Raw genomic sequence first — 115,343 nt, forward strand, 5'->3', positions numbered from 1 at the left:
GTGTAGGCGAGCCGGCCGGAGGCGACGCTGCTGGTGACGCCGGTGAGCAGATGCGGCTGGAGATCGGTGGGCGCGTCCACCCCCGGGCCGTACTGCTGGGTGATGACGCCGGTGAAGACACCGGTTCGCGAGCCCCGCAGCGACTCCACGGAGATGCTGGCGCGCTCGAACACCTCCCAGGCGGTTTCCAGCAGTACCCGCTGCTGCGGATCCATCGCGGTGGCCTCGCGAGGGCTGATGCCGAACAGTTCGGCGTCGAACTCGTCGGCGTCGTAGACGAAGCCGCCAAGACGCGTGTACTCCGCCGTACCGGTCGGCCAACCCCGGTCCGTAGGGAACGGGCCGATCGCGTCTGTCCCGCTGGCCACCAGCTCCCAGAGCTGCTCCGGGGTGGTCACGCCCCCGGGAAGCCGGCAACCCATCGCGACCACGGCGATCGGCTCGTCGATCACCGACCGCACGGGTGCTGCCGCGTCGTCCACCGACGCGGCCGCCGGCTGCTGAGAACCGGGCATCTGGTCCAGCAGGTGCTGGGCCAGCGCGGTGACGGTCGGATGCGCGAACACCACCGTGGCCGGCAGCCGCAGCCCGGTAACCGTGGACAGGCGGTTGCGCAGCTCGACGGCCGTCAGCGAGTCGATCCCGAGTTCCTTCAGCGCTCGCCGCGGGTCGATACCATCCGGATCGGGGTGGGCGAGCACGGCGGCGGTGTGATGGCTGACGAGCTCGATGAGGCGCGGCAGCCGCCGCTGCTGCTGCGGCAGCGCCGCGAACTCGGTCGCGAGCCGGCTGCCTGCGTCGGCCGGCCGGACGTCGGGGGTGGCCTGGCGCGCCGGTGCGCCCGCCGGCAGGCGGAGCAGCCCGTGCAGCAGATCCGGTACCGCCGCGCCCGCCGCCGCCTGCTGCCGGGGGCCGGCCAGCTCCAGTCGGGCGGCGAGGACGTGGCCGAGCCCGCTGGCGACAGCCGAGTCGAACAGCGCCAGCCCGTCGCCGGCGGGCATCGGAGCCAGCCCGATCCGGATCATCCGGGCCCGGTCGGCGGCGCCCAACTGCTCGGTCATCCCGCTCGCCGTGGCCCACAGGCCCCAGGCCGTCGACACCGCAGGCAGCCCGAGCGCCCGGCGGTGCTGGGCGAGGGCGTCCATGAACGCGTTACCGGCCGCGTAGTTGGCCTGGCCGGCGCCGCCGAACAGCGCCATCGCCGAGGAGAAGAGGACGAACAGTGAGAGGTCGTGGTCCTGGGTCAGCTCGTGCAGGTGCCACGCCGCGTCCACTTTGATCCTGAGTACCTGTTCGAGCTGTTCCGCTGTCAGTGAGGTGACCGGCGCGTCGGCGAGCATTCCGGCCGCGTGGACCACGCCGGTGAGCGGGTGCTCGGCGGTGGTGCGCGAGATCACCTCGGCCAGGGCCGCCCGGTCCGCCACGTCGCACGCCTCGACCACCGCGGTGGCGCCGAGGCCGCCCAGCCGGGAGACCAGATCGGCGACATCGGCTCCGGCGGCACCGGACCGGGACAGCAGCACGAGCCGCCGCACACCGTACGCCTGGACCAGGTGCTCGGCGATGAGCCGGCCGATCATCCCGGTGCCACCGGTGATCAGTACCGTGCCTTCCGAGTCTGGCGGGGTGGGCAGGGTCAGCACGAGCTTGCCCGTGTGCCGGCCCTGCTGCAGGAGACGGAAGGCGTCGCCGGCCTGCGCGACCGGATAGGTGGCGACCGGCGAGGCGCGCAGCGCCCCGTCCACCAGGAGCGCGGCAACCTCCGCGAGCATCTCGCCGAGGCGGGCGGCGTCGAGGTCGAACAGGTCGAACGGCTGGTAGGTCAGGCCGGGGTGGGCCGCGTTGATCTCGTCGACGTCCCGGATGTCGGCCTTGCCGATTTCGATGAACCGGCCACCCGGGCCCAGCAGGCGCAGCGACGCGTCGATGAGCTCGCCGGTGAGGCTGTTGACCACCACGTCCACGCCCTGTCCGGCGGTGGCGGTGTGGAACCGCTGCTCGAATTCCGCGGTCCGGGAGCTCGCCAGGTGCTCGTCGTCGAAACCGTCCTCGCGCAGCAGCGCCCACTTGCTCGGGTGGGCCGTGGCGAACACCTCGGCGCCGAGGTGGCGGGCCAGCTGGGTGGCGGCCATGCCGACGCCGCCCGCAGCGGCGTGGATCAGCACCCGCTCGCCGGGGCGGACCGCCGCGAGGTCGACGAGTGCATGGTAGGCGGTCAGGAAGACTGCGGGAATGGCAGCCGCGCGCGACCAGTCCCAGGCGTCCGGTACCGGCACGGCGAGCCGGTGGTCGGCGACGACGACGCCACCGATGCCACCGCGGAACAGGCCCATCACGCGGTCTCCGACGGCGATGCCGGTCACTTCGGGGCCGACCTCGGTGACGACGCCCGCCGCCTCGCAGCCGAGCTGCTCCGGCTCCGGGTACGTGCCGAGCGTGATGAGTACGTCGCGGAAGTTGATGCCGGCCGCGCGAACGTCGATCCGGATCTCGCCCTGCCCGAGGGGACGAGTCGCGTCGGCGTACGGGACGAGGGCGAGGCCGTCGATGGTGCCGGCGGCGAGGACCTCCAGCCGCCACGGCGAACGGTCCGCGGGCGCGGTGAGCGTGGGCGCCACCGCCAATCGAGGAACGTACGCCACCCCCTCACGGACGGCGCCACGCCGGTGGCCGGCGGCGAGGAGACGGCGGACGAATCGCTCGGCCTCGCCCGGCCGGTCCTGGTCGACGATTACCACGCGGTCCGGGTTTTCGGTCAGGGCACTGCTCGCCAGCGCCCAGACGGCGGCATGGGCCGGGTCCGGAGGCTCGGCGGTGGCGTTGGTGGTGACGACGGCCACGGTCGCGGTGCTGTCCGGATCGGCCAGCTGGGCCTGGATGGCCTCCAGCGCGTGTCGGACGGCCCGGTGGGTGGCGCCGACCGGGTTGCCCTGGTCAGCGGCGGGAGCGAACACGATGGACAGCTCCGCGGCGTCGCCGTCGGTGGTCTCCGGGCTGGTCGGGGCGGGCAGCGGTTGCCAGGTGAGGCGGTGAAGCGGTGGCGTGACACCCGTGGCGCTGGCGCGGAACATGAGGGACGCGGTCAGCACGATCTCGCCGGCGGCGGTGACGGTGAGGTCGAAGGTGTCCGGGCCGGTACGGCGGGCGTGCAGGTCGACAGCGGTCAGTGGTTCGGCGGCCGGCCGGCTGCGGACGTCGCTGAAGGCCACCGGCAGGTTCCGGCTGCCGGGTGCCTGCGTGAGCAGCGTGAGCAGCGGGTGCAGCGTGCCGTCGAGCAGCGCCGGATGGATGGCGTACCCGCTGGCGTCGAGGGAGCCGGCCAGCTGCGACCGGACCCAGGTGTCCGCGCCGTCGGTGTGCGTCTGGGTGGCGTTGCTGAACGCCGGCCCGTACCGGTAGCCGAGATCGGCCAGCTGCGGGTAGAGGTCGGTGGGCACCGGCGCCAGGGTGGCCGGAGCAGGGGGCGCGACCGGCCTTTCCGCTGGTGGGGTGGCGCTGAGGGTGCCCGTGGCGTGCAGGGTCCAGCCTCGGTGCCCGACCGGCTGGGCGTGGATGGTGAGCTGGCCGGTTCGGCCGCTGACCGTCACCTGCAGGTCGGTCGGTTGGTCGACCGGAAGCGGGCTGAGCAGCGTCAGCTCCGCGACGTACGGGGTCTCGGTGTGCCCGGCAGCGTGCACGGCCAGCTCGAGGAAGGCGGTGGCGGGCAGCAACGGGGTGGACTCCACCACGTGGTCGGCGAGCCACGGTTGGGCGGCCGGGTCCACCCGGCCGGTGAGAAGCAGAGTGTCGTCCTGTTCGGCCAGCCAGGTCACCGACTCCAGGAGCGGGTGAGGCTTCTTGCCGGCGTGGCCCGCGCTTGCCGCCGTCAACCAGAAGGTCTGGTGTTCGAACGGGTAGGTGGGCAGGACCGAGACGGCCTGGTTGCCGGTTCGGGGGAAAGGATCGGCCGGCAGGCTGTCCCAGCTGATCGGGACGCCGTGGGTGTGTGCTTGCACGATCGCCGTCGTCAGATCGCCCGCCGTACCCTGGCCACGACGCAGCGACGGCAAGGCAGCGGCGTCCGGAGCCGTGCCCAGGACCGGCGTGGTCAGCACCGGGTGCGGGCTGACCTCGATGTAGATGGTGTGGCCGTCACGGTACGCACGGTCGACGGTCTGCTGGAAGCGCACCGGGTTGCGCAGGTTTTGGTACCAGTACTCGGCGACGAGCTCGGTGGTGTCCACCGGCTGGCCGCTCAGCGTGGAGTAGAAGGTGGTGTGCGCCGGCTCGGGCGTGATCTGGGCGAGCACCCGCGCGAGTTGGTCGCGCAGCGGCTCCATGTGCGGCGTGTGCGACGCGTAGTCCACGTCGATGCCGCGGGCGTGTACACCGTCGGCCTGGCACTCGGCGAGGATGGCGGCCACCTCGTCGGCCGGGCCGGCGATCACGGTCGAGCTCGGACCATTCATGGCGGCCACGTGGACCGCGGGGTACTTGGTCAGTCGCTTCGCGGCCTGCTGGGCGGTGAGCCCGACCGAAGCCATGGTCCCGGTGCCGGCGAGCTGGCGCAGTGCCTGGCCGCGCAGCGCCACCACCCTCGCCGCGTCCTCGAGGCTCAGCGCGCCGGCGATGTAGGCGGCGCCGATCTCACCCTGCGAGTGCCCGAGCACCGCGTCCGGCTGGACACCGGCGGCCGCCCAAAGCTTGGCCAGGCCGGTGGTGATCGCGAACAGCGCTGGCTGCAGCACGTCCACCCGGGTCAGCAGCCCATTGGTGTCCGTAGTCAGCACCTCGACCAGATCCCAGTCGATCCACCTGGCCAGGGCCTGCTGGCAGGCGGCGATGTGCTCGGCGAACAGCGGGGACTCCCGCAGCAGGTCGGCCGCCATCCCGGTCCACTGGCTGCCCTGGCCGGGGAAGACGAAGACCACCTTGCCCTGCAGGGCGGTGCCGGTGTGCAGGTTGTCCGCCGGCTCCCCATCGGCCAGCGCGCGGAGGCCAGCCAGCAGCTGCTCGGTGTTTTCGCCGGTGACCGCCGCCCGGTACGGCAGAGCCACGCGGCCGGTGGCCAGGACAGCGCCGACCGAGCCGGCATCCCAGCAGTCATCTTCAGAAAGATGCGCGTGCAGCCGGCCCGCGTGGGTCGCCAACGCCTTGGGCGTCTTGGCCGATACCAGCCAGGCCGTGCTCCCTGCGGTGAAGGGCGGCACCGCGGGCTCAGCGTCGGCGGGCGTGGCCGGTGCCTGCTCCAGGATCAGGTGGGCGTTGGTACCGGAGATGCCGAAGGACGAAACCGCCGCGCGTCGCGGCCGTTCCCGTTCGGGCCACGTCTGGTGCTCGGTGAGCAACCGGACGGCCCCGCTGCTCCAGTCCACGTGAGGGGTTGGCGCGTCGACGTGCCGCGTCTTGGGCAGCAGACCGTGACGCATGGCCTGCACCATCTTGATGATGCTGGCGACACCGGCGGCCGCCTGGGTGTGGCCGATGTTGGACTTGATCGAGCCGAGCCACAGCGGCTCCTCGGCGGAACGGTGCGCGCCGTACGTGGCGAGGACGGCGTGGGCCTCGATGGGGTCGCCCAGCTTGGTTCCCGTACCGTGCGCCTCCACGACGTCCACCTCGCCGGCGCTCACCCTGGCGTCGGCCAGCGCGCTGCGGATGACGCGTTGCTGGGACGGCCCGTTCGGTGCGGTCAGCCCGTTGCTGGCGCCGTCGTTGTTGACCGCCGAGCCGGCGATCACCGCCAGCACCGGGTGGCCGTTCGCGCGCGCGTCAGAGAGCCGCTCGAGCAGGAGTACGCCGACTCCCTCGCCCCAGCCGGTGCCGTCGGCGCCCGCGGCGAACGCCTTGCACCGGCCGTCCGGAGCCAGGCCTCCCTGCGCGCCGAACTCCGTGAAGATGCCCGGTGATGACATCACCGTCACGCCGGCGGCGAGAGCCAGCTCGCATTCGCCGTTTCGCAGTGCCCGGCCGGCTAGGTGTACCGCCACCAGCGAGGACGAGCAGGCGGTGTCCACGGTGACGGCCGGTCCCTCGAAGCCGAAGGTGTACGCGATGCGCCCGGAGGCCACGCTGCCGGTGGTGCCGGTGAGCATGAAGCCGGCGTGCCCGCCGGTGGAGTCGGCCAGCCGCGGTCCGTACTCCTGCCCCATCGCGCCGACGAACACGCCGACCGGGCGCGCTTTCCACTGTGTGGGGTCGATTCCGGCCCGTTCGAACACCTCCCACGACGTTTCCAGCAGCAGTCGCTGCTGCGGATCCATCGCCACGGCCTCGCGGTGGGAGATGCCGAAGAATCCGGCGTCGAACACGCCGGCGTCGGACAGGAAGCTACCCACCGAGACGCCTGCGGCCGAGACCACGGCCGGCACGTCCCAGCCTCGGTCCCTGGGAAGCTCCGATGCCGTCTCGCCACCGGCCACGACCAGGTCCCACAGCCCTTCCGGCGAGACCACCCCACCGGGGTACCGGCACGCCATTCCGACCACGGCCACGAGGTCGTCGGTGTCCGCGGGTGGGGTGGCGACGGCCGGATCCACGGCACCGGCTGGCTTCGCCTCGGTCGACATGAGGCCAAGCAGGTAGGCGATCAGGCGTTCCACGGTCGGGTAGTCGAACACCAGGCCCGCCGCCAGCCCGACGCCCAGCTCCTCGCCCAGCCGGTCGGCGAACTCGACGGCCAACCATGAGTCGAAGCCCAGATCTTTGAACGACAGGCTGACATCCACATCGGACTCGTCGAGGTCGAGTACCGCCGCGACGTGAGAGATCACCATGCCGGTCAGGTGCCGGCGACGCTCGGCGGCCGGCAGGGCGGACGGGCTCGTCACCTGGCTGGGGGAGCGGGTCGGCTCGCTGGCGGCACGCGCGTCCGAGGCCGCCGGCTCCTGCTGAGGCGGCGTCCAGTAGCGGCGCCGCTCGAACGGGTAGGTGGGCAGATCGACGGTGTCCGCCCGGCCACCGAAGACAGCGCTCCAGTCGATCGCCGCGCCGCTGACGAAGGCCTCCGCCAAGCCGGTCAGGAGGTGCTCCAGTCCGCCTTCGCCGCAGGACATTTCCACCGACCGGCCCGCTCCGTCCTCGTGGCCCGTCGCCGCGTTCACCGCGTCCGCGAACCTGTCCTGAGCGTGCGGGTGGTCGAGCCAGTAGCCGGCCCCAAGCTCGGCGGCGTCCAGACGGCCGCCGGTCGCCGGGGAGAAGAACGAGACGGTTGTGGGCTGCGGCGTAATGCCATCGAGCCCCTGCCCGTCACCAGCCTTGAGCGGCCGGGACCGCAGTACGACCACGCGCGCCGCGTCGTCCAGCGACAGCAGGCCCGCGGCACACGCCGCCGCGATCTCTGCGCGCGCGTGGCCGACCACCGCGTCCGGCCGCACGCCGTAGTGCCGCCACAGGCCGACCAGCGCCACCTGCACCGCGAACGACACCTGCTCCGCGACGTCCGTCCGGCTGACATCAGGCGCGTTGGCTACGCCGGCCAGCACATCCACCGGCGACCAGCCCGACCAGCGGGCGACCGCCTCCGCGCTCTCATCCAGCAGGCTCGCGAACACCGGCGACTCGGCCCGCAGCTGGGCTACCGGCTCCATCGGGTCCGCGGTCGCGTCCGGGAAGACGAACACGGTGCCGCCGCGCTTGCGTTGCCCGGAAACGAGTCCGGTGGTGGGTGTACCGCCGGCCAGCCCGGCCAGCCCGCTCAGCAGCTCGCCCGCGTCACGCCCAAGGACCACCGCGCGGTGGGCGAAGGCGGTGCGCGTCGTCGCCAGGGACCATCCGACGCCGACCAGGTCCAGTTCCGCCTGACCGGTCAGATGGTCGGTCAGGTTGGCGGCCTGTGCCGCCAGCGCCTGTTCGGTGCGCCCGGAAACCACCCAGGGCAGCAGGGGCCCGGCCGACGGAGGCGATGCCGCCGCAGCGGTGCCGTGCCTGCGCCGGCGCGTGGCGGCGCGGGCGGACCCATCCGGCGGCTCCGCCACCACCAGGTGGCAGTTCGTGCCGCCCATGCCGAAGGACGAAACGCCTGCCAGGCGCCGCTCGGCGGGCAGCTCCACCAGGTCCGTGGCCACCCGTAGGCCGAGCTTGCCCAGGTCGATGGCCGCGGGCGGCCGATTGAAGTGAAGGGACGGCGGGATGACGCCCCGGGAGACCGACAGCACGGCCTTGAGCAGACCGGCAGCGCCAGCGCCGCCCTCCAGGTGTCCCACGTTCGTCTTCACCGAACCGACCACCAGCGGGTCGTCCGCGGCGCGGCCGAAGACCGCGCCCAGCGCGGCAGCCTCGATCGGGTCTCCGACCCGGGTACCCGTGCCATGCAGTTCAACGAACCCGACCCGGTGCCGGTCCACGCCGGCCGCCGTGTACGCGGCCCGCAGGACTTCCTCCTGACCCGCGGCTGACGGCACGGTCAGACCGACGCCTGTCCCGTCGTGGCCAACCGCTCCGCCGAGCAGGACCGCCCAGACCCGGTCCCCGTCCGCGATGGCCGAGGACAGCCGCTTCAGCGCGAAGACGACTCCCCCCTCGCCACGGACGTACCCGTCGGCGGCTTCGTCGAAGACGTGGCATCGACCCGAAGCGGACAGGCCGCCGAACTCGGCGGAAATTCGACCGACCACATCGGACAGCATGAGGTTGACGCCACCGGCCAGGGCGAGGTCGCAGGCGCTGGAGCGCAAACTTTCGCAGGCCAGTTGTACGGACACCAGGGACGAGGACTGGCCCGAGTCCACCACGAGGGACGGCCCTCGCAGCCCGAGCACATAGGATGTCCGATTGGCGATTAGGCCGCGATTGGTGCCCGTCATCGTGTGGGAGCCGATCGGCGCGCCGCTACCAGTGAGTGTGACCTGGGCGAACTCGTCCCATACCGAGCCCACCCAGACGCCCACCCGGCGGCCGGTAAGGACGGATGGCACCACCCCGGCGTCTTCGAGTGCCTCCCAGACCAGCTCCAGCACAAGCCCCTGGCGCGGGTCCATTTCAGCCGCTTCTCGCGGGGAGATGCCGAAGAACCCGGCGTCGAACTGATCGAGGTGGGGCACGAAGCCACCGACGGCGTTCGATCCCAGTAGACCTGCCCGATCATCGGGTACGGGGCGCACCGCGTCCACGCCGTCCACCAGGACGCGCCAGAAGCCGTCGACTCCGCTCCCGCCAGGAAGCCGGGCACCGATGCCGACTACGGCAACCGGCTCCCCAGCCGTGATTGGCGAGCGCTGCGTCCCTTGGTTCATCACCGTCGCGCCTCCAAAATCAAGCTTGCCCGCGCGACCTCGACACGCGGGCGCGCTGAGGATCGATCGTCGAACCCGGCACTTAAGGCCGTCTTGACGGCAGCTAAAGCGCCGTACAGCGCGGCACACACGGATGAACAGGTGGTGGTGTAGGGGAGGGCTAGGGGTTCAGCGCCAGGCCGTGCCCTTCATACGCTCCTAATGTGAAGGACACGTGGGTGTACCGGCGGCCGTCATCGGTGGCGCGAATGCGTTTGTTCTGCCTGCCACACGCTGGCGGCACCGCGGCCGCGTACGGCAGTTGGCACGGCGAGTTCCCGGAGGAAATTGAGGTCTGCGCTGTGGAACTGCCCGGCCGCCGTGCCCGGCTACGCGAGCCGCTGATCCGCCGGGTCAAGCCGTTGGTCGCCGCGATCGCCAGCGGCCTCAAGCCGCACCTGGATCTGCCGTACGCCTTCTTCGGCCACAGTTACGGTGCTCTGCTCGCCTTCGAGCTGCACCATCACCTGCTCGGCGAGGGGCACGGCTCGGGGCCGCGAGCACTTTTCCTCAGCGGAGCGTCGGCGCCGCACATGCCGCGCGCCAATCCACCGCTGTCCCACCTAGACGATGAAGCGTTTGTGCAGGAACTGCTCGGTTACGGCGGCATCCCTGACACGCTCGTGGGCGAGTCGGCCGTGATGCAGATGTTCGTGCCGGTGCTGCGCGCGGATATCGAGGCGTTCGAACACTACGTCCCGAGCCCGCGCGACCTGATCGACTGCCCGGTGTACCTCTATGGCGGAGATCGTGACCACCTGGCGGCGCCGGCCCAGGTGGCCGCGTGGCGCGAGCTTGTTGCCGGCCCGGCGCCGCTTGAACTCTTCCCAGGTGGTCACTTCTACCTGCAGGAGCACCGCGCCCTGCTCACCGCTTCCATCGCGCGGCGACTGGGCCGCTGCCTCCATCCGCGCCCTATGGTGGCGACCGGCTAGCGACAGAAATTCGCACTTGGTGGCCATGCCCGTCGTGCCGGTGGGCTGCCGAAGCACTACTAGGGAGCGGTCTTCACGAGCACGTCCTGGACCAGCTTGATGACGGCTGGCGCCTGGTCGACGAGGTAGAAGTGGCCGCCGGGCAGTACGCGCAAATTGAAGTCTGCGCCGGTGTGGTCGCCCCAGGCCTTCGCGTCGGCGATGCTGACCCGTGGATCAGCATCGCCGACGAGGGCCGTGATCGGGCAGGTCAGCTCCTGTCCGGGCTGGTGCCGGTACGACTCGATCGCCCGGTAGTCGCTCTTGATGGCAGGCATGATCATTTCGAGCATCTCGGCATCGCTCAGGATGCTCGAGTCGGTACCGTTCAGCAGCCGCAGCTCCGCGATCACGCCTCCTTCGTCGTGCTCGTGGACGCGCTCCAGGCGCTGTATCGACGGTGCGCGGCGGCCCGACGCGAACAGGTGGCGCAGCACAGTCCCGTCGCGTTCCAGCCGCCGTGCCACCTCGTACGCGAGGATCGCGCCCATGCTGTGGCCGAAGAACGCCAGCGGCCGGTCGGTCATCGTTCGCATCGCCCAGAAGATGTTGTCCGCCAGCTCGCGGATGTCCTCCATCCTGCGCTCCAGCCGGCGGTCCTGCCGGCCGGGATACTGGATGGCGAAGACCTCCAACGCCGGTGAGACCTTGGCGGAAAAAGGTGTATAGAAGCTCGCTGAGCCGCCAGCGTGCGGGAAGCAAACCAGCCGGGTGGCGTCCGGCACCGCGGAGTGGAAGCGGCGAACCCAGTCTTCGTGGGTGCCAGCGTCTGTTTTCATGGATTGTTCCTCACTTCCGGCTTACGCGGATCCACGGGGTGATGTTCCTCAACTGGCAAGGAATTTCGCTGGTGTCGCGTATAGGACATCGAAGGTGGAACCGCCGCGATGCGTTTACTTCCCCGAAAACGAGGAACCGAGTGAACCTTACGGCGGTGCCCCGGCGCTGGGAACCCCAGATTTGGACACCCCTATCCTCCTCGACCCCGGTGAGGAGTGGACCAATAGGGGTACATACCCAATTGATCGATCGGTAGCCTACGGGTCGCAGTCGCCATTCGCACGATACGGGGGACAGGCTGTGACGGTAGAGAAGGCAGTAGCGTACGATCTGCTGTCGAGCTGCCGCGCCGGAAAAGGCATGCTGACGCTGGTCAGTGGCCCGGTCGGTTGTGGCAAGAGTGAGTTTCTACGTCAACTCAGGGAGTTGGCCGTCGATGAAGGCATGTGCGTGCTGCATGCCACCGGCTCCCAGAGTGACTGGTCGCCTCCGCTGGGAGCGGTCCGCCAGCTCTTCGACGGGCCCGACCTGCCGGAGGGCTTGGCCGCGCGGGCGGCGGTATTGATCGACGGCGCGCTCGATCTCGCTCGCTGCGGCGTCGAGCTCGATCCGGCCGACTCGCCACCGGTGGAGCTCCGTCAGGGCCTGACCAGCGAGCTCATCGAGCTGTCGTCAGCCGGCCGCCGGCCGGTCGTGGTCACCGTCGATGACGCGAATCTCGCCGATCCGGCTTCGTTATGGTTTCTGCTCCACCTGGGACGCCGGGTACGGCAAGCGGCGATAACCATCGTGCTCACCGAGACGGCCGGCCAGCGGCCGCTCAACCCGCTGCTGCGGGCCGAGTTGCTCAGCCAGCCACACGCGCGCCAGCTGCGCATCGGGGCACTGGGCCCGGCCGCTGTCGCCGCCCTGCTGAGCCACCGCCTGGCCGCGCCGGTGAGCGCCGAGCTTGCCAATGAGTACCACCAGCTCAGCGGCGGCAACCCGGTGCTGGTGAACGCGTTGGTCGATGACCATCTGCGGGCGGTCCGACGCGGTCCGGAGCTGGTGGTCGGCGACGCCTATGCCCAGGCCGTGCTCACCTGTATGCACCGCGGCGGCGTCCCACTGGTCCGGCTGGCCCGGGCGGTCGCGGTGCTGAACGAACCGGCCGGATCCGCGGTGGTCGCCGAGATCATCGATCTCGACATCTGGTCCACTGTCTTCGCTACGTGGGCTGCCGAGACCGCCGGCCTGCTGCACGATGGTCATTTCCGGCATCAGCGGGCGCGGATGGCAGTGCTCAACGGGATGATGCCGGAGGAACAGCTGCGGCTCCGCGAACGGGCGGCGGAGGCGCTGCACACGAGCGGTGCCCCGGCGACAGCGGTGGCCCGGCAGGTGCTCAGCGCAGTCCAGCTCGGTGGCGCCCACCAGTACCAGCCGCGGTGGCTGGTGCCGGTTCTGGTGGAGGCGGCCGAACGCGGGCTGCAGCAGGATGACACGAGGTTCGCCCTGGACTGCCTACGCCTGGCCGAGAAGGTCTGCGTCGACGAGGACGAACGCCTGACGATCCTGTACCTGGCACTGCGCGGCCACATGCGGCTCGACCCGTCCAACGGGCAGCCCTGTGTCGCCGAGTTGAGCGAGGCGGTCCGGCGAGGGCGGCTGACCGGGCGCCGGTCGCTGCTGCCGATCTTCAGCCTTCTGTGGTACGGCCGCACGAGCGAGGCGCTGGATTTGCTCAGCTACGTGGCGAGGGTGACCGTGGGCAACTCGGACACCGCCCTTGCGGTTTTCAGCACGGCCGCTCAGGTGTGCTACGTGTACCCGGACGCTGTCGCCAAGCTGCGCGCCGAGCTGGAGCCGGTGAAGTCGACGAGCGCGACGTTCGCGGCCCGCGAGGCATGCTTGCGGGCGGCTGCCGTGGTGGACGCGATGTCCAGCGGCTATACCGACCGGGCCTTGGCCGACGCCGAGCGGATCCTGAGCCAGTCGAAGCTCGACGACGCGACGTTCGGGCCGATCTGGTCCGCGTTGGAGACGCTGATGCTGGCGGAGCAGCTGGAGCGGGCCGCGCACTGGTGCGACGCGCTGCTGCGCACGGCGGAAGCCTGCCGCGCACCGACCTGGCAGGCGCTGTTCTCCGCGCGTCACGCCATGATCAGATTCTGGCAGGGTGATCTGCGGAGGGCCGAGGAGGACGGGCACCGCTCGCTGTCGTTGCTGAGTGTCAAAGACTGGGGCGGCATAATCGGCCTCCCGCTCGCGGTCCTGGTGCTGGCCAACACGGCCAGCGGCCGGTATGACCTCGCCGCGAGGTACCTGCGCGTTTCGGCTCCGGACGCGATGGCGCATACCCAGGTCGGCATGGTCTACCTGCGCGCGCGGGGGCGGTACCACCTGGCGCGGGGTGACCTCTCGGCCGCGATGAACGACTTCGAAGTGTGCCGGGAGCGGGCCCTGAGCTGGAGGCGGGACCTACCTGGCCTGATCCCATGGCGCAGCGACATGGCGGAGGCACTGGTCGCCATGGGGCAGCCGGCTCGGGCCCGCGAACTGCTCCAGGAGCAGATGACGATGCTGGGCCGGTACAGCACGCGCACCCGGGGAGTCACGCTGCGGGTCCTCGCCTCCGCCAGCCGGGGAGAGGACCGGCCGACCATCCTGACAGAAGCGGTGGAAGCGTTGCAGGCCTGCGGCGACAGGCAGGAGTTGGCGCGCGCGTTGGCCGATCTGGGCAGCGTGCAGCACGCGCTCGGCGAGTACAGCCAGGCGCGCCTCACGATGCGCCGTTCGCACCACATCAGCTTCGCGTACGGCCATGGCGGCCACGGGCACGACGACGTGGCCGGTAAGCAGACGTTGACCCTCGTGCGAGGGCTCGGCGAGCAGGTGGGTGCGATCGCGCTCAGTGAGGCGGAATGCCGGGTGGCCGCGCTGGCGGCGCGTGGCGAAACCAATCGCCAGATCGCCCGCAAATGCAGCATCACGATCAGCACTGTCGAGCAGCACTTGACCCGCGTGTACCGCAAGCTCGGCGTGCACGGACGGTACGACCTGGCCGGTGCGTTCGAGCAGATGATGCGCGAGCCGGCCTGACCGTCCGGAGACTTCCACCGGCGGGTGTTACCGCGACGTGGGATCCGACGGATCCGTGTGCAGCCAAGACGGCAACTCGGTGCGTCGGGTGACCCGCAGCTTGCGGTACACCCGCGTCAGGTGCTGCTCGACCGTGCTGACGGTCAGATAGAGCCGCTGTGCTATCTCCCGGTTGGTATGCCCGCGTGCGGCCAGCCCCGCCACCCGCCGCTCCGCCTCGCTGAGCACTGCGGTGCCGTCCGGGCCGGTGAGGCTGGGGAGCATGGGCATCGGCAGGGCCGTGGGCGACTGGAACTTGAGCGCCGCGAGCAGTGCTTGCGCGCCACACTGCCGCGCCAGCTGTGCGGCGGATCGCTGGGCTGCCCGGGCCGGGTCCCGCTCGCCGAGCTTCTGCAACGCGAAGCTCAGCTCCGCCAGGGCGTACGCGATTTCCAGCCGGTCCGGAGTGGAGCGCAGCAGGCGGACCGCCTCCCGCAGGACCGCTACCCGCTCGTGCGCCTCCAGCGCGCCGGAGAGGACTCGCAGGCAGATGCCACGCAGCCGGACGGACTCCTCGCCAAGCCGCCGCAGCTGATCATGAATCAACTCCTGGCACCTTCGAGTCTGACCCAGACGCAGGTACGCGTGCGCGGCGTCGACCCGCCACAGCAGCAGGTCCGGTAGATCCAGGTTCCATGCGAGCATGGTTTCACCGCAGGCATGGAAGTCGTTCAGCGCCGTGTGCACGCGGTTCGTCGCGAAGTGGTACTTGCCGCGGGCGTGCAGATACTTCAGACCAAACGGTGTGTCGAACACACCTGGAGTGATCGGCAGGCTCAGGTGGTGGGCTGCCGTTTCGTAATCACCGGCTTCACTCGCCGCGCGGACGATCGTCGCGATCGGCCATCCGACAGCGACGCCCCAGCCCGCCGACGGCAGCTCGGTGAGGCCGTGGCGGGCGAGTTCGAGCGCCTCGGTCAGGTCGCCCCGCAGCAATGCCGCCTCCGCCCGGGCAGCACTGGTCAATACCCGCCAGATCCGTGGGTCGCACGCCTTCACCTCTCTCGCCAGTGATTCGGTCCACTGGGGCAGGCCCTCGCGCCGGTCGGTGAAGGCGAGGGTGTGTACGGCGCCGAACACCGGGCCCAGCGACTGGTCGTCCTGCCGGCAGCCGCGCAGCACCTCGACGGCTGCCGTCGGCGCGTCAGTGTCCGGCGACGGATTGCCGTCGCCATCGCGCATGCCGCCGGTGCGCCGGCCGACCCAGGTCCGGCTGATTTCGGCGGCCCGACCGGGATACAGATAGATCAACGAAGTCAGGATTGTTTGCAGCCGGTGGTCTGTCGCGGCATCGGGCTCCTCGAGCGTGGCGAAGACGTTCGCGACGTCACCGATGCGGCCGTGCCACAGCAGATAGTTGATCGTCGCGATCGTGTCGCGGCCGGCAAGTTGCCGATCGCGCACCCCGCTTACGAGCTCGGGCAGGTGCTGGATCACCTCGGCCGGATCCCGCCACCACTTGACCCGGGCCAGCATGGCGGTGGTCTCGGCTCGCTGTTGGTCGGCAAGGTCGCCGGCGAACGCCGCCCGCAGGCAGGCCAGGGCACCGTCGGTGTCACCACCCGCCAACGCCCGTTCGGCCGCCTCACGCAGCGTCGGCGCCACCCAGGCGGCGTCTATTCGATCCGCCTCGGTCAGGTGGCGGGCCACCACGGTCGCCGGCCTCCCCTCCTGCTGCCACAACTTGGCGACCCGGGCATGCATCGCCGCTCGCTCCTCGGGCAGCATGCTGGCGAGTACCGCGGCCCGGGCTCCGGCGTGGCGGAACCACCCGTCGCCCAGCAGCCCGGAGCAGTTGAGCAGGTGGATAGCACGCGTCGCCAGGTCACCGTCCATTCCGAGCAGTCGCGACAACGTCACGGGTTCGATCCGTTCCCCGATGACGGCCAGCCCTCGAGCCACCTGCCGCGTCTCCGGCTCCTGCCGGAACAGGCAGCTCGCCACAGCATCGGCGAAAGCTTCGCCGACGACCACCTCGCCGGCCTGCACCATGCCCGCCCGCCGCAGGTCGTCCACCAGCGCCCGCAGCAGGAGGGGATTGCCGCCGGTGACGTCGCGTAGCCGCGGCGCCAGGTCGGACGGGGCATCGGGCTCGCTTTGGCGAATCAGGTCGGCGACCATCTCGACCGGTAGCGGCTCGACCTGAATTCGATGCATCTGTAGGCCGTGCAGCAACTCGGTGCGGGAGAGTGCCGACGCCGCCCGCAACTGGTTGGCCTCGACGAACAGCATGAGCACCCGGGCCGAATGGGCGCGGCGAGCGAGGTAGGCGAGGCACCGCAAGGAGGCGTGATCGGCGAAATGAGCATCGTCGATGGCGACCACCACGGGTTTCCGCTCGACCAGCTCGCACAGCGCCGCGCGCAGGCTCTGCATGAGGGTGGGTACGTCGGGCGCTCCACTCCAGGGCGCCGATCCGCTCGCCAACAGGTCGCTCACTTGTTGGCTGACCTCGGCGGGGAGATCAGGGCTGGCCGCCAGCTGATCCACTACGCCGAGTGGGACGTCTTGTTCATAGCGTGAGCCGCTCGCGCTGAGCACGACCGCGTCGGACAACGCCCGGTGGTCAAGGAAGCGCTGCAACAGTGCTGTCTTACCGCTGGCGGCCGGGCCATTCATCACGGCCAGGCCGCCTTTGCCTTCGAGGCATCCTGAAAATAGTTCACTTAGACGTCGCAGTTCGTTACGTTCCCCGGTCGCCCCCGTAATCGACGCCATGGTTTTATGCCCTCCCCCCGATCGCGACCGGCAGGATTCGACAACGATGTCGTCCAGTCGGCCGCAGAGGTTGTCCCGCTCACGTCTCTGGGGTCAGCCAACCTGCCGCCTCGACAATAGATATCAACCGTTTAGAAGTGCAACCCGGTCGCAATCTACTTCACCTAGTTGAGGATTATATGTACGTATTCAGTTTGAGATGTTCGGCTGCGACCCCGGCCCGGCTCGGCGGCGGGATTCCGGTACGTGCACGTGGCCTGCACGCCCGGGATCCTGCTGACGGCCAAGCAGATCACCGAACAGGCCGTCGCCGCCGGCCATACCGGTCCTGCAATCCGGGGGCGGTGGCCTGCGGCCGCGAGCAGGACCCCGCCCGGCCGCGACGGCAAGCCGCCGCAGGCCCGCAAGGACCGGCCGACTACGCCATCCTGCGGTCCTGCCTGTCCACCGCCATCATGGACGGCCTCGACGTGCGCAAACGGCTATTCAGCACCGGGCCGTGATTGTCAAACGACTGCCTCAGGCTGAATACGATTTATCTGTCCGTAGCGCGCAAATTCGGCATGGGGCCATGGTTAAGGACTGGATAAGTCAGGTTCCATGTTGGGCTGGCGGTGTCAGCTATCCGACGGACGTGCCGCAAACTGGCGGAATAGGTACTTTACCCGGAATTTAACCTGATGTCGGCGTGGGATGTTCATCGGGCGAGGGGAAGGGCGCCGCGGTCCATGACCCGCCGTCACGGGGTGATGTCGGGCGGTGGAATCGCTCCGTCCGCTTTTCCGGAATGTGCCGTCGCTCTATTGAGCTCACCCTTCTACTCTGTGTCATCTAATATCACTTCTTTGTAATAGGTGCCGCTTGCCCGCTTGTCGGGCTTCCGGTGCTTCTCGCCCGGCAAGCCGCCTTTCCCGCATATTGTCCACTATATCTTTGGCCCTCGAATATCTAGGGTCGGTAAATGCTGGTTAGGGGTACCCCCTAGCTGGCATCAAAACATTAGCGTCTTGATCAGATGTTAAACCGTCGAAACTTTGTTCATCCTGTTAATCGTCGAGTAGCTCATGGAGGATCAATGAGACCCAAGGTCTTGCGTGCCGGCCTGCTCTCGGGGGCGATCATGTGTGCCTTGCTCCCAGCCGGACCGGCCAGTGCCGCGGCCGCGGTCCTGTCCGCGAGCAGCCGGAGTGTCGACCTGGACTGCGAATTCGTGGTCAGCGTTCAGATCGCTCCTGGAATCACGCCGACACCCCAGCTGAGCGTTTTCGATTCCGGTGGGCTGACGGGACAGGCCACCTGCACGGGAAAGGTGCTCGGCAAGAATGTCACCGGGCCCGGCGCGGTCAGCCTGCGAGCTGAGGAGACGGCGAGTTGCGCACAACTGGAGGGTGGGCATGGCGTATTCACCTTTCGAGTGCCTATCGCCGGAGGATTCGCGTACATCTTTGGGACCTACAACAGCGGTGGCGACGGTATCACCGGTGGCATGACTGGTACCGCCGCAGTCGTCTCCATCGATGCCGGCGACTGCTTCAATACGCCGGTGACCGGGGTGACGACCCGTGCTGAGGTGCATGTCGGTCCGGTCTACTCGTAGCCCCGGTTCGGTCGGATGCCCCGGCGCGGTGCGCACCGCGGCAACCGGTGCCCGGTGGTCGGGTGCCGTTACCGATCTGCCTCGCATGCGATGAGCAGCGGCGGCGGACCCGCGATGCGGTGGGTCCGCCGCGGTGTGGTCCTCGGCGGCGGCAGCCAGCGATGCCGGTGGCGTACCCCGATGATCCAGGTGCTCCGCCGTTGCGCCGGCGCAAGCAGGGCGTCCGGCTCCTCTGTGCTGTCCAGGATGGCGAAGTCCCAGGCCAGGCCGGATGGGGCGAGTACGGCGGCGACATGGGCGAACCGTATGCTTTCCAGCGCGCCGATGTGATTGGTGGGGATGGCATGGCCGGCGGTCGCGAGCATGGCGACCGCTGGAGGGGTACGACGGCGCATCATCACGACCATGAGCGGCACGATGCTTTCCGCGGCGAGCAGCATCGCGTGCCTGACCGTGACGACGCTGCAGTCGCGTTCGTCGACCAGCGCCATGATCCTGACCGCGCTTGGCGGTCCGTGCGGCGCCGGCTGGCGGCGGGCAGCCGGCTTTCTCGCGTCGTCAACCACTGTGGCTCGTCGGGTGCTACTCGGCGATGCGCGTGCGTGTGACCCAGCGATAGACGATGACTTCGCTGTCGGGATGCGGGTAACGCTCGTCGGTGCGCTCGAAGTGTTCGTAACCGCCGCGGTGTTCGACCTTGACCTTGTAGGCGTCAACGCTCGTTAGGCGGAACCGGTCGTCGTCGGGAAGGTCGCTCGGCCCGCCCACGAGCCGGACTCGTCCGACGACACCCGTCTGCAGACGCTCGGTCATGATTAACCTCCGTCCGTGCCAGATAGGCCAGGTGGCTGATGCCAAGCTACGGCGGGTAGCACCTCGGGTCAGCCCCTATCGGCCCCTATGTGGCTCGCCCGGGACGCACCCACCACAGTCCACATCAGACTCCTAGGAGCCGATCACGGAATCACGGTCCGGGGCCCGGACGGCGGCGTCGACCGGGAGGCGCGGCGCGGCTCGGCAATCATCAGGACCCGGCCGGGGCTGAGCGAGGCACGGGCCACCGGCCGCACGACGCTGTCCCGCTCCGGACGGAGGCGGAAGCGGGACATCACGGCGGCGACTGTCATGACGAGTTCGGTCAACGCCATCTCGTCACCGATGCACTTGCGGTTCCCGGCACCGAAGGGCAGCAGGGCCGCCCGCGCGGCAGGTGACGGGTCGCACCAGCGGTCGGGGTCGAACCGCAGCGGATCGGGAAAGATTTCCGGGTCATGATGGCGCTGGTACGGGCTGAACAGCACCGTCGTGCCCCGCGCCACCGGATAGCCAGCCAGTTCGGTGTCGCGCGTCACCGCCCGCGACAACAGCCAGGCGGGCGGGTAGAGCCGCATCGCCTCCGTGACGGCCCGCCGTACCCGTACCAGGTCCGGTAGGTGATCGGAGTCGACCGGGCGTCCGTCGAGGACCGCGTCAACCTCTTCCTGTACGGCGCGTTCGTCGGCGGAGTGGGTGGCGAGCAGGTGGAGTACCCAGGACATGGCGTCGCCGGGTGGCTCTGTCCCACCGATGAGCATCGTCATGACCTGATCGTGGATCTCGTCGTCACGCAGCGCGGCTGTGCCATCGCGGCCGGCGAGTATCGACAGCACGTCACTTAGGTCGCGGCCGGAACGCCGGTGCGCGCGGAGGGTATCGGAGATCACCCGCCGCATGGTCGCCTGGGCCTGCTCGAAACGGCGGTTGGCCCGCACCGGCAACCGGTGCACGAACTCGCCCGGGATGATCATGCGTTGGTACACCCCGCGCATGATCACGGGAAGGGCCGCGACAACGCTGGCCACGGCTGGTTCGGCGAGCTGGCCGCCGAACATCGTCCGGGCCGCCACCCGCAGCGCCAGCGCGTGCATGGCGCGCCCGACGTCGAACGGGTGACCGGCTCGCCACGAGGCGAGTTCCGCCTCCACCTGAGCGCTGATCAACGCCGCGTAGCCCGCCAACCGGTTCGCCGCGAAGGCCGGCTGCACCAGCCGCCGTTGTCGGCGATGCGTGGCGTAGTCGGAGCTGACGAGGCCGTCGCCGACGACCAGCCGGGCCCGCTCGAAGAGCGGACCGCCCTTGTCGAAGGCGCGCGGGTCGTGCAGTACCTGGGACACCGCCGCGCCGCTGCAAGCGAGGTAGGCCGACCTTGGCCCCAGCCGCAGCCGGACCACCTCGCCGATCCCGGTCAGCCCACGCAGGAACGGCAGGGGCCGGTGCCACAACTGCATCGCGTGACCGAGTACCGGCAGTGCTCCCGGTGCCTCGGGCAGGGATCGGGCGTTCATTCTCGACCAGTCCGCATAGGACAGCCAAACGCCAAGGACTGACCATCGGGGGTGGCGACGGCCGACCAGGCGGGAGACGTCCGGCGGGTGAGTGTCATCGGCATCGGGCCGGGGCCGAGCGTCGCCTCGGGTAGGCGCTTACGCCGTTCGCCCGGCACCATCCGCATCGACCAGCGCGCGGTGATGGTGGCGATGAGCAGCATGGCCTCGGTGAGGGCGAAACGGTCGCCGATGCACTTGCGGTTGCCCATGATGAACGGCTGCATCGCCGCCTTCATGACCGTGTCGACCCGCTCGGGCAGCCACCGGTCGGGGTCGAAGCACTCCGGATCGGCGAACAGCTCCGGGTTGTGGTGCAACAGGTATGGGCTGAGGAGGATGACAGTCCCCTTGGGTATCGGATGCCCACCCAGCTCACAGTCCTCGGCGGTCAGGCGGGTGAGCAGCCACACCGGCGGCCGGATGCGCAGTGTCTCGTAGAAGACGCGGTACAGGTAGGGCAGCTGCGCGATGTCGTCGAAGGCCGGTGGGCGGCCAGCCAGCACGGTGTCCACCTCGTCGTGCAGCCGGCGCTCGACCTCCGGGTGCTCGCTGATCATCAAAAGGGTGGAGCAGATCGCGTTGGCCGTCGTCTCCATCCCGCCAGCGAGCAGGGTCATTACCTGCTGGTGGATTTCATACTCGGAGAGTCCTTTGCCGGTGTGCTCATCAGTTGTGTTGATGAGAATCGACATCAAGTCCCCGTGGTCGACTCCCTCGCTGCGGTACTGCTCGATGGTCTCCGCGACGACCTTGCGCATCCGCTCGTGCGCTACCGCGAACTCGCGGTTCTCCCGGGTCGGCAGCTTCTCGAGCAGGGCCGTCGGGGCGACCATCCGCTTGTACACGCCGCGGTTGATGATCGGCATGCACTCCTGGACCTCGTCCGCGGCGTGGCTGCTCAGCGGGTTGGTGACCATGGTACGAGCGGCGATGCGCAGCGTGACGGCGTGCATCTCGTCCCGAACGTCCAGCCGGTCGCCGTCTGCCCACTGTGCCAGCAGCGTGTCGATTTCTTCCCGCATGATAGCCGCGTAACCCGGCAGCCGGGACTGATGGAAGCCCGGTTGCAGCATTCGCCGCTGCCTGCGGTGCGGCTTCCAGGTGGCGGCGAACAGCCCCTGGCCAACCAGTTCATCGGCCTTCTCGAAGAGTGGGCCGCCCTTGTCGAACGTCCGCGGCTCCAGCAGGACACGCTGGATCAGCTGCGGCGCGCAGACCATGATGGCCGGGCGGCGGCCAAGCCGGACCTCGACGAGGTCACCGTACTGGGAGAGATTGACGAGGAATTCCTGCGGTCGACGAGCCAGAGGCACGGCGTGCCCCAGCAGCGGCAACGCGCCGGGCGCGACGGCGTAGACGCGGGAGGACGTGGGCATGGCGGGTACCTCCGGCTGGTTCACTCAGGACGAAAGCGGGCTATCGGCGCGGTGAGGCTGAGCCAGCCGTACGTGCTGCCGTCCCAGACGGCACCATCGCCGAAGTAACGCGGGGTCAGGTATTCGAACTCCTGGCTTCCGCCGATGAGGTGGTCCAACCCGGACAGGTACGCGCGGACCTCCGGCGACTCGCCGTGCCGTCCGGCGAGCACCTTGTCGCGGGCGGCGATGTAGGCGTGCTCGTGGTGCCCGACGAGCTCACAGAGTCGGTCTACGGCAGCCTGCAGCTCAAGATTCTGGTGTTCGCACAGCACCCTGACTGTGGTCATGGTGTCTCGCTGCGCATACTCCTTGCGCCACGACAGCAGGTCGTTCACCACGATGAGCTGCCGCATGCCGTGGTGGTGCACATCGTCAAAAACGCCCTGTGCCGTCAGGTGGGTCATATCCACTTCGGATGCGTACTCGGTGAACAGCTGAAGGAAGTCGCAGCCGAAGCTGTTCACCCGCACCTTCATGCAGGTGTCGAAGTCGGGTACCGGGCCGGCGAGCTTGACCTGGATTTCCGTCGCACAGCCGCGCAGAAACGCCTCGAGGCTCCCCACCAGCCTGACGATCTGGCGCTGGCTCATCCCGGGTGCGATCCGCCGCCACAGGTCCTGGGCGGCGCGGCCGTAGGCCGTGGTTGCCTCGCCGCCTCCGGATCCGCGGCCGTCCGGACCGACGTCGGCCATGACGGCGGCGAACACTTCGCGGGCAGCGGCATGGTCGGCACCCAGGCGGGATGCATCAGAGACGAAGCTGTCAATGACGGTGACGAAGTGGTACCAGTCAGCGATGTTCTGCGCCCGCGCAAGGTCCGCGTACGGCACGGTGAGCGGGCCGTAGATGCCATTGCGCTGGCGCAGAAAGAGCAGGAGAGCGGCCTCGCTGCCGAAGCAGTCTCCGAGCATGGACCGAATCCAGCCGTTTGAGTTTATTTCTATCCGTGCAGCCTGTGGGTGGTAGGCCACCGGAAGCAGGCGGGGCAGTGGCGGCAGGTAGAACTCGTCCGGCGTCGGCGACGCCAGGGCCGAGGCTGCCGACGGGGTGAAGGTCGAGGTCATACCCGTAGTCTGGACAGGGAGCCTTGAGTGCTGCTAAAGAGGTCGATTCGCTCCTCAAGGCCAAAAAGCGATCGGCGCCGCGCCAGAAGCTGGTCTTACCGAACCCACTGGAGTGTCGCCGAGAATCAGTTCCTTCTCGCGCCCAGCGCCTGCCCTCCAGCTCGAACTCGCCACCGCTCGTCCACACCGAGCGATCCGACACCGTGATCTCTATAGCCGTCAGCCGCCGTCGCTGACCAACCCGGCGGTTCGCCGACGCGGCGCGACATCGACACGTGTCGGCGGACGAACCCCGTGACCAGGCAAGCGGTGCCACCCGGGCCCTTCCCGCGTCGGCAGCGCTTGCCACGCATCGCAGCTCAGCATCGTGGGGCCTGGTCCGGATCATTGCCCGTGGCTCTCCACGCCTCGGCAACTGTCCGGGTGCCACGCAGTGCGGAGCAGACGTCGGACACCACCCGATCGGGGTCCGGATCCACAATATTGATCTGTGAGTACATACCGGCCATGGCGATCAGTCCGGTACCGGGTTGCACGGCAAGAGCGTTCGAAGAGGTTGATGTACGCACCGCCGCCAGGAATCGCTGTGCTGATACGTCCCACAGTCGCAGCGACACGTCGTAGTCGCTGACCGAGGCGAGCGTGTTGCCGTCCGGCAGGAAATCCACTCCCCTGATGGCGCCACCGTGCCCGCTCAATGCACCGCCGATCTGTTTCCTGCTGGCGATATCCCACAAGCGCAGGTTTCGGTCGCTACCACCGCTCGCCAGCACGGTGCCGTCTTGGTTGAACGCCACCGCAGTGGCAAATCCATGCCGGCCATCCAGGGTGTCGACCAGATCACCGGTGCGCGGATCGCGAAGGTCGATCTTTCCGTCGCTCAACGGGACGGCGACCAAACTCCCGTTCGGGGAAAAAGCGATATTGCCTCCTGGGTAAGGCTCGCGCGACACGTCGTTGACTTCATAAGTTATCGAAACTGGCGGCGAGTCGGGGTTGGCGAAGTCCCATCGCACCAGCCGATAGCGTAGAACTTTGACGTCACCCGAGTCTATCGCGTCCGGGGACGGGCCGCCGTGCGCAACCAAGGACCTGCCGTCAGGACTGTACCGAACGGAGTAAGGCAGCAGATCTTTTCCGATGGCTCCGGGCCTGCCCGGCTGTCCGCTCGCGACATTCCACAAACGGACAGTGCCGTCGGCGCCTGCCGTCGCCAGTTGGGCACTGTCCGGCGCGAACGAAAGCGAATTGACTACGCCGGTGTTCAGTTCGCGGACCAGAGACTGGTCGGCCATGTCCCACAGCGTCACCACCTTGCCTCTGGTGAAAGCCAGCAGACGCCGGTCCGGACTGAACGCCACGGCCGTGGGTGCGTCGGACTGGTCGAGACTATTGGTCTGTGCCCGCCACAGAATTGCCGATCGGTCGAGGCTGCCGCTCAGCACGGCATGTCCGTCTCGACTGAATTCGACTGACGCAACGCCTTCGGTGTGTCCGACAAAGGAGCGGACGGCGGCGCCGTCGATGACCCTCCACCACTGAACGCTTCTGCTTCTGTTCAGACCCGCGATCACGTGTCGCCCGTCCGGACTGAATTCCGCCTCCTTGATGAACTCGTTCCCGCCGGGCGGGCGCAGTACCGGAACGCTCGCGGCCCGGCCCTCGCGTACGTCCCACAACCGCACCGTCCCGTCGGCGCTGCCACTGGCCAGCAGCCAGCCATTCGGACTGAAATCCACGCTTGTCACGTATTTCTCGTGGCCGGTCAGAACCGCCACCCGGCGCCCGGTGGCGGTCTGCCAGACCCGGACGCTGTTGTTTTCGCCGCCTGCGGCGAGCAGCGAGCCATCCGGGCTGAGGGCGACTCCGAACACGGTGCCGCCGCCCTTGTCGTAGGTACGCACCTGCCGTCCGCTCGCCACATCCCACAACACGATGGTGGGTTCGCTCCGGGAGGCGGTGGCGATGGAAGTTCCGTCCTGGCTGAATGCCATACTGACGGCGTCGCCGGGCAGGCTGCGAATGAGTTTGCGCGTGCGCACGTCCCACAACCGCAGCTGGTGCTCGGCTCGTTCACTGGAATGGGCGGTGCCGAGAATGCTTCCGTCCGGGCTGAACTCGACGATGGGCAGCTTGCCATCCGTGCCGGTCAACTCGGCAACCTGCTGATGGCTCTCGGTGTCCCACAGCGTCACTGTGCCATCGGCGGCCGCCAGCGCGGCGAGCGTGCCGTCGGGACTGAGAGCCGTGTCGAACAGCCGGGCCTCGACGGGGCCGAGCACGCCCCGGTAGGGAATGCCCTGTGCGCTCAGGATGGCGCCGCGCGACTCCTCGGTTGGCGCGGCCTGCCATGCTGCTGTTGCCAACAACAGCGATCGGTGCGGATCGGCGTCGCGTGCGGTCAGCGATTCCGACGAGTACAGCCGGGACAACGCGATGGCACGCTGCTGCTCGGCCCGCTGCCTCTGCTCGTCCGCTACCCGCTGTTGCCACACCGCGAGCCCGCCGGCAACCAGGGCGGCCGCGAGCAGGACCGCGAGCGCCCCCACCCCGCGGCGTAGTCGCCGGTTGTTGCGCCGCTCGGTCTCGCGCGCCGATTCTTCCGCGACCTCGCTTGCCTTGATGAACTCGCGTTCCGCATCGGTGAGGCTGGCCATGCGATCGTCCCGCTCGTCCAACCACTCCAGGAGGCCGGACAGCCGAGCGCCCCGAAGCAGGCTGCCGTCATCCCGATCGAGGTTGAGCCACTCGTTCGTCGCATCGGTGAGCCTGCGGTGTACGACGAGACCGGCCCGGTCCTCGCTCAGCCAGAACTTCAACCGTGGCCACTCACGCAACAGGGCCTCGTGGGCGATCTCGACGGCGTCCTTGTCGACGGCGACGAGCCGGGTAGCGATCAACCGGTTGAGCACTGTCACCGAATCGTCGTCACCACCGGTCAGTTCCGATTTCGGCACCCTACGACGAGTGTCATCGACACCCTCACCGACTGCCACCATCGCCAGCAACAACCGCCGTACGGTTTGTTGCTCCGGCTCGGACATCGAGGTGAACAGCTTCTCTGCCGCCTCGCGGATCGCGCCCCGAACGCCACCGGATTCCTGGTAGCTGGCCAGGGCCATGGTGTTGCCTCGGCGCTTCTTCCAGGTTGCCTCCAACGCATACGCGAGCAACGGCAGGGTGCCCGGTTGAGGACCGGCGGCGGCGTCGACGACGTCCTCGAGCATCCGATCGACCAGGCCCCGCTCCACGTCAAGACCGACGGCGGCTGCGGGTCCCTCGACGACGCTCCGCAGTTCGGAGATTGTCATCGGACCGACGAGAAACTGGTTGTCCTGCAGGATCTCGGCCAAGCCCGGTTCCTCCGCGCAGGAGGAGAAGAAATCCGTCCGCAGGCTGGCGAGCACCAGCGCGCTCGGAGTGGTCTGATCGTCGGCGACGCTGTCGGCCGCCGCACGGAGGGCCGCGATGAACGCCGTCCGCTCGGCGGCGTCCCCGCAGAGCGTGAAGATCTCCTCGAACTGGTCGACGATCAACACCACCGGCCCGGCAGCGTCGAGCCCTTTCCTGCCTGCGTCCGCGAGCGCCGCCTGGCGGGCCAGCGCGGCGAACCTGATCGGGTCGTCCCGTACCTCGTCCACCGAAGTCCCGACGGGGCTGCCCGCCAGGACCGCCATGTGGCTGACCAACTCGGTCAGCGGCCTCGAGCCGGGCGTCAGCCGGACCCGCGGCCAGTTGGCGGAACCGGGAACCGGGAGGTCGCCACGCGACAACGCGGGCACGAGACCAGCCCGCAACAAGGACGACTTACCGGAGCCGGATACGCCCACCACGAGCAACGGCAATCCGCGATCCTTGGCCACGACCAGTCGGTCGACCAGTTTCGCGGTCAGCTCCTCGCGGCCGAAGAACCACTCGGCCTGGCCTGCGTTGAACGCGGACAGGCCGGGGTAAGGGCAGATGCCGGGTGCGGGCGGTGGGACGTGCTCGGCCTTCTCCCGCGCCCGCAGCTCGACACCGACGTCGCGCAGCAGGGGAGCCAGGTCCTCGGTTCGCGCGACCCACACCGTGTCCCGGCCCCAGTTGTCGTTGGTGTTGTACCTGGCGGATACGACACCCAGGACCATGCCGTCGACACCCCGCACCGGGGCACCCGACATCCCCCGCATCACCGCGTTCGCCGTCAACCGGCCCAGCCGCACGCCATTCCGGGTCGTACCACCCGCCCAATGCCCCGGCGCGTCCAGGAAGCGGAACTCGTGAGAGTCGGGCAGATCCACCGAACCTGTGACCACCACCTCGGCCCGAAGCTCGACGCCATCCGTGGCCGTCACGCCCGGGGCGACCGCAGGAAGCCCGCTTTCCGCGCGCAACACACCGAGGTCGTGCACCCGGTCGACGTTGACGATCTGCGCGGCGAAACCGTCCCCACCGCCCAACGGATCCACCTGCACCACGCCGCCGATGTCTCCGGTGTCTGCGGTGCCCGCGCTGATGTTCCGCAGCACATGCCACGCCGTCACGAAAACGCCCGGCGCTACTTGAAAACATGTGCCTTCGGGGCGACCCGACGCATTCAGAACCCGGCCGAGAAAGCCCGGAACCCTTTCGTCAGGCGCCATCGGGCTGGTGCTCTGCCGCGGCGCGGTAGGTCAGCGCCACCTCCATGGTCGCCTCGCTCGACGCACCCGCGATGATCACGCTGCCGCTTGCCGAGAACTTCAACCCGAACTTGACCTGGACCTCGTCGGGCCGCAGCGACTGCTTACCCAGTTGCGCGATGGTGCCCACGGTCGACGCCGCCACCGCGACAATCGCGTCCTGGGCGCGATCGAACGCGTCCGTCACGGCGTCGCGCACCATCTCCCCGCGCCCGATCTCCTCGGAGCCGACCGGGCGGGCCACCTCGACCTGAAGCTCCACACCCGCCACGGTGACGGGAAGTACCACCGAACGATCAGTCAAGACGCCTCCCCAGGTCAACGCCACGATCCCCGAACCCGATCGCCCTTGTGACGTACCGACTACGGCCGCACCGTATCGATAGCACACCACCTGCGCCACAACCACAGAACCGGCTCGACCACCGGCTGCTCGGCGTGCAGCTCTGCAGGGAATCGGCGTCGATCATCCGGGCGCAACTCGTTGACGCGTTCTGACGTATTGACTACCGTCATACGTCACACGAAAGATTTGGCGTTGATCGAGGTCTCGGGTCCAGGTCTCGCAGCGTATGAGCGATGTCGACAGGATCGTCGCTCACGGCTGATCCGCACGTGAGGTGACCACATCGCCTCCGCCTGCGATCCGGCCGGCATCTGGTCCACACCAATGCACCGCGATCGCCAGTGCCACCACAGCTCACGACCATCGTATGGAGGGCCGCTTGAAGCGCGTCATCACCACCGCCGCCGTCTTCTTCACAGCCGCGCTCCTGGTGGCGGGCTGTACGCCCGGATCGGGCGGCGATTCCGGATCGTCCGACTCGAAGACGTTCGAGTTCTGGTCGTTCACCGGGATCAACCAGAAGATTGATGTCGATGCCTATACCAAGGGTCACCCGGACATCACCGTCAAGCTCACCGAGGTGGGCAGCAGCACCGAGACGGCCCAAGCACTCACCGCGGCACTGGCCGGTGGCAAGGTGCCCGACCTCGTGCTGATCCAGGGTGACGATCTGCCGAAGTTCATGCAGTCCCCGGACAACTTCGTGGACCTGGCCACGCTCGGCGCCGACAAGGTGACCGACGACTACCTCGACTGGGTGATCGCGCAGTCGACGACCGAGGACGGCAAGATCATCGGGATACCGACGGATGTCGGTGGCCTGGCGATCGCCTACCGTACCGACCTGTTCAAGGCCGCCGGTCTGCCCACCGACCGGGACGAGGTCTCCGAGCTCTGGCCGACCTGGGACGCCTTCATGGACGTCGGCAAGAGGTACGTCCAGGCGACCGGCAAGCCGTTCCTGGACAACACCCCGACGAGCATCTTCTTCCAGGCGGTCAACCAGGGATCGGAGCGCTACTACGACTCCGACCGCAAGCTGTCGTACGACAGGAACCCCCAGGTCAAGGAGGCGTTCGACCTGACGCTGAAGGTCTACCAGTCGGGTATCTCCGGCAAGATAGCGTCGTGGACGCCGGGGTGGACCGCAGGCATGAGCAAGGGTGACTTCGCGGTCATGTCGGCGCCGGCGTGGATGCTCAACGCGATCAAGACCAACGCCCCTGATTCCGCCGGCAAGTGGGATATCGCCACCATCCCCGGTGGCTCGGGGAACTGGGGCGGCAGCTACCTCGCCATCCCCAAGCGGGCGAAGAACCCGAAGGCGGCCTGGGACTACATCGCCGATAGGCAGTCGCCGGAGGGCCAGCTCGAGAACTTCCTGTCCAAGGGGAACCTGCCCACCACGCCGTCGGTCTACACGGACCCGCGGCTCGTCGAGAAGACCGACCCGTTCTTCTCCGACGCCCCGGTCGGCAAGATCTACACCGAGTCCGTGGTGAACATCAAGCCGTTCTACATCGGTCCCGACGACGCCACCATCGGCAGCGAACTGCTCAACACGCTCACCAGCGTGGAGCAGGGCAAGGTCGCCCCCGACAAAGCGTGGGAAACCGCGCTGGCCAACGTCAAGAACGCCCTCCGCGGCTGAATGGACGACTGATGTGTGGCGGCCGGTGCCCAGCCGGCCGCCCACACGTCGGAAAAGGTGACCGCTGTGACCACCACGCTCATCCCGGCCGGAGCACCGAAGGCCCCCGGCCGGCCGACCCGGTCCCGCCGCATCCAGCAGGGCGTACGCGAGCGACTGGCGCCCTACGCGTACATAGCGCCGTTCTTCCTGCTCTTCTTCATCTTCGGGCTGTTCCCGCTGCTGTTCACGTTCTACGTCGCCCTGTTCGACTGGGACCCCATCGGCGAGCGCAGCTACGTCGGGCTGGAGAACTTCACCGAACTCGTCAACGACCCGCGGTTCTGGGGCGCGCTGCGCAACACGTTCAGCATCTGGGTGCTCTCGACGGTGCCGCAGCTGCTGCTCGCGCTCGGCATGGCGCACGTGCTCAACCACGTACGGCTGCGGGCGGCCACGCTGTTCCGGATGTCGATGCTGGTTCCCTACGTCACCTCCGTGGCGGCGACGACCATCGTCTTCGCCCAGCTCTTCGACCGCGACTACGGCATGCTCAACTGGTTCCTCGGGATGCTGGGATTCGAGCACGTCGACTTCACGGCGTCGGTGTGGGGCAGCCACATCATGGTCGCCGTGATGGTCGCCTGGCGGTGGACCGGATACAACACCCTGCTGTACCTCGCCTCGCTCCAGGCCGTCCCGCGTGACCTGTACGAGGCCGCCGCGGTCGACGGCGCCAACGGCTGGAAGCAGTTCCGGCACATCACCATCCCCGCGCTGCGGCCGATCATCGTGTTCACCGTCATCACCTCGACGATCGGCGGGCTGCAGATCTTCACCGAGCCGCTGCTGGCCAACCCGGTGGGTGGACTGACCTGCGGCGCGGCGCGGCAGTGCCAGACCCTCACTCTCTTCCTCTACGAGCAGGCCTTCGGCCGGTTCCACTTCGGCTACGGCGCGGCCGTCGGCGTCGCGCTCTTCGTGATAGTCGTGATCATCTCCGCGCTCAATTACCTACTGGTCACCCGGATCCGCTCGGAGCGTGCATGAACTCCGCATCCTCGACCGCCACGCGCGCGCCACACCGCCCGCGCAGCGTCAACCGAATCCACCCGGCCGTGTACGCGGCGCTCGGCGGCATGGTGTTCCTCAGCGTGTTCCCGCTCTACTGGATGTTCGTGGTGGCCACCACGGATTCGGCGACCGCGTACAGCCTGCCGCCGCACGTCCTGCCCGGCGGCAACTTCTTCCATCTGGCCGGCCTGGTCTTCGAGATCGTGCCGTTCGTGCAGGCGCTCCTGAACAGCCTCTTCGTGGCCACCTCGATCGGCGTGGGCCAGGCGTTGCTGTGCGCGCTGGCCGGGTTCGCCTTCGCCAAGCTGTCGTTTCGGGGCCGTAACACGCTGTTCCTCATCGTCGTGCTGACCATGACGGTGCCGGCCCAGCTCTCCGTCGTACCGCAATACCTGATCATGTCACGGCTCAACTGGGTGGACACCCTCCAGGCGCTGATCGTTCCCGGGCTGGTGAGCGCATTCGGCATCTTCTGGATGCGTCAACACATCGGCAACGTGATCAACGACGAGCTGATGAACGCCGCCCGGGTGGACGGCGCGACGACCTGGCAGATCTTCTGGCGCATCGCCTTCCCGCTGGTCCGCCCGGCGGCGATGATCCTGGGGCTGTTCGGATTCGTCAATGCCTGGAACGACTTCCTCTGGCCGTTCATCGTGCTGAAGTCCCCGGAACGGTACACCGTCCAGATCGCCATCAAGGCACTGCAGAACAACCGCGACATCGACCTGGGCCTGGCCATGTCCGGCTCGTTCCTGGCCACGCTGCCGCTGCTGGTGTTGTTCGTCTTCGTCGGCCGGCGCCTGGTGCAGGGAATCATGGAAGGGGCGTTCAAGGGTTGACCAGCTCCAGTGCCACCCCCGGGGCCCGCCTGATGCCAGGAAGGTGATGAGGCCGCTGTGCATCCCTCCGCACGAACTCACCCCACGGAGCACGTCATCGTGGTCGCGCCACCCGACACCGGGAACGCCAGCGACCGCGGTCCAGGAAACCTTTCACGGCCGCTGGCGACTCTGCGGGAGGCCCAACGGCGGGCCCGCCTGGCGGCCGCCGACGGGGACCGTGACGTCGTCGTCCTGCTGCTGCGCGGCACGTACCGGTTGAGCGAGCCGCTGCGGTTCGACGCCACCGACTCCGGCCGCGACGATCACACGGTCACCTGGCGGGCGTCGGACGGAGCCACCGTCCTCAGCGGAGCGCAGCCGGTCACCGGCTGGCAGCTCGACGACGCCGAGAAGGACATCTACCGGGCCCACGTCGGTGCCGGCTTCGACACCCGTCAGCTGTACGTCGACGGCATCCCGGCCCAGCGTGCCCGGATCAGGCTCGCCCGTACCGACATCACGCTCGACCCGACCGGCTTCACCCTCGACAACCCGGAACTGGCCTACCTGGCCACGTTGCCGGACCAGCACCGCATCGGATTCCAGGCGATCCAGTCGTTCACCAACCGCTTCGCGTCGGTGCGCAGCATCTCCGGCACGGCCGTCGTCATGCAACAACCTGGCTGGGACAACAACACCTACGGGTACGACGCCCTCGGGGCCCCGTTCCGCGAGCCGACCTACTTCCTGCTGAACTCACGGCGCTTCCTGGACGAGCCCGGCGAGTGGTACCTCGACCCGACGACCGGGACGCTGTACTACAAGCCGATGCCCGGGCAGGACATGCGGCGTGTCCGGGTCGAGCTGCCGCGGCTGGAGTCCCTGCTCCAGCTGGGCGGCACCTACGACACCCCGGCCCGCAACCTGCGCTTCGAAGGGCTGACGTTCACTGGCACCACATGGCTGCACCCCGGTTCACCCAACGGGTACGCGAGTCAGCAGACCGGAGTGTTCATCACCGGTGTCCAGCCCGACCGTCCCGCGGATGCGTTCACCTCCTGCGCGGCCGGCTGCCGGGGATTCGAAGGATCCCGCAACGGCTGGGCGCAAGCGGCTGCCGCGGTGCAGGTCTCGGCGGCCGACAACATCAGTTTCCGCGACAACACCTTCGTCAACCTCGGCTCCATCGGGCTCGGGATCGGCAACGACGCCAACGCCCACGCCACCGGCGTCGGGCTGGGCGCCCACAACATCTCAGTGGTCGGCAACACGTTCACCGCGAGCGCCGGCGGCGGCATCATGATCGGCGGCGTACGTCCTGACGCACACCACCCGTCAGACCCCCGCATGGTCAACAGCGACATCCACATCAGCGACAACCGGCTCTACGCGTCGGTCCTCGAGTACCTCGACCAGGACCCGATCTTCGCCTCGTATGTCACCCGGCTCACCATCGCGCACAACTACATCGACGACGCGCCGTACACCGGCATCGGAATCGGCTACGGGTGGGGCGCGAACGACCCGGGCGGCAACCCCGAGTACCTCGACCGGGGCCTCTACGACTTCCAGCCGATCCACCAGACTCCGACGACGTTGAGCGACGTACGCGTGGTCGGCAACCACGTCCGCAACGTCGTGCAGACGATGTTCGACGCCGGCAGTATCTACACCCTGTCGGCGATGCCGGGCAGCGTCATCGAGGAGAACTTCTGTGAGAACAGCGGCCAACTCGGCCTCTACTTCGACGAGGGCTCCCGGTACCTGACGGCCCGCCGCAACGTGTTCGTCAACACCGCCGAGCAGTGGGCGCACGCCAACAACCAGAACGGCAACCATACGGGCGACCTCACGCTGATCGACAACTACGTGACGAACCCGGCCATCACCGGCATCGTCGACGGCGAGCGTGGCAACATCACCCGCGGGAACGTCACCATCACCGCCGCGAATCCGCCGATCGAGGCCAGCCGCATCATGTACCAGGCCGGCCCGACCGGCGCGTACCGCGGTCCTGCCGACCGGAACCGGCCTCCGGTCGGCGCTGTCCTGTCGGCTGATTCGGCCAGCGTCAGCTCCGGCGGCACCAGCACGGTCACCGCCACCGTCACAAACGTCAGCGACGAGATCGCGTCTGCCCTGACCGTCGCGATCGCCGTGCCGGATGGTTGGCGCGCTGTGCCTACCGGCCCGGCGTCGCGGTCACGGCTCGCCCCCGGCGCCACGCAGACGGTTTCGTGGCAGGTAACCGCACCAGCGTCGTCTGCCACCCCGACGGCCGTGACGGCCACGGTGGGCTTCCTGGCCGGCCAGACCCGGTACGAGCTGACCAGAACGCTGCATGTGACACCGCCGACGCGCTGACCTGCACGGCGACGTGCGGGTCGGTGCTGCGCCGGGTGATCTTGGCTCCGTTTCGTCGGTATGGCGGTATCCGGTCGGTCGGGAGAGCGCCATTACGGCGAAACGGCGATTGTCGATCTACCTCGGTAGGTGGCCGCATCCGCCATGAACCAAATTCCCCGTACAACGCGATAGTCCTTGTGTGCGACGAAGAAGAAGCCAGGAACCGGAGCGGCCGGTCGACGAGGCGAGCAGTGACGCCGAGTTGCTGCGTGCCGTCGCAGCCGAGCGGACCGAGGCACTCCGATTGCTGCATCACCGGCACGCGCCCTGGCTACGCGCTCGGCTGCGCCGACGCTGCGCGGACCCTGATCTGGTCGATGCCGCGCTACAGGACACGTTCGTCGCCATCTGGACCGACGCCCATCGGTACGAGGTGACGGGTGCCGACGCGGCCGGATGGATATGGACCATCGCTGCCCGGCGGCTGGTGTCCGCGCTGCGCGGTCCCGCACACCGTTGGCTCAGTGGCGCCAACACCGAGTTGCCCGATGTCGCCACGGCGCCGTCAGCCGAGGAGTTGGTGCTGCTGGGCATTGAGCACGGCGACTTGGGCGGAGCGCTCGATCGGATCCCACCGGAGCTGCGGGCGCTCATCCAGGCCACGGCTATCGACGGCTTGACCGTGCGAGAGGCGGCCAAACTGCTCGGCATCGCGGAGGGCACGGCAAAGACCCGGCTGCTGCGCGCCCGGGCTCGGTTGAGGGAGTTGCTGACATGACCGGCTGGCACATCGATGCGGGGTTGCTCGCGGACTACGACCGGGGAGCGCTCGATCCGAGCCGGGTCATGGCCGTCGACGCCCATCTGCTGGCCTGCGCTTCCTGCCGCGGACGCGTCGAGGTCGACACGGTGTGGCTGACCGGCAACTGGGCGGCCGTGTTCGATGCGGTCCACGCGCCCAAACAGCGCGCGCTACGGCGGCTCCTGGGCCGGCTCGGGCTGCCTGAGCATCGGATCCAGCTGCTCGCCGCGATGCCCGCGCTGCGTTGGTCCTGGTTGGGTGCGATCGCGGCGGTGCTGGCCCTCGCGGTGGCCGCGGCGTACCTCGGCCAGACCGGAGCGCGAGTTGGTGACATGCTCTTCCTCGTCTTCGCGCCGATTCTGCCGGTGCTGGCAGTCGCTACCGCGTACGGGCCGCCGGCCGACCCGATGCACGAGATCGCCGATACGACGCCGGCGGCAGGGCCGTCGCTGGTCCTCTGGCGCGCCACTGCGGTCGTCGCCGTCGCGGTGGCCATGGGCATGGCGGCGGCGGTCCTGTTGCCCGGACCGGGTTGGTACGCCGTGGCCTGGCTGCTGCCCGCCCTGCTGCTCAGCATCGGGAGCCTGGCGCTGAGCACCATCGTTTCGCTCTCGGCCGCGGCTGGCCTGCTCGGTGGTGCCTGGCTGATCATCGTGGGTACCGCGGCCATGGTTCACCGTGAATCTTCTCTGCCGGTCGTCTTCGGTGGCACCGCGCAACTCGGCTATTTGCTCGCCGCGGCGGTGGCCGTCGTGGTCCTGGCCGTGCGGCGAAGCCGCCTCGACTTGGGGGAGACTCGATGACCACCGTCAGTATCGGCGGGCTCGGCAAGCGTTACGGGGCCACGGTCGCGCTGGACGGCCTGGATCTGGAGCTCGGGACGGGTGTGACCGGCTTCCTCGGTCCGAACGGCGCCGGCAAGACCACCCTGCTGCGCTGTCTGGCTACCGCGCTGGCGGCCGACCGGGGGTCGGCTGCGGGTGCTCGGTCTCGACCCGATGGTCCCCGCGCAGCGGACCGAACTGCGCCGGCGGATTGGTTACCTGCCGCAGAATCCGGGGCTCTACCCCCAGTTCACCGCCTACGACCTGCTCGACTACGTGGCGGTGCTCAAGGAGATGACGGACGGCCGGCAGCGCCGGGCCGAGGTGCGCCGGGTGCTCGACGAGGTCGAGCTGGCCGACCGGGCCAGGACCAAGGTGCGGAAACTCTCCGGGGGTATGCGGCAGCGGCTGGGTCTGGCCCAGGCTCTGCTCGGCGAGCCGCAGCTGTTGATCCTTGACGAGCCCACGGTCGGCCTCGACCCGGAGCAGCGGATGCTGTTCCGGGCCTTGATCTCCCGGCTTGGCGAGAGGCGCACCGTGCTGTTGTCCACCCATCAGACCGAGGACGTGGGCGCACTCTGCGAACGGGTCGTGGTGATGAACTCCGGACGCGTGATCTTCGACGGCAGCCCGCGAGAGCTGGTGGCTGTCGCCGATGGCCGGGTGTGGCTGTCGACCACAGCTCCAATCGGCTCGCAGGCGTACTGGCGCAACGCGGACGGGCTGTATCGGACGCTGGGTGACCAACCCGAGGGCGGTGAGCCCGGCCAGCCGTCCCTCGAGGACGGATATCTGCTCCTGCTCGACACCTCGGGGCGTCTGGGGGCCGCCCGATGACAGCCACACTCGTCCCACGGCCGGTCCGGCATGCCCGCCGGGGGGCCATGGTCGCGCTGGCCCGCGCCGAGGCGCGCCTGGTGCTACGCAGTCCGCTCCTCTGGGGCGGCATGGTGCTCTCCCTGACGCTGTGCACGGCATGGGGATGGACCACGATGCCGACCTGGGAGACCTTCGGGCAGGACGCGGGAATGTCCTCGCTCGTGCTGGCGGGCGCGCTCCTGCTGGCCGGGCATCTGGCGGCGAGCCGGGATCGGCGTGCCGGGGCAGAAAGCCTCGAAACGATGCCGACGACCGCCGCTCGGCGCGGCGTCGGCCTGCTCGCGCTGGTGGCGGTCTCCGGCGCTGCCGGCGCTACGCTCTGCCTCGCCGGGCTGCTACTCATGCTGCCGGCCTGGCCGGTCGGGCGATTCGACCCCTGGGTGCTGCTGGTCACCGTGGTGGTTCCGGCGACCGGTGCGGCAATCGGGATCGTGGTGGGCCGCTGGCTGCCCACGACGGCCGCTGGGCCGCTGACAATGATCGCGATGGCGGTCGTCCTCACCAGTTTGCTGGGCACCGGCCCCGACACTGTGCTCTTGCACCTCTTCCCCGTGCCGGACGCACCGTGGGTGACCGGGGCGGCGCGTCCCACCGGGTGGCACCTGATTTATCTGATGTCCGTGCTGGTGGCGATCGTCGCGCTGCTGTGGTGGAGACACCGCCGGATCATCGCGATCGGGGTGATCCTCACGGCGATCGCGACCTCAGCGTTCGCCACCGACCAGCAGGCGCGAGCCACCCCGGCGGCGATCTACCCCGAGATGAACGACGCGCTGGCCGGCCCGGCAGTACTCGACTGCGAGATGCACGGCGGCGTGCGCTACTGCGCCCTTCCGCATTACGCGGGCTGGATTCCGCTCTGGCGGGAGGCGGTCGAGCCGGTCGCACGCAACCTTCCGGCCGAGGCCACCCGTCCGACGGTCCGCCAGCTCGCCGGCATGGACGATGGCGTTGTCCTCGTTCCCGGGCTGCCGGAGATCGCCACCTGGCCGCGCTGGGGGCGGCACGGCCGCTGGGCGAAGGATTCCCGTACGCAGATGACCATCGCCTACACCACCGCGGCTACCGGACTGTTCGGGCGGGGGATCACGTCGTTCGACGACGATGCCCGGTCCGGTTGCTCCGGCGCCGGTCAACATCGCACCGTCGTCGCCCTGTGGCTGCTGGCGCAGGCCCTGCCAGATGGTGCACGCCACCTCGCCGACGGCGGCCTGAGCCTGGGGAGAGTCCGCTACGACCGGGCGGACGCGCAAGCCGCATCGGCGCTGCTGGCCCGGCCGCGCGATGAGGTGGCTGCCTTCCTGTCAGCACACTGGACACAGATCATGGACCCGGCCGAAACAGCTCTCACGCCGCTGGGGGTGACCGTGAAGCCGCCAGCTTTCCCGACCGGCAGCGAGCCGTCGGACCAGCCGAGGGTGTGCCGGTGAGCGCCATCCGCTTGGGGACGCTGCTGCTCAGGCCGCTCGCCCGAGCCGTACCCTGGTGGCCCATGGCCGTCGCAGCCGCGCTCGCGGTGCTGAGCCAGCTACCTGTGCTTCTCGCCGAGCCGGCGCCGGGCCTCGCGCAGCCCGGCCTCCGACTGGCCGCGGCCGCGCTGGGCGCGGCGGTCTGCTTCGCACTGCCGGACCGGATGGCATCGACGGTGCTGGCGCCGTCCCCGCGATGGGTGCGGCAGTGGCTGCGGGTGGCCCTGAACATGATGCCGGCCGCCGCGCTCTGGGCGCTGCTCTACCTGGCCGTCGTGGCCGTCGGCGGCCGGCTCGTCGTCGGGCCCGCCGGTTACCTCACTTTGCAGGCAGCGGTGTGCGGGTTGATTCCGGTGGCCGCGGCCGCCGTGGCGGCGAGATACCGCGACGATCTCGGCGCGGCGTTGGCCGGGCCGCTGGTTCTGGGCGTCGCGCTCGTCGGGACGCTCTTCTTCACCGGCACCAGATCACCATGGCCGATCCCGTCGGAGCCGGAGTGGACGGCCGCCCAACTATGCTGGCCTTCAGCATTGGCGTTGAGCGCGGTCGCGCTGCTGCTCGCCAACCGGGAAGTGTTCCGATCCTGAAACGTGACTTTTTTCCATCCACCCGGTAAGGCAACCTGGCGGCCCTCCGAACCCTTCTAAGGAACACGAATCTCTCGATGGATGGAGGGCGGATGCGCAGACGCAGACGCCAACTGATGGTCGGACTGCCCACCGTGGGAGTGCTGCTGGCGGCGTTCGGGTTGGCAGTTCCCGGCACCGCGGACGCGAGCCAGGGGGGTACGAGAGACGCGGCGACCGCAGCCGCCCCGGCGTCGCTGCTTCCTGCCGGGCGGACGTACACGGTGACGCTGTTGACCGGGGATGTGGTGACCGTCCGAAGCGCGTCCTCGGGCTGCCCCACGGTGAGCGTGCGCCCGGCCGAGCCGAGCGGCGTGATGAACCGCAGCTGCGGCCCGGACGGGCACGTGCGGGTGGTGCCCGCCCGGGTCGCCCCGCTGCTCGACACGGTGCTGGACCCGGCGCTGTTCGACGTCACCACGTTGATCCTCAACGGCTACGACGACGCCCGCACCAAGGAACTGCCGCTCATCGTCCGGCCTGGCGGGCAGGCCCGCCAGGCAAAGAGCGACCCGCTCGTCACCGGCCTGACCGATCCCCGCGAGCTGCCGAGCATCGCGGCGGTCTCGGGCCGGCGCTCGAAGGCGGCGAGCGTGGCGTTCGTCCGGTCCCTCACCAGCCGCCCGGCGACGCTCCGCTCGTCCGGCTCGTCGCCGAAGGTGTGGCTGGACCGGCGGGTACGGGCGACCCTCGCCCCCGCGACCTCGACGCCCCCCACGACCGGGAGCGTGACCGGCACCGACAGCGGGCGGTGGGACCGGAACCTGCGTCAGGTCGCCGCGCCGCAGGCATGGAACGCCGGCTACACCGGTAAGGGCACCCGCGTCGCGGTGCTCGACACCGGAATCGACGCCACCCACCCGGACCTCGCGGGACAGACTGCGGAGAAGAAGGACTTCACGGCTGACGGCGGTGACGCGGGCGACCACCACGGCCACGGCACCCATGTGGCGGCCACGATCGCGGGCAGCGGCGCGGCCTCGAAGGGCGCCCGACGCGGCGTGGCGCCCGAAGCACGCCTCGTCGTCGGCAAGGTCCTCGACGACCAGGGCGAAGGCACCGAGTCACAGGTGATCGCCGGTATGGAGTGGGCCGCGAGCCGGGCCGACGTGGTGAACATGAGCCTCGGCGGCTGGGAGTCGAGCGACGGCAGCGACCCGATGTCGCTCGCGCTCGACGCACTGTCCACGCGGACCGGGGCGCTCTTCGTGGTCTCGGCCGGCAACTCGGGACCGCTCTACGGCACGGTCTCCGCGCCGGGCGCCGCCGCCAGCGCGCTCACCGTGGGCGCGGTGGACGGCAACGACGTCCTCGCCGACTTCTCCAGCCGGGGACCGCTGGTCAACACCGGTGCCGCGAAGCCGGAACTGGTCGCGCCGGGCGTGGACATCGTCGCGGCCCGGGCCGCCGGGACCACCCTGGGCCGACCGCTCGACGCGCGGTACGTGTTCGCCTCCGGTACGTCGATGGCCACCCCGCACGTCGCCGGCGCCGCCGCCGTCCTGGCCCAGCGCCACCCCGAGTGGAGCGGCGAGCGGCTCAAGGCCGCACTGATCGGCGCGGCCGACCCGGTCGCCGGCGGCGACACGTACACCAGCGGCAGCGGGCGGCTCCAGGTGGCCCGGCCGCTGTCCGGCGTGGTGAGCGCCGAGCCGGTGGTCAACCTCGGCACCTTCGACCACCCGCAGTCGGGCACGACCGACGCGAAGCTGGCGTGGGCCAACACCGGGAGCGGCCCGGCCGCGGTCGACCTCGCCGTGACGGTGACCGACCACGACGGTGTCGCCGCGCCGGCCGGCGCCGTCACCCTCTCCGCGCCTCGGGTGAACCTCGCCGCGGGGGCGAGCGGCGGCGTCACGCTGCGCGTCGACCGCGCCGCGTTCGCGACCCGTCCCGGCCGCTACACGGCCGTGGTCACGGCCCGCGTCGGCGGCCGGGTGGCAGCGCGTACGCCGGTGACGTTCCACGTGGAGGCACCCAGTCACGACCTGACCGTCGAGACGACCGCGATTCCCGGCGCCCCGGACGAGGCGTCGGCGTGGGCCCTGGTGACGGTGGTCAACCTCGACGACCCGGCCCGGTACGCCCAGGCCGACAGCGGTGAAGCCGGTGAGACGTTGACCTTCCGGGTACCCGCCGGCCGGTACAGCATCATGGCCAGCTTCATGTCCTGGGCGGACGGGGACGAGCGGGCGGCCCTGGCCGGTGACCCGGACCTGACAGTCACCGGCGACACGTCGCTGCGACTCGACCTGGCCCAGGCCCGCCCGCTCACAGCGAGCGTGGACGGGGTGGCCACCGAGGCCGTCTCGCTCGGCCTGACCTACATCCAGCAACCCCGGCCCGACTTCGGCTGGACCGACTTCGCCTTCGCCTGGGGCGACGCGGCCAGGGCGGGCAACGTGTCGGCGGTGCCGAACGACGGGACCGGCATCGGCACGTTCGACGCCTACGGCACCTACGGTCTGGTCGCTCCCGGCGACGGGCAGAGCCCCTACCTCTACGACCTGATCCGCCGGTCCGACCGCATCCCGGACGATCCCGGGTACCGGGTCACCCCGGCCGAGCACACCACCCTGGCCCGGATCGACCAGCGTTTCCACACGCTGGACCGCCCGGACTCGGTCACCGCTCACAAGCGGTACGGGTTCAGCCCGGAAGGCGTCTTCATCGCCGAGACCTACACCGAGCCGCTCTCCGGCAACCGCGTCGACTACGTGTCGTCCGGCGTCGACTGGCTGGACGAGGCGTTCTGGGACGGGTTCGTCACCCAGGAGGCGACGCGCCGGTACGCCCCGGGCAGCCGGCAGGAGAAGACGTGGGTGCGGCAGCCGTTGCGCTCCGACTGGTACGACGATCCGGCGATCTCCCCGAGCGCCTGCGCACCCCGCCCGCCGAGCCGCACCAGCGGCAATCTGCACATCGAGCTCGTCACGCTGGCCGACCAGCACGGGCGGTTCGACTGCCTCGCCGACGGGTGGGGCCTCGGCATCGCGCGTACGCTCACCCTGCAGCGTGACGGGCGGACCGTGGGCCGGGTCAACGGCTCGGCCGCCGACTTCACCGTGCCGCAGCAGGTCGCCAATTACCGGCTGACCTACGATGTCGACGCCAGCGCCGACCTGCCGGTCTCCCGCCGGGTCAGCACCTCCTGGACCTTCCGGTCCAGCGGACCGGACGGCACCCGAAGTATCCCGCTGCCGCTGCTGTCAGTGGACTACGACCTGCCGCTGGACAGGGCGAACCGTCCCGTCGCCTCCGGTACGGCGACCTTCGCCGTCCGCCAGGCGCACGGCGTGCCGGCACAACCGATCACGTCCTTCACGCTCACTGTCTCGCTCGACGGAGGCGCGACCTGGCAACCCGTCCGGGTCAACCGGTCAGGCGACGGCACGTACCGTGCCCGCCTGCCGCACCCCACCGCGGGCCAGACAGTGTCGTTGCGGGTGACGGCGCGGGGCAAGGCCGGTAGCGGCATCGAGCAGACCATCCTCGACGCCTACCGGGCCGGATAGCCCTTCCCGCGCGGGTGGCCTGACAGGATGGCCGGCCACACCTCGCGTGGTCGTCCGCGGTGCGTCACGACAGGCGCACCGCGGACGACTGATCTCTGCGTCGGCGGGCGGTGCCTTCGCGCCGCCCGCCGAGCGGCCTGGTTCGTCTCACGCCCGTTCCTCGCGTAGTTGCCCGACGATGCTGTCCAGGTCGCAGCTGGCGCCCCGGTTGTATGGCAGTTTGCCGAGCAGCATGCCCATCGCGCAGGTGTTGGTGAGGGCGGCGAAGGTGAGACCGGCGCCGATGAAGCCGGCGACCCACTTGAGGCCGGGCACGAACACCGAGCCCACGATGCTGGCCAGGACGATCGCCCCGGCGACCAGGCGCACCTGGCGCTCCAGGTCCCAGCGCTGCTTGCCCTGCTTGATCGGCGCGTTGGCGGCCTGCCAGGCCAGCATGCCGCCGTTGAGGACCTTGAGGTTCGGCAGGCCGACGCCGGCGAGGGCCTGCTCGGCCTGACCGGCCCGGGCTCCGGAGCGGCAGATCAGGACGACTTCCTCGTCCAGGTGGTCGCGCAGTTCCTCGCGGTGCTCCTTGAGCAGGTCCAGGGGGACGTTGTACGCGCCGGGGATGTGCATGGTCTCGAACTCGGCCGGGGTGCGGACGTCGAGCAGCCGGGGGGATCGGCCGGAGGCGATCAGTTCACGCAGGGTGGTCGCGTCCAGGGTGGTCGGGCGGGTGGTCTCGGAAGCGCTCATTTCTCCTCTTTCAGGGCAAATCGCCGAACTGGCGGCAGGGTGGGTTGCCGGCCGGGGCAGGTGCGCCCCGGCCGGGATCGGGATACGTGGGTCAGGCCTTGTCGGTCATGGCGACGCCCGCCGTCTCGGCCTGGTCGAACTTGTCGTCGATGACGACCACCTCGCGCCCGGCGTTGGCCAGCAGCGAGGCGGCTGCGGTGGCCCGGTAGCCGGAGCCGCAGTGCACCCAGACGATGCCGGCGGGTACGTCGGCGAGCCGCGCGGGCAGGTCGGGCAGCGGGATGTGCACCCCGCCCTCGATGTGGCCGGACTTCCATTCGTTGGTCATCCGCACGTCGAGGACGACGTCCGGGGCGGGCAGGTCGGCGGGCGGGTTGCCCGCGTGGGCGGCGGCCAGGGCCCGGAAGTCGACCCGCCGCAGTTGCCGGAGCTGGCCGGGATCGGCCGCCCACTGCTCGGCCTGGCCGGTGGCCCGTGCGGCCGGTCGATCGATGCCGATCCGCACCAGTTCGCGTTGGGCGTCGGCGACCTGCTCGGGTGTCTCCGCCAGGAGCGTGATCGGTACGCCCCAGTCGATCAGCCAGCCGAGCCAGGTCGACATCGGGCCGTCCAGCCCGAGGCTGACCGTGCCGGCCAGGTGCGAGGCGGCGTACGCCTTGCGATGCCGCAGATCCACCACCCACTCGCCGGCGGCGATCCGACCGCGCAGGTCTTCGGCGTCGGCCCGGGCCACCGGTGTGAGGTCGACCGGGGCGGGGCCGGCACTGTTCGCCACGCCCATGTGGGCGTAGTACGCCGGGTAGGCGTCAAGGCCGGCGAGGGTCTCGGTGACGAACTGGTCGGCGGCCAGCCGCAGCACGGGGTTCACCTGCTTCTCCCGGCCGATGGTCGAGTCGGGGGCGTCCGCCTGGGTGGCCGAGCAGAAGCTGCCGAAGCCGTGCGTCGGCCACACCTGGGCCCCGTCGGGCAGCAGGTCGGCCAGCCGCTTCGCCGAGGCGTGCTGGTGATGGGCCAGCTCGTGGGAGTGCTCCTGGCCGAGAAGGTCGGTGCGTCCGGTCGTCCCGAACAGCAGCGAGCCGCCGGTGAAGACGCCCACCGGCTGCCAGCCCCCGTCGACGACCTCATCGAGGGCGTACGACAAATGGTGGAAGGTGTGACCGGGGGTGGCGATGGCCCGCAGGCGCAGGGAGTCCGAGACCGGCACCACGTCACCGTCGGCGATGGGCTCGCGCTCGAAGCCGACCTCGTCGGCCGCGGCCACCAGGTAGTGGGCACCGGTCACCCGGGCCAGTTCCAGGCCGCCGGAGACGTAGTCGTTGTGGATGTGCGTCTCCACCACGTGGGTGACGCGCACCCCCTTCGCCCCGGCGAGGTACAGGACCCGGTCGATGTCGCGCTGGGGGTCGACCACGATCGCTACCTGGCCGTCGGAGGCCAGGTAGCTGCGGTCGCCGAGCGAGGACGTCGTGATGACGGAGATTTCTACTGCCATTGCCGTTCTCCCCTCGGAATTCTCTACATACCCCCGGGGGTATGCATAAGACACACTTCTGGTTGATTCATGGTGTGATGACTACCCGCCTGCGCCGCGGATAAGCGGTGCGGGCGGGCGGTCCTGCCGTCGGGTCAGGCCAGAGCGAGGAACAGCTTCTCGAGCTCCTCTTCGGTCATCTCCGGCGCCTCGCCCCGGTCGCGGGTGGCGTTGCAGTGCCGCATCCCGGAGGCGATGATCTTGAAGCCGGCGCGGTCGATGGCCTTCGACACGGCGGCGAGCTGGGTCAGCGCCTCGCGGCAGTCCTGGCCGCTCTCCATCATCTCGATGACGGCGTTGAGCTGGCCCCGAGCCCGCTTGAGTCGGGTCAGAGCCTCCCTGGTCATCTCGGGCCGAAGATTCACCGCGCCACCTCCTGCGTTCAACATACCCCAGGGGGTAGAGCTTGTCGCGGATACCCCCGCCGGTATGCGCAACCGCGAGGACGGCCCGGTGATTCCCGTCGTCTCTCGGGCGGCTCTGCCCCGAGACCCGATGATTTCTACCGAACGGACGGATCTCGGGTGATCGCGAGTCGAACACTAATCTGTCCCGTACCAGAACTGGTCGGGTCGGGAAGGAAAGCCATGGTCGGCAGTGCGAAGGGACCCTTGGTCGGCCTGCGGGTGCTGGAGCTGTCCGGGATCGGACCCGGCCCGTTCGCGGCCTCCGTGCTGGGAGACCTCGGCGCCGAAGTCCTACGGGTGGACCGGCCTGGGGGCGCCGGCACCGGGGTTCCCGAGCACCTCGACACCCTGCGGCGCAGCCGTCGCTCGGTTGTTCTGGACCTGCGTCAGGAGGCCGGGGTCGAGGCCCTGCTCACCATGGTCGAAGCGGCTGACGTGCTGATCGAGGGCTACCGGCCCGGAGTCGCCGAGCGGATGGGCTTCGGGCCGGATGTCTGCCTGCGGCGCAACCCCCGCCTAATCTACGGACGCATGACCGGATGGGGCCAGGAGGGGCCGCTGGCCCAGAACGCGGGCCACGATCTCAACTACATCGCGGTGACGGGCGCGCTGCACGCGATGGGCCGGCGCGGCCAGCCACCGGCGATCCCACTGAACCTGGTCGGCGACTTCGGTGGCGGATCCCTCTATCTCGTGGTCGGCGTCCTGGGGGCGCTGCTGGAACGGGAGCGTTCCGGCCTCGGCCAGGTGGTCGACGCGGCGATCGTCGACGGGGTCGCGCATCTGATCACGATGTTCCACGGGATGTTGGCCGCGGGCATGTGGAGGGACGAGCGTGGCGTGAACCTCCTTGACTCCGGCGCACCCTGGTACGACACCTATGAGACCTCGGACGGGGGCCATGTCGCGGTCGGTGCCATCGAGCCGAAGTTCTACGCGCAGCTCATGGAGACGCTCGGCCTGGACCCGGACCAGCGGCGCCGCAGCGACCCGCGGCAGTGGGAGGCCATCCGCGCGGAACTCACCAAGGCGTTCCTGAGCCGCACCCGCGACGAGTGGGCTGAGATTTTCGGCGCGAGCGATGCCTGTGTGGCGCCGGTGCTGAGCCTCCGCGAGGCCATCGACTTTCCCCACCTGCGGGAGCGCAACGTCTTCGTGGACGTCGCCGGGATCATGCAGCCCGCACCGGCGCCCCGGCTGAGCCGTACCCCCGGTGCGGTCCAGTCGGCGCCCCCACGTGTGGGCGCGCACACACGGGCGGCGCTGAGGGAGTGGGGTGTGGCGGACGTCGACGCGCTCATCGAGGCGGGCGTCGCTGTCGACGCGCAGTAGACCCGAATGTTTTTCCGAGGAAAAGCTGGGAACGCGCCCGAGGCCGTCTACGCCACCGCTGAGGGAGTAAGCATGGGAAGGCTCGATGAAAAAGTCGTCCTGATCACCGGAGGATCATCTGGGTTCGGCCGAGCGAGCGCTGTGCGCTTCGCGCGCGAGGGTGCCAAAATCGTCGTCGCTGACATCAGCGAAAAGCCACTTGCCGGCGGCTTCGAGCAGAATCTCGAAAAGGCGACAGCAGACGTGATCACAGCCGATGGCGGGCAGGCGAAGTTCGTGAAGTGCGATGTCACGAACGCTGCGGACGTGGAAAAAGCCGTCCAAAGCGCCGTCGAAACATATGGCCGGTTGGACGTCATGTTCAACAACGCAGGCATCTACCGCGGCGGGAAACTCATGGATGAGTTCACCGAAAAAGACCTCCAGGCCTGCTTCGATGTCAACGTCAAGGGCACCTTCTACGGGACGCAGTCCGCGGTTCGTCAGTTCCGCCGCCAGGGGAGAGGAAGCAATGGAATGGCGGGGACGATCGTGAACCTGGTATCCACCGCCGGCCTTCAGGGCCACCCGAAGCAGTCGGTCTACAACATCTCCAAGGGCGCGCAAGCCAACCTCACCCGCTGCGCCGCGATCGAGTACGGCCATGAAGGCATCCGGGTCAACGGCATCTGCCCGACCTATGCAAAAACCGCCCTCACGCGAGAACTGTTCGACAACATGGAGTTCATGCAGACCTTCGCTGAGAGCGTGCCTCTCAAGCGTTGGGGTGAAGCGGACGACATCGCGGATCTGGCGCTCTACCTCGCCAGCGACGAGTCGAGCTACGTGCATGGTGCCCTCATCAGAATCGACGGTGGCGAAACGCTCTGCCGCTATTCGGTCTGAGGGTGTCGCAACGCCAGCGACCAAAGGCCGCTGGGCACTACGCGAGGACAGGGCAGGGATCAGTGCGCTCCGCGGCGAGCGCCTGGCCGGGCCCGGGCGGAGAACGCCGCCGCGCCGGATCGCGCCGGTAGGGATCGTGCCGAGGTGGTCGACGTCGGCTTGCCGCCGCGTCGGCCCCGGCCGCCGTGGGCGGGCTGCGCCTCGTGACGCGGGCCGGCGGACCGCGGCACGGGCTGGGGGACCAGCGTCCGTTCCCCCGGGGCCAGTTCGCGGAGCAGCGCGTCACCCGGGCGCAGCCGGGTCGTGGTCGCCGTGATTCCCGCCTTGCGAGTCAGATCCCGCACCTCTGGCACCTGCCCGTCGGTCATCAGCGTGACGACGGTCCCGGTCGCGCCGGCCCGGGCGGTACGGCCCGAACGGTGCAGGTAGGCCTTGTGCTCCTCGGGCGGGTCGGCGTGTACGACCAGGGCCACGTCGTCGATGTGAATGCCCCGGGCGGCGATGTCGGTGGCGACCAGCGTGTGCACCTCTCCGTCGGAGAACGCCCGCAGGTTTCTGGTGCGCGCGCCCTGGGCCAGGTTGCCATGCAGCTCGACGGCGGTCACACCGGCCGCGACCAGCCGACGGGCGAGGGTTTTCGCGCCCCGCTTGGTGCGGGTGAACACCACGGTCCGGCCCGGCGCGGCGGTCAGCTCGACCAGCACGGCGAACCGGTCGTCGGCGTGGACGTGCAGGACGTGGTGCGCCATCGCGGCGACCGGCGACAGCGTCGAGTCGACGCTGTGCACGACCGGATCGGTGAGGAACCGTCGCACCAGGACATCGACGCCGGCGTCCAGGGTGGCGGAGAACAGCAGACGCTGCCCGCCGCGCGGGGTCTGCTCCAACAGCCGCCGCACGGTGGGCAGGAAGCCGAGGTCGGCCATGTGATCGGCCTCGTCGAGCACGGTGATCTCGACGGCGCCCAAGATCGCGTTACCGGTCTTGACATGGTCGGCGAGCCGACCCGGGCAGGCCACCAGGACATCGACCCCGGCGCGCAGCCCGGCGATCTGAGGTCGGGCGGCGACGCCACCGAAGATCGTCATCGTGCGTAGCGACAGTGCCTGCGCCAGCGGCGCCATCACGCTGTCGATCTGGGTGGCCAGTTCACGGGTGGGTACGAGGATCAGCGCCCGAGGGCGCCCGGCCCGCCGTGGCGTGGCGGTGGCGGCCAGGCGGGTCAGCACCGCCAGTACGAAGGCATAGGTCTTACCCGACCCGGTGCGGCCCCGGCCGAGCACGTCCCGCCCGGCGAGGGCGTCGGGCAGTGCCGCGGCCTGGATGGGGAACGGCCGGTTCACTCCGGTCGCGGCCAGCACGCGGTTCAGCGCGTCGGGCACGCCGAGGTCGGCGAAGGTGAGAGAGTTGGTCTGGCGTGGGCGGCTTGCCGCCATGAAGGCTCCGAACGTCGAAGGGACGTCCCGCCCGGCGCTGACTGTTGGGCCGCGACGCGTGGCGTGGGACATCGAACCCGGCCGCCATGCTGGGCGGACCGTGCTGTCAGTCTACTCGAACCCGCTGCCGGCTCCCGCTGCCAACCGACCGAGGGTGCACGAGCATCCGTGCTGGCCGATCAGGGTGCCATGATCTGCCACCGGCTCTGCTCGTCCATCCATGCGCCGGCCAGGATCTCCGCCGACCGCCGGCCCGGGCATGGGTAGATCTTCGACCGGCCAGCGTCACCGCCGGCTCGGGCCTCGACTTCCCACGACTCTCCATCGGTGCGGATGTACACGTCGCGGCGTCCTCGCAGGGTGCGATTGCCGTTCCACCAGTGACGCTCGGTTTTCACCCCCCGACCGTATAGCACGGAGTCCGAGTGTGGAACTTCGACGATCTTGGTTGCTGAGCTCAGCTCGTCGCGCTTCTGCCGACCTGTCCGGCATTTCCCGCCGTTCCGCTGTCCGAGTGGTCCGGACGAACCGAAATCGCACGGTTGGCACCGCTACGCGGCCAGAGCTGAACGGCAACGCTCCGTAATCGTTACCTCAGTTGGTCGCGGCGGCGTGTCAGGTAGGTGGTTTCGGCGGTGTTGCCCGTCAGCTCGATGGCCTTGCCGTAGGCCGCGCGCGACTGGTGGCTGCGGCCGAGCCGGCGCAGCAGTTCGGCGCGGGTGGCGTGGTAGGCGTGGTAGGCGGCCAAATGGTGCTCGAGACGGTCGACGGCCGCCAGTGCCACCTCGGGGCCGTCCAGCTCGGCGACGGCGATGGCCCGGTTGAGGGCGACGATCGGTGAGTGGTCGAGGCGGACGAGCTGGTCGTAGAGGGCGACGATCTGCGACCAGTCGGTGTCGCGTACGTCGCGGGCAAAGGTGTGCACGGCGTTGATCGCGGCGAGGATCTGGTAGCGGCCCGGAGCCACTCCGGTGGCCAGGCGCTCGCGCACCAGCCGATGCCCTTCGTCGATCAGCGACCGGTCCCAGGCCCCACGGTCCTGCTCGTGGAGGGGGACCAGTTCGCCGCTGACCGAGATCCGGGCGGTGCGGCGGGCCTCGGTGAGGAGCATCAGCGCCAGCAACCCGGTCACCTCGCCGTCGTCGGGCATGAGGGCATGGACCAGGCGGGTGAGCCGGATCGCCTCGGCGGTCAGATCGTGACGTACGGGACCGGTGTCGGGGCTGGTCGCCAGATAGCCCTCGTTGAAGAGAAGGAAGAGCACGGCGAGCACGCCGCAGATGCGTGCCGGGAGATCCTCCGCCGACGGCACCCGGTAAGGGATGCGAGCTGCCTTGATCTTGGCTTTCGCGCGGGTGATCCGTTGCTCCATGGCGGTCGGCCGGACCAGGAAGGCATGGGCGATCTCGGGCACGGTCAGACCGCCGACCATGCGCAGCGTCAGCGCCACGCGGGTCTGCATCGCGAGCGCCGGGTGACAGCAGGTGAAGATCAGCCGGAGCCGCTCGTCGTCGATGGCGCCGAGAGGCTCGGGCGGGGCGTCGTCGTACAACATCCGAGCCTCCTTCTGCTTGTCGTCGCGCTTGTTCTCGCGCCGGATCCGGTCGACGGCCTTGCGGTTGGCGGTGGTGGTCAACCAGGCGCCGGGATTGGGGGGTACGCCGTCGGCCGGCCACCGCTCGACGGCGGTCGCGAACGCCTCGGCCGCGGCCTCCTCGGCGATGTCGAGGTCACCGAAACGCCTGGTCAGGGCAGCGACCACCCGCGCCCACTCCGCTTGGTGGGCGCGGGAGATCGCCTCCCGGGCGTCGGTCGCGCTCACAGGAACGGCCGCACCTCGACCTTGCGGTTGCAGGCCTTCGACCCCTCGGCGGCCAGCTTGAGCGCCACGTCGAGGTCGGGGGCCGTGATGATCCAGAAGCCGGCGAGATACTCCTTCGACTCCAGGAAGGGACCGTCGGTGAACAGCGCCTCGCCGCCCCGGTTGTCGATGACGGTGGCTGCGCTGGGTGCCGCGAGGCCGCCGGCGAAGACCCAGTGGCCCTCGGCCTGGAGCCGTTCGTTGAACGCGTCGATGGCGGCCATCTCGTCCGGGGTGCCGGAGCTGCTCTGGTCGTCGATCACGGAAACCAGGTAATGCACATTCATCTCCTGTCTTCAGGGCCCGGAAACGCTACCGGCGTCACCGCTCGGCGTGAGCGTGGCCGTTGCGTACTGCGGGCGCCCGCTGGGCCGGTAGACCTGGATCGTCACGCCGTTCGAGGTGGCCCGCGAGTCGACCAGTTCAAGTGCTGTGCCCGGGCCGGTGGCGGAAACAGCCGCATGCCCTGGCCGAGGACCACGGGATAGGTGAGCAGGGTGATCTCGTCGACGAGCCCGTTGTCGAACAGCGGCAGCGCCCATCCGCCGCGCTCGAATCCGTCCCTGCGGTCCTCCTCCGGCCCGCCAAGCCCCTGCGTCACGCCGTCGACGGAGACGTTCGTGGTGACGGTCAGTTCCATGGCGCCGAATCTCCTGTGGCTCGGGGCGCCCCTCGTGGGCTGCCTCTCACCCCTTGCTACGAACGCCCCTGCCCCGATCCGACACCGCCTCGCGGATCTCCGCTGCAGTGCATCAATCGGCTGAGCGCGGGGCGGGAGCGCGGCGACCCCGTCGGCCGGGAACCGACGCGTGCCGAGATCGCCGCGGCGAGTCGATGTGCCGCAGATCGTCGGAGCGGCAGCGGGGATCGGGCACGAAAACCCGCCGGGTGGGTCCTGCTTCCTGGTCAGGTTCGGGCGGTGTCAGCGGCGATCGCCAGTAACCTGTTCACCACCCCGGGATGCTCGCGCTCGCCCGTGTGTTCGAGCAGGTCGAGAGCTTCGCGGCAGCGGGCGTGGGCTGTGCGGTGGTTGCCCGCGGAGGCAAGGGCCTCCGCGAGGACGGCGAGCGCCCGCGCCTGGCGCACGGGATCGGCCAGTTCCTCGCCGACGGCTCGGGCCAGGGTGGCCTCGGCCAGGCAGTTGCGGTGTTGTCCCATTCGCAGCCGGGCCTCGGCCGCGACGACGAGCGCGTCACAACGGATGACGTCGTCGTTGACCCGGCCGTGCAGGTCCAGTGCGACCTGGGCCTGAGCGAGAGCGGCTTCGGGATGGCCGGTCTGAGCGCTCAGTTCGGCGAGCCGTACGTGGTTGAGAATTCGTCCGCGCAGCGATCCCACCTGATCCCAGACAGCGAGGGCCTGCTGATAGAAGCGGCGGGCCTCTTCGTACCTGGCGAGCTGCCGATGTGCCTCGCCCAGGTGGTGAAGGGTGAACGCCTCACCGGTCGAATTGCCGGCCGCCCGGCAGCCCTGCAGCACTTGGTTGAAGACGTCGACGGCGGTCGCGATACGGCCGGTGCGGAGGTGGATGGACGCCAGGTTGTGCAGGCAGGCCAGTTCGATCTCGGCGAAGCCGCATTCGACGGCCAGGTTCAGGGCCTGCGTGAAGAGGTCGCTGGCGTGCTGGTAGTCGTGGCTGGCGTAGTAGACGGCACCGAGGTTGGCGAGCGTGCCGGTTCGGCCGAGGAGATGGCCGTCCGCGGTCGCGGCAGCGAGGGCCAACTTCAGCATGTCTCGCACGTCGTGCTGTGGGCCGGAGCGGTCGTACACCTCGTGGAGCGTGTCGACGATTTGCCAGGCATGGCGCGGAAAGCCCTCCCTGGCGGCGGCCTGGACCACGCTGGGCAGGTTGCTCCGCTCCGCCTCGCACCAGTGCAGCGCGTCACCCTCCGCCGGGAACTCCGTCGGGCGGACCGCAGTGGCCTCGGGGAGGTCCGGCACGGCCGGACGCTGCGGTTCCAACCACCGGACGGCGTTGACGGCGGTCAGCAGGTACCAGTCGAAGAGCCGACGCAGCGCCGCACGCCGCTCGTCGGTCGGCCCGTCCAGGCGGTCACGATCGCTGGCGTACCTGTGCAGGAGGTCGTGCATCCGGTATCGGCCGACGGCGTCGTGGTTCACCAGGTGTGCGCGGGCGAGCCGGTCCAATACCCGTTCGGTCACGACCGGTTCCGCCTCCAGTAACGCGGATGCTGCTGCGGCCCCGATGGTCGTGCCCGGGAACCGGCCCAGGCTCCAGAAGAGTCGGGCGGGTAGCGGGGCCAGCGCGTTGACCGACCAAGCGAAGACGGTGCGTAGGGTGAGTTCATCGCTGTCGTCGCCGTCGATGTCGAGCAGTCGATTTCCGAGTTCGTCGGCCAGATCGCTGAGCGCAGCCCGGGGCTGGGCGGCGACGTGCTCACCGATGATCCGCAACGCGATCGGGAGCCCGCCGGAGAGCAGCCCCAGCGTGTGCATCGCCGCCGGTTCGGCGCGAGCGCGGTGGGATCCGATGATCCGGGTGAGGAGGGTCTGCCGATCGTCGTACGGGAGTGGTGTGATGGTCAGACTGCGGACGCCATGCCGGACGCTGAGGCCGCTGAGTCGATTGCGGCTGATCACGATCGTCAGGCTGGTCGCGGACCGAGGGATGAGCTGCTGCGCCTGGTCGGAGTCGAGGATGTTGTCGAGCACGACGAGCATGCGCCGCTCGCTCAGTAGCCGGTGGTACATCTCGCCGCGCTGCATGGGGTCGGCGGGTACCCGATCTGCGGGGACGCCGAGGCTGACCAGGAAGCGTCGTAAGGCGTCTTCCGGGCGTACCGGTGACACCTGGCTGTGCGCTTCGGCGTTCAAATAGAGCTGGCCATCCGGAAACCAGTCGCGACGGTGATGGCCCCACCGGGTGGCAAAGGCCGTTTTTCCCACTCCCGGCATTCCCGCGAGGGCGATAACATTCGGCGTGCCATTGTCGGTGGCGAGCATGTCCAGCTCGGACAGAAGATCGGTGTGCCCGGTGAAATCGGGCACGTCGTGCGGTAGCTGTCGTGGCACCGCCGCCGTCTCGCCCTCATCGGTAGGACTGTTGCGGCGCGAGATGGGAGAGGGGGGTGACAGTTCGGCGATGTCCAGGTGCGGGTCGGTGCGCATCGTGCGTCGGTAGCGGCGCCGGAAGGCGGCGATGAATTGGCGGGCATCATGGGTACGGCCGACGTTGTGCAATGCGGTCGCCTGTAGCCGGGCCAACGTCTCGTCGAGTTGATTGTCCGCGATCAGTGGCTCCAGTCGGATCAACGCCCGGTCGTGTTGGCCGTCGGCCAACTCGCTCGCGGCGAGGAGTTTTTCTGCGGTGAGCAACTGCTCCTGCATGTCTCGCCGCAGATGTTCGCAGCGCGCCCCGTGGAGTTCGGGCAGTGGATCGTGCCGCCACAACTGCACCGCCGTGGTGAGCAGGGCGATGCAGCGGTCGTTCTGGTTTCGTTCGGCAGCCTCTCGCGCCTCGGCTGTCAGGCGCCGGAACCGGTGATAGTCGACCAGGGCCGGTTCGACGTCCAGACGGTAGGCGTTGACGCCGGGCACCCGTTCCAGTGCTTCGGGCAGACCGGCGGCCCGCAAAGCGGCGCGTAGCCGGCTGGCAAGCGTGTACAGCAGCGAACGGCAGGCGTCGACGGTGCGATTTGGCCATAGAAGTTCCACGATGGTCTCTACTCGCACCGGATCACCGGCGTGATAGAGAAGGATGGCGAGGAGCCCGCGTTGCTTCGCGGTGCCGATAGGCCTTGATCGTCCTTCGATCCTGAGTTCCGTGGGTCCCAGAATCGTGAACTCCATAGACCTCACCCCTCGCCAGATCTGATCGATGATCGGCTCTCTTTATTCTGTTCTATGCGGTGAAAATGGCCAAGCCTCCCGCCCAGAGTCCGAAATCGGACATTCCACTGGCCAGTGCGCGGTAAGCCGGTTGCAGGGTGACCGGCAATGTGATCGCAAGGTTTCCGCTGACTCTGGCTTCCTCGGGCTTCGCGACAGGGGAGGAAGTAAATGACGTCGCTGGAATGGTTGTCCACACCGGTTGGCATCGACGCCGAGCACTGGGTCACCCGGGCGGGGTGTCGAACGGTACTCGCCGTGGCGCACACGATCGCCAGCTGCCATCGGTTGCTCGACGTGATCGATTACGTCGAGGGGGATTCGCGGGTCCAGGTGATTTTCACCGTGGCGCCGGACGTTTTCAACCAGCAGGTGCACCGCCACCTGGAGCGACTCGGCGCCCTGCTGCTGCCCTGGCAGCAGGCGGTCCGGGAGCGATTCGACCTCGGGATCGCCGCCTCCTGGGGAGGGCTGCACCAACTGCACGCACCCCTGTTGGTGATGGCGCACGGCGCGGGCCACGGCAAACGGGTGCGGCCGAGACCGTACGGTGGCCCGGCACTTGCGGAGCCTGCGGTCTACGGGCTTGATCCGCAGCGGTTGACCCATGGCGGCCGGGTGCTGCCGACTGTCCTCGCCGTCTCCCACGAACACGAACTGGAGGTGTTACGTCGCCAGTGCCCGGCGGCACTTGAGGTCGCGACAGTCGTGGGCGACCCCTGCCTCGACCGCCTCGTCGCCAGCCTTTCGATGCGCCGGGACTACCGGCACGGCATGGGAGTCGACGACCACCAAGGGCTTGTTGTGGTCACCTCCACCTGGGGCCCGGACGGCCTGTTTGGACACCGGCCCGACCTCCTGCCCATGCTGATGACCCAACTTCCGGTCGACCGCTACCGCATAGCCGCGCTGCTGCACCCGGCTGTCTGGGACGCACACGGACACCGTCAGATCAGAGCGTGGCTGCGGCACTGCCGCGAGGCCGGACTGCTGCTGCCCGATCCCACTCAGGACTGGCGCGCCCTGGTCGTCGCCGCCGACCACGTCATCGGCGACCACGGCTCGGTCACCGCCTATGCCGCAGCCGTCGGGCGTCCAGTCCTGGTACTGCCCGGGGCGGAGCCCGCCATCGGCACAGCGCAGCACCTGGTGACCGCCGGTGCCGCTCACCTCGATCTCCACCGGGCGCTGCTGCCTCAACTCGGCGCGGCTCGCGAACTCGACCAGCACGCGGTGATGGCCGCGCTGACCGGCCAGCCGGGACGGGCCGGCACGCTGCTACGCCGCGCCATGTATCGCCTCCTCGACCTCACCGAGCCAGGTCGGCACCGACAGATCGACCCGGTACCCGTGCCGCACGTCAGCCGCTGGGAGGCCGAGTCGTGACAGCTGCCATGGACCCCCTCGTCGTGGCGCTGCTGCCGTCCCGGTCGTCGTCCCGGATCGCGAGGCTGGCCGACGTCGTGCTCACCACCGTCGAGCACGAGGCGCCGGACGCACTCTGCGACCAGCTGCTCACCGCTTACCCCGGCGTGTCTCTCGTCGTGACGCAGGGGCCGAGGGGCGAGGTCGGCGTGCAGACCCGTGACGGCCTTCGGCATCGCCTCGGCCCCGGAACCCCACCGATACGCCTCACCATCCCGGCCCTGGCTACCGTGGCCCGGGAACTCCATCATCGGTGGACCACCGGCGATCTCGAGCACCGGCGCCCGGTGCTGGACCTGCTATCCGTTTCCGTCGTCGAGCCGGCCGAGCCGACGACGCACCGCAGCGAGTCGGGGCGAGCCGATCGCGTCGAAGATGTCGACGGCCTCGAGGTAGTGCCGTCGTGCGTCCTCCTCGTCACCCCGCCGCTCGGCGATGCGCCCGAGCAGGTCCAGTGCCTCCGCCCGCTCGTTGGCCGACCCGAGCTGAGCCATCCGGCGAGCTGCCTCGGCCGCCGCCTTCTCGGCGGCATCGAGGTGGCCGAGGCCGAGTTCGGCGTCGGCGAGTCCGAGCAACACTCGCGCACCGTTGTAGGGATCGATCTCACCCAGGCCGAGAAAGATCTCGTCCGCCTCGGCCAGCAGCGGCAGCGCCTCGGTCGGCCGGCCCGTCCGGGTCAGTAACATGCCCAGGTTGAGGCATGTCAGGCCGATGCTGCGCAGGTTGGGCAGGGCCCGGCGAGCGGTGAGAACCCGGGCGAACAGCTCCACTGCCTGCTGGGCCCGGCCAGTGTCGGCGTACAGGGTGGCCAGCCCTTCCTCGGCGTCGACGGTGCCCTGCACGTCGCCGGCCACACGGTATCGGTCGACCGCCGCCAAGGCGTGCAGCTCTGCGGCGTCGTGGTTGCCCACCCTGCTGTACACCCTGCTCAAGCGCTTGAGCATGTTCGCCTCGGCCAGGACGTTGCCCCAGGCCCGTGCCGCCTGGAGGCCCCGCTCGTCCACTTCCAGGCGATCCGTGTAGTCCTTGACGTAGAGGAACAACGGCCACATCACGTCGCTGAGATGCCAGGCAAGTTCGTGGCATCCGAGCCGGACCGCGGCTCGCCCGGCATCCAGCAGGTTGCTCCGCTCCCGCTGCAACCAGGCGAGGGCGTCGCCGCGGTCGGCGAACACCGGGAGAACCTCGGGTGGCCGCTGATAGACGTAGGGCAGGCGGCGACGATAGGGAGTCACCACCAGATCGGCGCGGTGCGCGGCGGCGAGGTAGAACTCCACCATCGCCTGCTGCACCGCCTGACGCTCGGCTTCCGGATCATGATGCGCGGACAGTTCGCGGGCGTACAGTCGCAGCAGGTCGTGGTACCGAAACCGCTCCTCGGCGAACTCTTCCAAGAGGCTCGCCTCCAGCAGCTCCTCGACCAGGCCGGACACCCGGCTCCGCTCAACTCCCACGGCCGCTGCGGAGATCAGCGCGGCGCAGAACTCCGGCCCGGGATGCAACGCCAATCTCCGGAACAGTGTGGCGGCCTCCGGCGTCAGCGCCTGGTACGAAATCTCGATCATCGCTCTGATCGACATCCCTTCCACCGCCGACAGCCGCGTCAACCGTTCGGTCTCGTCGGCAAGCTCGGACACCATCCGCCGGACGGTCAACCGCGGTCGACCGGCCAACCGGCCCGCGGCAACCACCAGTGCGAGCGGCAGGCCACCACAGAACCGCACCAGTTCCTGGGCAGGCCCGAGCTCCTGGGCTATCCGCTGCCGGCCGACCGTACGCTCCAACAGTTCCACGGCGGTTGCCGACGGGAGCGGACCCACCTCGAGCAACCGGGCACCGTCGGGTATCAACCCGGTCAGCCGGCGACGACTGGTCACCACGACCGCCGCAGACGCAGACGCCGGCACCAGTGGCCTGACCTGGGCGGCGGAGAACGCATCGTCGAGCAGCACCAGCAACGACCGGTCTGCGGTAACCGTCCGGTACAGCGCGACCTGCTCCGGCAGGTCCACCGGAATCCGCTGTGGTGGCACTTCCAACGCCCGCAGAAAAGCCGCCAGCGCCGCGCCGGGATCCAGTGGCATCTCACCACTGAAACCACGAAGATCGGCGAAAAGCTGCCCATCCACGAACCTGCCCTGTGCCGAGTGCGCCCATTGTCTGGCCAATGCTGACTTGCCGACGCCGCTGGGTCCGCAGAGTACGGCGATATTCCCGCCCTCGCCGAAGACCTGATCCAGTTCGGCCATCTCCGCCGCCCGTCCCGTGAAATGCGACGAGGGCCCCGGAAGTTGCCGGGGGAACGGGCCCCGATCGGGTGCCGGGCCGGCGACATGCACGTCACCGTGGATGACCCCGGCCTGCACACTTGGCCCGATCACCGTGCCGGATAGTTCGTTCGCCGTAGCATGAGGCACGCCCTGCTCGACTCCGGGATGTTCGACTTTCAATCGACAATGCCTTTCGTCCCGGGGTTGGCCAGGAAATCCGCCAGGGGAACTAGAAATTGATGTCTCCGCGAATGTCGTGTGCCTGCACCACCCGGTCTGCCGCGCCGCTGAAGTTGTTGACCACATTGTGCTGGTGGGTCTCGTCCGTCGGATTCGACAGCCGACGCCAAGCAGTTCTCACCGCCAAGTCAAAAGCGGGGTCACGAGCCATCTCGGCCGCCAAGAACGAGGCCAGGGCGGCCTGGTGTGATTGTTCGTGCGGATGTTCCATGGTGGCGGTGAGCGTGTCACCCTCCCGGGTCCCTCTCCGGAAGCGAGAGCGAACCAAGCGTACGAGCGCACCCGTCGCGGTGCGGGCTCCCGATGCGAGAGCCTCAGCCCCCTTGGTTGCCAGCGTGGTGGTGACGGCCAGGACTAGCTGATCTTCCATCGGCGCCCCCTGGCCGAGTTGGAGATAGGCAGACCGCAGTGTCGTGACGGTCAGCGTACCGTGCGTGAGCTACAGCTCGCCCGTTCACGCGACTGGCCCTGCCCACAGACACCGCAACTCGTGGCCTCAGCCGGCCCGGAAGCCCTCACGCGCCGCAACCCGCGCGGTCCACATCCCCAGGTGCAGCGGCCACCATGCCCGGACCCGCCTTGCCACCATCGCCTATTGCCGGCTTCTCTTATGTGCAGCAATTGCCTGCCTTGGTCGTATTTGATTGCGCATGTTGTCCCATATGCTGAAAGAAGAGAACTGGCGGTCATCGTGATCGAATAGCCTGCCGCCGTGCAGATGATCATCTCGATGATTGCCGGCGTTGTCGCCGACTTTTCCGCCAGCTCATTGCCTACCCTGAAGCAGGGGACCGCGCTCAGTGACGTTATTTTCACGGAGTGGGTGAAGTGGGTATCCTGATTGCATAAAGTGACGATTTGATCGCTATCTGATGTGTGCCGCCCGAAGTGGCGGCACACATTCCTTTTGTCCTGTCGAAGCGGCACGGATGTCGTAGCCGCGAGCTACCATGCCCGGGCCTGGGCCGTGGCGGTCGACGAGGTCGCAGCCATGCCCGCGGGCGCCGCCGACGTCTCGGTCGATGGCGAATGGTCGTTCGCGCAGACCCTGCGCGGCCGCAGCCCTTCCATCCACTCGGCCACGAAGAGTGGGAGCACCTCCGCTTCGCGCCGAGGGCGCCGGACGATGCCAGGCCCGGCTACACCGGGACCGCCTGCGGGTCACCGGCGGCGTCGTGGGCCGCCATGGTCTCCTGCCGGCCGGGTTCCTCGCGCAGGATGGCGCAGTGCAGCCAGGCGTCCGGGATGGCGAAACCGTCCACCAACGTACGCATGTGGGGGCGCAACTCCTTGAGCAGCCCGTTCACCACTGCGGTGATCGCCTTGGAACGGGCCGGGGTGAGCCGGGCGTGCTCCAGGAACCACGCCTTGTTGGCCTCGATGACGCTGAGCGCGTACAGGTCACAAACGCGGGAGAGCAGCGCCCGGACCGCCGGGTCCGCGCTGCTCTCGATGCCGGCGACGAAGGCCTCCAGGGTGACCCGGTCGATGTGCGCGGCGGCGACCGCGAGGACGTGGTCCTGGACGTCGTTGAAGATGTCGAAGGGGCGGTCCTTCTTGGTGGCCGCGCCGCCACGCAGGCGGCGGATCGCGGTCTCGAGGAGATGCTTCTCGCGGTCCTCGAACATCTTGAGCTGCCAGCCGCGGTCGGTGACGGCGATCTCCTCGTCCCGGCCGGGCACGGCGCTCACCAGCCGCTGGATGAGCGACCGCGCGGCGGTGCGTTCGAGCATCATCTCCCGAACCTGTTCGGCGACGAAGGAGGCCCGCCCCCAGCCGTCCAGTGAGCCGAACTCGTCCCGGTAGCCGGTGAGCAGCCCTTTGGCCACCAGCTGCAACAGCACGGTGTTGTCGCCCTCGAACGTGGTGAAGACGTCGGTGTCGGCCTTGAGACCGGGCAGCCGGTTCTCGGCCAGGTAACCGGCGCCGCCGCACGCCTCGCGGCACATCTGGATGGTGCGGGTGGCGTGCCAGGTCTGCGCGGCCTTGAGACCGGCGGCCCGGGACTCCAACTCCCGCTGCCGGTGCTCGTCGACCGGGCTGTCGTCACTCTGCATTTCGCTGAGCGCGGTGACCAACTCGGCCTGGGCGAAGTGGAACGCGTACGTGGTGGCCAGGGCGGGCAGCAGCTTGCGCTGGTGGGCCAGGTAGTCGTTGAGCAGGACCTCCCGGTCCGCGTCGGGCGCGGTGAACTGGCGACGGATGTCGCCGTAGCGCACTGCGATGGCCAGCGCCGACTTGGTGGCCGCCGACGCGGCGCCGCCCACGCTGACCCGGCCCCTGACCAGGGTGCCGAGCATGGTGAAGAAGCGCCGTGAATCGTTGGCGATCGGGCTGGAGTACGTGCCGTCCTCCGCCACCTGACCGTAGCGGTCCAGCAGCATGTCCCGCGGCACCCGCACGTGGTCGAAGCTGATCCGCCCGTTGTCCACGCCGAGCAGGCCCGCCTTGGGTCCCGCGTCACCGATTGTCACCCCGGGCAGCGGGTTGCCCTGTGCGTCGCGGATCGGGACCAGCCACGCGTGTACGCCGTGCCGCCGTCCCCCCGTGATGAGCTGCGCGAAGACCACCGCCATCCGGCCGTCCCGGGCCGCGTTGCCGATGTAGTCCTTGCGTGCCGCCTCGTACGGGGTGTGCAGGTCGAAGGTCTGCGTCTGCGGATCGTACGTGCAGGTGGTGCGCAGCTGCTGGACGTCGGAGCCGTGGCCGGTCTCGGTCATCGCGAAGCAGCCGAGGATCTTGGCGGAGATGATGTCCCGAAGGTAGGCGTCGTGGTGCCGCCGGGTGCCGAGGGCCGCCACGGCGCCGCCGAACAGGCCCCACTGCACGCCCGCCTTCACCATCAGCGACAGGTCGACCTGCGCCAGCATCTCGCTGGCGACGATCGACGCACCGACGTCGGACCTACCGCCGTAGGCGGCGGGGAAGGCCGATGCGATGCCCGGTTCGACGGGGAGATCGGTGAGCAGTCCGCTGATCCGCTCACGTGCCCGTTCGTCGTTCTCGCCGTACACCGGGAGGAAGCGTGCGTCGAGCTGATCCCGGAGCGCCTCGCGGACCTCGGCCCACGGTCCGTCGAGCACTTCCTTGAGGCGGGCGAGGTCGATGGGGCTGGGCGCGTGACTGATCATGGCTACCTCGCACGGTGGTGGGTACAGCCTGTACCCAGGCAAGCCTACGACCGGGCCGGGCTGCCCGGGCCGCACGTCTACCGCCACTTCACCGGCAAGGACGACCTCGACCAGGCCGTAGCCCGGCACGCCGCACGACTGTTGAGCGCCGCCCAGCGGCGCCACCCCCGTCGGCGCTCGCCGGCTGTCGGCTCGGCGTGTCGGTTGCCGAGTGCCTGGTGGCGGGCGGTCCGCTGGAAGTGCTACCAGCCGGGGGGAGGAATCAACCCCTCGCGATCGCTACACTCACCGCAGCGCCGGAACTGCCCGCAAACTCTGGCGGGCGCTGATCCGAACTGAATGGAGACGCCTGTGACCCGCGACAAGGCGGCACCCCCCGGCATCGACACCAGCATTCCCAGCGTGGCCCGGGTCTACGACTTCTTCCTCGGCGGCAAGGACAACTTCGAGGTCGACCGCAAGGTCGCCGAGCACGCCCTGCGGATCACGCCGGACGGGCCGGCAGCCGGCCGGGCGAACCGCGCTTTCCTGCGTCGGGTGATCCGGTTCCTCGTCACCGAGGCGGGCATCGACCAGTTCCTCGACATCGGATCGGGTCTGCCCACCCAGGGAAACGTGCACGAGGTCGCCACCGAGCACGACCCGAAGGCCCGGGTGGTGTATGTGGACAATGACCCGATCGTCCTGGCACACGGGCGAGCCCTGCTCGCCGAGGAGGGCACCGCGACGGTGATCCAGGCGGACATCCGGTCCCCGCAGGAAATTCTGAACCACCCGGACGTGGGCCGGTTCCTCGACCTCGACCGGCCGATCGGGTTGCTGCTCTTTGCGATCCTGCACCACCTCGGTGACGACGAGGACCCGCGGGCGGTGGCGGCGGCGTTGATCGACGCCCTTCCCTCCGGCAGCTACGTGGCGATCTCGCACTTCCGCGACCCGGGTGAGCGGGACCCGGAAGGTTCCCGCAAGGCGCGCGAGGTCGAGCGGATCTTCAATGAGTCGCTCGGCACCGGTCGCTGGCGCACCGACGAGGAGATCCTCTCCTTCGTCGACGGCCTGACGCCGCTGGAGCCGGGCCTGGTGCCGCTGCCCGAGTGGCGCCCGGAGCCGGGTGCGACCGCTCCGGACCAGACGGACACCTACCACACCTTCGTCGGGGTCGTCGCCCACAAACCGTGAGTCTCGCCGGCAGCGGCCCGCATCAGGCGAGCCGCTGCCAGACGTACGTCATGTCGGGCTCGTGCTCCTCGTTGCGGCTGCCGTCGTCCTCGTCGACCGGTCGGAAGCCGTGCCGTTCGTAGAACGACCGGGCGTCGGTGTTTCGCATGAACACGCGCAGGCTCAGCCCACCCGGGCTGGCCCGGCGTACCTCGTCGAGCAGTGCGCTGCCGATGCCCTGCCGACGAGCATCGGGCCGCAGGTAGAGATGCTCCAGCACGTCGCGGTCGAGCGCGGCGAAGCCGAGGATCTCGCCGGTCTGCGGACTCTCGGCCACCCAGGTCGCGCAGCCGGGCAACACCACGTACGTGATCCAGGCCCTGGTCTGCTCGTCGTCGTGCAAGCGCGGTAGGTATGGCATCGCCGCCGCCCGCGACGCCAGGAACACCTGGGTGATGGCGTCGGCGTCGTCCGCCTGGGCTCTACGGATCACCGCTGCCCGTCCTTTCGTTCAGTCCGCCGCCCAGTGGTGGACCGCAACCATCGAGCCCTCGAACGGACGCGAGCGGCACCTCCTGCTCCGCAGCCCAGCCTAGGCGGTCATGCATGATCGGACCCGTCCGCAACGGTCGGGCGGGGGCGCGGGGGCGTCGGCCAGAGTTGGCGCCGGAAGGAGACTCCAGTGATCTCGGCACTCAACCGGCTCGTCGATCTCGTTGAGGAGCACCTCGGCGAGGACCTCGACGTCGGCGCTCTGGCCCGGCGGCTCGGCACGACGGAGTACCACCTGCGTCGGATGTTCTCGTCGTTGGCGGGCATGCCGCTGTCGGAGTACGTGCGCCGACGTCGGATGACCATCGCCGCCGCCGATGTCGTCCGGGGCGAGACCGACCTGCTGAGCATCGCCGTCCGGCACGGCTACGGCTCGACCGAGGCGTTTGGACGTGCGTTCCGCGCCGTCCACGGCGCGGGTCCCGGTGACGTACGCCGCGCCGGAGGCCCCCTCCGCAGCCAACCGCAGATCAGGTTCCGCCTGACCGTCGAAGGGAGCACCCCCATGGACACCCGTCTCGTCGAGCGCCCCGCGTTCCGGCTCGTCGGACACGCCGCTCGCGTCCCGCTGGTCCACCACGGCGTCAACCCGCACATCCAGCAGAACGTCGCCGCGCTGCCGATGGAGGAGCACCTGCGGCTGAAGGCCCTCGGCGACACCGAGCCGGGTGGCCTGCTCCAGGTCTGCGACGATCTCGACCCAGACCGCACCGAGGGGAGCGAGCTGACCTACCTGCACGGGGTCGCCGTTTCCAGCGACACGCCGGCCCCCGACGATCTCGACGCCATCGAGGTGCCGGCCGGTATGTGGGCGGTCTTCCGCACCAGCGGGCTTTATCCGCAGGCGTTGCAGACCACCTGGGCCGCGACCGCAACCGAGTGGTTCCCCGCCAATCCGTGGCGGATGCGGCCAGGGCCCTCGATTGTCACGGTCCTCGAGCGTGCGGACGACTTCAGCAGCGCGACCTGCGAGCTGTGGCTGCCCGTCGAACCGAGCTGACCGACCCCGCTGGCCTGGAATCCAGCGGATGGCGCGACCTGTGACGGGAAAGGTCAGCCGGGACGTGGGTGCGTCAACCCGCCACGGGGTCGACGGCCCGCTCAGGCCGGGACGGGCGCGGCGGCGAGCGCGCGGCCGGCCTCGCGGGCGGCGAGTCGGGCCTGTGCGTGCAGCTGCGTGGCCAGGTCGACGAAGGAATCCAGGGAGGGGTCGACGCCAGCGAGGGTGAACTCACGTTCGACGACGGTGAGGTGGGCGCCCCAGCCGTCGGCGAGGATGCGGCGCAGGTACGGCGTGGCGTGGTCCCAGCCCTCGCGCGGGGTGCCGCTGCCGTACGCGCCGCCGCGGACCGTGACCAGAGCGACGGGCTTGCCCGCAAGGAACGGCTTGTTGTTCGCCCGCGGGTCGGCGTAGACCAGGTCGATGTACGTCTTGACGTGTTGCGAGACGCCGAAGTTGTAGAGCGGCACGGCGAACAGGATCGCGTCGGCAGCGAGCAGTTCGTCGACCAGGGTCGCGGCGAGGGCGAGGGCTTCCCGCTGCTCGGCGGTGCGATCCTGCGGCGCCGTCTTCCCGGCGGTGACCGCCGCCACCCAGGCGGTCGCGGGCAGGGCATCGATGCCGACGTGACGACGCGCGACGGTGTCGCCCGGGTGGGCGGCGAGCCACTCCTCCTCGACGATGTCCGCGATCTCGCGGCTCGCGGAGCCGTGGGTACGGATGCTGGCGTCCAGCCGGAACAGGGTCACGACGTACTCCCATGGATTCGATCTTCAACCTTGAAGCCAAGATACCCTTTTGAGCTTCAACCTTGAACCCAATGCGACATGCCTCACTTCATTGCTGAAGTCGGCGCGTACGCTGAACGGCGTGCCGGAGGAACCGCAGTGGCTGAATGACCGCGAGCGCGAGGCATGGCTTGCCCTGGCCAGTCTCATGTTCAAGTTGCCCGGCGCGCTCGATGCGCAGCTGCTGCGCGACAGCGACCTCACGCTGTTCGAGTACTTCGTGCTGAGCGGCCTCTCCATGGCGCCCGGTCGGGCGCTGCGGCTCAGCGACCTCGCCGGCCAGGTCAGCAGCTCGCTGTCCCGGCTGTCGAACGTGGTCAAGCGCCTCGAGCGACGGGGCCTGCTGTGCCGTGAGCCCGACCCGGAGAGCCCTCGCTACACCAGGGCGCTGCTGACCGACGCCGGGTGGAACCTCGTGGTCGCCGCCGCCCCGGGCCACGTCGCCGCGGTGCGGCGCTACGTCGTCGACGGGCTGACCGGCGAGCAGATCACCGTGCTCCGCGAGGTGGCCTGCCACGTCACGGAGCGGGTCAAGGAGGCGGCAGCGGAGGAGTCCCGGCGCCACTAGTGTCTCGTCGGGCGAACAAGAGGCATTCTTCCCGGCTGTGCGGAGATCAATCTCGGAACTGCCCCGCTGTGGAGACGCTACGTTTTGTAGCCTTCATGGGGCATCGGTCGCTGCCTGAGTGGCCCGATCTGCGGTGAAGTGCGCGGGTTCAGGCCGGTGCAAAACTTGAATAATTCCAAAAGAGTGGGCTATGGTCGTGACGTGACGTCCGACTTCGAGGCTCAGCTGCGGGCGGTCTCGATGCGCGTGACCCGGCCCCGGTTGGCGGTGCTCGCCGCGCTGCGGGACCACCCGCACGTCGACACCGACACCGTGATCGCGCTGGTTCGGGCGAACCATCCCACAATCTCCCACCAGGCGGTGTACGACGTACTGCGTGCGCTCACCGACGCCGGTCTGGTGCGGCGCATCCAACCTGGCCGTGCCACCGCCCGCTACGAGTCCCGGGTGGGGGACAACCACCACCATGTCGTGTGCCGCTCCTGCGGTGCGATTGCCGACGTCGACTGCGTCGTCGGCCATGCTCCCTGTCTCACCGCCTCGGACGACCACGGCTTCGTGGTCGACGAGGCGGAGGTCGTCTATTGGGGCACCTGCCCCGACTGCGCGACCGAACGCATCTCCCAGTGACCGCCAGTTTGGAAGGAAACTCCATGAGCGACATCGAGGACAACCCGCCCATCAGCCCGCAGGGCGTGGACAAGAAGGCAGCGGCCGGTTGCCCGGTCGCGCACGACTCCGTGACCGCGCACGGCAGCGAGAGCGAGAACCCGGCGATCGACTCGCCGACCCCGAAGACCGGCGGTCGTCCGCGTACCAACCGGGACTGGTGGCCCAACCAGCTCGACCTGTCGGTGTTGCGCGCCCAGTCGTCCAAGGTCAATCCGCTGGGTGAAGGGTTCAGCTACGCCAAGGAGTTCGCCAAGCTCGACGTCGAGGCCCTCAAGCAGGACATCATCAAGACCCTGACCACCTCGCAGGACTGGTGGCCGGCCGACTTCGGCCACTACGGCGGTCTGATGATCCGGCTGAGCTGGCACGCCGCTGGCACCTACCGCATCCACGACGGTCGCGGCGGTGCCGGCGAAGGCGCTCAGCGGTTCGCCCCGCTCAACAGCTGGCCGGACAACGCCAACCTCGACAAGGCCCGGCGGCTGCTCTGGCCGGTCAAGCAGAAGTACGGCCAGAAGATCTCCTGGGCCGACCTGCTCGTGCTCGCCGGCAACGTCGCGATGGAGTCGATGGGCTTCAAGACCTTCGGCTTCGGATTCGGCCGTGAGGACATCTGGGAGCCCGAAGAGATCTTCTGGGGTCCGGAGGACACCTGGCTCGGCGACGAGCGCTACGTCTCCGAGAAGGAGATGGCGGCCGAGTTCGGGGCGACCGAGATGGGTCTGATCTACGTCAACCCCGAGGGTCCCCGCGGCAACCCGGACCCGATCGCGGCGGCGCACTTCATCCGGGAGACCTTCGCTCGGATGGCGATGGACGACGAGGAGACGGTCGCCCTCATCGCCGGTGGCCACACCTTCGGCAAGACCCACGGCATCGCACCCGCCGCCGACCACGTGGGCCCCGAGCCCGAGGCCGCCCCGCTGGAGGCGCAGGGCCTGGGCTGGCTGAGCACCTACCGCAGCGGCAAGGGCGCGGACACCATCACCAGTGGTCTCGAGGTGACGTGGACCGACCGGCCGACGCAGTGGAGCAACCGCTTCTTCGAGATCCTCTTCGGCTACGAGTGGGAGCTGACCACGAGCCCCGGCGGTGCCAAGCAGTGGGTGGCCAAGGACGCCGAGGCGATCATCCCGGATCCCTTCGACCCGTCGAAGAAGCACAAGCCGACGATGCTCACGACCGACATCTCGCTGCGCGTGGACCCGACGTACGAGAAGATCTCGCGCCGCTTCCTGGAGAACCCGGACGAGTTCGCGCAGGCCTTCGCCAAGGCATGGTTCAAGCTGCTGCATCGCGACATGGGTCCGGTCAGCCGTTACCTCGGGCCGTGGGTTCCCCAGGAGCCCCAGCTGTGGCAGGACCCGGTGCCGGCCGTCGACCACGAACTCGTGGGTGACGCCGACGTCGCCACCCTCAAGGCGAAGGTCCTGGAGTCCGGCCTGACGACCGCCCAGCTGGTCACCACCGCCTGGGCCTCGGCCGCCAGCTTCCGCTTCACCGACAAGCGTGGCGGTGCCAACGGCGCCCGGATCCGTCTCGAACCGCAGCGCAGCTGGGAGGTCAACCAGCCTGAGCAGCTCGCGACGGTGCTGGAGACCCTCGAGGGCATCCAGCGGGAGTTCAACTCTGCCGGCGGGGCGAAGATCTCGCTCGCGGATCTGATCGTGCTGGCCGGCTCGGCCGCCGTCGAGAAGGCGGCGCGCGAGGCCGGCGTCGAGGTGACCGTGCCGTTCCGGCCGGGCCGCACCGACGCCAGCCAGGAGCAGACCGACGTCGAGTCCTTCCGGGTGCTCGAGCCGCGTGCCGACGGGTTCCGCAACTACCTGCGGCCGGGCGAGAAGACCCAGCCGGAGGTGCTGCTCGTCGACCGTGCCTACATGCTCAACCTGACCGCACCGGAGATGACCGTGCTCGTAGGCGGCCTGCGCTCCCTCGGGGCCAACGTCGGTGGTGCCAAGCACGGCGTCCTCACCGACCGGCCCGGCGTGCTCACCAACGACTTCTTCGTCAACCTGCTCGCCCCGGGTACCCGGTGGAAGGCGTCGGAGTCCGAGCACGTGTACGAGATCCGCGACCTGGCCACCGACGAGCTGAAGTGGACCGCCACGGCGGTCGACCTCATCTTCGGCTCCAACTCGCAGCTGCGCGCCCTCGCTGAGGTCTACGCCAGCCAGGACGCGCGCGAGAAGTTCGTGGCCGACTTCGTCGCGGCCTGGGCCAAGGTCATGGAGCTCGACCGCTTCGACCTCGTCTGACCCCGACCCCAACCGGCGAGCCCCGGTCGATCCACTCGCGATCGACCGGGGCTCGCTGCACTTCGCACGCCAGCCGGTGTCCCCGCCGGTGGGTGCTTGTCGCGACTCCCACTCGAGCGGGAGTCCGAGATGTCGATCTCCCCCGCACGAGGGAGGACTCGGTCGCAGCATTCGAATTGACTGGCGGCATGGTCTCCGCTGCGCCCGCAAGCGATCGTTCCCGAACCCCTGCCCGACCCGGCACCGGTAACACCGTGATCGGTCATCTGATGGCTGCGTGCTGCATCGCGTTCGCGATCGTCAACGTCGTCTTCGAAATGACCGGCCACTTCGCCGACGGCCCCTATGCCGAGTACGTTTCCGCGATCGCCGTGATGAACTGGCTTGTCGTCGGGCTGAAGGCCATGGGGGCGGCGGTGGCGCTGATGTCGGTCGCGAAACATCCGAGGTTTCTCCCTGCAGCGGGGCTGGGTGTGCTGTTGTGGGGAGCGTTCGCGATGCTCGGCGTGTACGCCCTGGGCAGCGTGGTGCAAGCCGTCGGCATGGCCGCGGGCCTGACGGGCACCGCCGACCAGATCGACCTGGCCGGAGTCGGTTACGTGCTCTTCTTCCTGGTGCTTACCGCAGGCTATGGCGTCCTGGCGATCTGCTACTCGCGACGCTTCGGGCTCCGGAGAGGCATCGCCGTTCTCGGCGTGCTGGGTGCCCCCGTGATGCTGGGCGTGCTCCTGCTGGCCGTCCCCATGCTGCTGGCCGCCCTCGGCCTCATGCCTCCGCAAAATTGATTGACGTCTGTCGTTTGACGTATGACGTCCTGAGCGCTAACTTCTCAGCAGCGGGTCACGTGGCTGCCGGGAGCCTCAGATGCACCACCGTGGGATGAGCGGGCCTGCTTCGATTCGTGGGCTCGCGTTGTCGGCCGTCGTGGGCACGGCGGCCGAACCCCGCACAACACCCCCGACGTGCTGACGCCACCACCAGACGCCGGCACACACGCAGGGCAGGCCCGTGCTCGCGGGTGGCCCCGATCGAAGGAGTGGACCATGAAGGCCATAGGTGAGGCTCGTCCCGCCTCCCCACGCAGACGCCGTTGGCGTCAAGGGTTGGCCGCAGCAGCCGCCGGCGTCCTGGCGGCGGGCACGCTCGTCGTGGCGAACGTGACGCCCGCGGCTGCGGCGACGGTGGACACCAACGCGTGGTACGTGCTGGTGAACCGGAACAGTGGCAAGGCGTTGGACGTGTACGGCTTGGCCACCAACGACGGCGCGCGGATCAGCCAGTGGACGCGGAACAACGGCGCGAACCAGCAGTGGCAGTTCGTGGACTCCGGTGGTGACTACTACCGGCTGAAGTCCCGGCACTCGGGCAAGGTCCTCGACGTGTACAACTTCTCGACCGCCGACGGTGGCGCGATCGTGCAGTGGTCCGACGGCAACGGGACGAACCAGCAGTTCCGGCTGGCCGACTCCGACGGCGGCCACGTCCGGCTGGTCAGCCGGCACAGCGGCAAGGTCGTGGAGGTGCAGGGTGCCTCCACGGCGGACGGTGCCAACATTGTGCAGTACGCCGACTGGAACGGCGCCAACCAGCAGTGGCAGTTGGTCCGGGTGGACGGTGGCGGCGGCGAGCCCACACCGCCGCCACCGTCGGGCGGCTCCGGGTGCGGCAAGGCGCCGGCGCTGTCCAGCGGCACGCACACGATTCAGAGCAACGGTAAGAGCCGCCAGTTCATCCTGCGGGTGCCCGCCAACTACAACAACGCCAACCCGTACCGGCTGATCTTCGCGTTCCACTGGCGCGGCGGCACCATGCAGGAGATCTCCAGCGGTGGCACCAGCGGGGCCGCCTGGTCGTACTACGGCCAGCAGGAGCAGTCGAACAACAGCGCGATCCTCGTCGCGCCGCAGGGATTCGGCAACGGCTGGGGCAATGCCGGCGGTGAGGACGTCACGTTCGTCGATGACATGATCAGGCTGATCGAGAGCAGCCTCTGTGTCAACCCGCGCCAGCGCTTCGCGCTCGGCTTCAGCTGGGGCGGCGGTATGAGCTACGCCCTGGCCTGTGCGCGAGCTGACGTCTTCCGGGCCGTCGCGGTGATCTCCGGTGCGCAGATCAGCGGGTGCAGCGGCGGGACGCAGCCGATCGCGTACTTCGGGTTGCACGGCATCTCGGACAACGTCCTGAGCATCGGCCAGGGGCGGTCGCTGCGGGACACCTTCGTCCGGAACAACGGTTGCACCCAGCAGAGCCCGCGCGAGCCGGCGGCGGGTAGCCGTACCCACATCACCACGACCTACTCGGGCTGCCGCGCCGGCTATCCGGTGCAGTGGGCGGCGTTCGACAACGGGCACATGCCCGGACCGGTGGACGGGACGTACGCCGAGAGTGGGGTCACGACCTGGACCAAGGGTGAGATCTGGCGATTCTTCGCGCAGTTCTCCTGATCTGTTGCGGTGATCCTGCCGGGGGCGGGTTCTCGGGTCGCCGGGCGGTTCCGACCGCCGCGGTGACCGAGGGCCCGCCCCCGGTCATGTGTCAACGTTGCAGCCGTACCGGATCGCCTGACCCACCGCGGCGCACGACCCAGGCCTCGGTGATGTGCGTGAACATCGCCTCGGCGGCGCCGTCGGGGTCGTGGGCGGCGATGCGCTCGTAGATGCGCCGGTGCCCGCGGTTGGATGCCACGCAGAGCGAACGCTCGGTCCGGCCCATGTAGCGGGCGGTGTTGACGACCTGACTTTCCAGCGCCCGGACGACGCCGCGAGCGATGCGATTCCCGGACGCCTGCATGATCGTGTCGTGGAAGGCCCGGTCGTGCTCGTGGTAGGCGACATGATCGCCGACCAGTTCGTCCATCCGGTCCACCAGTGCGCGTAGCTGGTCGATGACCTGCTCGTCGGCCACCCGCGCGGCGACGTTGGCCATGTCGGACTCGAGCACCCGGCGGGTGACGACGAGATCGTCGAGAATGGTCAGGCCGTCGTCCTCGGCGATGGCCGCCGCCAGCACCAGTTCGTCGAGCATGTCCCAGCTCGACGGGGGAGTGATCATGGTGCCGGCGCCCTGGCGGACCTGCACCAGCCCTTTCTCCTGGAGGATCTTCACGGCCTCCCGCACCACCGTCCGGCTCACCGAGAAGGTCTCGCAGAGGATCGGCTCGGGCGGTAGCGACGTCCCGGGCGCGTGCACCCCGCGGACGATGCGCTCGACCAACTCGGCGGTGACCGCCCTGGCGAGGTTGGCGGGCCGGCGGGTCCACGCCGGGGGCGGCGTGCCACTCAAGCCCGTCTCCTGCGATGCCGTCATGTCCCCTCCGAATGGCCTGTCCAGCGTGCCCACCTGGGGCCAGTGTACGAGCGAGCATTGACGTCACACGTCATACGAGTTACGTTTCCCGAAATGATGGCTGTCGACGCCAGGCCCGTCAGCCACGCGACCTTTCCAGAGGTGACCAACGATGAAGCAGCGAGCAGTGTGGTCGGCCGTCCTGGTGTTGGGACTGGCCATGGCCGGCTGTGGCAGTGCCGCAGGTCCAGGCTCGTCGTCGGGCGGGTCGGAGGGCAAGCTGGTGGTGTGGGACTGGAAGTCGGGTGAGCCTTCCGCCGCACCTTACATCGAAAAGGCCAAGGCCGACTTCGCCAGCAAGCACCCGGACGTCGCCGTCGAGTTCGTCGCGCAACCGTTCGACCAGTACTACACGTTGCTCGGCGCGGCGATCCAGTCCGGTAAGGGGCCGGACGTCATGCTGTTCAACGGCGGCGGCCAGATCCGCGACCGGGTGGACGCGCTGGTGCCCCTGGACGATTACCTCGCCGAGGACAAGCAGCGGTTGGCTGGCTGGGATGCCTTCACCAAGGACGGCAAGATTTACGCCGGCCCGGTGACGCTTCAGGGCCACCCCATCTACTACAACAAGACGCTCTACGAGAAGGCCGGGCTCGACCCGGAGAGCCCCGCCACCACCTGGAGCGAGTTCCTCGCCGACTGCGCCGCCATCGCCAAGGCCGGTGCCAAGTGCTTCGCCCTCGGCAACAAGGAGGGCGTCGGCATCCAGTTCTGGCTCTCGGCCCTGGGGTCCGGCATCCTCACCGCCGCAGAGTACGACGACTGGATCGCCGGAAAGCGCGACTGGAACTCGCCCGCGGTCAAGCGCGTCTTCCAGCTCTGGAAGGAGGCCGGCGACGCGGGCCTGAACAACGACGGGGCCAACTCGACCGCGATGTTCAACGACGCCTTCGCCCTCTTCCAGTCCGGCAAGGCCGCCCACGTCATCGGCCTGATGTCGGACGTGGGGCACTGGAAGGACTTCAACGAGTTCCTGACCGCCGACAAGCTCGGCGTGATGAGCGCCCCGGTGGTCACCGCTGGCACCACCCCGAGCCTGCCCTACGACGGCGGTATCGGTTACGCCGTCGCGAAGTGGACGAAGGACCCCAAGGTCGCCGCCGACCTCGTACGCTCGCTGACCTCGACCGACGCGCTCAAGGCGTTCTACGCCGACGCCGGCGCGATCGCCGCCGACACCACGATCGACGTGTCGGCGGGCGGCCCGGCCGCCGCCACGATCGTCGCCGAGATCAAGGGCGGCAAGCCCGCCCTGCACGTGGCGCTCTCCTCGAAGACCCTGGACCTGATGGGCCGGCTCTCCCAGCAGTTGCTCAGCGGCTCGGCCACCGTCGACGAGGTGGTGAAGCAGTTGGCCGCTTCCGACAAGGCGGGCTGAACCAGTGCCGATCGGAAATGCACAGCCGTCGGTCCGTCCGGCTCAGGCGGGACGGACCGACGGGGCGGTAACCATCCCATCCGCCCACCGTGGCGGCCGTTCCCGGCGAGCCGGCGGTGGCTCACGGGCCGAACGGCTCGCCCCGTACGTCCTGGTCGCCCCGGCCATCCTGATCATCGTGCTGCTGCGGCTCTACCCGCTGCTGCTTGGGGTCAACTTCTCCTTCACCGGCGACGGTGCGCGCAACGGGACGACGGTCGGTCTCGACAACTACCTCGAGTTGTTCGACGACCCGCTGTTCCGGACCGCGCTGGGCAACGTCGGGCTGCTGGTGCTGCTGCTGCCGGTGGCGGTGGCGATCCCCGGGCTGCTCGCGACCTTCATCTACCTGCGGGTGCCCGGTCACCGCATCTACCGCAGCGTCTACTTCTTCCCCGCGGTGCTTTCCCCGGTCATCGTCGGCGCGATCTTCAACCTGCTGCTCGCTTTCGACGGCCCGCTCAACGCCGCCCTCGGATCGGTCGGCATCGGTTCGGTGGACTGGCTCGGAGACCCGGACATCGCGATGTTCGTGGTCGTCGGCGTACACATCTGGGCGACCTTCGGAATGGCCCTGGTGGTGTTCCTCGCCGGGTTCGCGACCCTGGACTCCGCGCTGCTGGACGCGGCCCGGGTGGACGGGGCGTCGCTGTTCCAGGTCATCCGGCACGTGATCATCCCGGGCCTGTCGCGCACCATCGCCTTCGTCTTCGTGACCACGATGGTCGGGATGCTGACCTCGATGTTCGGCCTGCTCTATGTGATGACCAGCGGCGGGCCGGAGGGATCCACCTACCTTCCGGAGTACTACATCTGGATCCAGCAGGGTCAGATGAATCGGCCCGCCCTCGCCTCGGCCGCGTCGACGGCGCTCTTCGTGATCATGCTCGTCGTGGGGTTGCTGCAGGTCAAGCTGCTCAGGCGGGCGGGAAGAGAGGACTGATGTCTCGCGTTCGGCCGAGTCGGTGGCTGCTGGCCATCCCGATGTCGCTGCTCGCCCTGGCGACGATCTACCCGCTGCTCTTCACCGCCAACGTGGCGATGAAGACCCGGCGCGACTACATCCTGGACCGGTTCTCCCTCACCGACGCAGTGCGCTGGGAGAACATCAGCACGGCCTGGAACAGCGCCGGCATGAGCCGGTACTTCGTCAACTCCCTGATCGTGGTGGCGTTGTCGGTGGTGCTGCTGTTGCTGCTCGGGTCGATGGCCGGATTCGCCCTGAGCCAGCTTCGGTTTCGCGGTTCGTCGGCGCTGTTCCTGGCGTGCCTCGCCGGACTGTTCGTGCCGTTCCAGGTGATCATGGTGCCGGTCGCCCGGATCATGGCCGACACCGCACTCATCGACACGTACCCCGGGTTGATCCTCGTCTACGTGGCTCAGTTCCTGCCCTTCACCGTCTTCCTGATGACGAGCTACTACCGGACCATTCCGCCGGAGATCATCGACGCGGCCCGGATCGACGGCAACAGCGTGTACGGCGTGTACCGACGGATCATGCTGCCCCTGGGCACCCCGGCCCTGTTGTCGGTCGGCATCCTCGACACCCTGTTCTGCTGGAACGACGTCCTCATGGCGCTGGTGATGATGCCCTCGGCCGATCACCGGACGCTCATGGTCGGGGTGACCTCGCTGCGCGGGCAGTACTCCGACGACATTCCCACCTTCGCCTCGGGAGTACTGATCGCCGCGATACCGGTCCTGGTGGTCTACCTCTTTCTCCAGCGCCAGATCGCCGACGGCGTCGCCGCCGGCTCCACGAAGGGCTGACATGCGGATCACCGGATATCGGACACTCACCACGGTCCAGGAATGGGGAAGACCGGTCGGCGACGCCAACGGGGTCTTCGCCGACGGGGTGGTCCCGGTGCCGATCGTCATCGTCGACACCGACGTGGGGATCTCGGGATTCGGCATCGGACCGCACGTCGAGATCGAGCGGATCTTCGCGGCGATCGACGGCGAGGACCCCCGGGCCGTGACCACGCTCTACGACCGCATGCTGCGGCACACCTTCAAGGCGGGTCACGGGGGCCCGGTGTTCGGCACCATCGGGGCGCTCGACACCGCCCTGTGGGACATCAAGGCGCAGGCTGCCGGGCAGCCGCTGTGGCGGCTGCTGGGTGGACGCGACCGGCGGGTCCCCGCCTACGCGTCCGGGCTGGACATCGCGCTGACCGACGACGAACTCGTCTCGGCGTACGAGGACTACGCCCGGCACGGGCTGCGGGCCGCCAAGCTCAAGGGCGGCCTCGACATCGAGCGCGACCGGCATCGCCTGATCCTGGTCAGGGAACTCCTGACCGAGGCCGGGCACGGCCTGCGACCGGGTCTCATGCTCGACGTCAACGAGGCGTGGAGCCGCAAGCAGGCCGTCCGGCACATCTGCGAGCTCGAACGCACCCTGGACCTGATCTGGATCGAGGAGCCCGTCCGGCGCTGGGACGCCGAAGGCCTCGCCACCGTCGGGCGGGGTGTCCGCGCATCAGTCGCCACCGGGGAGAACCTCACCGGGCTCGAGCAGTACCGTCCGCTGATCGCCGCCGACGCCGTCGACATCGTCCAGACGGCCGCGGTCGGGGGAGTCACCCACTTCCTGCGGGTGTCCGCCCTGGCGCACGCCCACGACCTGCCGGTCAGCCCGATCGGCAACAGCCCGATCGGGCTTCTGCACGCGGCGACCTCCGTGCCGAACCACCTGACCAGCGAGTTGCAGGATCTGCATCCACCGGTCGGCGTCTCCATCGATCTGCACGTCGAGGACGGCGCCTTCGTGCTCGGCGACTCGCCCGGACTCGGCGTACGAATCGACGAGCAGCGCATCCGGGCTGCGGCCCGGCACCCGCAGGCGCAGACGGCCGACGGGCCGAACGTCCGGCCGGAACGGGCCGGACGACGCCTGTTGGCGGAGGACGACGGTGTCGTACCCGCTCGGCGGTTGTCCGTCGCGGCGGTCGCCACCCCAACGCACTACGGCAACGAGGTGTCACCGACCGCCCGCCATTGACGACGGCGAGGTCGGCGTAGCGACGGTTGAGACGGAGGACTGATGAGCCGAACGGCGCTGCGGGTGCACCGGCGGGGGATGCCGTGAGGGCGCGGAAGCTGCCGCGCCGTCCGGCGGTACGCCTCACCGAGTTGGGCTTCGGGGCCTCCCAGGGCGGCAATCTGCACCGGGTGACCACGGACGAGGAGTTCGGCGCGGCGGTCGACACCGCATGGGAGGCAGGCGTCCGGTACTACGACACCGCGCCGCACTACGGGCTCGGGCTGTCCGAGCGACGGCTCGGCGCCGCACTGCGGCACCGACCGCGCGACGAGTACGTGGTGTCGACGAAGGTCGGGCGACTCCTGGTGCCCTCGCCGCAGGACGCGCAGCTGCGCGACCCGGGCGGGTTCGATGTGCCGGCGAGTCACCGACGGGTGTGGGACTTCAGCCGCGACGGCGTCCGCCGCTCGATCGAGGCCAGCCTCGACCGGATGGGTCTGGACCGGATCGACATCGCCTACCTGCACGACCCCGACGACCACTGGGAGCCGGCCGCCACCCAGGCGGTGCCCGCCCTGATCGAGCTGCGCGACCAGGGCGTCGTGGGCGCCATCGGGGCCGGCATGAACCAGTCGGCGATGCTTGCCCGGTTCGTCCGGGAGACCGACATCGACCTGGTGATGTGCGCCGGACGCTATACCCTGCTCGAACAGGGCGCGGCGGATGACCTGCTGCCCGCCGCCGAGACGTGCCGGGTGGGCGTGGTGATCGCGGGCGTCTACAACTCGGGGTTGCTGTCCCGGGACCACCCTCCGGACGACGCCCACTACGACTACCGTCAGGCGCCGCGGGAGCTGATCGAACGAGCCCGGCGCATCGCCATGGTCTGCGAGACATACGGCGTCACCCTGCCGCAGGCGGCGCTCGCCTTCGTCCGCCGCCATCCGGCCGTGATCTCGACGGTGGTCGGTGTGCGCAGCGGCGCTCAGATGGCCGAGACCGTGCGGCGGTCGGCGGCGGCCGTACCCGAGGAACTCTGGGCGGCGCTGTCGTCGGCCGGACTGCTTGCCACGCCAGCGACGGGATAGCCGCACCCCGCTGGCCCGTGCTTGCCGACAGCGAAAGCCCGACCGGGACCGGCTCCGACTCGTCGGACGCCGGTCCCGACCGGACCGTCACTGGCTGGTGCCAGCCGTGGGCCGTCAGGCGGGGCTGAACCGCCACTGCTGGTTGGTGCCGCTGTGGCAGTTCCACTGCAACAGCCGGGCGCCGTCGCTGGTGGCGGCGCTGTTGACGTCCACGCAGAGCCCGCTCAGCACGCTCTTGAGCGTGTACACGCCGGAGGTTCCGGTCGCCGTGGCGGTGAACTTCTGCTGGTTACCGTTGTTGCAGGTGGCCTGCTGAAGGAAGGCGCCCGCGCTGGTGGAACCGCCGGTGATCTCCGCGCACTTGCCGCTGTGCACCGCCTTCAGGTAAACCGCGCCGCCGCCGGCATCGACGGCCTGCCACTTCTGGTTGTTGCCGCCGGTGGCCGCCCACTGATGGATCTGGGCGCCGTCGGCGGTGGAGACGCCGCTGACGTCCATCAGCTTGCCGCTGTGCTGCGCGGTCAGGGTCCACGTCTTGCCGGCCACCCCGTCACCCGGGGGGTTATCCGGATCACCAGGCTGGCCGACGCCGGCCCCGCCGAAGGTGAACGAGTCGAGGTCGAACCAGTTGTTCGAGCTTCCCTTGAACACCATGTAGAGGGTGTGGGTTCCGGCGAGGGCGGTGACGTTCACCGGGGACGTGGACTGGTAGTTGTCCCAGCCGCCGGTGCTCGGCACCGGTGTGGTGGCCAGCAGTGTGCCGGTCGGCGAGCCGGCGCGCAGCTCGATGGTGCCGCCGCCGGACGGCGAGGACAGCCGGTACCTGACGTTGGTGATGCCGGACAGGCTCATCGGGGTGAACGCCAACCAGTCGTTGTTGGAGATGTCCCCGACGCGCTTGCCGCTCTCCGCGCCCGCCTGGTCGATGATCCGGGTGCCGGACTGGCTGCTGAAGTACTCGGCCTGCTTGTGCTTGGGCTGGAGGATCACCTGCGCCCGGCCGGTGAGCGGTGCAGCACCACCTGCTCCGCCGTTGTCGGTGTACCGAGCGTTGAGCACGTAGAACAGATTGGCGCCGTCCGGGTGTCCGCCGAGCAGATTGGTGGGGACGGTTCCCGAGCAGCCGGCATAGTCCGTGGTCTCGTGCGCGTGGTCGTCGTGCCCGAGTGCGGGGTTGAGGAGCACCTTGGCGCAGTCGATCGGGCCGCCGTCCGGATCGGTGACGGTGATCTGGTACGGCACCCGGTCACCGAAGGTGACCATGCCGCCGTTGGGCGGGGTGGTGATGGTGACCACCGGGGCGCTGTTGCCGACGGTGATCTGGACGTTGGCGAAGCCGGTCTTGCCGGTGTTGTCGGTGACCGTCAACTGTGCCGTGTAGTTGCCGTTGGTGGTGTAGACCTTCGACGGGTTGGCTGCTGTCGAGGTGGTGCCGTCGCCGAAGTTCCAGTGGTACCTGAGCGTGTCACCGGGGTCCGGATCCATCGATCCGGCGCTGGAGAACTGCACGGTCAGCGGGGCGGTACCGCTGGTCGGCGTGCCGGTGGCCTTGGCGATGGGGGACCGACCGCCCTGCACGTAGTCGATGCGGTAGAGGCCGGAGTCGCTGTTGCCGCCACCGAAGTTGGTGCCCCATTCCAGCAGGTAGAGCGAGCCGTCCGGGCCGAACTCCATGTCCATCGGGCTGTTGAACCGGGTGTTGGGGAGGAACGGGTTGGTCCGGGTGACCGCCGTCGCCGAGTCGAAGTGCACTTCCTTGATGTAGTCGCGTGACCACTCGTAGAAGAAGTGGACGCCGTCGTAGTACGGCGGGAACTTCGTCGCCGACGGGTTGGCCGGGTTGTAGCGGTAGACCGGACCGCCCATCGGCGCCGAGCCGCCCGAGCCGAGCTCGGGGAAGGTCGGCGAGGTGCCGTAGCCGTACCACATGTTCGGGGCGACGACCGGCCGCAGGTTGGTCAGGCCGGTGTTGTTGGGGGAGTTGTTGACCGGTGCGGAGCAGTTGAACTTGGCGCCGACCACCTTGGTGTCCGGGTTGTACGGCGCGTAGGGCTGGTTGTCGCCGTGGCAGAAGGGCCAGCCGTAGTTGCCCGGCGCCTTGATCACGTTGAGTTCGACGAGACCCTCGGGACCGCGGTTGGTGGTGGGCGGATTGCGGTCCGGCCCGTAGTCAGCCAGGTAGACCCAGCCGTTGGCCGGGTCGATCGAGAAGCGGAACGGGTTGCGGAAACCCATCGCGTAAATTTCCGGCCGGGTCTGCGCCGTCCCCTGGGGGTAGAGGTTGCCCGCCGGGATGGTGTAGCCACCGCCGGCCGAGGGCCGGATGCGCAGCAGCTTGCCCCGCAGGTCGTTGGTGTTGCCGGCGGTGCGCGCCGCGTCCTGCATGTGCTTGCCCGACCGCCAGTCCAGCGGGGCGTAACCCTGCCAGTTGGGGTCGAGGTTCGGGGCGACGTCGTCACCGGTGCCGATGTAGAGGTTGCCGTCCGGGCCGAAGTCGATGTACCCGCCGGTGTGGCCGGGCTCCGGGAACGTCCGGTCCCGGTACGCGGGAATGTCGATGATGGTGACCCCGCTGGACATGTTCAACGTGTCGCCGGTGAGGGTGTAGCGGGAGACCCGGTTGATGTCCGTGGAGCTGTTGGCCGGTGAGTGGTACAGGTACACGTACCCGTTGCTCGCGAAGTTCGGGTCCAGCGCCAACCCCGTCAGGCCGTCCTCACCGCCGGTGTAGACGCTGAGCGTGCCGGCGGTCACCGTACTGTTCGTGCTCGGCTTGAAGATCTTGACCTGGCCGCCACGTTGGACGTACAGCACCCGACCGTCGGGTGCCACGGCCAGCGCCATCGGGTCGACGGTGTTGCTGTCGAGGGTGCGCTTCTCGAAGTTGCCCCAGACCGTGCCACCGCAGTCGCCGGGCTCGTTGCCGGCGGCCCACTTCACTCCACCCAGGACGTGGTTGCGGAAGTGGGTCTCGCTGTAGGACTCGGCGGCATGGCCCATCGCGGTGCTCCAGACCCGGCCACCGCTGATGCTGCGGCACCAGGAGATCGGATGGTCCGGACCCATCGCCCGGGAGCCCGGGTTGTACGTCCGCTCGTCGGCGGTGACCAGGACGTGCACGTTGCCCCGTGGGTTCTTGTCGAAGTTGTACCATTCCTCGCTGCGGTTCCAGCGATCCGGCAGGCTGGCGGTCGACGGGTGTTTCTTGTCGGCGACGATGGCGGTGCCGGGCAGCACACCGGGGGAGTGCTCCGGCATGTGCGCTCCGCCGTTCACGGTCTGGTCCCACCACGGGTACTCGCCCTCGATGCCCATGTCCGTGGCGTTGTGGATGGCGACGATGCCCTTGCCGCTGGCGAGGTATCCCTCCACCGCCTGGCGTTGGGCCGCCGAGGTCCACACCATGCCCGAGGTCTGGAACATGATGAGGACGTCGAAGGTCGCGAGGTTGGCCGGGGTGAAGACGTTCGAGTCCTCGCTGTGCACCAGCTCGAAGTTGTTTGCCGCCGCCTGCTGCTGGAACATCGAGACCCCGGCGGGTATCGAGTCGTGCCGGTAGCCGGCGGTCTTGGTGAACAGCAGGGCGCGGAAGGCCGGGGCGGCCGATGCGGGGTGGACGAGCGTGAGCGAGAGCATCAGGCCCGCGATCACTCCGATGATCAGTGTGTTGCGACGCATGCCGTCTCCTAGGTCGGGCGGGCAACGGTGGAGTGCGACTACGGCCCGACGGCACGCCCACATGACCAGCCAGTTCGGCAGAACGTCACGCAGCGTGATTTAAGCCGTGTCCGCATTCCGTGGTCGGTGGTGGTTTAGAGGGGATATCGACGTCTGTCGATGTTTGGGGGAAGCGTCCTACGTCGCTCCTGGTGAGAGTGATGGGCGTGTGATCCCGCTGGCTCGCCCGGGGCTGCCCGTCGAGGTGCGAGCCGACGGCTGCTCGGGTTGAGGATTGCGGAGAATCATCGAAACATCTATCTTCATACGTGTGATGTTTCGCTGGTGTCAAGCGAATGTTTGCAACATAAGAACGTAACCCTCGCAGCCAGCTGCGAATGTTCCGTCGTGCAGCGCCTTCGATCCGCTCGGCAGCGTGGGCACGGATCTCGTCGGTGACTACTACCTGTAAGGGCTGCCCGCGATGTCAGATCCACGGCCGGTGCCGCTGCTCGCCCTGCGCGGCATCGGCAAGTCCTTCCTCGGCGTACGCGTCCTCGACGGCGTCGACCTCGACGTCGCGCCGGGCGAGGTGCACGCCGTCGTCGGCGAGAACGGGGCCGGGAAGTCCACCCTCATGAAGATCATCTCGGGGGTGTATGTCCCCGACGGAGGCACCATCGACTTCGCCGGTGAACCGCGTGCGTTCCGCGGTCCGCGTGACGCCCAGCGGGCCGGGATCGGCATGATCCACCAGGAGTTCACCCTGCTGCCGGAGCGCACCGTCGCGGAGAACGTCCACCTCGGCCATGAGCCGGTACGCCGCGGCCTGGTCGACCGCCGGCAGATGCTCCACCGCACCCGGCAGGTGCTCGCCTCGATCGGAGAGAGCGCCCTGCCGGCCGACGCCCGGGTCGGCCGCCTCGGCGTCGCCCAGCAGCAGGTCGTCGAGATCGCCAAGGCGCTCGCCCTGGACGCGCGGCTGCTCATCATGGACGAGCCGACCGCGGCGCTGGCCGACCACGAGGTCGAACTGCTCTACGGGCTGGTGCGCCGGCTCCAGCAGCAGGGCATCGGCCTGTTGTACGTCTCGCACCGGCTCACCGAGGTCTTCGACCTGTCCGACCGGATCACAGTGTTGAAGGACGGTCGCCGGATGACCACGGTGCACACCGCCGACACCACCGCCGACGACCTGGTGCGGCACATGGTCGGTCGGGAGTTGTCCAGCTACTACCCCGACCGGGCCGGCCCCGAGGATCTCGGTCCGGTCCGGCTCACCGTCCGCGGCGGAGGAAACCGGAAACTCCGCGACGTGGACCTTGAGCTGCGGGCCGGCGAGGTGCTCGGCGTCGGTGGCCTCCAGGGCTCCGGGCGCTCGGCGCTGGCCCGTGCGGTCTTCGGGGCCGCACCGTTCACGACCGGCGAGGTCACGCTTGACGGCGTACCGGTGCGGCTGCGCTCGCCGCGCGCCGCGATGCGGGCCGGTGTCGCCTACGTCACCGAGGACCGCAAGGGCGAGGGGATCGTCGCCCGGCAGTCGGTGCTCGACAACGCGCTGCTCGCCAGCCGGGCCGCCGTCGCGGCGCGGTCCGGCCGCGTCGCCCGGACCGCCCGGATCCGTGAGCTGCTCGCCGCCGTGCGGGTCCGCAGCGCCGGTGACGACCAGGAGATCCGCTTCCTGTCCGGCGGCAACCAGCAGAAGGTCGTGCTGGCCCGATGGCTCATGCTCAACCCGCGGATCCTCCTCTTCGACGAGCCGACCCGGGGCATCGACGTGGGTGCGAAGTCGGCCATCCACGATCTTGTCCGCCGGCTCGCCCGCGACGGCGCGGCGGTTCTGATGATCTCGTCCGAACTGCCCGAGCTGTTGGGAATGAGCGACCGGATCCTCGTCATGCGGGACGGCCGCATCGCCGGTGAGTTGCCCGCCGGCGCGACCGAGAAGGACGTGGTCGCCCTGGCGGTCGGTTCGGTGGAGGCGGTGGCGTGAGCGCTCTCGCGTTCCGGCCGACGCGCTGGGCCGTGCCGGGCGTGTTCGTCGCCCTGGCCCTCACCCTCGCCATCGGCTGGCTGGTCGTGCTCATCGACGGCGGTCAGCTGTTCAACCAGTCGACGACGGTGAGTCTGCTGCACGTCGCCGCCGGGCTCGGGCTCGTCGCGGTGGGCCAGACCCTGGTCATCCTCGGCGGCTCCCTCGACCTGTCCGTGGCCTACGTGGTCAGCCTCAGCACCCTCCTGGCGGCCGAGACGATGAACGGCAGCGACGCGGCTCTGCTGCCGGCGATCGGCCTGGCCCTGACGGTCAGCGCCGCTGTCGGGCTGTTCAACGGCCTGCTCGTCACCAGGCTCCGGATCAACGCGTTCATCGCGACCCTCGGCGTCGGCCTACTGCTCAAGGGGTACCTCGACAACGGTTACGACGGACCGGCCGGCGCCACCTCGCCCACGCTGGTGCAGACCCTCGGCTACCAGCGCATCGGCCCGGTGCCGCTGTCGTTCCTGCTGCTGGTCGCCGTCGCCGGGGTGGTCTGGTTGGCGCTGGCCCGGACCCGCTTCGGTCACCACCTGGTCGCCGTCGGCGGTGATCCGGAGGTCGCCCGGCTCTCCGGCGTCCGCAACGACCGGGTGCTCGTCACCGCCCATGTGCTGTGCTCGCTCTGCGCCGGGCTCGCCGGGATCTACCTCGCCAGCCGGCTCGGCTCGGGCGCACCCCGGGTGGGCAGCGAGGGTCTCTACGACCTCGAGTCGATCGCCGCGGTGGTGATCGGCGGCACCGCCCTCGCGGGCGGACGCGGCGGCGTCCTCGGCACCGTCGGTGGCGTGCTGCTGCTCGCCAGCATCGATGCCATCTTCAACCAACTCGAGGTCGACGCCTTCTTCAAGCAGGTGATCCGGGGGGTCATCATCATCGCCGCGGTCGCCGTCTACGCCCGCCGGGCCCTGCGCAAGGGGGCTGCCTGACCATGCAGACCGTCCAGCGCTCTCCGCTGTTGCCGCGGCTGCTGCGGGTACGCCCCGGCGGCCTCGCGCCGATCATCGCGCTGCTCGCGGTGCTGCTGATCCTCGTCGCCGTCCGGCAGTCCGACTTCTTCGCCCCGCCGTCGTTGATGTCGTTCCTCGGCCGGTCGGCGCCGATCATCCTGCTCGCCGCCGGTCAGTACTTCGTGATCGTCTCCGGTGAGTTCGACCTGTCGGTCGGCGCCCTGGTCACCGCGCAGGTGGTCGTCGCCGCCCGACTCATCGACAGCGAGCCGGCGCGCACCTGGCCGGTGGTGGTGCTGCTCCTCGGCTTCGGAGCACTCGTCGGGCTGGTCAACGGCGTGATCACGACGCGCCTGCGGGTCCCGTCGTTCATCACCACCCTCGGCATGCTCCTGATCCTTCTCGGGGCGGTCTATCTCTGGTCCGACGGCGCACCCAAGGGCGGGCTCTCCGACGAGTTCCGCCGGTTCGGCCGGTGGGCCTTCGAGGACGTGCCGGTGCTCGGCCGCGTCCCGTACGCGTTGATCGTGCTGCTGGCGTTCGCCGCGCTGGCCGTGCTGGTGGCGCGCTCCGACTTCGGGCGGACGCTGATCGCCGTCGGCGACAACCCGCGCACCGCCGAGCTGAGCGGGGTGCGCGTCTGGCGGCACCGGAGCATCGCATTCGTCCTCAGTGGAGTCGCAGCGGCGGTGGCGGCGATCCTGATCGGTGGGTACAGCGGCGTGTCGTTCCAGGCCGGAGCCGGCCTGGAGTTCGGCGCGATCACCGCGGTCGTCCTCGGTGGTGTCGCGCTGGGCGGTGGTCGTGGCTCCGTCGTCGGCGCGATGCTCGGCGCGCTGACCCTCGAACTCCTGTTCGCCCTCATGAATTTCTACGGCGTCTCCGGCGCCCTCAGATCGACCGTCCAAGGCGCGATCATCCTGCTCGCCGTGGCGGTTTCGGCACCGCGCTCCTCGTCCAGATAAGGGGAAAACATAGTGCGACGTACCATAGCGGCGCTGGCCGCCGTCACCCTGCTCGGCCTCGCTGGCTGCGCCACCGACGAACCGGCCGCCGGCCCGTCGGGCAGCGCCTCCGCCGCCGGATCGGGCACCGGGGAACAGTCGAAGTTTTTCGTGCAGGCCGACTACGAGGCCGAGCTCGCCCTGCTCGACGCCACCGCGACCGGGCCGGCCGACCGACCGTGGGAACAGGTGCTCAACCCGAAGATGGTGGACACCGCGAAGTTCAAGAAGGCCGGCCCGTACAAACTCTGCTTTTCCAACGCCGCCCTGAACAACCCGTGGCGGCAGGTCGGGTTCAAGACCATGCAGGCCGAGGTCGAGGCGCAGGGCAGCCGGATCAAGGAGTTCGTGCACGTCGACGCCGAGGGCAAGGACCAGAAGCAGATCGCCGACATCAACGACCTGCTCGGCAAGGGCTGCGATGCGCTCATCGTCTCGCCGAACACCACCGCCACGCTCACCCCGGCCGTGGCGGCGGCCTGCCAGAGCGGGCTGCCGGTCATCGTCTTCGACCGCGGCGTCGACACCCCGTGCCCGGTGACCTTCATCAACCCCATCGGTGGGTACGGCTTCGGCCACGTCGGCGCCGAGTTCGTCAGCCAGCGGATGAAGCCCGGCGGCAAGCTGCTCGCCCTGCGCATCCTGCCCGGCGTCGACGTCCTGGAGACCCGCTGGTCCGCCGCGAAGGTCGCCTTCGACAAGGCGAAGGTCGACGTCGTCGGCGTCGAGTTCACCGACGGCGACCCGGCCAAGACCAAGAAGATCGTCAACGACTACATCCAGCGGCACGGCACGATCGACGGCGTCTGGATGGACGCCGGCGCGGTCGCCGTCGCGGCGGTCGAGGCGTTCCAGGACGCCGGTAAGCCGGTGCCACCGATCAACGGCGAGGACCAGCTCGACTTCCTGAAGCTCTGGAAGGACAAGGGACTCACCGCGATCGCGCCCACCTACCCCACCTACCAGTGGCGTACGCCGATCATCGCCGCGCTGCGCGTCCTCGACGGCCAGCCGGTGTCCAACCCGTGGAAGCTGCCGCAGCCCACGATCACCCAGGAGAACCTGGACAGCTACCTCGACCTGGACATGCCGCCGCTGCACTACGCGATGTGCGGCTGCACCGACCTGCCGGGTTACCCGCAGCGCTGGAAGTAGGTGCCGTTGTACGCCATCGGTGTCAACCCCTGGGTGTGGGCGTCGCCGGTCGACGACCGGGCCCTGGCCGAGCTGATTCCACGGATCGCCGGGTTCGGCTTCGACGCGGTCGAGCTGCCGATCGAGCAGCCCGGCGACTGGGATCCGGTCCGTACCCGTGACCTGCTGGCCAGGCACGGCCTGACCGCGGCCGGGGTCTGCGCGGTCACCCCGCCCGGGCGGGACCTCGTCAACGCCGCCCCGGCGGTCGTCGAGGCGACCGTGGCGTACCTCAAAGGTTGTGTGGACAGCGCGGCGGCCGTCGGCGCGCCCTGCGTCGGCGGCCCGGTCTACGCCTCGGTGGGCCGGACCTGGCGGATGACCCCGGCGGCCCGCGCGGCCTGCTACGCCGAATTCCGCCGCGCGCTGGCCCCGGTCGCCGAGCATGCCGCCGAGCGGGGCGTGTCCATCGGAGTGGAAGCGCTCAACCGCTACGAGACCAGCGTCGTCAACACCGTCGAACAGACGGTGGAGCTGATCGAAGGGCTGCCGTCGAACGTCGGCATCATGCTCGACACCTATCACCTGAACATCGAGGAGGCCGACCCGTACGCCGCCGTGACCCTCGCCGGGCCGCACATCAAGCACGTCCAGGTCAGCGGCACCGACCGGGGAGCGCCGGGCGGGGACCACCTCGACTGGCCCCGCTTCTTCGCCGCCCTGGCCGGAACCGGCTACCGGGGCGCGGTCTGCATCGAGTCGTTCACCGCGGAGAACGAGACGATCGCCACCGCCGCGTCGATCTGGCGTCCGCTCGCCCCGTCGCAGGACCGGCTCGCCCTGGACGGCCTGGCCTACCTCCGGGGGCTCCTGCGATAGGAGCGGGCCACTGATCGAATCCTCCACTCCGGGAAGGAGAACCCGTGTCCGTACCATCTCCTCTCACCTCGACCAGACCGGTGCTGGCCGCAGCCACGGCGGTGGCGCTGGCCGCGGTGGCCACCGCAGCCGCCGTGGCCACGTCCGCCGCGCCGGCGCTCGCCGCCACCACCACCCTCTACGCCTCCCCGTCCGGTAGCGGCAGCAGTTGCAGCGCCGCCCAACCGTGCTCGCTGACCGCCGCCCAGAGCGCGGTGCGCGGGCTGAACAGCTCGATGTCCGGCGACATCGTCGTGCAACTCGCCGACGGGGTGTACCGGCTCTCGTCGCCGCTGCGGCTGACCGCCGCCGACTCCGGCACGAACGGCTACCGGGTGGTGTGGCAGGCGGCCCCGTCGGCCCGTCCCGTGATCAGCGGCGCCCGGGCGGTCACCGGATGGTCGCTGGTGGACGCCGGGCGCAACATCTGGCGGGCCAACGTCGGCGCCGGGCTGGACAGTCGGCAGCTCTACGTCGATGGAGCCCTCGCCACCCGGGCCCGCACCCAGGTCAACCGGGCCGACTTCACCGCCGACAGCACCGGTATGAGGTTCACCAACAGCGCGTTGAGCTACCTGAACAACCTGGCCAACCAGAGCCGGATCCAGATGGAGAGCGTCAACTCGTTCACCGACCGGTACGTCTCGGTGCAGAGCATCAGCGGGAACCAGATCCGGATGCAGCAGCCCGGCTGGAGCAACAACAACTTCGGGTACGACACCTTCACCAGTCCGCACCGGGCCGGGCCGCTGTATCTGACCAACGCCTACGAGTTCCTGGACGCGCCGGGGGAGTGGTATCTCGACCCGGGCAGCGGTGCGCTCTCCTACATTCCGCTCCCCGGACAGAACATGAACAACGTCCGCGTGGAGCTGCCGACGCTGGAGTCTCTGGTCAATCTCGGTGGGACGTACGCCGCGCCGGCGCACCACATCACCTTCACCGGAATCACCTTCACCGGCACGAGCTGGCGGGGAGCCAGCAGCAACCAGGGCTACGTGGACCAGCAGACCGGCGCCTACATCTACGGCAACTGGAACTGGCCCAGCTTCACCTCCTGCCACAACGGCTGCCCCCAGTTCGAGGCCACCCGGCCGAACTGGCAGCAGATGCCCGCAGCGGTCCAGATCTCGGCCGCCGACAACATCACCTTCAGCGACTCCCAGTTCGTCAACCTGGGACAGACGGCCATCGGGATCGGCAACGACGCCAACGCCCACGCCAGCGGCGTCGGCCTCGGCGCCAGCAACATCACCATCACCCGCTCCGAGATCGCCCGCAACTCGGCCGGCGGCATCGTCGTGGGCGGGGTGCGCGCCGACGCCCATCACCCGAGCGACCAGCGCATGGTCAACCGGGACATCACCATCAGCAACAATCGCCTGCACGACCTGGGAATCGAGTACCGCGGCATCGTCTCGGTGCTCACCACCTACGTCACCAACGCCACCGTCTCGTACAACGAGGTCTACAACATGCCGTACACCGGTATGTCCATCGGGTACGGCTGGGGCTCCAACGACGCCGGCGGCAGCAACCACTACGCCGATCGGGGCCTGTACAACTACCAGCCGCGCTACAGCACCGCCACCACCGCCTCCAACAACCGCCTGATCGGCAACTACGTGCACGACGTCATGCAGCAGATGAACGACGGCGGCTGCATCTACACCCTGTCGGCGAACCCGGGCGCCCTGATCAGCGACAACTACTGTCTGCGGACCAACGGCCACTTCGGGCTCTACTTCGACGAGGGCTCGCGCTACTACACCGCCCGCAACAACGTCTTCTCGTCCACCGGCACCTGGGCCACCGCCAACTACTGGTTCGCCGAGAACATGGGCAACTTCACCGTCACCAACAACTGGTCGACCAATGGCAGCACCAACGTGACCAACGGCGACCGGGGCAACGTCGTCTCCGGCAACGTGACGGTGACCAACGGCAACTGGCCCGCCGGTGCCCAGGCCGTGATGACGGCCGCCGGGCCGCAGGGCGGCACCACACCACCGCCACCGCAGGGCGTACGGATCGTCGGCGCCCAGTCCGGCCGCTGCCTGGAGATCGGCGGGTCGAGCACCACCAACGGCACCCAGGCCCAGCTCTGGGACTGCCACGGCGGGACGAACCAGCGGTGGACCTACACCGGGAGCAAGCAGCTGATGGTGTACGGCAACAAGTGCCTGGACGCATCCGGGCAGGGCACGGCAAACGGCACCCTGGCGATCATCTGGGACTGCAACGGTCAGACCAACCAGCAGTGGAACGTCAACGCCAACGGCACCATCACCGGCGTCCACTCCGGGCTCTGCCTGGACGCCAGCGGCTACGGCACCGCGAACGGGACGAAGGTGCACCTCTGGGCCTGCCACGGCGGCACCAACCAGCAGTGGAGCCTGACCAGCGGCTGACGCTCGCTCGACGGGTTCCGGCGCTTGATCGACACGGTATCGGCGGAATGGCGGTGTCCGACCGGGGGTGGGACACCGCCATTGCCGCGGAACGGAGTCGATCAGTTTCGGGCTGGGCCTGTTCGACCGGCAGGTTTTCGCACCACGAGGCGGGGAAGCCAGCGGCATGGCCGAGACTTTCCAGGACCAGGATCTCGCCACGCTGCGATCCATCGCCCGTGGTGCCGGCATAACGGACACCGAACGCATGGCGCACGACGAACTGGTCGACATGTTGCGCCGGGCCGGACTGGCGGAGCCGGACGGCCGCCCCATCGAGACCGACCTGGGCGGTTCGGACCTCTACCACGCACGGGGTGTCGGACGCCGCGAGTCCGCCGGCGGACCGGCCGCCCAGACAACGGCCCGCGAAGACACCGACCGGCCGACCCAGGATCCCGCCGGTCTGTCCGTCCTGCCCCGCAGCGACCTCAACCTCGGTGACCAGAGCACCGGCGGGCGGGCCGCCGAGGAGGCGATCGGCGCGCGCCCCGGCGAGTCGGGCACCGAGATCGACGACCGTACGCAGAGCTGACCCGCTGCCGCAACTCGCGGGCCCTGCCACAGGACGCCGCAACTCGCGGTCTCACCCGGCCCGGAAAGCCCAACATGCCGCAACCCGTGCCGTCCACATCCCCAGGCACAGCGGCCACCACGTCTGGATCCTCGGCTGGTCGAGGAAAGCGCCGATCCCACGGCGCTGATGGAGTGGATGGGCAGCGTTTCCTCACCCCCTTCACTGCTCCCTTTGCTCTGCTTCAACCCACGCAACGGGCTCAGCGGCAAACCGTTGCGTGGGTTGAAGCAGAGCAAAGCGGCCACAACAAACACGGGTGAGGACCTGGCCGGCAGCGGTGCCGATCGACGCCTGGAGCCGGTAACTTCTCCTGTGGTCAGGAGGAGGCCGTTGGCGCGGAACGTGGATTTCTGGTTCGACCCGAGTTGCCCGTACACCTGGGTCACCTCGCGGTGGCTGGTCGAGGCCGCAACGGTCCGGCCGCTCGCCCTTCGCTGGCATGTGATGAGCCTGTCCGTGCTCAACGAGGGCCGGGACGTCGACCCGGAGGGCGACACCGAGGGTTGGCTGTGGCGCCCGGTGCGGGTCTGCGCGGCGGTGCGACAGCGGCACGGGCAGGACGGGCTGGCGCGCTTCTTCACCGCGTACGGCGAGCGGGTCCATGAGAGAGGCCAGTGGGGCGACTTCGGTGACGCGCTGGCGGACGCGGACCTGCCGAGGGACCTGGCGGAGGCGGCCGGCACGACGGAGTTCGACGCAGCAGTGCGCGCCTCGCACGCCGAGGGCATCGCGCTGGTCGGCGACCACGTCGGCACCCCGATCATCGCCACCGAGGACGACATTGGCCGGCGGGTGGCCTTCTTCGGCCCGGTCATCTCCCGCATTCCGCGCGGCGAAACCGCCGGCCGGCTGTGGGACGGCACGCTCCTGGTCGCCGCCACCCCAGGCTTCCACGAACTGAAAGGCCGCCCCCACGCCGCCCTCCACCACCCTGGTTGATCATAAAGTTAGCGGTGAAGTCGATCTCCTGAACTGTCGGCCGCGCCGCCGTCGTCCTGCCGGACAATGTGCTGTTCGAGGGTGGCGCGGGGGAGAGCCTGCGGAAGCGGCTGCTGCGCGCACCTAGGCCTCACCTGCGATCGTTGGCACTTCAGCTGCACTTCCGACGGCGTGTCGTGCAGCTCAGCCGCCAACGATCGTGGGCTTACGAGGGGCAGAGGCCAAACTGGGTCAGGGCGGGGAGCGAGCATGGCGCGATGACCACCATCTGTGAACTGCTTGGATGCCCGTCACCATCCAGGGTGTCCCTCCGGGTGCCGTGCGGTGGCATTCACTCGACGGTCAGGACGACCTTGCCGCGACCATGCCCGGTCTCCACCACACGGTGGGCGTCGGCCACCAGGGCCAGCGAGACGGCCAGCGCCTCACCGCCGGCACCGTCCAGGGCGGCGTCGACGCCGTCCGGTGCGACTGCCCGTACGCGCTCCAGCAGACCGTCGCCGTAGGCGACCGGGATCGCGCCGAGCGAACGCAGGTAGTCGTGGTTCACCTCGCGGGCGGTGCCGATGACGGTGGCGCCCCACTGGACCGCCAACTGCACCGCGACGGTGCCGACCGCGCCGGCCGCCCCGTGGATCAGTACGGTGTCGCCCTTGCCGACGTTCAGCTCCCGCAGCGCGATGTGCGCCGTCTGCGCTGCGGCGCTGAATCCACCGGCCACCTCCCAGGGCATGCCGGCTGGTTTGGCGGTGACGTGCCCGGCAGGTACGACGACATGCTCGGCGTACGCGTTGAGCAGGTCGAAGCCGAGCACCTCGGTGCCGACGGCGATGCCGGTGACGCCCTCGCCGATCTGGTCGACCACGCCGGCGAACTCGTTGCCCGGGATCCTAGGGAATCCCGGCGGCGTGCCGGGCGGCGTCCAGCCGGCCCGCACCGCGCAGTCGAAGGGCTGCACGCCCGCCGCCCTGACCCGCACGCGTACCTGCCCCGGGCCGGTTCAGACCACGCCGGTGATCAGGTACTGCATCTGGTGTTCGTGATTCGGTGCGACGCCGTACTGTCGGTCCAGCTCGTAGATCGAGGTCAGCGGCGTGACCGTGACCTTCGTCAGCCCTGCCTTTTCGAGGACCGCGACGGTCTTGTCGATGGAGGTGGCGGCGGCCAGCGGCAGGACGGCCTGGACCTGCGGATCGTAGTGCTCGGTGAAGTTCTCCGAGGCGTTGTCGAGACCGTCGGGGAACCAGGTGCTGTCGACCACGGCGATGGTGCCGCCCGGCCGTAGCAGGCGGATCCAGTTCGCCACGGCGGCCTGCGGTTCGCGCAGCGTCCACATCAGATAGCGGCTGGTCACCGCGTCGAAGCTGGCCGCCGGGAAATCCGGTGCCACGGCGTCGCCGTACTCGATGACCGGGCCGTTGGTGACGGCGGCGGCGTGTCGTCGGGCCTGGTCGAGCATCCCTTCGGAGAGGTCGATGCCGGTGACGCGGTGCCCGAGGCCGGCGAGGACCATGGCGACCTGGCCGGTGCCGGTGCCGACGTCGAGCACGTCCAGCGGCGCCGCCGGCAGGGCCTCGGCCCAGATCCGCGACCAGGCCTCCTGGTCCGCGGCGAGCCGGTCGGGGCGTTGCTGGTACGCGTCGTAGTCCGGCGCGCGACCGGTCCAGTAGTCGTTGATTTTCTCCTGCACGCTCATGCCGCACTCCTCTGTTTGATGCTCTGGTCGATCGGGTGGAACAGCAGATGGATGTTGTCGTCGAGGTCCAGGCGCTGGATGCCGATGCCGTAGACAGGTTCCAGGACGGTGGGGTCGAGCACCTGGTCGATGGTGCCGGCGGCGGCCACGCCGTCCGAGCCGAGCAGCACCAGGTCGTCGCAGTAGCGGGCGGCGAGGTTGAGGTCGTGCAGCACGACGACGGAGCAGGTGCCGAGGGTGCGCACCAGGTGCAGGATCTCGTGCTGGTAGCGGATGTCCAGGTGATTGGTGGGTTCGTCGAGCAGCAGGTGGGTGGCCTGCTGGGCCAACGCCCGAGCGATCAGCACCCGCTGGCGCTCACCTCCGGAGAGCTGGGCGAAGGCCCGCCCGCCGAGGTGCGCGGCACCGACCCGGGCCAGGCAGCGGGCGGCGATCTCGTGGTCGGTACGGCCGGTGCGCTGGAACGTCGACAGGTGCGGTGCCCGACCCAGCAGCACCAGCTCGGCCACGGTGAGGGCGGTCTCGCCGCCGGCCTCCTGCACCACCACGGCCAGCCGGCGGGCGGCCTCCCGCGACGGGAGAGTGGACAGTTCGTCGTCGTCGACGGTGACCTGCCCGGTGGGGCTGCGCAGAGCGCCGTAGAGCAGCCGCAGCAGGGTGGTCTTGCCGCTGCCGTTCGGGCCGATCAGCCCGAGGACCCGGCCCGGCCGCGCGGTCACGCTCACCCCCTCGATCACGGGGTTCGCGCCGTAGCGCCAGGAGACCTCGCTCGCCCGGATCACGGGTTGTCCTTGAAGTGCCGCACGATCCGCTCCAGGCCGTCGACGGAGAGCGGCGTCGGCGGCTCGGTGAAGTTGAACAGCTGGGTCATGATCCGGCCGTCGCGGACCGCGGTGAGGTTCCCGGCGCCGGGCAGCCCGGTGAGCGCCTGCTCGACGGCCCGGGGGTCGCCGTCGCTGTGGAGCAGGATCAGCACGTCGGGGTCGCGGCCGAGCAACTCCTCCACGGTCACCTCGAAGACGCGCTCCTTGACGTCGCCGAAGACGTTCCGGAGACCGGCGGCCTCCAACTGCGGGTGGGCCATGCTGCCGGTGCCATAGGCGTACGTGACGCCGCCGCCCACCGTCGGGTACAGCACCGCCGCGCTGCGCCCGGACGGCGTACCGGCCTCGGCCTGGATGGTGGCCATCCGTTGCCGGAGCGCGGTGACGGCAGTGGTGGCCTCGGCCTCGCGGCCGAACACGCGGCCGTAGGTCTCCATCTGTCGGTAGATGTCGTCGAAGGTCGGCACGGCAGTGCTGTCGGGGCACATCGCCGGCTCCTCCAGCAGCGGGATGTCCACCGCGGAGAGGGCGTCGCGGGAGAGGTTGTCGACCTCGCCGAGCACCAGGTCGGGCTGTTGGCTGATCACGACCTCCTTGGAGATCTGAAGGTGGCCGCTGGTGTCGATCCGGTCGGTCAGCAACGGGATCCGGTCCAGCTCGGCGAGGGTCGCCGCGTCGTAGTACTCCCTCGGGTACTGCCCGGCGCGGGCGGTGACCCGGTCCATGACGCCGAGCGCGTGCAGGTACGGCACGGCCGCGCTCTTGAGCAGGACGACCCGCTGCGGCGCGGCGTCGAAGGTCACGTCCACCCCGCAGTTGGTGACGGTGGCCGGGAAGCCCGGACCGGCCGCGGTCGGCTCGTCGGTGCCGCCGCCGCACCCGGCCAGCACCAGCAGGACGGCGGTGGTGGCGGCGAGACGGGTTGCCTTCATTGGTACTCCTCGACTCCGGCGGGCGTTCACGCGCCGGTGGCGTGCAGACGACGGATCAGGATCAGCAGGAAGGGGGCGCCGAGCAGGGAGGTGATGATGCCGATCGGGATCTCCTGCGGGGCCAGCAGCACCCGGGCGAGCACGTCGGCCCAGACCAGGAGGATGGCCCCGAGCAGTGCGGCCACCGGCACCACCCGTACGTGTGGCGCCCCGACGATGCGTCGGGCCAGGTGGGGGACGACGAGACCGACGAACCCGATGCTGCCGGCGGCGGAGACCAGCACGCCGACGCTGAGCGAGACCAGCACGAGCAGGCGCAGCCGGAACCGGTCCGGCGAGACGCCCAGGGTCTGTGCGGTCTCGTCACCGATGGCCAGGACGTCGAGCCGCCGCCCGATGACGGTCAGGTAGCCGATCATGCCGATCAACACGATCGCGGCCACCGCCAGCAGGGCATCCCAGCGGGCCAGGCCCAGGGAGCCGAGGAGCCAGAACATCACCGACCGGGCACCCTCGGCGGATCCCGAGGCGAAGATCAGGAAGCTGGTGGTGGCGTACAGGGCGTAACCGACGGCGACGCCGGAGAGCAGCAACCGGATCGAGGTCACCCGGCCACCGCTGCGCGCGATCAGGAAGACCAGCAGCGACGCCGCGAGCGCCCCGAGGAAAGCGCTGGTGGAGAGGGCGTACCGCCCGAAACCGGCACCGGCGCCGAAGAGGATCGCCGCGGCCGCGCCGCTGGAGGCGCCGGAGTTGATGCCGAGCAGGTACGGATCGGCCAGCACGTTGCGGACCATGGCCTGCAACGCCACCCCGCAGACGGCCAGCCCGGCGCCGACCAGCATGCCGAGCAGCACCCGGGGCAGGCGGACCTGCCAGACGATGGCCTCCTGCGGCGGCGTCCAGGTCACCTCGCCGGGCAGGCCGACGAGGTGGTGCCCGATGATCCGGGCCACCGTCAGCGGGGCGATCCCGACGGCCCCGGACCCGACCGCGACGACCCCGGTCACGACCAGACCGACGGTCAGCCCGAGCAGCCAGAACCCGGTCCGGCGTCGCTGAGCCGCGACCCCGAGCAGGTCCTGTTTGCCCTGCGGCAGGGCGATGACGCCCACCCGTACCCCAATCTGCATTGCTGTTGCTTTTGCAAAACCTTGGCAAAAGCTACCAGCAAGATCAGGCGACGGAGAAGTGAGGTGGGGCGCTCGTCACTCGGTGCTGGGGGATCTCCCGCCGTAGGCCGGGTGGGCGAGTTGCTCAGCGAAGGGCGGTACGGCCCGGTCTCCGGTAGGGCGGCCCGGCGGACGGAGCAGCTCACGCAGCATGGCCCGGCCGCCGGCGAGCGCGGCCACGGCGGGAATCGCCAGGCTGATCGAGGCCAGGGCTGCGACGGTCCAGCCCGGCAGCCCGATGGTGAGCGCGAGAACGGTCAGCATGCCGAAGGCGACCAGCTTGCGGCGGATCCGGGCGACCGGAACGAGGTACGGCGTGGCGATGGGCATTGGTCGCTACTCCTTCTGATGATCACAGGATGACGAGCAGGGCGATGCCGACGGCCGCTGCGGGAATGGTGGTGATCACGGTCGCCATGACCGCGGAGTGCCGGCGCAACGCGGCGAGCGGGATGAGGGCATCGCCGTCCTGGCTGATCGCGTTGGCGACCAGCGTGGGCAGCGGCAGTCCGCCGTTGACGTAGAGACCGGTGAAGACGATCTGCACGGCGCAGCCGGGGATGAGGCCGATTCCCGCGCCGACCAGCACGCCGAGGAGACCGGTCAGGACGAGCTGTGAGCCGTCGAAGCCGGTGGTGGTGGTCAGCACCTGCCAGCCGAGATAGGCCACCGCGACCCACACCGTGACGAACGAGGCCTCGTGGGCGCTGTGCCGCATCGTGGCGGCCATCGAACGGGCGTGGGCGGTCTCCAGGGTGTCGTCGGCCAGCCGTCCCCGCCCGTTGGCGAAGATGAGTGCCGCCGTGAGCGTGCCGAGGACGCCCAGGGTGAGGTACGGGTCCACCCCGCCGAGCAGGCGGGTCAAGGCGGCCGGGTCGATGGCCTGGAACACCACCGGCACGGACACGGCGAGAGCGGGCGTCGTGAGACCCCAGAACGCGGTCGATGCGGACACCCGGGGCAGCAGCCCGGCGAGCAGGCGCCGGGAGGAGGCGAGGCCGGGGCCGCCACCGCCGACGAGGCCCGGTGGAGCGACGGCGGGTGCCGGCCGGTTGCCGGCGGCGTGCGCGGGGGCGGTACCGAGGGCGTCGACGGCGTACCCGGTGGCCAGGCCCACGACGAACAGGAGCGCGTGCAACTGGAGCGCGAAGATCGGGTTCCAGGCGAGCACCACCCAAGAGGAGTCGCCCATGGTCGCGACCAACGCGGCCACCACGGTGCCGAAGGAGACCCTGCCGCGCGCGTACAGCGGCATGAGGATGATCGCTCCACCGCAGCCGGGGCTGACGCCGAGCAACGCGCCGATGAGGGGTCCCACCCGGCGGTGCCGGGCGAGCCCGTCGGTGACCCTGTCCCCATAGCGCCAACGCAGCCACCCGAACAACGCCACCATGGCGGCGACGTAGACACCCACCTGCATGAACGCGTCGGCGAGTGGGCGGAGCACGAGTTCGTTCACCCTGCACACCTCCCTCAGGAACGGAAGCCGGACGTGGCTCACCGCACCGCCCGCCGCGCGGACGTTCGGGTGCCGCGACGCTGCATCGCCGGCCGGCCGGCGCCGGGCCATCCGAGATTGCGGACGGCCCGGTGCCACCAGATCAGCTGATCTTGCTCTTGACCGTGTTGACCATGCCCTGTGCGATGCCCGGGTTGGTGCCGTACAGGCGCGGATCGCCCGGCGGCAGGACGGGTTCGGGGGCGTGCGCGCGTGGACTGTGGTCGTAGCGGAACTGGCCCTTGCCGTCCGGCGCCGGCCCGGAGGCCCAGCGGCCTTGTGCGGCGTCCTGGCCGGGGGAGAAGTCGAGGTACGTGTAGCTGAACTGCTCGGTCAGCTCCGCGGAGTCGGGGAAGGCATCCGGCACCGGCATCTCCTCCAGGCCGTCCTCCTTGAGCTGCTCGATGGCCGCCATCCACATGTTCTGGTGCATGGTGTCGCGGGCCAGCAGGAACCGCAGCATCTGCTTGACGCCCGGGTCGTCGGTCATGTTGAACAAGCGGGCCACCTGGAGTCGGCCCTGGGCCTCGGCCGTGACGTTGAGCTGGAAGTCGGCCATCAGGTTGCCGCTGGCGGTGATGAAGTTGGCGTTCCACGGCACGCCCGCGCTGTCCACCGGCAGCGCTCCGCCGCCGCCGTGGATGAAGTGCGCCGGGTTCGACCCGCCGTAGATCGCCGCCACCATCGGGTTGTCCTCGGCCGCATCCTGAAGCGACAGCGGCGCGTTGTCCAGTAGCCGCGTGATCATCGTGGCGATCATCTCGACGTGGCCCATCTCCTCGGTCCCGACGTCGAGCAGCAGGTCCTTGTACTTGCCGGGGAGCCGGCAGTTCCAGCCCTGATAGAGGTACTGGTTGGCGACGGTCATCTCGCCCCATTTGCCACCCAGGACCTCCTGGAGGCGACGGGCGAACGCGGCGTCGGGCCCGTCCGGCTTGGCTTCGAACTGCAGGTCCTTCATGTGGGTGAACACGCATCCTCCTCGGTGCTGTTGATCTGCTACCGAGGTCACTTCCCGCCGCGCCGGCCCCGGCAGGCCAATCGGTGGCCCGGCCGGGTCAACCCACCTGACGTACGTCGGGAAGCAGCACCTCCAGCGCCACCCCGTACGGCCGCAGCCGGTGCAGACGGACCTGGCCGCCGTCGGCGGCGGCGAGTTCGCGGGCGATCCACAGCCCGAGTCCGGACATCCCGCCGGCCGGTACGGGCCGGCGCAGCGCCTCGACGAGGGCGTCCGGCACCCGTCCCTCGTCGGTCACGCTGATGCTCAGCCAGCGGCGCCAGCGCACCGCGTGGATGCCGATCCGGCCGATCGGCGGGCCGTGCCGGAGAGCGTTCTCGATCAGGTTGCCCAGCACCTGTCGGGTGCGGGTTGGGAACACTTGGCACATCGCGGCCTGCGGGGTGACCAGGACGCGCCGCCGATGCGCCGGCACGAGGGCGGCGACGGTGGGAAGGATCTCGGCCAGGGGTGCCGGCCGCTCGTCCCGCCCGGCGGCAAGGGTCAGGCCGCTGACGCCCGCCGTGGCCATGCTGAGCAGGGTCTGTAGGTGGATCGCCTGGTCACGGGCGAGCGCGGAGACGGCCCGCCGGTCGTCGTCGGTCAGCGGGCCCGCCTCGCCCGCGAGCGCCCGGGCCAGCGCGGTCAGGCTGGTGACGGGCGTACGGAGTTCGTGGCAGAGCACCCGCAGCAGGAGGTCGGCTGCAGCCGCCGGGCCGTCGGGTCCGATGTGCACGTCGGTACGGCGTAGTGCTCCCACCCGTCGCCCGAATCCGAGACGTACCCGCATCCGCCCAGCTCCTCCCGTTCGGTGTGTACCGCATGATCGGTACCCGCTCGGGAAGGGAACAGGCATGGTGCAGTCCTCGGCCCTGCGGGTGGCCGTCGTCGACGACCATCCGCTGTTCGTCCGCGGACTCGAACTGCTGCTGCCGGCGACCACCGACGCGCGGGCGTACGTGGTGGGTTCCACCGGCGACGCCGCGGCGGCGGCCTCGCTGATGAGCCGGTGCCTGCCGGACCTGGCCCTGGTCGACCTGCACATGCCACCGCCCGGCGGCATCCGCGCCGTGGCGGCCATCCGCCGGACCACTCCCCGAGTACGGGTCGTGGCCATGTCCGGCGACGACGACCCGGCACCGGCCCTGGAGGCGCTGCGTGCCGGCGCCGAGGCGTTCCTGCCGAAGAGTGCCGAGCCGGAGGCGCTGTTGCCGCCACTGCTGGCCGTCTTCGGCGGCTGGGCCGTGCTGCCGGCACAACTGCTGCGTGGCCTGCTCCACACCGGCCCGGGCGCCCGCGTCGACCTCGACACCGAGGAGCGCGCCCTGCTCCGGTCGATCGCCACCGGCCGGGGCAACCTGGAGATCGCGGACCAACTGCACGTCTCCGAGCGCACCGTGAAGCGCATGACCGCCGCGTTGCTGCGCAAACTGCGGGTGTCCAATCGCGCGGAGGCCGCCGCGCTCGCCGGGAAACTGGGACTGCTCGACGGCTGACGAGATTGGTGTTCTTCCTGGGGCTGCTGTTACTGGTTTTTGGGGCACATCCCGAGGGTCTGCTCGTGGCGCAGATGATCCACTACTCGGCGTCCCGTCTCGAGAAGCATTCCGAGGTCTGACTGCGACCGCCTGCGGCGAACTGGCTGAGCCGTTTATTGCTCCCATAGCGGGTTATAGGACGACATCCAGGATGATTCTCAGGGAAGGTCGACTCACATGACCACAGCCAGCCAGGAGCAGGACGTCATCGATCTGCTCGTTCAGCAACACGAGCAGATCAGGTCCCTGTTCGAGAAGGTCAAGCAGAGCCAGGGCGAGGCCAAGCAGGCCGCGTTCCACGACCTGGTTCGGCTGCTGGCCGTTCACGAGAGCGCCGAGGAACAGGTCGTGCACCCGGCGGCCCGCGCCGACGCCGGCGACGCCGCGGTCGATGCGCGGCTGCACGAAGAGCACGAGGCCAAGCTGACCCTCTCCGAACTCTACGACCTGGGCACCTCGGCGCCGAGCTTCGATGCCAGGTTCGCCGAGTTCGAGCAGGCCGTCCTCGACCATGCCCGGCACGAGGAGCAGGAGGAGTTTCCGCAGCTGCGGCGCGACAGCGACCCTCAGCGGCTACGTCGGATGGCCGGTGCTGTCCGCGCCGCCGAGGCGGTCTCTCCCACTCGGCCGCATCCGGCTGCCGGCGAATCGCCGGTGAACAACATGCTGCTCGGTCCGCCGGTGGCGGTGTTCGACCGGATGCGCGACGCGGTACGTGACTGGCGCCAGTCACACGGCGACTGACCATCAACGTCCTCCGGTCGGCCGTAGCGGTGACCTGGTTCGTGGCCTTCGCCGGGCACGCGCTGCACCGTCGGCCCGGGTACGCCGACCGACTCCGCGCCGACGACCCCGCCTTCGCCGAGGCGTTCGCCCATGAGGTACGCCGGTTCTACCCGTTCGCGCCCTTCGTCGGCGGACGGCCGATGACCGACCTGACGTACGAGGGCACCCGCATCCGATCGACGTACCGGCGCCTCGGCCCGCCGCCGTCAGCGGCCGGGATGGGCGATGAGGTGGCCCGAGGATGGGGCGGGGCCGTCGAGACTGTCGAGCAGCCGGCGCCGCCGCAGCCACGCCACCAGCAGGCTCAACGCGACCCCGGTGAGCGCCACCGCCCACCGCCCACCGCACGCCGATCAGGTCCGCCAGCCACCGGTATCCCGCCTGTGCCGGTCGAATGTGGGCGTCGGGCCCCCTCCCGGTCGGGCGGTCGCCCGCGACGGTGATTACCGAGCAGTAATATCGATAACGAAAGATGAAGGGCGCTCGGTTTTCCAGACCTGCGGGCAGTCTGTTCGAACTGTTCGAATGCGCTGCGGCAACGGCCGCCGGAAAGGCTGGCGGGCTGTTCATCGGCCGGCTACCGACAGTTCGACTGTGAGGCGAAACCCCGCCGTATCGTCCCGACGCTGGCTCATCTCACGACAAGGACGGTTCTTCGGGTGTGGCTCGGAGCTGACAAGAAGGAGTTCGAGGCATTCCTCGACTCCGCTTCGGTGTACTGGCGCAAGAACCTGGGGTCCACACCGTCCCCGCGATATCTGGTCGTCGAGGTGTTCCACCAGGACATCCGGGTCGCCATGCGCAACCTGGCGGTGGCCAACGCGATCCGCCGGATCGTGCCCGCCCAGCTCGTGGTCGTGACCGGCGTGGAGCAGATGTGGCACGAGGCGCTCTGGACCGGGTTCGACGTGACGCTGGTCGAGCGGCTCGCGGCGGCGTACGGCGCCAGCGAGGTCATCGACCTCTACCGCCTGGTGGAGGGCGCGACCGGCTCGGTGCCGGTGGAGCTGTTCGGGCGGCGGTTGACCCCGGGCGCGGCGATCAGCGAGGAGACCCTGGCGGAGTTCGTCAGCGCCACCTACTGCCGGGTGACCAAGCGGCCCCACGCACCTGAGGACCCGACCGCCGATCCGCGTTACCGGCGGCGGCAGGCGCTGGCCCGGGCCATCTCGTCGTACTACGACGCGCTGCTTGGCGGTGGTCCTGCGGTGGCCCTGGTCACCAGCCACGTCGACTACGACCACTGGGGTCTGGCGGTGGACTCCGCCCGGCGTGCCGGCGTACCCGTCGTGCACACCCAGCAGACAGGGTGTTTGAAGGCGTACGCCCTGTACCCCGAGACCGACAGCGGTGAGTTCACCTTCCGCGGCGAACTCACCCGCCACCTCGGCGAGTTCTTCGAGCGGCGGGTCTGGTCACGGCGTGCCGAGGTGCGGCGCAACGCGGAACTGGTGGCCTGGCGATCGAAGGTGAACCTGGGCCGGCCGAGCTGGTGGCGCGGCGGCGCCAGCGCCTCCGTCGACATCACCAGCAGCGCGGAGCGGGCACGGCTGCGTACGCACTTCGCGGCGCGTCTCGGGTTCGACCCGGCGCGGCCGATCGTGGCGGTCTTCAACCACGCCGTCTCCGACGCGCCCGGCACCAACCACCAGTCCTTCCCCACCCTGGCCGACTGGTTCGAGCAGACGGCGCGCTTCGCCAGCACCTGCACTGAGGCGCAGTGGTTGTTCCAGGACCACCCGAGCCAGTTCCGCTACGACAGCACCGGCTTCTTCGAGTCGGTCGCCCGCCGTTACGAGCGGCACCGGCACATGGTGTTCCAGCCGAGCAAGGACCTCAGCAAGAACGGCCTGTGGAGCGTGGTCGACCTCGGGGTGACCGTACGCGGAAGCGTGAGCAACGAGCTGCCCGCGTACGGCATCCCGGTGATCCAGGCGGGCTGGTCCGAGTGGAGCGATTGCGGGCTGTCCACCGTGGTCGAGGACCCCGAGGCCTACTGGAAGGCGCTCGACTCGGCGATCGCCGCCTTGCGCAACGGCGAGGAGACCATCTCGGCCGAGCAGGTCGAGCGGGCCCGGCTGTGGCTGTGGTTCTACCGCAGCGCCACCGACCTGTTCACCCCGCAGGTGCCGCACTGGGAGGTCTGGCCGGCCGATTACCTGCTCCGCGCGGTGCGGACCGCGTTCCGCCACATCGAAAGCGACGCGGATCCGCTGTTCGAGGCGGTCGAACGGATGTGGACCCGGCGTGAGCCGGTGCTGACCCGAATGGACCTTCCGGTGCCCGGGGGTGACCGGTAGTGGCGATCGGCAGCTGGTTCGCCACCGAATTCGACGATCCGGTCCCGGCCCGTGACCTGCCGGCGGTGTTCACCTCCGGCGGCGATCCCGAGGTCCTGGTCGCCGACCGGTTCTCCCGCGGTGTGGCGATCGTGGGGCGGGTCCAGGCCGCGTCCGGGGCGGTCGTGCTGAAGGTACGCACCGACGGCCGAGCCGTCCGCGTCCGGGTCAACCTGCACGTCGACAGCGCCACGCAGGCGGCCTGGTCGGGCGCCGGAGCGCCGGCCCGGGGCGTACGCGAACTGCCCCGCCTGATCATGGTCCGGGCCCAGGCCACGGCCCGGGCCGCCGTCCTGATCAGCCGCCACCGGGGGCGGGTGCGGATGGTGGAGGCCCACGGGTGGGTGGAGTTCGACCTGGGCGCCGACGAGGTGGGCGCGGACGGGCTGCTGGTCATCGAGCTCGCGGACGCCGCGTTGCCGCCGTGGTCGGCCTCGTCGCTCAGCCCGCTGTCCGCCGTCGGCGTGCGCATCAACCAGGTGGAGCTCGCCCCGGCCGAGGACGCTGACCAGCCGACCGGTTCGCGTCGGCTCACCGGCGCTTCCGCTCAACTCGCCGGTGTGGTCAGCGCCGGCGGACTGGTCGGGGCGCGGGGTCTCGGCGAAGGCCAGCCCCGGTCCCGGTTCGTCGTGGTCAACGCCGACAGCGCCGAGGTGCGTTGCCGGCTGCGGATCACGGCCGCGTCGACGCCCCCGGCTGCGTTTCGCCACCCCAGTCACGCCTGGCTGCGTCGACGGCGCGGACAGACCGTGCTGAAGGCCCTCCGGGTGGCGCGGCGTGGTGCGGGGTACGCGCTGTTCGCGGCATCCCCGTTCACTCGTACGCCGCGCCCGGACCAACTGGTCGTACGAGCGGCGAGCCTGGTCGACGGCGCCGACTGCCGGGTGGGCGCGACCGCTGCGGCGGACGACCTGCTCGACGTGCTGATCGAGCGGACGTCTCCCGGACCGGTGCTGATCGGCCTGGCCGAGCCCGACCCGACCCGGCGACGCGTCTCCGATCTCGCCTGCCAGGTCGTCGAGGTGCAGTGGTGACCGGAACCCACGACCTGCCGCTCACCGACGACGCGGTGGCCAACCGGAAGGCGTTCGAGCGACTGCTGGCGGCACAGAAGGGCGGCACGCTGCGGCTGCCAGCGGGCACCTTCGCGCTGGATCGCGGCATCGTCGTCGGATCCGACTGGACCCTGGCCGGCGCCGAGCCCGGCGACGGCCCGGTGACCACCTGGCTCACCTCGTCCAGCGCGGACGGCTCACCCGTCGTGCACGTGCTGGGCTCGCGGGTGACGATCCAGGACATCGGCTTTCGCCCGCCGCCCTGCTCGCCCGGCGAGCACGGCGGCGACCTGGGCACCGCGATCACCGTCGGCAGATACCTCTACCCGGCCGCCGCCGAGTGGATCGAGGGGATCCAGATCCGGCGCGTCCAGGTCGAACGCCCCGACACGCGCGCGGCCAACTGCATCGCCGTCATGGGGGCGGTACGCGACCTCACCATCGCCGAGGTCTCGATCGTCGGCGGCTGCACCGGGGTCGCCGTGCACTGGGGTGCGGTCGGCGACCGTGTCGACTCGATCGTCGGGCCCTCCTACCACCCGCACCACCTCAGCATGAGCGACCTGCACGTGACCGACGCCTTCGAAGGCTTCTACCTCAGTTCGGTGCACGACGTGGCGGTGGAGCGGGTCCGCCTGTCGGCCGTCGAAATCGGTTTCCGGCTGCTGCCCGGCGACAACACCGACCGCTTCCACGCTTTGCGAGGTTCGGGGGCGGGCGCCGGTCATGGCGCCGACGGCAGCGCCATCGGCGAACGGATCCGGGTGTCGCGCGCCTGGGTGTCCTGGAACGGCCCGCTGTACGCGATGCGGATCGCCGGCTGGGGCCGCAGCGAGATCGACCAGTCCATCCGTGTCCTCGAATACCGCGACGTCGTCGTGTCGGACTGCACCCTGGTGCCGCTACCGCTGGTCACGCCCGGATCCGGCGACCCACGCCGCTCCCGTGCACCCATCGTCCTCGAACAGGCATCCGGCGTGCTCCTGGACAACATCCGGATCGCCCCGCCCGCTTATGTGGATCTTGGACCGGAGTGGCCCCTCTGAGGGCCGAAAGTGTCCAAGATTGACTTGAAAACCGTCGCGCCGGGGCCGAAGCGGACGTAGGCGGTGACGCCGAGTCCGAACAGCGCGACCACCGGCAGCCAGGACGTGACGGAGGTGGAAGGTTGAAGCGGCCAGGCCCACAGCGCGGTGACCGGGTCCGTCTGACGGGGAACGGCGGCGTAGACGGCGCACACGTAGCCGAACGCCGGCAGCCACGCCAGACGTACGCCGAGCAGCGCCGCCGCGCCGGCGACCATGCCGGTGCAGCCGAGGGCGTTGCGGACCAGCGCGTACGCACCGAAGGTGTGCGGCTCACGCAGCCCGGCCAGGCTGAGCGCCGCAGCGATGGTCAGCCCGGCGAGCAGGACGTGCCCGGCCCGCCACGCTCGCCACCGCAGCGCGGTGCTGCGCTCAAGGTCATCATCGGCGCCGCCCAGGGTGGGCCCGACGAGGATGGCGGCGAGCAGCGGCGCGAGCGCGACCACCGGCACCCGGGCGAGTGCTCCGTTGAAGTAGGAGCGGCTGGCCAGCCAACTTCCGGCGCACCAGGCCAGCACCGTGACGGCGGCCAGGCCGACCGCGAATCCCGGTACGCCCCGCGCGGTCAGGTGCAGCCTGAGCAGCCGGGCGTTCACCGTGGCCGCCCGAGCGTCAGCAGCGCCGACACGTCGCAGCGGGCCGCCGCATCCAGGTAGGCGGCGAACCAGGCGCGCTGTTGCACCAGCGGCATCGCGCGCAGCGATTCGAGCGCCGGATCGGCGGGTGCCGGCGCAGGCGCCGGGTCGGTGGGGTTCCACTCGTCGAGCAGCCAGGCTGCCGCGAGCCCGCTGACGAGGTACACCTGCTGGCTCACCTCGCGATCCGGCTTGGCGGGGCACTGCGGCCAGGTCACCGCTCGGAAGTCGGCACGCAGCCCGTCCGGGCTGGCCAGGCCACCTCGGACGGTGGACTGCTGCTCCAGGGAGAGCCAGATCGTCCCGTCATCGGGGGTGTCCGGTGTTCCGGTCGGCGCGGCGGCGTGGTCCACCGCCCGCCGCGGCGCACCGGGGATGCCGTCGAGCCGCGCCAGGATCGGTTGCGCGACCGGCGCCACGTCGTCGAGGAGGAAAGCGTTGATCCTGGACACGCAGACCTGCGGCCCGGTCTCCGTGCAGACCAGCTCGACCGCGCCGGAGTCGGCCGGCAGGCGGTGCGGGCCGGGCCCGGTGACGATCGGCACCGCGACGGCGATCGCGACTCCGCCGGCCAGGGCGGCGACGCGCCACCGGCGGGCGGCGGCGGCCAGCAGCAGGGCGGTGAGCGCCAGCAGCCAGGCGACCTGCCCCGCGATGACCCGGTCGGGCACGACCCAGTGCACGCTCCACCCGGAGTGGACGGGGGAGAGCCAGGCGGCTGCCGTCGTGTCCTGGTACAGCAGGACTCCCAGCCCCAGGTACGTGGCCAGGCCGGCGACGGGGGCGGCGACCCGCAGTGGCCACAGCCGACCCACCAGCGTGCCGCACGCGGTGGCCGCGCCCAGCGCCACGACGCCGACGAGCAGGGTCCACCACCAGCCGCCTGCGGCGTACGTCGCGACCGGGGCGACCAGCACCGCCGCCCCGGCGAAGGCGACCAGCACACCGACACTGCCGGCGAGTGCCACGGCCAGCCACGCCACCAGCAACGGGTGCCAGCCGGGACGGGAAGTGGAGCCGATCAGCTCGTCGAGATCGCGCCGGCGCTCCCGGCCGGCCTGCCACGCACCGGCGGCGACCATGAGCGCGCACAGGATCAGCATCGACCCTCGGAAGTAGTTGGCCAGGCCGGCCCACCGGCCAGCCCAGTGGTCCGGGTGCACGACCAACATCCACACCCCGGCACCGAACATCGCCAGGGCGGCGAGCGGTGCGGTGCCCCGGCGCAGCTCTATCCGCAGCACCCGGTTCACCGCGCCGCCTCCCGCGCACCGCGCAGCACCGCCGTGTACCCGCGCTCTATCGGGGAGTCGCCGCTGTCGCCGTCCTCGCCCGCGGCGATGAGTTCGTCAGGCAGGCCGGTGAAAACCAGCCGCCCGTTGTCGACCAGGCTGACCCGTGCGCAGGCGGCGACGACGTCCTCGACCAGGTGGGTGCTGACCACGACGACGGCGTCCAGCCCCAACTCCCGCAGCAGGGCCCGGAACTCCACCCGCTGTTCCGGATCGAGGCCAGCGGTCGGCTCGTCCAGCAGCAGCAACCCTGGGTCGTTCACGATGGCCTGGGCTATGCCGGCCCGTCGTAGCATTCCCCCGGACAGATGCTTCATCCGGTCGTCGGCGCGGTCGAGCAGCCCGACCCGCTCAATCGCCCGGTCCACCGCCAACGGAATTTCCGCTGGCGGCATCTCCCTCAGCCAGGCGAAGTACTCGACGAATTCCCGCACCGTGAAGCGCGGATAGAACCCGAAGGACTGCGGCAGGTAGCCGAGGCGGCGGCGGGCCCGGCGCAACCCGGCATCATCGGCCAAGGGCTGCCCGAGCAGCCGGACGTCGCCGCGATCCGGTCGCAGCACCGTGGCCAGGACCCGCATCAGCGTGGTCTTGCCAGCCCCGTTCGGACCGAGCAGGCCGTGCACTCCCACACCCAGTTCGAGGTCCAGGTCATCAAGGACCAGCCGCCTGCCGTAGCCGACCCGCAGGCCCCGGATGCTCAACGTCGTCACGCCGCTCGTCTCCCCACCTGTTCCCGACGTACGTACAACACTGCGAGGGCTGCCGTGGTGACAGCCAGCCACACCGGCCCGCTGTCCACGACGACCGCCCAGGCGCCGAAGGGCGCCAACACGACGAGGGCCCACATCCCCAGCACCACACCCGCCGCGGTGGCGGGCTCGACCAACGAGCCGAGCGCCAGCGTCAGCGCGGTCAAGGCGAGACACATCAGCGGCCACACCGCTGGCGGACCGAGGCCCGTCACCGTGCCGGCGAGGACCGCGACCGGCGCGGTGGCGGTGAGCACCGCAAGCGTGCGCCACAGCACGATCCGCAGCCCGCCGTGCGGCGTGCCCGCCACCAGCTCGTGCAGCGGATCGGTGCGCGGCCCGTACGACAGGGCGGTGCCGACCACCGGCAGTGCCGGCGCGAGGAGCAGCAGCAGCCACGGTGGCAGCGTGGCCGGACCGACCGACGCGCCCAGGAAGGCCAGTCCGGCGACGGCCACCGCCATCAACCAGGCGCCCCGGGCTGCCGGCGCGGCACTCAGCAGCACCCGCAAGCGTCGCCACGTCGACGCCGGCCGCGCCCGTCCCGGCGGCGGCAGACGTCGTACCAACGCCACCGCCGCCGCCTCGACCAGTCGCTCAGTCGGCTCGTCGAGGACGATGCCGGCCCGACACCCGGCGCATCGGTCGAGATGTGCCTCCACCGACCAGGCATCCGCGTCGTCCAGGCCACCGTCGACATACGCCGCGAGCACCCGCGCGTCAAGGTGAAAGTCAGTCACGACAACGCCTCCCGCAGTTCGCGGCGGGCCCGCATCGCCCGGGTCTTCACCGTGCCCTCCGGTACGCCCAGCACCACCGCCGCCTCCCGCACGGTCAACCCGTCCAGCACCGTTGCCTGCAACACCGCCCGCAACTCGGGCGACAACCGATGAAGGGCCCGCTCCAGATCCGCGTCGTACGTCCCGGCCAGCGCCTCTTCCTCCGCCGACGGCGACCAGGCCAGGACCGGTTCCGGCACCGGGCCGGCGCTCTGCGGGCGGGCCAGGGCGCGGCGTCGTGTGTCGATCAGCCGGCGCAGCGCGACCGCCCACAGCCACTGCACCGCCGCGCCGTCACCCCGGTAGCTGGCCGCCGCCCGCCAGACCGTCAGGAACGTCTCCTGCAACAGCTCCTGGGCCAACTCCGGGTCGCGGCAGCGGCGACGCAGGCGCAGCACCAGCCATGGTGCGTGCCGCGCGTACAGCACATCGAACGCACGCCGGTCGCCCGCTCCGACGAGGCGCAGCAACGCCCCGTCCTCCTCGTCCATCACGAAAGGTTAGGACGCAGCCCGCCGCGAAACGGTTCTCGAAGCGATCGGGACCGATCAGGTGATGACGTCAACCGACTCACATCCGATGGGTGTGGGTCGGATTACCGAACGCGACAGAGCGCCTTCGGTGGCTACCATGAGCGGTGGTGCGGTCACGGCAACGTGCCCTCATGGCGGCCTCCGGGGAGGTGTACGTGATGTCGACGGAGTCTGCCCGCAGTCCGTCGCAGGGCCTGGTGCGATCGAGGCTGATCACCTCGTTGGACGTACGACCCCGATCGCTCGGCCTGGTCGTGGCACCCGCCGGGTGCGGCAAGACCACCCTGCTCGCCCAGTACGCCGACCGGGTCGACGGCCCGGTGAGCTGGTTACGGATCGTGCCGGCGGACGCGGATCCGGCGCGGGTGCTGGATCGTGTCGACGCGGCGCGGCCCGACCGCGACGAGGGGTTGCTGATCGTCGACGACCTGCACCTGATCGAGGGCTCGCCGGGGGAGTCGGTGCTGCTGGAACGGGCTCTGGGCCTGACCGGGGAGGGCCTGGCCGTCCTGATCGGCACCCGTCGGGTCTCGCCGCTGATCCTGACCCGGCACGAGTTCTCCGACAGCGTCGTGGTCGACGCCGAGCAGTTGCGCTTTCGCACCTGGGAGGTGGAGCGGCTGCTGCGGGACGTCTACCGGGAACCATTGCCCGCCGACGACGTGGCGGCGTTGGCCCGACGGCTCGGCGGATGGGCGGCCGGGCTGAAGCTCTACCATCTGTCCACTCAGGGCCAACCGCTGCCTGACCGGCGTCGGGCCGTGGCCACGCTGACGGTCCGCTCGGCGCTGTCGCGGGACTACCTCACCCGTACGGTGCTGGCGGAGCTGGCTCCGGACCTGTACCGGTTCCTGGTCCTCACCTCCGTCTTCGAGATCGTCACCGCCGAGCGGTGTGACCGGCTGCTGGGCGGCGGTGACGGGCAGGCCGCGCTGGAGGAGCTGGAGCGGCGGCAGGCGTTCACGGTTTCCCACGACGGCGGCCGGTCCTTCACGTACCACGAGGTGCTCCGGGGCCACCTCACGGCCGTGTTGACGGAACAGAAGGGGGAGGCCGGGGCCCGCCAGTGGCACGCCCGCGCCGGGCGGCTGCTCGCCGAGGAGGGCGCGGCGCTGGAGGCGGCTCGCTGCTTCGCCCGCGCCCAGCAGTGGCCCGAGGTGCACCGGCTGCTCGACGCCGCCGGCAACGCCGTGGCTGTGCGGGGTCTCGACCCGTGGTCCGACCTGCTGCCGTCCTGGTTCATCGCGGAGGATCCCTGGCTGGTGCTGGCCGACGCCCAGCACCGGATCAACGAGGGGCAACTGGCGGCGGCGGTCCCGCTGCTGCGCCGGGCCGAGGAACTGTTCGGTGCCGGTCCGGGCGCGGCCCGCTGCCGGTCGCTGCGCGCGGACGTGGCGGCCTGGCTGCCGGACGCGGCCCACTGGCGCGGGCACTGGTCGGGCTGGTTGCGGACCGCCACCCGCCGGCATCCGGCCGTCGTGGTCGGGGAGGCGCAACGGCTGACCGGGGCCGAGGACGTGCTGGTCCGGACGACCGCCTCGCTGCTGGCCGGTCACGTGGGCGAGGCGCTGCGCGGGCTGGAGCAGGAGGCCTGGGCCGACAACGACCTGGTCGGGCTCGCCGGCCGGCTGCTGCGGGCCGCCGTCGCGGTGGCCCGCGCCGACCCGCAGGCGGCCACCGCGGTCGCCGCCGTCGGTCTGGCCGCCGACCGCGCGGGACTGCCCTGGTTGGTCCGACTGGCCCGGGCGGTGCCGGCGCTGGCCGGGGCGGAGGCCGACCTGAAGGAGGCTGCCGCGGTCGCGGAGGAGTGCGATCGGCTGGGGGACCGGTGGGGTGCGCTGCTCGCGGCGGGCTGCGTCACGTTGGCCCGCTCGGTGCGTGGCGGACCGGAACCGGAGGAGGCCGCCCGGCTGCTCGACCTGGCCCGCGCGGTGGACGGCGGTGTGCTCGCCGCCTGGGCGCAGTCCCTGCTCGCGTTGGCCGCAGTACGCGCCCGCGTGCCCGACGCCGAGGTCGAGGTCCGGCGGGCGGAGAGCACCGCGCGAGCCGCCGGAGTGCCGGGGGCGCGAGTGCTCGCCCTCGCCGCCGGGCTGCCCGCCGGGCCCGGCCGCAGCAACGCGCTGGCGGCCGTGCACGCCGCCGCCGAGCACGCCGGGCTGCCGCGGGCGGTGGTGTCCGCGTGGCTCACGCCCGAGACCCGGCCGTCGACGGCCGCACCGCGCCCGGCCCCGCTGACCGTACGCTGCTTCGGTGGCTTCCAGATCTGCCTGCACGGCGAGCCGCTGAACTGGGCTCCGCTGCGTCCACGGGCGCGGGCACTGGCCCGGATGCTCGCCATGCGGGCCGCCCCGGTGCACCGCGACCGGCTGCTCGACGCCCTCTGGCCGGACACCGACCCGGCGACGGCCACCCGGACCCTGCACGTCGCCCTGTCGAGCCTGCGGCGGTTCCTCGACACCCAACTGCCGCTCGGTGACCGGGAGACGCTGCTGCACCGCGACGGTGACGCGTACCTGTTGGCGTTGCCGCCCGACGCGTGGTGTGACGTCAGCGAGTTCCGGCGCGCGGTGGCCCGGGCCGCCCGGCGCGGGCCCGCCGACCCCCGGACGCTCGACGATCTGCGGGCGGCGGTGGCCGCGTACGCCGGTGAACTGCTGCCGGAGGACGGCCCGGCGGAGTGGGTGGTGGCCGAGCGGGAAACCCTGCGCCGTCAGGCGGCCGAGGCGGCGGCCCGGCTCGCCGAGGCCGCCCTGCGCGGTGGCGACGGGACCGAACCGGCGGTGGCGATGGCGGCCCGCTGCGTCGAGATCGACCCGTGCCACGACGCCGGCTGGCGGACGTTGATCGCCGCGCACGACCGGGCCGGCAACGCCGCCGCGGCGGCGCACGCCCGCCGCCGCTACGCCGACGTGCTCGTCTCCCTCGGGCTGGACCCGTCCGTGGTCGCGGGCGTCCCGTCGCCGGCCACGGTCACCGCCGGCCGAAGAATTCCGCTTCCCCGATCGCCACGGCCGGGATCAGCCCCGGACCGTACGTCGAGCGGACAACCAGCCTGATCCGTACCAGGTCCGGCATGGACACGTCGAAGTGCTGCTCGCCGGGCTCGTCGACCAGTTCGATGTCGGTGCTCTGCTCCTCGCCGTCGGCGTTGACCGTCACCACGGTCAGTTCGCGGGGCCGCCCGGCGGCGAGATAGGCCTGCCGGCGCGGACTGACACCCGGAGTGATCACCACGGTGAGCAGTCGCACCGGCTCGTTGAACCGGCCCTCCACCCACGAGTCGGTGGCCTTGCCGGCAGGCGCCCAGTAGCGGTTGCTCGCTCCGTCGGTCAGCCGGCTGGCACCGGCACCGGGCGCCTCCGACGAGGCCACCACCGAGGCGGGTACCAGCGGAGTCGGATCCTGGGTACGGTCGCGTACCGCCTCCACCGCCCGCCGGGCCAGCGGCGGCCCGACGACGGCCAGCACCGCGACGAGGCAGACGGCCAGCACGATCAGCAGGGTCCGGCGGGCCGCGGCGCCGACGCGTCGTTCCTCGTAGCGCAGGCTGCGGCGGTGACGGGGCGTACGCCGCCGCAGCCGGTCCCACAGCCGCTGCCACCAGGTGCGTTTGCGTTCGGTGGCGACCGGCGCGGCGACCAACGGCTCACCGCAGCGCAGGCAGAATCGCCGGCCCGGGTCGTTCTGTGCGCCGCAGGCCGGATTCGGGCAGGTCACACGAGTGTCCGGCGGGCGTGGCGACCCGTCATCCGACACCGGCCCGGGTTCAGGCGGGCCGGGCTGCACGGGCTTCGGTGCGCCGGGCTGCACGGGTTTGGGCGGGTCGGGTCGCGTGGACCGGGGGTCTCGCGCGTCGGCGGGGCCGTCGTCCGGGTGCCGGGGGCGCGGGGCGGAGTCGCCGCGCTGGCTGTCGGTGGTCGCCGTGCGTGCGGGCGGGCGCTGGTCGCCGGGCCCACCCGCGTCGGTGTCCACCGGTGCCCGGTTACCGGCCTGCTTCGGTTCCGCGGCCGCTGGCGGCCCATCCGTGGTGGCGGTGGCTCGTCCGCGTTCCTCGGGCGGCGTCCTGGTCGGCTCCCGGTCGACGGCCTCCGACGGCTGATCCGGTCCGGATCGGCTCCACAGAAACTCGCCGCAGGTGCCGCAGAACTGTGCCCCGGCCTCGTTGGTCGCACCGCAGGCGTCGCATGTGATCATGGCAGGATCTCCAGGGTCGTCCGCACGTGTGCCGGCACGGCGGCGGCCAGCACCTGGCGTACCAGCGGTTCATCGACGTCTCCGTGGATCCGTACCCGGACCTGTGATGTCTCGTCGGCCGGCGGGGCGCCGGTCGGCGTCGCCGACCAGCTCACGCCGCCGTTGTCGGTGACCTCCACCCGGGCCCCGGTCGCGACCCGGAGCGCCAGTTCGACACCCCGAGCGGTGCCGCGCCAACGGTGCAGCTCCACCGCGTGCCGGACCAGGTCGCGGCGGGCCTGCGGCGGCCGGTCCCGGTCCACCGGCGCGGCCACCCAACCGGCCAGCCAGTCAAGAAAATCCGGGGGCGTCAACTCCAGGTCGAAGTAGGCGTCGAGACAGTCCAAGGTCAGCAGGATCGGTGCCAGCACCTCGTCGAGGCCGGCGGTGAACCGCTGCGCGAAGTCGTCCTCCAGGTAGACCGCAGGCAGTTGCTGCCCGATCGGGTGTGGGCTGATCAGCCCCGGTACCCAACCCCGCATCGACCCCTCCTGACCTCGGCTATCCGGCCCGTCACCCGGTGACCCGCACCTGGTGGCCGTACGAGAAGGCGAGCGCGTTGACGTCGAGCTCGAGACGCTGCACGGCCTCGCCGCGTTCCCCGCTGGTCGGGTCGGCCCCGAAGAGGCGTACCTCCTCCACCAGGTCGACCCCGGCGACGCGTTGCAGCACCGCGTGCAGCTCGCCGGACTGCACCGGTCGCCCGAACGGCCAGCCGGCGCCCTCGGGCCCGCCCCGCACCGGATCCAGATAGTCGTAGAGGGCGCGCACCGCCCGGCGGCGCAGATCGGCGTTGGAGCTGCCGGCCCGGGGCCGGGCGCGGACCTGGGCGACCACCGTGACCCCCTGGTAGAACGGCGGTTCCACCAGCACCCGCGCGCCGACGCAGCGGCGGGAGTCGAGAAAGGTCCGGATCCGTTCCAGGATCTCGTCGCGCGGTCGCAGCGCGGCGAACCGGGCCGCGTCGTCGTCGGTGTCCCGGTGCTCACCCAACGCCGGGACGACCAGCACCCGCACCGCGGCGGAGCCGTTTCCCGCCGGTACGCACCGCACCCGCTGCACCTCCGGCGCGGCCTGCCGGGACAGTTGCTCGTAGTCCTCGGCGGTGACCGCCCGCTCCCGGGTGCGCAGGGTCAGCGGTCCCCGGACCGACGTCTCGTCCAACGATTCGCCGTCCACCCCGCCGGTGGCCGCGGTCCGGTTGGTCACCGTCGACACGAACGGCACCGGGTCGCGCAGCACGCTGAGCGTGCGGGCGGCCACGTTGCCCTGCCGGCCGCCGCCCGTCCGGTACGCCGGAATCCGGATCACCGCGCCCTTCGGCGGCACCGCCCCGTGCCGGCTGATCGTGCCGTCGGGCTGCCGCACGGCCGGTCCGAAGCGGATCTCCCCGGTGCTGCGGTCCACGCACACGTGGCGGTCCTCAGGCCGCGAGTCGGCGAAGGACGCCACCTCCCGCCAGGTCTGCCAGCCGTCGGCGCTGCTCACCTCGATCTCGATCGCCCCGTCGGCGGCCACGATCGGCGCCCGCTGGACCGTGAACCGCTGCCCCGGCACCCCCTCGGAGGCGCCGAGGCTCTCCCCGGCGATCAGTTCCGCGTGGCAGGCTTCCACCGTGCCGCCGATGGTGGCCGCCTCGGCCCGGCCCAGCCGGGGCGGGGCGTGGAAGAACGGCTGCCCGGCGGCGGGCTGGCGCAGCCGGCACCGCAACCAGCCGGCGCGGTGCCGGGCGACCACCGAGGCGCTGTGCCCGGCCGGTACGTGCAGCACCACCTCGCCGGCCCGGTTGAGCGCACCCGTGGTGTCCCGCTCCACCGGGCACTCCACCCAGCCCTCGTCGGTCAACGCCTCCCACACCAGCGGAGGGTTCGTCGGGTCCACGCCGCGCCCGGCGACCTCCCAGTCCATGGTGAGCAGCACGGCGCAGCCGGGCACCGGCTCGTCGAGCCCGAACAGGACCGCGTCGCCGGCCACCGGCGGGTCGGCGAACGCCGGTAAGCGGTCCGGGCCGTTCAGCTCACCGGTGCGGTCCGTCGGTTGGCCCCCGGCCGGCACGGTCACCACCCGCCGCAGCCGGCACGGCGGCACGGTCAGCTCGCGCAGCGTCTCGAAGGTCACCGGCTCGACGTTCTCGGCCCGGACGGTCGCCACGTGTGTGCCGGCGGGCACGACGACCGGCGCGTCGCGCGGCGCGGAGAGCCAGAACGTGACGTCCGTCGAGGCCACGGCCGGCGGGAACGGGGTGATGCCGAGCAGGTCGAGGAACTTCACGTAGTGCCGGTCCGGCACCCGGTTGAGCCGGTAGA

General features: G+C 69.9%; 86 protein-coding genes and 2 pseudogenes (1 of these 88 running past the window's edge). 45 read left to right on the top strand and 43 right to left on the bottom strand.

What is annotated here, in order from left to right; translation table 11 throughout:
• Window positions 1–9,212, bottom strand: a 9,212-nt coding sequence (locus Vqi01_RS09410) for a type I polyketide synthase (RefSeq protein WP_204034304.1), incomplete at its 3' end; no start/stop codon positions are given.
• A gap of 203 nt (window positions 9,213–9,415) precedes the next feature.
• Between Vqi01_RS09410 and Vqi01_RS09415 the strand changes: the two genes are divergently transcribed.
• Window positions 9,416–10,186 (top strand): thioesterase II family protein, encoded by a 771-nt coding sequence (locus Vqi01_RS09415; protein WP_204034306.1) that lies wholly within the window; start codon window positions 9,416–9,418, stop codon window positions 10,184–10,186.
• A gap of 59 nt (window positions 10,187–10,245) precedes the next feature.
• Here the strand turns inward: Vqi01_RS09415 and Vqi01_RS09420 are convergent, their stop codons facing one another.
• Window positions 10,246–11,004, bottom strand: a complete 759-nt coding sequence (locus Vqi01_RS09420; RefSeq protein ID WP_204034307.1) for a thioesterase II family protein — start codon at window positions 11,002–11,004, stop codon at window positions 10,246–10,248.
• Here Vqi01_RS09420 and Vqi01_RS09425 point away from each other — a divergent pair.
• Window positions 10,937–14,086, top strand: coding sequence for a helix-turn-helix transcriptional regulator (locus Vqi01_RS09425; RefSeq protein ID WP_239098286.1), 3,150 nt, complete (start codon window positions 10,937–10,939; stop codon window positions 14,084–14,086). The two genes, Vqi01_RS09420 and Vqi01_RS09425, sit on opposite strands and share 68 nt — an antisense overlap.
• Before the next feature lie 27 nt (window positions 14,087–14,113).
• Here Vqi01_RS09425 and Vqi01_RS09430 read toward each other — a convergent pair whose 3' ends face one another.
• A complete protein-coding gene (locus Vqi01_RS09430; protein ID WP_204034309.1) occupies window positions 14,114–16,843 on the bottom strand; it encodes an ATP-binding protein in 2,730 nt (909 codons plus the stop codon).
• A gap of 1,075 nt (window positions 16,844–17,918) precedes the next feature.
• On the opposite strand from Vqi01_RS09430, the gene Vqi01_RS09435 reads away from it, so the two are divergent.
• Window positions 17,919–18,440: a hypothetical protein gene (locus tag Vqi01_RS09435; RefSeq protein ID WP_204034310.1), complete on the top strand. Its 522-nt coding sequence runs from the start codon at window positions 17,919–17,921 to the stop codon at window positions 18,438–18,440.
• A gap of 68 nt (window positions 18,441–18,508) precedes the next feature.
• Here the strand turns inward: Vqi01_RS09435 and Vqi01_RS09440 are convergent, their stop codons facing one another.
• The 7 genes from Vqi01_RS09440 to Vqi01_RS09470 form a co-directional block, all read right to left on the bottom strand.
• Window positions 18,509–18,931: a hypothetical protein gene (locus Vqi01_RS09440; RefSeq protein WP_204034311.1), complete on the bottom strand. Its 423-nt coding sequence runs from the start codon at window positions 18,929–18,931 to the stop codon at window positions 18,509–18,511.
• 91 nt (window positions 18,932–19,022) lie between these two features.
• Window positions 19,023–19,253, bottom strand: a complete 231-nt coding sequence (locus Vqi01_RS09445; RefSeq protein WP_204034312.1) for a DUF5988 family protein — start codon at window positions 19,251–19,253, stop codon at window positions 19,023–19,025.
• Window positions 19,254–19,396: 143 nt separating this feature from the next.
• Window positions 19,397–20,764, bottom strand: a complete 1,368-nt coding sequence (locus Vqi01_RS09450; RefSeq protein WP_204034315.1) for a cytochrome P450 — start codon at window positions 20,762–20,764, stop codon at window positions 19,397–19,399.
• Entirely contained in the window at window positions 20,761–22,182 is a 1,422-nt protein-coding gene (locus Vqi01_RS09455; protein WP_204034316.1) for a cytochrome P450, read from the bottom strand. Before Vqi01_RS09455 ends, Vqi01_RS09450 begins: the two co-directional genes overlap by 4 nt.
• Window positions 22,183–22,202: 20 nt before the next feature.
• Window positions 22,203–23,288: a terpene synthase family protein gene (locus tag Vqi01_RS09460; RefSeq protein WP_204034317.1), complete on the bottom strand. Its 1,086-nt coding sequence runs from the start codon at window positions 23,286–23,288 to the stop codon at window positions 22,203–22,205.
• A 359-nt stretch (window positions 23,289–23,647) separates the two neighbouring features.
• Entirely contained in the window at window positions 23,648–27,910 is a 4,263-nt protein-coding gene (locus tag Vqi01_RS09465) for an nSTAND1 domain-containing NTPase (protein ID WP_204034318.1), read from the bottom strand.
• Window positions 27,900–28,211, bottom strand: a complete 312-nt coding sequence (locus tag Vqi01_RS09470) for a CU044_2847 family protein (protein WP_204034319.1) — start codon at window positions 28,209–28,211, stop codon at window positions 27,900–27,902. Before Vqi01_RS09470 ends, Vqi01_RS09465 begins: the two co-directional genes overlap by 11 nt.
• Window positions 28,212–28,674: 463 nt before the next feature.
• Here Vqi01_RS09470 and Vqi01_RS09475 point away from each other — a divergent pair, with 463 nt between their 5' ends.
• The 11 genes and pseudogenes from Vqi01_RS09475 to Vqi01_RS09520 all read left to right on the top strand — a co-directional run bounded on the left by Vqi01_RS09475 (window position 28,675) and on the right by Vqi01_RS09520 (window position 42,284).
• Window positions 28,675–29,946, top strand: a complete 1,272-nt coding sequence (locus Vqi01_RS09475) for an ABC transporter substrate-binding protein (RefSeq protein ID WP_204034320.1) — start codon at window positions 28,675–28,677, stop codon at window positions 29,944–29,946.
• A 57-nt stretch (window positions 29,947–30,003) separates the two neighbouring features.
• A complete protein-coding gene (locus tag Vqi01_RS09480; RefSeq protein ID WP_372444338.1) occupies window positions 30,004–30,975 on the top strand; it encodes a carbohydrate ABC transporter permease in 972 nt (323 codons plus the stop codon).
• Complete coding sequence (locus Vqi01_RS09485; RefSeq protein ID WP_204034321.1) at window positions 30,972–31,841, top strand: carbohydrate ABC transporter permease; 870 nt, start codon at window positions 30,972–30,974, stop codon at window positions 31,839–31,841. Before Vqi01_RS09480 ends, Vqi01_RS09485 begins: the two co-directional genes overlap by 4 nt.
• Before the next feature lie 99 nt (window positions 31,842–31,940).
• On the top strand, window positions 31,941–34,187 hold the full coding sequence (locus Vqi01_RS09490) for an NEW3 domain-containing protein (protein WP_204034323.1): 2,247 nt from the start codon (window positions 31,941–31,943) through the stop codon (window positions 34,185–34,187).
• Between the two features lie 181 nt (window positions 34,188–34,368).
• Window positions 34,369–34,947 (top strand): RNA polymerase sigma factor, encoded by a 579-nt coding sequence (locus Vqi01_RS09495; RefSeq protein ID WP_204034325.1) that lies wholly within the window; start codon window positions 34,369–34,371, stop codon window positions 34,945–34,947.
• Window positions 34,944–35,774, top strand: a complete 831-nt coding sequence (locus Vqi01_RS09500; RefSeq protein WP_204034327.1) for a zf-HC2 domain-containing protein — start codon at window positions 34,944–34,946, stop codon at window positions 35,772–35,774. Before Vqi01_RS09495 ends, Vqi01_RS09500 begins: the two co-directional genes overlap by 4 nt.
• Window positions 35,771–35,887 (top strand): annotated as a pseudogene (locus tag Vqi01_RS31260) (ABC transporter ATP-binding protein); the annotation flags it as partial. The gene Vqi01_RS09500 and the pseudogene Vqi01_RS31260, both read left to right, overlap by 4 nt.
• A 64-nt stretch (window positions 35,888–35,951) precedes the next feature.
• Entirely contained in the window at window positions 35,952–36,632 is a 681-nt protein-coding gene (locus tag Vqi01_RS09505; protein WP_275408755.1) for an ATP-binding cassette domain-containing protein, read from the top strand.
• Window positions 36,629–38,104: a hypothetical protein gene (locus Vqi01_RS09510; RefSeq protein WP_204034328.1), complete on the top strand. Its 1,476-nt coding sequence runs from the start codon at window positions 36,629–36,631 to the stop codon at window positions 38,102–38,104. The genes Vqi01_RS09505 and Vqi01_RS09510 overlap by 4 nt, the downstream gene beginning before the upstream one ends.
• A 62-nt stretch (window positions 38,105–38,166) precedes the next feature.
• Window positions 38,167–38,730, top strand: a complete 564-nt coding sequence (locus Vqi01_RS09515) for a hypothetical protein (protein WP_204034329.1) — start codon at window positions 38,167–38,169, stop codon at window positions 38,728–38,730.
• Between the two features lie 92 nt (window positions 38,731–38,822).
• Window positions 38,823–42,284, top strand: coding sequence for a S8 family peptidase (locus Vqi01_RS09520; protein WP_204034330.1), 3,462 nt, complete (start codon window positions 38,823–38,825; stop codon window positions 42,282–42,284).
• A 147-nt stretch (window positions 42,285–42,431) separates the two neighbouring features.
• Here the strand turns inward: Vqi01_RS09520 and Vqi01_RS09525 are convergent, their stop codons facing one another.
• From Vqi01_RS09525 to Vqi01_RS09535, 3 genes are all read right to left on the bottom strand, one after another.
• On the bottom strand, window positions 42,432–43,022 hold the full coding sequence (locus Vqi01_RS09525) for a rhodanese-like domain-containing protein (RefSeq protein WP_204034332.1): 591 nt from the start codon (window positions 43,020–43,022) through the stop codon (window positions 42,432–42,434).
• Between the two features lie 91 nt (window positions 43,023–43,113).
• Window positions 43,114–44,514, bottom strand: a complete 1,401-nt coding sequence (locus Vqi01_RS09530) for an MBL fold metallo-hydrolase (RefSeq protein WP_204034333.1) — start codon at window positions 44,512–44,514, stop codon at window positions 43,114–43,116.
• 134 nt (window positions 44,515–44,648) lie between these two features.
• Window positions 44,649–44,918, bottom strand: coding sequence for a metal-sensitive transcriptional regulator (locus Vqi01_RS09535; protein WP_204034334.1), 270 nt, complete (start codon window positions 44,916–44,918; stop codon window positions 44,649–44,651).
• Window positions 44,919–45,140: 222 nt separating this feature from the next.
• On the opposite strand from Vqi01_RS09535, the gene Vqi01_RS09540 reads away from it, so the two are divergent.
• Complete coding sequence (locus tag Vqi01_RS09540; RefSeq protein ID WP_204034335.1) at window positions 45,141–46,292, top strand: CaiB/BaiF CoA transferase family protein; 1,152 nt, start codon at window positions 45,141–45,143, stop codon at window positions 46,290–46,292.
• A gap of 72 nt (window positions 46,293–46,364) precedes the next feature.
• Window positions 46,365–47,177: an SDR family NAD(P)-dependent oxidoreductase gene (locus Vqi01_RS09545; protein ID WP_204034337.1), complete on the top strand. Its 813-nt coding sequence runs from the start codon at window positions 46,365–46,367 to the stop codon at window positions 47,175–47,177.
• 59 nt (window positions 47,178–47,236) lie between these two features.
• On the opposite strand, the gene Vqi01_RS09550 is transcribed toward Vqi01_RS09545, so the two are convergent.
• The 6 genes from Vqi01_RS09550 to Vqi01_RS09575 form a co-directional block, all read right to left on the bottom strand.
• Entirely contained in the window at window positions 47,237–48,613 is a 1,377-nt protein-coding gene (locus tag Vqi01_RS09550) for a DEAD/DEAH box helicase (protein ID WP_204034338.1), read from the bottom strand.
• Between the two features lie 179 nt (window positions 48,614–48,792).
• Window positions 48,793–49,011, bottom strand: coding sequence for a hypothetical protein (locus tag Vqi01_RS09555; protein WP_204034339.1), 219 nt, complete (start codon window positions 49,009–49,011; stop codon window positions 48,793–48,795).
• A 191-nt stretch (window positions 49,012–49,202) separates the two neighbouring features.
• Window positions 49,203–50,435, bottom strand: a complete 1,233-nt coding sequence (locus tag Vqi01_RS09560; RefSeq protein ID WP_204034341.1) for an RNA polymerase sigma factor — start codon at window positions 50,433–50,435, stop codon at window positions 49,203–49,205.
• Window positions 50,432–50,761 (bottom strand): YciI family protein, encoded by a 330-nt coding sequence (locus tag Vqi01_RS09565; RefSeq protein ID WP_204034342.1) that lies wholly within the window; start codon window positions 50,759–50,761, stop codon window positions 50,432–50,434. The genes Vqi01_RS09560 and Vqi01_RS09565 overlap by 4 nt, the downstream gene beginning before the upstream one ends.
• 101 nt (window positions 50,762–50,862) lie before the next feature.
• Window positions 50,863–51,114: a dihydrofolate reductase family protein gene (locus Vqi01_RS09570; protein WP_239098288.1), complete on the bottom strand. Its 252-nt coding sequence runs from the start codon at window positions 51,112–51,114 to the stop codon at window positions 50,863–50,865.
• 266 nt (window positions 51,115–51,380) lie between these two features.
• On the bottom strand, window positions 51,381–54,167 hold the full coding sequence (locus Vqi01_RS09575) for an AfsR/SARP family transcriptional regulator (RefSeq protein ID WP_239098289.1): 2,787 nt from the start codon (window positions 54,165–54,167) through the stop codon (window positions 51,381–51,383).
• A 327-nt stretch (window positions 54,168–54,494) separates the two neighbouring features.
• Between Vqi01_RS09575 and Vqi01_RS09580 the strand changes: the two genes are divergently transcribed.
• On the top strand, window positions 54,495–55,709 hold the full coding sequence (locus Vqi01_RS09580; protein ID WP_204034344.1) for a hypothetical protein: 1,215 nt from the start codon (window positions 54,495–54,497) through the stop codon (window positions 55,707–55,709).
• Between the two features lie 338 nt (window positions 55,710–56,047).
• Here Vqi01_RS09580 and Vqi01_RS09585 read toward each other — a convergent pair whose 3' ends face one another.
• Together Vqi01_RS09585 and Vqi01_RS09590 are read right to left on the bottom strand one after the other, a co-directional pair.
• The gene (locus tag Vqi01_RS09585) at window positions 56,048–58,129 is read right to left on the bottom strand and encodes a tetratricopeptide repeat protein (protein WP_204034346.1); all 2,082 of its coding nucleotides are present in this window, start codon (window positions 58,127–58,129) and stop codon (window positions 56,048–56,050) included.
• A 118-nt stretch (window positions 58,130–58,247) separates the two neighbouring features.
• Window positions 58,248–58,628, bottom strand: coding sequence for a hypothetical protein (locus tag Vqi01_RS09590; RefSeq protein ID WP_204034347.1), 381 nt, complete (start codon window positions 58,626–58,628; stop codon window positions 58,248–58,250).
• A gap of 342 nt (window positions 58,629–58,970) precedes the next feature.
• Between Vqi01_RS09590 and Vqi01_RS31265 the strand changes: the two genes are divergently transcribed.
• The gene (locus Vqi01_RS31265) at window positions 58,971–59,099 is read left to right on the top strand and encodes a hypothetical protein (RefSeq protein ID WP_275408756.1); all 129 of its coding nucleotides are present in this window, start codon (window positions 58,971–58,973) and stop codon (window positions 59,097–59,099) included.
• 298 nt (window positions 59,100–59,397) lie between these two features.
• Here Vqi01_RS31265 and Vqi01_RS09595 read toward each other — a convergent pair whose 3' ends face one another.
• Window positions 59,398–61,389, bottom strand: coding sequence for an acyl-CoA dehydrogenase family protein (locus tag Vqi01_RS09595; protein ID WP_204034348.1), 1,992 nt, complete (start codon window positions 61,387–61,389; stop codon window positions 59,398–59,400).
• Between the two features lie 351 nt (window positions 61,390–61,740).
• Between Vqi01_RS09595 and Vqi01_RS09600 the strand changes: the two genes are divergently transcribed.
• The gene (locus Vqi01_RS09600; protein WP_204034351.1) at window positions 61,741–62,568 is read left to right on the top strand and encodes an SAM-dependent methyltransferase; all 828 of its coding nucleotides are present in this window, start codon (window positions 61,741–61,743) and stop codon (window positions 62,566–62,568) included.
• 22 nt (window positions 62,569–62,590) lie between these two features.
• On the opposite strand, the gene Vqi01_RS09605 is transcribed toward Vqi01_RS09600, so the two are convergent.
• Window positions 62,591–63,040: a GNAT family N-acetyltransferase gene (locus tag Vqi01_RS09605; RefSeq protein ID WP_204034352.1), complete on the bottom strand. Its 450-nt coding sequence runs from the start codon at window positions 63,038–63,040 to the stop codon at window positions 62,591–62,593.
• A gap of 189 nt (window positions 63,041–63,229) precedes the next feature.
• On the opposite strand from Vqi01_RS09605, the gene Vqi01_RS09610 reads away from it, so the two are divergent.
• Entirely contained in the window at window positions 63,230–64,099 is an 870-nt protein-coding gene (locus tag Vqi01_RS09610) for an AraC family transcriptional regulator (RefSeq protein WP_204034353.1), read from the top strand.
• 101 nt (window positions 64,100–64,200) lie between these two features.
• Here Vqi01_RS09610 and Vqi01_RS09615 read toward each other — a convergent pair whose 3' ends face one another.
• Window positions 64,201–64,848, bottom strand: a complete 648-nt coding sequence (locus Vqi01_RS09615) for an FMN-dependent NADH-azoreductase (protein ID WP_204034354.1) — start codon at window positions 64,846–64,848, stop codon at window positions 64,201–64,203.
• 121 nt (window positions 64,849–64,969) lie between these two features.
• Between Vqi01_RS09615 and Vqi01_RS09620 the strand changes: the two genes are divergently transcribed.
• The 5 genes from Vqi01_RS09620 (at window position 64,970) to Vqi01_RS09640 (ending at window position 70,829) form a co-directional block, all read left to right on the top strand.
• The gene (locus Vqi01_RS09620; RefSeq protein ID WP_307825060.1) at window positions 64,970–65,455 is read left to right on the top strand and encodes a MarR family winged helix-turn-helix transcriptional regulator; all 486 of its coding nucleotides are present in this window, start codon (window positions 64,970–64,972) and stop codon (window positions 65,453–65,455) included.
• A 201-nt stretch (window positions 65,456–65,656) separates the two neighbouring features.
• Entirely contained in the window at window positions 65,657–66,085 is a 429-nt protein-coding gene (locus tag Vqi01_RS09625) for a Fur family transcriptional regulator (RefSeq protein ID WP_275408758.1), read from the top strand.
• 23 nt (window positions 66,086–66,108) lie between these two features.
• Window positions 66,109–68,385, top strand: a complete 2,277-nt coding sequence (katG, locus tag Vqi01_RS09630) for a catalase/peroxidase HPI (protein WP_204034355.1) — start codon at window positions 66,109–66,111, stop codon at window positions 68,383–68,385.
• Window positions 68,386–68,639: 254 nt separating this feature from the next.
• The gene (locus tag Vqi01_RS09635; RefSeq protein ID WP_204034356.1) at window positions 68,640–69,170 is read left to right on the top strand and encodes a hypothetical protein; all 531 of its coding nucleotides are present in this window, start codon (window positions 68,640–68,642) and stop codon (window positions 69,168–69,170) included.
• 258 nt (window positions 69,171–69,428) lie between these two features.
• On the top strand, window positions 69,429–70,829 hold the full coding sequence (locus tag Vqi01_RS09640; RefSeq protein ID WP_204034358.1) for an RICIN domain-containing protein: 1,401 nt from the start codon (window positions 69,429–69,431) through the stop codon (window positions 70,827–70,829).
• Window positions 70,830–70,920: 91 nt separating this feature from the next.
• On the opposite strand, the gene Vqi01_RS09645 is transcribed toward Vqi01_RS09640, so the two are convergent.
• Window positions 70,921–71,667, bottom strand: a complete 747-nt coding sequence (locus Vqi01_RS09645) for a FadR/GntR family transcriptional regulator (RefSeq protein ID WP_239098290.1) — start codon at window positions 71,665–71,667, stop codon at window positions 70,921–70,923.
• Window positions 71,668–71,842: 175 nt separating this feature from the next.
• Between Vqi01_RS09645 and Vqi01_RS09650 the strand changes: the two genes are divergently transcribed.
• From Vqi01_RS09650 to Vqi01_RS09670, 5 genes are all read left to right on the top strand, one after another.
• Entirely contained in the window at window positions 71,843–73,108 is a 1,266-nt protein-coding gene (locus Vqi01_RS09650) for an ABC transporter substrate-binding protein (RefSeq protein WP_204034360.1), read from the top strand.
• A 4-nt stretch (window positions 73,109–73,112) separates the two neighbouring features.
• On the top strand, window positions 73,113–74,090 hold the full coding sequence (locus tag Vqi01_RS09655) for a carbohydrate ABC transporter permease (protein WP_204034361.1): 978 nt from the start codon (window positions 73,113–73,115) through the stop codon (window positions 74,088–74,090).
• Window positions 74,090–74,917, top strand: a complete 828-nt coding sequence (locus Vqi01_RS09660) for a carbohydrate ABC transporter permease (protein ID WP_204034362.1) — start codon at window positions 74,090–74,092, stop codon at window positions 74,915–74,917. The genes Vqi01_RS09655 and Vqi01_RS09660 overlap by 1 nt, the downstream gene beginning before the upstream one ends.
• Before the next feature lies 1 nt (window position 74,918).
• A complete protein-coding gene (locus Vqi01_RS09665; protein WP_204034363.1) occupies window positions 74,919–76,154 on the top strand; it encodes a mandelate racemase/muconate lactonizing enzyme family protein in 1,236 nt (411 codons plus the stop codon).
• An 83-nt stretch (window positions 76,155–76,237) separates the two neighbouring features.
• On the top strand, window positions 76,238–77,224 hold the full coding sequence (locus Vqi01_RS09670; RefSeq protein ID WP_204034364.1) for an aldo/keto reductase: 987 nt from the start codon (window positions 76,238–76,240) through the stop codon (window positions 77,222–77,224).
• A gap of 114 nt (window positions 77,225–77,338) precedes the next feature.
• Here the strand turns inward: Vqi01_RS09670 and Vqi01_RS09675 are convergent, their stop codons facing one another.
• Window positions 77,339–80,902, bottom strand: a complete 3,564-nt coding sequence (locus Vqi01_RS09675; RefSeq protein WP_204034366.1) for a ThuA domain-containing protein — start codon at window positions 80,900–80,902, stop codon at window positions 77,339–77,341.
• 463 nt (window positions 80,903–81,365) lie between these two features.
• Between Vqi01_RS09675 and Vqi01_RS09680 the strand changes: the two genes are divergently transcribed.
• The 8 genes from Vqi01_RS09680 to Vqi01_RS09715 all read left to right on the top strand — a co-directional run bounded on the left by Vqi01_RS09680 (window position 81,366) and on the right by Vqi01_RS09715 (window position 90,888).
• Window positions 81,366–82,874 (top strand): sugar ABC transporter ATP-binding protein, encoded by a 1,509-nt coding sequence (locus tag Vqi01_RS09680; protein ID WP_204034367.1) that lies wholly within the window; start codon window positions 81,366–81,368, stop codon window positions 82,872–82,874.
• On the top strand, window positions 82,871–83,845 hold the full coding sequence (locus Vqi01_RS09685; RefSeq protein ID WP_204034368.1) for an ABC transporter permease: 975 nt from the start codon (window positions 82,871–82,873) through the stop codon (window positions 83,843–83,845). The genes Vqi01_RS09680 and Vqi01_RS09685 overlap by 4 nt, the downstream gene beginning before the upstream one ends.
• Window positions 83,846–83,847: 2 nt before the next feature.
• Window positions 83,848–84,831: an ABC transporter permease gene (locus tag Vqi01_RS09690; RefSeq protein ID WP_204034369.1), complete on the top strand. Its 984-nt coding sequence runs from the start codon at window positions 83,848–83,850 to the stop codon at window positions 84,829–84,831.
• A 12-nt stretch (window positions 84,832–84,843) separates the two neighbouring features.
• Window positions 84,844–86,025: a substrate-binding domain-containing protein gene (locus Vqi01_RS09695; protein ID WP_239098291.1), complete on the top strand. Its 1,182-nt coding sequence runs from the start codon at window positions 84,844–84,846 to the stop codon at window positions 86,023–86,025.
• Between the two features lie 6 nt (window positions 86,026–86,031).
• Entirely contained in the window at window positions 86,032–86,883 is an 852-nt protein-coding gene (locus Vqi01_RS09700; protein ID WP_204034371.1) for a sugar phosphate isomerase/epimerase family protein, read from the top strand.
• 44 nt (window positions 86,884–86,927) lie between these two features.
• A complete protein-coding gene (locus Vqi01_RS09705) occupies window positions 86,928–89,333 on the top strand; it encodes an RICIN domain-containing protein (RefSeq protein WP_204034372.1) in 2,406 nt (801 codons plus the stop codon).
• Between the two features lie 166 nt (window positions 89,334–89,499).
• The gene (locus Vqi01_RS09710) at window positions 89,500–89,907 is read left to right on the top strand and encodes a hypothetical protein (RefSeq protein ID WP_204034373.1); all 408 of its coding nucleotides are present in this window, start codon (window positions 89,500–89,502) and stop codon (window positions 89,905–89,907) included.
• Window positions 89,908–90,279: 372 nt separating this feature from the next.
• Complete coding sequence (locus Vqi01_RS09715) at window positions 90,280–90,888, top strand: mycothiol-dependent nitroreductase Rv2466c family protein (RefSeq protein ID WP_204034374.1); 609 nt, start codon at window positions 90,280–90,282, stop codon at window positions 90,886–90,888.
• Window positions 90,889–91,219: 331 nt separating this feature from the next.
• On the opposite strand, the pseudogene Vqi01_RS09720 reads toward Vqi01_RS09715, so the two are convergent.
• The 9 genes and pseudogenes from Vqi01_RS09720 to Vqi01_RS09760 form a co-directional block, all read right to left on the bottom strand.
• Window positions 91,220–91,885, bottom strand: a pseudogene (locus tag Vqi01_RS09720) (NADP-dependent oxidoreductase); the annotation flags it as partial.
• A 3-nt stretch (window positions 91,886–91,888) separates the two neighbouring features.
• A complete protein-coding gene (locus Vqi01_RS09725) occupies window positions 91,889–92,584 on the bottom strand; it encodes a class I SAM-dependent methyltransferase (protein WP_204034377.1) in 696 nt (231 codons plus the stop codon).
• Complete coding sequence (locus Vqi01_RS09730; protein WP_204034378.1) at window positions 92,581–93,366, bottom strand: ABC transporter ATP-binding protein; 786 nt, start codon at window positions 93,364–93,366, stop codon at window positions 92,581–92,583. Before Vqi01_RS09730 ends, Vqi01_RS09725 begins: the two co-directional genes overlap by 4 nt.
• A complete protein-coding gene (locus Vqi01_RS09735; RefSeq protein WP_204034379.1) occupies window positions 93,363–94,340 on the bottom strand; it encodes an ABC transporter substrate-binding protein in 978 nt (325 codons plus the stop codon). Before Vqi01_RS09735 ends, Vqi01_RS09730 begins: the two co-directional genes overlap by 4 nt.
• Before the next feature lie 26 nt (window positions 94,341–94,366).
• Window positions 94,367–95,473, bottom strand: a complete 1,107-nt coding sequence (locus tag Vqi01_RS09740) for a FecCD family ABC transporter permease (RefSeq protein ID WP_204034381.1) — start codon at window positions 95,471–95,473, stop codon at window positions 94,367–94,369.
• A 75-nt stretch (window positions 95,474–95,548) separates the two neighbouring features.
• On the bottom strand, window positions 95,549–95,842 hold the full coding sequence (locus Vqi01_RS09745) for a hypothetical protein (protein WP_204034382.1): 294 nt from the start codon (window positions 95,840–95,842) through the stop codon (window positions 95,549–95,551).
• Between the two features lie 22 nt (window positions 95,843–95,864).
• Window positions 95,865–96,971: a putative manganese transporter gene (locus Vqi01_RS09750; RefSeq protein ID WP_204034383.1), complete on the bottom strand. Its 1,107-nt coding sequence runs from the start codon at window positions 96,969–96,971 to the stop codon at window positions 95,865–95,867.
• A 142-nt stretch (window positions 96,972–97,113) separates the two neighbouring features.
• Window positions 97,114–97,983 carry a manganese catalase gene (locus Vqi01_RS09755; RefSeq protein ID WP_204034384.1) on the bottom strand — a complete coding sequence of 290 codons (870 nt, stop codon included), beginning with the start codon at window positions 97,981–97,983 and terminating at the stop codon, window positions 97,114–97,116.
• Between the two features lie 85 nt (window positions 97,984–98,068).
• Window positions 98,069–98,800, bottom strand: coding sequence for a sensor histidine kinase (locus Vqi01_RS09760; protein WP_204034385.1), 732 nt, complete (start codon window positions 98,798–98,800; stop codon window positions 98,069–98,071).
• Window positions 98,801–98,864: 64 nt separating this feature from the next.
• Here Vqi01_RS09760 and Vqi01_RS09765 point away from each other — a divergent pair, with 64 nt between their 5' ends.
• The 6 genes from Vqi01_RS09765 to Vqi01_RS09790 all read left to right on the top strand — a co-directional run bounded on the left by Vqi01_RS09765 (window position 98,865) and on the right by Vqi01_RS09790 (window position 104,774).
• The gene (locus Vqi01_RS09765) at window positions 98,865–99,506 is read left to right on the top strand and encodes a response regulator transcription factor (protein ID WP_204034386.1); all 642 of its coding nucleotides are present in this window, start codon (window positions 98,865–98,867) and stop codon (window positions 99,504–99,506) included.
• A gap of 219 nt (window positions 99,507–99,725) precedes the next feature.
• Window positions 99,726–100,292, top strand: a complete 567-nt coding sequence (locus Vqi01_RS09770) for a hemerythrin domain-containing protein (protein ID WP_204034388.1) — start codon at window positions 99,726–99,728, stop codon at window positions 100,290–100,292.
• A gap of 29 nt (window positions 100,293–100,321) precedes the next feature.
• Window positions 100,322–100,777 (top strand): hypothetical protein, encoded by a 456-nt coding sequence (locus Vqi01_RS09775; protein WP_204034390.1) that lies wholly within the window; start codon window positions 100,322–100,324, stop codon window positions 100,775–100,777.
• Between the two features lie 216 nt (window positions 100,778–100,993).
• A complete protein-coding gene (locus Vqi01_RS09780; protein WP_204034392.1) occupies window positions 100,994–102,634 on the top strand; it encodes a hypothetical protein in 1,641 nt (546 codons plus the stop codon).
• Window positions 102,634–103,707 (top strand): hypothetical protein, encoded by a 1,074-nt coding sequence (locus Vqi01_RS09785; RefSeq protein ID WP_204034393.1) that lies wholly within the window; start codon window positions 102,634–102,636, stop codon window positions 103,705–103,707. Before Vqi01_RS09780 ends, Vqi01_RS09785 begins: the two co-directional genes overlap by 1 nt.
• Window positions 103,704–104,774, top strand: coding sequence for a hypothetical protein (locus tag Vqi01_RS09790; RefSeq protein ID WP_239098292.1), 1,071 nt, complete (start codon window positions 103,704–103,706; stop codon window positions 104,772–104,774). The genes Vqi01_RS09785 and Vqi01_RS09790 overlap by 4 nt, the downstream gene beginning before the upstream one ends.
• Here Vqi01_RS09790 and Vqi01_RS09795 read toward each other — a convergent pair.
• From Vqi01_RS09795 to Vqi01_RS09815, 5 genes are read right to left on the bottom strand one after another with little or no spacing between them, the layout of a single operon-like run.
• The gene (locus tag Vqi01_RS09795) at window positions 104,741–105,409 is read right to left on the bottom strand and encodes a hypothetical protein (protein ID WP_204034395.1); all 669 of its coding nucleotides are present in this window, start codon (window positions 105,407–105,409) and stop codon (window positions 104,741–104,743) included. The genes Vqi01_RS09790 and Vqi01_RS09795 overlap by 34 nt on opposite strands.
• On the bottom strand, window positions 105,406–106,701 hold the full coding sequence (locus Vqi01_RS09800; protein ID WP_204034396.1) for an ABC transporter permease family protein: 1,296 nt from the start codon (window positions 106,699–106,701) through the stop codon (window positions 105,406–105,408). The genes Vqi01_RS09795 and Vqi01_RS09800 overlap by 4 nt, the downstream gene beginning before the upstream one ends.
• A complete protein-coding gene (locus Vqi01_RS09805; protein ID WP_204034397.1) occupies window positions 106,698–107,453 on the bottom strand; it encodes an ATP-binding cassette domain-containing protein in 756 nt (251 codons plus the stop codon). Before Vqi01_RS09805 ends, Vqi01_RS09800 begins: the two co-directional genes overlap by 4 nt.
• Window positions 107,450–108,232 (bottom strand): zf-HC2 domain-containing protein, encoded by a 783-nt coding sequence (locus Vqi01_RS09810; protein ID WP_204034399.1) that lies wholly within the window; start codon window positions 108,230–108,232, stop codon window positions 107,450–107,452. The genes Vqi01_RS09805 and Vqi01_RS09810 overlap by 4 nt, the downstream gene beginning before the upstream one ends.
• Window positions 108,229–108,765: an RNA polymerase sigma factor gene (locus Vqi01_RS09815; protein ID WP_204034400.1), complete on the bottom strand. Its 537-nt coding sequence runs from the start codon at window positions 108,763–108,765 to the stop codon at window positions 108,229–108,231. Before Vqi01_RS09815 ends, Vqi01_RS09810 begins: the two co-directional genes overlap by 4 nt.
• Window positions 108,766–108,962: 197 nt before the next feature.
• On the opposite strand from Vqi01_RS09815, the gene Vqi01_RS09820 reads away from it, so the two are divergent.
• Window positions 108,963–111,860 (top strand): AfsR/SARP family transcriptional regulator, encoded by a 2,898-nt coding sequence (locus Vqi01_RS09820; protein ID WP_204034403.1) that lies wholly within the window; start codon window positions 108,963–108,965, stop codon window positions 111,858–111,860.
• Here Vqi01_RS09820 and Vqi01_RS09825 read toward each other — a convergent pair.
• The 3 genes in view from Vqi01_RS09825 to Vqi01_RS09835 are tightly spaced (at most 31 nt apart) and all read right to left on the bottom strand, a layout consistent with a single transcriptional unit that may run on beyond the window.
• The gene (locus Vqi01_RS09825; RefSeq protein WP_204034404.1) at window positions 111,775–112,998 is read right to left on the bottom strand and encodes a zinc ribbon domain-containing protein; all 1,224 of its coding nucleotides are present in this window, start codon (window positions 112,996–112,998) and stop codon (window positions 111,775–111,777) included. The genes Vqi01_RS09820 and Vqi01_RS09825 overlap by 86 nt on opposite strands.
• The gene (locus Vqi01_RS09830; RefSeq protein WP_204034405.1) at window positions 112,995–113,519 is read right to left on the bottom strand and encodes a phage tail protein; all 525 of its coding nucleotides are present in this window, start codon (window positions 113,517–113,519) and stop codon (window positions 112,995–112,997) included. The genes Vqi01_RS09825 and Vqi01_RS09830 overlap by 4 nt, the downstream gene beginning before the upstream one ends.
• A gap of 31 nt (window positions 113,520–113,550) precedes the next feature.
• Window positions 113,551–115,343, bottom strand: partial view of a putative baseplate assembly protein gene (locus tag Vqi01_RS09835; RefSeq protein ID WP_204034406.1) — the 3' portion only. The gene runs 163 nt beyond the window's last position; only the last 1,793 of its 1,956 coding nucleotides appear in the window; the start codon falls outside the window, past its right edge; it ends in the stop codon at window positions 113,551–113,553.

Source organism: Micromonospora qiuiae (genome assembly GCF_016863555.1).
GTDB classification, from domain to species: Bacteria; Actinomycetota; Actinomycetes; order Mycobacteriales; family Micromonosporaceae; genus Micromonospora; species Micromonospora qiuiae.

What these genes read in the sequence shown, in the direction of transcription:
- Vqi01_RS09660 (WP_204034362.1), top strand. Translation starts at nt 74,090, where the DNA reads ATGTCTCGCGTTCGGCCGAGTCGGTGGCTGCTGGCCATCCCGATGTCG.
- Vqi01_RS09530 (WP_204034333.1), bottom strand. Translation starts at nt 44,514, where the DNA reads ATGGCAGTAGAAATCTCCGTCATCACGACGTCCTCGCTCGGCGACCGC.
- Vqi01_RS09485 (WP_204034321.1), top strand. Translation starts at nt 30,972, where the DNA reads ATGAACTCCGCATCCTCGACCGCCACGCGCGCGCCACACCGCCCGCGC.
- Vqi01_RS09460 (WP_204034317.1), bottom strand. Translation starts at nt 23,288, where the DNA reads ATGACCTCGACCTTCACCCCGTCGGCAGCCTCGGCCCTGGCGTCGCCG.
- Vqi01_RS09455 (WP_204034316.1), bottom strand. Translation starts at nt 22,182, where the DNA reads ATGCCCACGTCCTCCCGCGTCTACGCCGTCGCGCCCGGCGCGTTGCCG.
- Vqi01_RS09675 (WP_204034366.1), bottom strand. Translation starts at nt 80,902, where the DNA reads ATGCGTCGCAACACACTGATCATCGGAGTGATCGCGGGCCTGATGCTC.
- Vqi01_RS09420 (WP_204034307.1), bottom strand. Translation starts at nt 11,004, where the DNA reads ATGAAAACAGACGCTGGCACCCACGAAGACTGGGTTCGCCGCTTCCAC.
- Vqi01_RS09665 (WP_204034363.1), top strand. Translation starts at nt 74,919, where the DNA reads ATGCGGATCACCGGATATCGGACACTCACCACGGTCCAGGAATGGGGA.
- Vqi01_RS09825 (WP_204034404.1), bottom strand. Translation starts at nt 112,998, where the DNA reads ATGATCACATGCGACGCCTGCGGTGCGACCAACGAGGCCGGGGCACAG.
- Vqi01_RS09650 (WP_204034360.1), top strand. Translation starts at nt 71,843, where the DNA reads ATGAAGCAGCGAGCAGTGTGGTCGGCCGTCCTGGTGTTGGGACTGGCC.
- Vqi01_RS09500 (WP_204034327.1), top strand. Translation starts at nt 34,944, where the DNA reads ATGACCGGCTGGCACATCGATGCGGGGTTGCTCGCGGACTACGACCGG.
- Vqi01_RS09820 (WP_204034403.1), top strand. Translation starts at nt 108,963, where the DNA reads ATGTCGACGGAGTCTGCCCGCAGTCCGTCGCAGGGCCTGGTGCGATCG.
- Vqi01_RS09725 (WP_204034377.1), bottom strand. Translation starts at nt 92,584, where the DNA reads ATGAGCGTGCAGGAGAAAATCAACGACTACTGGACCGGTCGCGCGCCG.
- Vqi01_RS09510 (WP_204034328.1), top strand. Translation starts at nt 36,629, where the DNA reads ATGACAGCCACACTCGTCCCACGGCCGGTCCGGCATGCCCGCCGGGGG.
- Vqi01_RS09515 (WP_204034329.1), top strand. Translation starts at nt 38,167, where the DNA reads ATGGCCGTCGCAGCCGCGCTCGCGGTGCTGAGCCAGCTACCTGTGCTT.
- Vqi01_RS09540 (WP_204034335.1), top strand. Translation starts at nt 45,141, where the DNA reads ATGGTCGGCAGTGCGAAGGGACCCTTGGTCGGCCTGCGGGTGCTGGAG.
- Vqi01_RS09565 (WP_204034342.1), bottom strand. Translation starts at nt 50,761, where the DNA reads ATGAATGTGCATTACCTGGTTTCCGTGATCGACGACCAGAGCAGCTCC.
- Vqi01_RS09590 (WP_204034347.1), bottom strand. Translation starts at nt 58,628, where the DNA reads ATGGAAGATCAGCTAGTCCTGGCCGTCACCACCACGCTGGCAACCAAG.
- Vqi01_RS09450 (WP_204034315.1), bottom strand. Translation starts at nt 20,764, where the DNA reads ATGAACGCCCGATCCCTGCCCGAGGCACCGGGAGCACTGCCGGTACTC.
- Vqi01_RS09545 (WP_204034337.1), top strand. Translation starts at nt 46,365, where the DNA reads ATGGGAAGGCTCGATGAAAAAGTCGTCCTGATCACCGGAGGATCATCT.
- Vqi01_RS09740 (WP_204034381.1), bottom strand. Translation starts at nt 95,473, where the DNA reads ATGCAGATTGGGGTACGGGTGGGCGTCATCGCCCTGCCGCAGGGCAAA.
- Vqi01_RS09445 (WP_204034312.1), bottom strand. Translation starts at nt 19,253, where the DNA reads ATGACCGAGCGTCTGCAGACGGGTGTCGTCGGACGAGTCCGGCTCGTG.
- Vqi01_RS09745 (WP_204034382.1), bottom strand. Translation starts at nt 95,842, where the DNA reads ATGCCCATCGCCACGCCGTACCTCGTTCCGGTCGCCCGGATCCGCCGC.
- Vqi01_RS09465 (WP_204034318.1), bottom strand. Translation starts at nt 27,910, where the DNA reads ATGGCGCCTGACGAAAGGGTTCCGGGCTTTCTCGGCCGGGTTCTGAAT.
- Vqi01_RS09765 (WP_204034386.1), top strand. Translation starts at nt 98,865, where the DNA reads ATGGTGCAGTCCTCGGCCCTGCGGGTGGCCGTCGTCGACGACCATCCG.
- Vqi01_RS09680 (WP_204034367.1), top strand. Translation starts at nt 81,366, where the DNA reads ATGTCAGATCCACGGCCGGTGCCGCTGCTCGCCCTGCGCGGCATCGGC.
- Vqi01_RS09735 (WP_204034379.1), bottom strand. Translation starts at nt 94,340, where the DNA reads ATGAAGGCAACCCGTCTCGCCGCCACCACCGCCGTCCTGCTGGTGCTG.
- katG (WP_204034355.1), top strand. Translation starts at nt 66,109, where the DNA reads ATGAGCGACATCGAGGACAACCCGCCCATCAGCCCGCAGGGCGTGGAC.
- Vqi01_RS09770 (WP_204034388.1), top strand. Translation starts at nt 99,726, where the DNA reads ATGACCACAGCCAGCCAGGAGCAGGACGTCATCGATCTGCTCGTTCAG.
- Vqi01_RS09430 (WP_204034309.1), bottom strand. Translation starts at nt 16,843, where the DNA reads ATGGCGTCGATTACGGGGGCGACCGGGGAACGTAACGAACTGCGACGT.
- Vqi01_RS09520 (WP_204034330.1), top strand. Translation starts at nt 38,823, where the DNA reads ATGCGCAGACGCAGACGCCAACTGATGGTCGGACTGCCCACCGTGGGA.
- Vqi01_RS09640 (WP_204034358.1), top strand. Translation starts at nt 69,429, where the DNA reads ATGAAGGCCATAGGTGAGGCTCGTCCCGCCTCCCCACGCAGACGCCGT.
- Vqi01_RS09595 (WP_204034348.1), bottom strand. Translation starts at nt 61,389, where the DNA reads ATGATCAGTCACGCGCCCAGCCCCATCGACCTCGCCCGCCTCAAGGAA.
- Vqi01_RS09580 (WP_204034344.1), top strand. Translation starts at nt 54,495, where the DNA reads ATGACGTCGCTGGAATGGTTGTCCACACCGGTTGGCATCGACGCCGAG.
- Vqi01_RS09830 (WP_204034405.1), bottom strand. Translation starts at nt 113,519, where the DNA reads ATGCGGGGTTGGGTACCGGGGCTGATCAGCCCACACCCGATCGGGCAG.
- Vqi01_RS09570 (WP_239098288.1), bottom strand. Translation starts at nt 51,114, where the DNA reads ATGGAACTGACCGTCACCACGAACGTCTCCGTCGACGGCGTGACGCAG.
- Vqi01_RS09435 (WP_204034310.1), top strand. Translation starts at nt 17,919, where the DNA reads ATGAGACCCAAGGTCTTGCGTGCCGGCCTGCTCTCGGGGGCGATCATG.
- Vqi01_RS09710 (WP_204034373.1), top strand. Translation starts at nt 89,500, where the DNA reads ATGGCCGAGACTTTCCAGGACCAGGATCTCGCCACGCTGCGATCCATC.
- Vqi01_RS09550 (WP_204034338.1), bottom strand. Translation starts at nt 48,613, where the DNA reads ATGGCGGCAAGCCGCCCACGCCAGACCAACTCTCTCACCTTCGCCGAC.
- Vqi01_RS09440 (WP_204034311.1), bottom strand. Translation starts at nt 18,931, where the DNA reads ATGGCGCTGGTCGACGAACGCGACTGCAGCGTCGTCACGGTCAGGCAC.
- Vqi01_RS09690 (WP_204034369.1), top strand. Translation starts at nt 83,848, where the DNA reads ATGCAGACCGTCCAGCGCTCTCCGCTGTTGCCGCGGCTGCTGCGGGTA.
- Vqi01_RS09760 (WP_204034385.1), bottom strand. Translation starts at nt 98,800, where the DNA reads ATGCGGGTACGTCTCGGATTCGGGCGACGGGTGGGAGCACTACGCCGT.
- Vqi01_RS09525 (WP_204034332.1), bottom strand. Translation starts at nt 43,022, where the DNA reads ATGAGCGCTTCCGAGACCACCCGCCCGACCACCCTGGACGCGACCACC.